At 74.6% G+C, this 115,343-nt stretch carries 96 protein-coding genes (2 of these 96 cut by a window edge); 55 read left to right on the forward strand and 41 right to left on the reverse strand.

The window, feature by feature from the left end:
• Positions 1-1,472, forward strand: the 3' portion of a protein-coding gene (locus EIO00_RS09605; RefSeq protein ID WP_241661243.1) for a DHA2 family efflux MFS transporter permease subunit. It extends 19 nt beyond the left edge of the window; only the last 1,472 of its 1,491 coding nucleotides appear in the window; the start codon falls outside the window, past its left edge; the stop codon is at positions 1,470-1,472.
• A 198-nt stretch (positions 1,473-1,670) separates the two neighbouring features.
• A complete protein-coding gene (gene mtnA / locus EIO00_RS09610) occupies positions 1,671-2,705 on the forward strand; it encodes an S-methyl-5-thioribose-1-phosphate isomerase (RefSeq protein WP_140177321.1) in 1,035 nt (344 codons plus the stop codon).
• A gap of 193 nt (positions 2,706-2,898) precedes the next feature.
• Here mtnA and EIO00_RS09615 read toward each other — a convergent pair whose 3' ends face one another.
• The gene (locus EIO00_RS09615; protein WP_140177323.1) at positions 2,899-3,129 is read right to left on the reverse strand and encodes a DUF397 domain-containing protein; all 231 of its coding nucleotides are present in this window, start codon (positions 3,127-3,129) and stop codon (positions 2,899-2,901) included.
• Between the two features lie 144 nt (positions 3,130-3,273).
• Between EIO00_RS09615 and EIO00_RS09620 the strand changes: the two genes are divergently transcribed.
• A complete protein-coding gene (locus EIO00_RS09620; protein ID WP_140177325.1) occupies positions 3,274-3,822 on the forward strand; it encodes an ATP-binding protein in 549 nt (182 codons plus the stop codon).
• A 78-nt stretch (positions 3,823-3,900) separates the two neighbouring features.
• Here EIO00_RS09620 and EIO00_RS09625 read toward each other — a convergent pair whose 3' ends face one another.
• Positions 3,901-5,319 (reverse strand): alpha,alpha-trehalose-phosphate synthase (UDP-forming), encoded by a 1,419-nt coding sequence (locus EIO00_RS09625; RefSeq protein WP_140177327.1) that lies wholly within the window; start codon positions 5,317-5,319, stop codon positions 3,901-3,903.
• Positions 5,320-5,391: 72 nt separating this feature from the next.
• Entirely contained in the window at positions 5,392-6,156 is a 765-nt protein-coding gene (locus EIO00_RS09630; RefSeq protein ID WP_140177329.1) for a hypothetical protein, read from the reverse strand.
• Positions 6,157-6,234: 78 nt separating this feature from the next.
• On the opposite strand from EIO00_RS09630, the gene EIO00_RS09635 reads away from it, so the two are divergent.
• Positions 6,235-7,290 carry an FAD-binding protein gene (locus tag EIO00_RS09635; RefSeq protein ID WP_206664091.1) on the forward strand — a complete coding sequence of 352 codons (1,056 nt, stop codon included), beginning with the start codon at positions 6,235-6,237 and terminating at the stop codon, positions 7,288-7,290.
• Positions 7,291-7,357: 67 nt separating this feature from the next.
• Here the strand turns inward: EIO00_RS09635 and EIO00_RS09640 are convergent, their stop codons facing one another.
• Together EIO00_RS09640 and EIO00_RS09645 are read right to left on the reverse strand one after the other, a co-directional pair.
• The gene (locus EIO00_RS09640; RefSeq protein WP_140177333.1) at positions 7,358-8,641 is read right to left on the reverse strand and encodes a citrate synthase; all 1,284 of its coding nucleotides are present in this window, start codon (positions 8,639-8,641) and stop codon (positions 7,358-7,360) included.
• Positions 8,642-8,790: 149 nt separating this feature from the next.
• On the reverse strand, positions 8,791-9,642 hold the full coding sequence (locus EIO00_RS09645; protein ID WP_206664092.1) for an LLM class F420-dependent oxidoreductase: 852 nt from the start codon (positions 9,640-9,642) through the stop codon (positions 8,791-8,793).
• A gap of 163 nt (positions 9,643-9,805) precedes the next feature.
• Between EIO00_RS09645 and EIO00_RS09650 the strand changes: the two genes are divergently transcribed.
• The 6 genes from EIO00_RS09650 (at position 9,806) to EIO00_RS09675 (ending at position 16,411) form a co-directional block, all read left to right on the forward strand.
• Positions 9,806-10,618, forward strand: a complete 813-nt coding sequence (locus EIO00_RS09650) for an SAM-dependent methyltransferase (RefSeq protein ID WP_140177335.1) — start codon at positions 9,806-9,808, stop codon at positions 10,616-10,618.
• 82 nt (positions 10,619-10,700) lie between these two features.
• Positions 10,701-12,269: a class I adenylate-forming enzyme family protein gene (locus EIO00_RS09655; protein ID WP_241661244.1), complete on the forward strand. Its 1,569-nt coding sequence runs from the start codon at positions 10,701-10,703 to the stop codon at positions 12,267-12,269.
• A 138-nt stretch (positions 12,270-12,407) separates the two neighbouring features.
• Positions 12,408-13,319, forward strand: coding sequence for a helix-turn-helix domain-containing protein (locus EIO00_RS09660; protein ID WP_140177337.1), 912 nt, complete (start codon positions 12,408-12,410; stop codon positions 13,317-13,319).
• Positions 13,320-13,427: 108 nt separating this feature from the next.
• The gene (locus tag EIO00_RS09665) at positions 13,428-14,885 is read left to right on the forward strand and encodes a benzaldehyde dehydrogenase (RefSeq protein ID WP_140177339.1); all 1,458 of its coding nucleotides are present in this window, start codon (positions 13,428-13,430) and stop codon (positions 14,883-14,885) included.
• A 117-nt stretch (positions 14,886-15,002) separates the two neighbouring features.
• Entirely contained in the window at positions 15,003-15,896 is an 894-nt protein-coding gene (locus EIO00_RS09670) for a phosphorothioated DNA-binding restriction endonuclease (protein WP_140177341.1), read from the forward strand.
• 89 nt (positions 15,897-15,985) lie between these two features.
• The gene (locus tag EIO00_RS09675) at positions 15,986-16,411 is read left to right on the forward strand and encodes an OsmC family protein (protein WP_140177343.1); all 426 of its coding nucleotides are present in this window, start codon (positions 15,986-15,988) and stop codon (positions 16,409-16,411) included.
• A gap of 52 nt (positions 16,412-16,463) precedes the next feature.
• On the opposite strand, the gene EIO00_RS09680 is transcribed toward EIO00_RS09675, so the two are convergent.
• From EIO00_RS09680 to EIO00_RS09705, 6 genes are all read right to left on the reverse strand, one after another.
• Positions 16,464-17,273, reverse strand: coding sequence for a ferredoxin reductase domain-containing protein (locus EIO00_RS09680; protein WP_140177344.1), 810 nt, complete (start codon positions 17,271-17,273; stop codon positions 16,464-16,466).
• 177 nt (positions 17,274-17,450) lie between these two features.
• Positions 17,451-17,888 carry a hypothetical protein gene (locus tag EIO00_RS09685; RefSeq protein ID WP_241661245.1) on the reverse strand — a complete coding sequence of 146 codons (438 nt, stop codon included), beginning with the start codon at positions 17,886-17,888 and terminating at the stop codon, positions 17,451-17,453.
• Between the two features lie 92 nt (positions 17,889-17,980).
• A complete protein-coding gene (locus tag EIO00_RS09690) occupies positions 17,981-18,370 on the reverse strand; it encodes a YccF domain-containing protein (RefSeq protein ID WP_140177346.1) in 390 nt (129 codons plus the stop codon).
• A 9-nt stretch (positions 18,371-18,379) separates the two neighbouring features.
• Positions 18,380-19,009 carry a hypothetical protein gene (locus EIO00_RS09695; RefSeq protein WP_140177347.1) on the reverse strand — a complete coding sequence of 210 codons (630 nt, stop codon included), beginning with the start codon at positions 19,007-19,009 and terminating at the stop codon, positions 18,380-18,382.
• Positions 19,006-19,758 carry a MerR family transcriptional regulator gene (locus EIO00_RS09700; protein ID WP_140177349.1) on the reverse strand — a complete coding sequence of 251 codons (753 nt, stop codon included), beginning with the start codon at positions 19,756-19,758 and terminating at the stop codon, positions 19,006-19,008. The genes EIO00_RS09695 and EIO00_RS09700 overlap by 4 nt, the downstream gene beginning before the upstream one ends.
• 197 nt (positions 19,759-19,955) lie before the next feature.
• Positions 19,956-20,411, reverse strand: coding sequence for a nuclear transport factor 2 family protein (locus tag EIO00_RS09705; protein ID WP_140177351.1), 456 nt, complete (start codon positions 20,409-20,411; stop codon positions 19,956-19,958).
• Positions 20,412-20,610: 199 nt separating this feature from the next.
• Here EIO00_RS09705 and sigJ point away from each other — a divergent pair, with 199 nt between their 5' ends.
• From sigJ to EIO00_RS09740, 7 genes are all read left to right on the forward strand, one after another.
• Positions 20,611-21,597: an RNA polymerase sigma factor SigJ gene (gene sigJ, locus EIO00_RS09710; RefSeq protein ID WP_241661246.1), complete on the forward strand. Its 987-nt coding sequence runs from the start codon at positions 20,611-20,613 to the stop codon at positions 21,595-21,597.
• A 203-nt stretch (positions 21,598-21,800) separates the two neighbouring features.
• Entirely contained in the window at positions 21,801-22,400 is a 600-nt protein-coding gene (locus tag EIO00_RS09715) for a PadR family transcriptional regulator (protein ID WP_140177353.1), read from the forward strand.
• On the forward strand, positions 22,387-23,022 hold the full coding sequence (locus EIO00_RS09720) for a GyrI-like domain-containing protein (protein WP_140177355.1): 636 nt from the start codon (positions 22,387-22,389) through the stop codon (positions 23,020-23,022). Before EIO00_RS09715 ends, EIO00_RS09720 begins: the two co-directional genes overlap by 14 nt.
• Before the next feature lie 153 nt (positions 23,023-23,175).
• Positions 23,176-23,532 carry a nucleotide pyrophosphohydrolase gene (locus EIO00_RS09725; protein WP_140177357.1) on the forward strand — a complete coding sequence of 119 codons (357 nt, stop codon included), beginning with the start codon at positions 23,176-23,178 and terminating at the stop codon, positions 23,530-23,532.
• 51 nt (positions 23,533-23,583) lie between these two features.
• Entirely contained in the window at positions 23,584-24,054 is a 471-nt protein-coding gene (locus EIO00_RS09730; RefSeq protein WP_161602682.1) for a GNAT family N-acetyltransferase, read from the forward strand.
• A 255-nt stretch (positions 24,055-24,309) separates the two neighbouring features.
• A complete protein-coding gene (locus EIO00_RS09735; RefSeq protein WP_140177360.1) occupies positions 24,310-25,062 on the forward strand; it encodes a hypothetical protein in 753 nt (250 codons plus the stop codon).
• 166 nt (positions 25,063-25,228) lie between these two features.
• Positions 25,229-26,152 (forward strand): hypothetical protein, encoded by a 924-nt coding sequence (locus EIO00_RS09740; RefSeq protein WP_140177362.1) that lies wholly within the window; start codon positions 25,229-25,231, stop codon positions 26,150-26,152.
• 247 nt (positions 26,153-26,399) lie between these two features.
• Here the strand turns inward: EIO00_RS09740 and EIO00_RS09745 are convergent, their stop codons facing one another.
• From EIO00_RS09745 to EIO00_RS09760, 4 genes are all read right to left on the reverse strand, one after another.
• Positions 26,400-27,866: a SulP family inorganic anion transporter gene (locus EIO00_RS09745; RefSeq protein ID WP_140177364.1), complete on the reverse strand. Its 1,467-nt coding sequence runs from the start codon at positions 27,864-27,866 to the stop codon at positions 26,400-26,402.
• Between the two features lie 14 nt (positions 27,867-27,880).
• Positions 27,881-28,474: a carbonic anhydrase gene (locus EIO00_RS09750; RefSeq protein ID WP_140177366.1), complete on the reverse strand. Its 594-nt coding sequence runs from the start codon at positions 28,472-28,474 to the stop codon at positions 27,881-27,883.
• A gap of 139 nt (positions 28,475-28,613) precedes the next feature.
• Complete coding sequence (locus EIO00_RS09755; protein ID WP_140177368.1) at positions 28,614-28,943, reverse strand: hypothetical protein; 330 nt, start codon at positions 28,941-28,943, stop codon at positions 28,614-28,616.
• Between the two features lie 606 nt (positions 28,944-29,549).
• Complete coding sequence (locus EIO00_RS09760) at positions 29,550-30,152, reverse strand: CGNR zinc finger domain-containing protein (RefSeq protein WP_140177370.1); 603 nt, start codon at positions 30,150-30,152, stop codon at positions 29,550-29,552.
• A 21-nt stretch (positions 30,153-30,173) separates the two neighbouring features.
• On the opposite strand from EIO00_RS09760, the gene EIO00_RS09765 reads away from it, so the two are divergent.
• Together EIO00_RS09765 and EIO00_RS09770 are read left to right on the forward strand one after the other, a co-directional pair.
• Positions 30,174-30,626, forward strand: coding sequence for a VOC family protein (locus EIO00_RS09765; protein ID WP_140177372.1), 453 nt, complete (start codon positions 30,174-30,176; stop codon positions 30,624-30,626).
• A 264-nt stretch (positions 30,627-30,890) separates the two neighbouring features.
• Positions 30,891-32,681: a PD-(D/E)XK nuclease family protein gene (locus tag EIO00_RS09770; RefSeq protein WP_140177373.1), complete on the forward strand. Its 1,791-nt coding sequence runs from the start codon at positions 30,891-30,893 to the stop codon at positions 32,679-32,681.
• 194 nt (positions 32,682-32,875) lie between these two features.
• On the opposite strand, the gene EIO00_RS09775 is transcribed toward EIO00_RS09770, so the two are convergent.
• The 4 genes from EIO00_RS09775 to EIO00_RS09790 are packed head-to-tail and all read right to left on the reverse strand — an operon-like array spanning position 32,876 to position 39,273.
• Entirely contained in the window at positions 32,876-33,853 is a 978-nt protein-coding gene (locus EIO00_RS09775; RefSeq protein ID WP_140177375.1) for a hypothetical protein, read from the reverse strand.
• Positions 33,850-36,297: an AAA family ATPase gene (locus EIO00_RS25590; protein ID WP_140177377.1), complete on the reverse strand. Its 2,448-nt coding sequence runs from the start codon at positions 36,295-36,297 to the stop codon at positions 33,850-33,852. Before EIO00_RS25590 ends, EIO00_RS09775 begins: the two co-directional genes overlap by 4 nt.
• Positions 36,297-37,469: an exonuclease SbcCD subunit D gene (locus EIO00_RS09785; RefSeq protein ID WP_140177379.1), complete on the reverse strand. Its 1,173-nt coding sequence runs from the start codon at positions 37,467-37,469 to the stop codon at positions 36,297-36,299. Before EIO00_RS09785 ends, EIO00_RS25590 begins: the two co-directional genes overlap by 1 nt.
• Positions 37,470-37,485: 16 nt before the next feature.
• A complete protein-coding gene (locus EIO00_RS09790) occupies positions 37,486-39,273 on the reverse strand; it encodes an ATP-binding protein (protein WP_140177381.1) in 1,788 nt (595 codons plus the stop codon).
• 331 nt (positions 39,274-39,604) lie between these two features.
• Between EIO00_RS09790 and EIO00_RS09795 the strand changes: the two genes are divergently transcribed.
• Both EIO00_RS09795 and EIO00_RS09800 read left to right on the forward strand, forming a co-directional pair.
• Positions 39,605-41,593 carry an outer membrane protein assembly factor BamB family protein gene (locus EIO00_RS09795; protein ID WP_140177383.1) on the forward strand — a complete coding sequence of 663 codons (1,989 nt, stop codon included), beginning with the start codon at positions 39,605-39,607 and terminating at the stop codon, positions 41,591-41,593.
• A 16-nt stretch (positions 41,594-41,609) separates the two neighbouring features.
• Positions 41,610-43,736, forward strand: a complete 2,127-nt coding sequence (locus EIO00_RS09800) for a serine/threonine-protein kinase (RefSeq protein WP_140177385.1) — start codon at positions 41,610-41,612, stop codon at positions 43,734-43,736.
• Between the two features lie 11 nt (positions 43,737-43,747).
• Here the strand turns inward: EIO00_RS09800 and EIO00_RS09805 are convergent, their stop codons facing one another.
• On the reverse strand, positions 43,748-44,689 hold the full coding sequence (locus EIO00_RS09805; RefSeq protein WP_140177387.1) for a hypothetical protein: 942 nt from the start codon (positions 44,687-44,689) through the stop codon (positions 43,748-43,750).
• Positions 44,690-44,972: 283 nt separating this feature from the next.
• Positions 44,973-45,917 carry a hypothetical protein gene (locus EIO00_RS09810; RefSeq protein ID WP_140177389.1) on the reverse strand — a complete coding sequence of 315 codons (945 nt, stop codon included), beginning with the start codon at positions 45,915-45,917 and terminating at the stop codon, positions 44,973-44,975.
• A 268-nt stretch (positions 45,918-46,185) separates the two neighbouring features.
• Here EIO00_RS09810 and EIO00_RS09815 point away from each other — a divergent pair, with 268 nt between their 5' ends.
• The 3 genes from EIO00_RS09815 (at position 46,186) to EIO00_RS09825 (ending at position 49,382) form a co-directional block, all read left to right on the forward strand.
• Positions 46,186-46,728, forward strand: a complete 543-nt coding sequence (locus EIO00_RS09815; RefSeq protein WP_140177392.1) for a hypothetical protein — start codon at positions 46,186-46,188, stop codon at positions 46,726-46,728.
• Positions 46,729-46,923: 195 nt separating this feature from the next.
• On the forward strand, positions 46,924-48,216 hold the full coding sequence (locus EIO00_RS09820; RefSeq protein WP_140177394.1) for a hypothetical protein: 1,293 nt from the start codon (positions 46,924-46,926) through the stop codon (positions 48,214-48,216).
• A gap of 41 nt (positions 48,217-48,257) precedes the next feature.
• Positions 48,258-49,382 carry an NUDIX domain-containing protein gene (locus EIO00_RS09825; RefSeq protein WP_140177396.1) on the forward strand — a complete coding sequence of 375 codons (1,125 nt, stop codon included), beginning with the start codon at positions 48,258-48,260 and terminating at the stop codon, positions 49,380-49,382.
• Positions 49,383-49,508: 126 nt separating this feature from the next.
• On the opposite strand, the gene EIO00_RS09830 is transcribed toward EIO00_RS09825, so the two are convergent.
• On the reverse strand, positions 49,509-50,327 hold the full coding sequence (locus EIO00_RS09830; RefSeq protein ID WP_140177398.1) for a PIG-L family deacetylase: 819 nt from the start codon (positions 50,325-50,327) through the stop codon (positions 49,509-49,511).
• A 232-nt stretch (positions 50,328-50,559) separates the two neighbouring features.
• Here EIO00_RS09830 and EIO00_RS09835 point away from each other — a divergent pair, with 232 nt between their 5' ends.
• From EIO00_RS09835 to EIO00_RS09845, 3 genes are read left to right on the forward strand one after another with little or no spacing between them, the layout of a single operon-like run.
• On the forward strand, positions 50,560-51,468 hold the full coding sequence (locus tag EIO00_RS09835) for an SPFH domain-containing protein (protein WP_140177400.1): 909 nt from the start codon (positions 50,560-50,562) through the stop codon (positions 51,466-51,468).
• A gap of 9 nt (positions 51,469-51,477) precedes the next feature.
• On the forward strand, positions 51,478-51,717 hold the full coding sequence (locus EIO00_RS09840; RefSeq protein WP_140177402.1) for a type II toxin-antitoxin system antitoxin: 240 nt from the start codon (positions 51,478-51,480) through the stop codon (positions 51,715-51,717).
• Between the two features lie 2 nt (positions 51,718-51,719).
• Complete coding sequence (locus EIO00_RS09845) at positions 51,720-52,337, forward strand: GOLPH3/VPS74 family protein (protein ID WP_140177404.1); 618 nt, start codon at positions 51,720-51,722, stop codon at positions 52,335-52,337.
• A gap of 61 nt (positions 52,338-52,398) precedes the next feature.
• Here the strand turns inward: EIO00_RS09845 and EIO00_RS09850 are convergent, their stop codons facing one another.
• Positions 52,399-53,391 carry an AurF N-oxygenase family protein gene (locus tag EIO00_RS09850; RefSeq protein WP_140177406.1) on the reverse strand — a complete coding sequence of 331 codons (993 nt, stop codon included), beginning with the start codon at positions 53,389-53,391 and terminating at the stop codon, positions 52,399-52,401.
• A gap of 225 nt (positions 53,392-53,616) precedes the next feature.
• On the opposite strand from EIO00_RS09850, the gene EIO00_RS09855 reads away from it, so the two are divergent.
• On the forward strand, positions 53,617-54,303 hold the full coding sequence (locus EIO00_RS09855; protein ID WP_241661247.1) for a TetR/AcrR family transcriptional regulator: 687 nt from the start codon (positions 53,617-53,619) through the stop codon (positions 54,301-54,303).
• Positions 54,304-54,443: 140 nt separating this feature from the next.
• Here the strand turns inward: EIO00_RS09855 and EIO00_RS09860 are convergent, their stop codons facing one another.
• From EIO00_RS09860 to EIO00_RS09870, 3 genes are all read right to left on the reverse strand, one after another.
• Complete coding sequence (locus EIO00_RS09860; RefSeq protein WP_140177408.1) at positions 54,444-55,616, reverse strand: CynX/NimT family MFS transporter; 1,173 nt, start codon at positions 55,614-55,616, stop codon at positions 54,444-54,446.
• Between the two features lie 3 nt (positions 55,617-55,619).
• On the reverse strand, positions 55,620-56,687 hold the full coding sequence (locus tag EIO00_RS09865) for a mechanosensitive ion channel family protein (RefSeq protein WP_175596174.1): 1,068 nt from the start codon (positions 56,685-56,687) through the stop codon (positions 55,620-55,622).
• A 259-nt stretch (positions 56,688-56,946) separates the two neighbouring features.
• Entirely contained in the window at positions 56,947-58,596 is a 1,650-nt protein-coding gene (locus EIO00_RS09870) for a benzoate/H(+) symporter BenE family transporter (RefSeq protein ID WP_140177410.1), read from the reverse strand.
• A gap of 64 nt (positions 58,597-58,660) precedes the next feature.
• Here EIO00_RS09870 and EIO00_RS09875 point away from each other — a divergent pair, with 64 nt between their 5' ends.
• Positions 58,661-59,275, forward strand: a complete 615-nt coding sequence (locus tag EIO00_RS09875) for a helix-turn-helix domain-containing protein (RefSeq protein WP_140177412.1) — start codon at positions 58,661-58,663, stop codon at positions 59,273-59,275.
• On the opposite strand, the gene EIO00_RS09880 is transcribed toward EIO00_RS09875, so the two are convergent.
• Positions 59,203-59,820 carry a histone deacetylase gene (locus EIO00_RS09880; protein ID WP_140177414.1) on the reverse strand — a complete coding sequence of 206 codons (618 nt, stop codon included), beginning with the start codon at positions 59,818-59,820 and terminating at the stop codon, positions 59,203-59,205. The genes EIO00_RS09875 and EIO00_RS09880 overlap by 73 nt on opposite strands.
• A gap of 266 nt (positions 59,821-60,086) precedes the next feature.
• Here EIO00_RS09880 and EIO00_RS09885 point away from each other — a divergent pair, with 266 nt between their 5' ends.
• Both EIO00_RS09885 and EIO00_RS09890 read left to right on the forward strand, forming a co-directional pair.
• A complete protein-coding gene (locus tag EIO00_RS09885; RefSeq protein ID WP_140177416.1) occupies positions 60,087-61,343 on the forward strand; it encodes a glycosyltransferase in 1,257 nt (418 codons plus the stop codon).
• A gap of 144 nt (positions 61,344-61,487) precedes the next feature.
• Entirely contained in the window at positions 61,488-64,406 is a 2,919-nt protein-coding gene (locus EIO00_RS09890) for a helix-turn-helix transcriptional regulator (RefSeq protein ID WP_140177418.1), read from the forward strand.
• Positions 64,407-64,485: 79 nt separating this feature from the next.
• Here the strand turns inward: EIO00_RS09890 and EIO00_RS09895 are convergent, their stop codons facing one another.
• On the reverse strand, positions 64,486-65,223 hold the full coding sequence (locus EIO00_RS09895) for a thioesterase II family protein (RefSeq protein ID WP_140177420.1): 738 nt from the start codon (positions 65,221-65,223) through the stop codon (positions 64,486-64,488).
• Between the two features lie 173 nt (positions 65,224-65,396).
• A complete protein-coding gene (locus tag EIO00_RS25795) occupies positions 65,397-66,080 on the reverse strand; it encodes an ABC transporter permease (protein ID WP_479681605.1) in 684 nt (227 codons plus the stop codon).
• A 128-nt stretch (positions 66,081-66,208) separates the two neighbouring features.
• Between EIO00_RS25795 and EIO00_RS24145 the strand changes: the two genes are divergently transcribed.
• From EIO00_RS24145 to EIO00_RS09915, 4 genes are read left to right on the forward strand one after another with little or no spacing between them, the layout of a single operon-like run.
• Complete coding sequence (locus EIO00_RS24145) at positions 66,209-66,439, forward strand: hypothetical protein (protein WP_161602684.1); 231 nt, start codon at positions 66,209-66,211, stop codon at positions 66,437-66,439.
• 28 nt (positions 66,440-66,467) lie between these two features.
• Positions 66,468-66,710: a hypothetical protein gene (locus EIO00_RS09905; protein WP_140177421.1), complete on the forward strand. Its 243-nt coding sequence runs from the start codon at positions 66,468-66,470 to the stop codon at positions 66,708-66,710.
• Positions 66,711-66,762: 52 nt separating this feature from the next.
• Complete coding sequence (locus EIO00_RS09910; protein ID WP_140177423.1) at positions 66,763-67,851, forward strand: acyl-CoA dehydrogenase family protein; 1,089 nt, start codon at positions 66,763-66,765, stop codon at positions 67,849-67,851.
• Between the two features lie 10 nt (positions 67,852-67,861).
• A complete protein-coding gene (locus EIO00_RS09915; RefSeq protein ID WP_140177425.1) occupies positions 67,862-68,908 on the forward strand; it encodes an ADP-ribosylglycohydrolase family protein in 1,047 nt (348 codons plus the stop codon).
• Positions 68,909-69,031: 123 nt separating this feature from the next.
• Here the strand turns inward: EIO00_RS09915 and EIO00_RS09920 are convergent, their stop codons facing one another.
• Positions 69,032-69,676, reverse strand: a complete 645-nt coding sequence (locus EIO00_RS09920) for a class II aldolase/adducin family protein (RefSeq protein ID WP_140177427.1) — start codon at positions 69,674-69,676, stop codon at positions 69,032-69,034.
• A 269-nt stretch (positions 69,677-69,945) separates the two neighbouring features.
• Entirely contained in the window at positions 69,946-70,623 is a 678-nt protein-coding gene (locus EIO00_RS09925; RefSeq protein ID WP_140177429.1) for an ACT domain-containing protein, read from the reverse strand.
• 262 nt (positions 70,624-70,885) lie between these two features.
• Between EIO00_RS09925 and grpE the strand changes: the two genes are divergently transcribed.
• The 7 genes from grpE to EIO00_RS09960 all read left to right on the forward strand — a co-directional run bounded on the left by grpE (position 70,886) and on the right by EIO00_RS09960 (position 81,962).
• A complete protein-coding gene (grpE, locus tag EIO00_RS09930; protein WP_241661248.1) occupies positions 70,886-71,596 on the forward strand; it encodes a nucleotide exchange factor GrpE in 711 nt (236 codons plus the stop codon).
• A 7-nt stretch (positions 71,597-71,603) separates the two neighbouring features.
• Entirely contained in the window at positions 71,604-73,187 is a 1,584-nt protein-coding gene (locus EIO00_RS09935; RefSeq protein WP_140177433.1) for an Hsp70 family protein, read from the forward strand.
• A gap of 13 nt (positions 73,188-73,200) precedes the next feature.
• Positions 73,201-75,795: a SaeA-related protein gene (locus tag EIO00_RS09940; protein WP_140177435.1), complete on the forward strand. Its 2,595-nt coding sequence runs from the start codon at positions 73,201-73,203 to the stop codon at positions 75,793-75,795.
• 5 nt (positions 75,796-75,800) lie between these two features.
• Entirely contained in the window at positions 75,801-77,063 is a 1,263-nt protein-coding gene (locus tag EIO00_RS09945) for a TRAFAC clade GTPase domain-containing protein (protein WP_241661249.1), read from the forward strand.
• Between the two features lie 3 nt (positions 77,064-77,066).
• Entirely contained in the window at positions 77,067-79,409 is a 2,343-nt protein-coding gene (locus tag EIO00_RS09950) for a GAP1-N2 domain-containing protein (RefSeq protein WP_140177436.1), read from the forward strand.
• A 4-nt stretch (positions 79,410-79,413) separates the two neighbouring features.
• Positions 79,414-81,144 (forward strand): TRAFAC clade GTPase domain-containing protein, encoded by a 1,731-nt coding sequence (locus tag EIO00_RS09955; RefSeq protein ID WP_140177438.1) that lies wholly within the window; start codon positions 79,414-79,416, stop codon positions 81,142-81,144.
• 191 nt (positions 81,145-81,335) lie between these two features.
• On the forward strand, positions 81,336-81,962 hold the full coding sequence (locus tag EIO00_RS09960; RefSeq protein ID WP_140177440.1) for a malonic semialdehyde reductase: 627 nt from the start codon (positions 81,336-81,338) through the stop codon (positions 81,960-81,962).
• Between the two features lie 102 nt (positions 81,963-82,064).
• On the opposite strand, the gene EIO00_RS09965 is transcribed toward EIO00_RS09960, so the two are convergent.
• Complete coding sequence (locus EIO00_RS09965) at positions 82,065-82,655, reverse strand: TetR/AcrR family transcriptional regulator (RefSeq protein WP_140177442.1); 591 nt, start codon at positions 82,653-82,655, stop codon at positions 82,065-82,067.
• A 117-nt stretch (positions 82,656-82,772) separates the two neighbouring features.
• Here EIO00_RS09965 and EIO00_RS09970 point away from each other — a divergent pair, with 117 nt between their 5' ends.
• Positions 82,773-83,750 (forward strand): phosphotriesterase family protein, encoded by a 978-nt coding sequence (locus EIO00_RS09970; RefSeq protein ID WP_140177444.1) that lies wholly within the window; start codon positions 82,773-82,775, stop codon positions 83,748-83,750.
• 13 nt (positions 83,751-83,763) lie between these two features.
• Here the strand turns inward: EIO00_RS09970 and EIO00_RS09975 are convergent, their stop codons facing one another.
• Positions 83,764-84,849, reverse strand: coding sequence for a DNA glycosylase AlkZ-like family protein (locus EIO00_RS09975; RefSeq protein ID WP_140177446.1), 1,086 nt, complete (start codon positions 84,847-84,849; stop codon positions 83,764-83,766).
• Positions 84,850-85,055: 206 nt separating this feature from the next.
• Here EIO00_RS09975 and EIO00_RS09980 point away from each other — a divergent pair, with 206 nt between their 5' ends.
• Both EIO00_RS09980 and EIO00_RS09985 read left to right on the forward strand, forming a co-directional pair.
• Entirely contained in the window at positions 85,056-87,323 is a 2,268-nt protein-coding gene (locus EIO00_RS09980; RefSeq protein WP_140177448.1) for an FdhF/YdeP family oxidoreductase, read from the forward strand.
• An 18-nt stretch (positions 87,324-87,341) separates the two neighbouring features.
• Complete coding sequence (locus EIO00_RS09985) at positions 87,342-87,986, forward strand: DUF1707 SHOCT-like domain-containing protein (protein WP_140177450.1); 645 nt, start codon at positions 87,342-87,344, stop codon at positions 87,984-87,986.
• A gap of 4 nt (positions 87,987-87,990) precedes the next feature.
• Here EIO00_RS09985 and EIO00_RS24495 read toward each other — a convergent pair whose 3' ends face one another.
• The 6 genes from EIO00_RS24495 to EIO00_RS10015 form a co-directional block, all read right to left on the reverse strand.
• Entirely contained in the window at positions 87,991-88,566 is a 576-nt protein-coding gene (locus EIO00_RS24495; protein WP_206664093.1) for a hypothetical protein, read from the reverse strand.
• A 69-nt stretch (positions 88,567-88,635) separates the two neighbouring features.
• Positions 88,636-93,156 (reverse strand): cation-translocating P-type ATPase, encoded by a 4,521-nt coding sequence (locus EIO00_RS09995; RefSeq protein ID WP_206664094.1) that lies wholly within the window; start codon positions 93,154-93,156, stop codon positions 88,636-88,638.
• Positions 93,157-93,331: 175 nt separating this feature from the next.
• On the reverse strand, positions 93,332-95,137 hold the full coding sequence (locus EIO00_RS10000; RefSeq protein ID WP_140177452.1) for a carboxyl transferase domain-containing protein: 1,806 nt from the start codon (positions 95,135-95,137) through the stop codon (positions 93,332-93,334).
• Positions 95,138-95,333: 196 nt separating this feature from the next.
• Positions 95,334-96,542 (reverse strand): acetyl-CoA C-acetyltransferase, encoded by a 1,209-nt coding sequence (locus tag EIO00_RS10005; RefSeq protein ID WP_140177454.1) that lies wholly within the window; start codon positions 96,540-96,542, stop codon positions 95,334-95,336.
• Between the two features lie 117 nt (positions 96,543-96,659).
• The gene (locus EIO00_RS10010) at positions 96,660-97,820 is read right to left on the reverse strand and encodes a CaiB/BaiF CoA transferase family protein (protein WP_140177456.1); all 1,161 of its coding nucleotides are present in this window, start codon (positions 97,818-97,820) and stop codon (positions 96,660-96,662) included.
• 208 nt (positions 97,821-98,028) lie between these two features.
• On the reverse strand, positions 98,029-99,639 hold the full coding sequence (locus tag EIO00_RS10015; protein WP_140177458.1) for a hypothetical protein: 1,611 nt from the start codon (positions 99,637-99,639) through the stop codon (positions 98,029-98,031).
• A 270-nt stretch (positions 99,640-99,909) separates the two neighbouring features.
• Between EIO00_RS10015 and EIO00_RS10020 the strand changes: the two genes are divergently transcribed.
• The 6 genes from EIO00_RS10020 (at position 99,910) to EIO00_RS10045 (ending at position 108,625) form a co-directional block, all read left to right on the forward strand.
• Positions 99,910-100,659 carry a M50 family metallopeptidase gene (locus tag EIO00_RS10020; protein ID WP_241661253.1) on the forward strand — a complete coding sequence of 250 codons (750 nt, stop codon included), beginning with the start codon at positions 99,910-99,912 and terminating at the stop codon, positions 100,657-100,659.
• Between the two features lie 139 nt (positions 100,660-100,798).
• On the forward strand, positions 100,799-102,178 hold the full coding sequence (locus EIO00_RS10025) for an SWIM zinc finger family protein (protein ID WP_140177461.1): 1,380 nt from the start codon (positions 100,799-100,801) through the stop codon (positions 102,176-102,178).
• Positions 102,175-103,839 (forward strand): DUF5691 domain-containing protein, encoded by a 1,665-nt coding sequence (locus tag EIO00_RS10030; RefSeq protein WP_140177463.1) that lies wholly within the window; start codon positions 102,175-102,177, stop codon positions 103,837-103,839. The genes EIO00_RS10025 and EIO00_RS10030 overlap by 4 nt, the downstream gene beginning before the upstream one ends.
• 64 nt (positions 103,840-103,903) lie before the next feature.
• A complete protein-coding gene (locus tag EIO00_RS10035) occupies positions 103,904-105,034 on the forward strand; it encodes an ATP-binding protein (protein ID WP_140177465.1) in 1,131 nt (376 codons plus the stop codon).
• The gene (locus EIO00_RS10040) at positions 105,034-107,421 is read left to right on the forward strand and encodes a DUF5682 family protein (protein WP_140177467.1); all 2,388 of its coding nucleotides are present in this window, start codon (positions 105,034-105,036) and stop codon (positions 107,419-107,421) included. The genes EIO00_RS10035 and EIO00_RS10040 overlap by 1 nt, the downstream gene beginning before the upstream one ends.
• Before the next feature lie 49 nt (positions 107,422-107,470).
• Positions 107,471-108,625, forward strand: a complete 1,155-nt coding sequence (locus EIO00_RS10045; RefSeq protein WP_140177469.1) for a VWA domain-containing protein — start codon at positions 107,471-107,473, stop codon at positions 108,623-108,625.
• A 152-nt stretch (positions 108,626-108,777) separates the two neighbouring features.
• Here EIO00_RS10045 and EIO00_RS24785 read toward each other — a convergent pair whose 3' ends face one another.
• A complete protein-coding gene (locus EIO00_RS24785; RefSeq protein WP_241661250.1) occupies positions 108,778-110,679 on the reverse strand; it encodes a serine/threonine-protein kinase in 1,902 nt (633 codons plus the stop codon).
• A gap of 219 nt (positions 110,680-110,898) precedes the next feature.
• On the opposite strand from EIO00_RS24785, the gene EIO00_RS10055 reads away from it, so the two are divergent.
• The 3 genes from EIO00_RS10055 to EIO00_RS10065 all read left to right on the forward strand — a co-directional run bounded on the left by EIO00_RS10055 (position 110,899) and on the right by EIO00_RS10065 (position 113,472).
• Positions 110,899-111,876, forward strand: coding sequence for a DUF6777 domain-containing protein (locus tag EIO00_RS10055; RefSeq protein ID WP_140177471.1), 978 nt, complete (start codon positions 110,899-110,901; stop codon positions 111,874-111,876).
• A 78-nt stretch (positions 111,877-111,954) separates the two neighbouring features.
• Entirely contained in the window at positions 111,955-112,383 is a 429-nt protein-coding gene (locus EIO00_RS10060; protein WP_140177473.1) for an ArsR/SmtB family transcription factor, read from the forward strand.
• A gap of 87 nt (positions 112,384-112,470) precedes the next feature.
• Positions 112,471-113,472 (forward strand): cation diffusion facilitator family transporter, encoded by a 1,002-nt coding sequence (locus tag EIO00_RS10065; protein ID WP_140177475.1) that lies wholly within the window; start codon positions 112,471-112,473, stop codon positions 113,470-113,472.
• 56 nt (positions 113,473-113,528) lie between these two features.
• On the opposite strand, the gene EIO00_RS10070 is transcribed toward EIO00_RS10065, so the two are convergent.
• Positions 113,529-114,557, reverse strand: coding sequence for an alpha/beta hydrolase (locus tag EIO00_RS10070; RefSeq protein WP_140177477.1), 1,029 nt, complete (start codon positions 114,555-114,557; stop codon positions 113,529-113,531).
• Positions 114,558-114,733: 176 nt separating this feature from the next.
• Here EIO00_RS10070 and EIO00_RS10075 point away from each other — a divergent pair, with 176 nt between their 5' ends.
• Positions 114,734-115,343: the 5' portion of a diacylglycerol/lipid kinase family protein gene (locus tag EIO00_RS10075; RefSeq protein WP_140177479.1), read on the forward strand. It continues 326 nt past the right edge of the window; 610 of the gene's 936 nt are visible here — the first part of the coding sequence; the start codon lies at positions 114,734-114,736; its stop codon lies beyond the right edge, outside the window.

The raw sequence follows: 115,343 nt of genomic DNA on the forward strand, positions 1-115,343 counted from the left end.
GGACCGTCTGGGCCACCGCGGCGGTGGTGGTGCTCGGCGCGATCATGTCGATCCTCGACGTGACCGTGGTGCACATCGCGCTGCCGACCCTGGCGGCCGAGTTCTCCGCCGAGCTGACCACCATGCAGTGGGTGGCCACCGGGTACACCCTGGCGCTGGCCACGGTGATCCCGGTGACCGGATGGGCCTGCGCCCGGTTCGGCACCAAGCGGCTGTTCATGACCTCCCTGGTGCTGTTCGTGGCCGGTTCGGCGCTGGCCGGCGCGTCCTGGTCGGCCGAATCGATGATCGCCTTCCGCGTCCTGCAGGGTCTGGGCGGCGGCATGATCATGCCGGCCGGGATGACCATCCTCACCCAGAAGGCCGGTCCGCAACGGGTCGGCAAGGTGATGAGCGTGGTCGGCATCCCGATGCTGCTCGGCCCGATCTGCGGCCCCATCCTGGGCGGCTGGCTGGTCGACGACGTGTCCTGGGAATGGATCTTCTACATCAACGTGCCGATCGGCCTGATCACGCTGGTCGCGGCGTGGAGGATCCTGACCCCGGACGTGCCCGAGCCCACCGAGCGGCTGGACGTGCCCGGGCTGCTGTTCCTGTCCCCCGGCCTGGCCATGCTGATCTACGGCCTGGCCACCGGGGCGGAGAGGAGCTCGTTCACCTCCGCCACCGTGCTCACCACGACCATCGCCGGGGCGGCGCTGGTGGCGGCGTTCGTGGTCCGGGCGCTGATGGCCCGCAACCCGCTGATCGACGTGCGGCTGTTCCAGCGCCGTTCGGTGGCGGCCGCCGCGCTGACGATGGTCACCTTCGGCATCGCGCTGTTCGGCGCGCTGTTCCTGCTGCCGCTGTACTTCCAGTGGGTGCAGGGGCGCAGCGCGCTGGAGACCGGGCTGCTGCTGATCCCGCAGGGCGTCGGAGCGATGTTCACCATGCCGATCGGCGGCGTGCTCACCGACCGGATGGGACCCGGCCGGGTGGTGCTGGTCGGTCTGCCGATCATCGTGGGATCGCTGTTCGGGCTGACCTTCCTGGAGGCCGACACCGCCTACTCGATGCTGGGCGCGCTGTTCTTCACGCTCGGCCTGGGCATGGGCCTGACGATGATGCCGACCATGTCGGCGGCCATGCAGACGCTCGGGCACGACGAGGTGCCGCGGGCCAGCACCGCGCTGAACATCATCCAGCAGGTCGCCACCTCCATCGGCACCGCGGCGTTCTCGGTGCTGCTCACCACCGCCATGAAGGACCGCGGGGCGGTCCCCTCGGGCGGCGACGGCGAGCAGGCGGCCCAGGCCGCCCAGCAGATCCCGCCGGAGATGCTGGCCAAGCTGCAGGCGCTGCTGGCCGAGGCGTTCGCCTCCACGATGTGGTGGGGCGTGATCCTGCTGCTGGCGGCGTTCGTGCCGGCGTTCTTCCTGCCGCGCGGCAAGCCGGACCCGGCCGCGGCGCAGGCCGCGATGCCGATGCACTGAGACCGCGCCGACACCGCGCTGACACCGCACCGGGACCGCACTGGGACGCGGTGCAGTGCAGGGCACGCCGGGGCGCGCCGGTGCGCGCTCCCGGCTCCCCCGGTCCATGCGGCCGGCGGCCTGTGGCCGCCGGCCGCGTTCCGTTCCGGGCCTCGCCCGCGGGCGGCCCGGACGCGGCCCGGGCCGTAGGCTGAGTGCATGAGCGAGCCGCTGCGGGCCGTGCGCTGGACGGGGGACGCGCTCCGGCTGATCGACCAGACCGCGCTGCCGGACCGGCTGGAGCATGTGGAGATCCGGGACGTGGACGCCCTGGTGGACGCCGTCCGCCGGCTGGTCGTCCGCGGCGCCCCCGCGCTGGGCGTGACGGGCGCGTACGGGGTCGCGGTGGCGATGCTGCAGGCCCGCCGGGAGGGCTGGGGGCGCCCGGCGCTGGAGGCGGCGATCGACCGGATCCGCGCCGCCCGGCCCACGGCGGTGAACCTGGCGGTCGGGGTGGACCGGGTGCGCCCGCTCGTCGACGCGGGCCTGCCGGCGGTCCTCGCCGAGGCGGAACGGGTCCTGCACGAGGACGTGGCGGCCAATCGGGCGATCGGAGCGCACGGGGCGGACTGGATCCTGGCCCGGGTGTCCCGGCGGCCGCTGCGGGTCCTGACGCACTGCAACACCGGGGCGCTGGCCACCGCCGGCTGGGGCACCGCCCTCGGGGTGATCCGCGAGCTGCACGCGCGGGGCGCGCTGGAGGTCGTCTACGTCGACGAGACCCGCCCGCTGCTGCAGGGCTCCCGGCTGACCGCCTGGGAGCTGGCCCATGAGGGCGTCCCGCATCTCGTCCAGGCCGACGGTGCGGCCCCGAGCACCATCGTGCGCGGACTGGCGGACGTGGCGGTGATCGGCGCCGACCGGATCGCCGCCAACGGCGACGTGGCCAACAAGATCGGTTCGCTCGGGGTGGCGCTGGCCTGCGCGCACGCCGGCGTCCCGTTCGTCGTGGCGGCCCCGCGCAGCACCGTGGACCCGGCGACCGCCACCGGGGCGGACATCCCCATCGAGCTGCGCGACGAGGCCGAGGTCCTGGCCTGGGAGGGCGTGCGGACCGCCCCGGCGCGGACGCGCGGGTTCAACCCCGCCTTCGACGTGACGCCCGCCGAACTGGTCACCGCGCTGGTGACCGAGACCGGGGTGCTGGAGGTGGCCCGCGGTCAGGTCCCGGGCGGGGTCCCGCCCGGGACCTGACCGGCCGCTCCGCCGACCGTGCGGGACCGTGCCGCCCGGACGCTCCCGCGGCGGGCGCGTCACCTCCGACGAACGGGGAGTGGAGGTGGCGCACCCGCCGGTCGGGCATGCCCCGGCGGCCGTGGCGCCGAAAGGCCGCCGCGGGCCGCCTGAGGGCCGTCCAGGCCGTGCCGTGGACCGGCGGGCCGGCGGGTCAGGCGATCAGATGGTCGAAATCGCCGTCCTTGGCCCCTCCGACGAAGGCCTCCATCTCCTCCCTGGTGTAGATCAGCACCGGTCCCTGCGGGTACCTCGAGTTCCGTACGGCGATCTCGCCGGTGGGGAGCTGGGCCATCTCCACACAGTTGCCGTTGGGGTTGCTCCGGCGGCTCTTCTGCCAGACCAGCTCCTGGTCGTCGAAGCTCACCGTTGCGGCGTCGTCCATGCTTCGCCCCCTTAGGACATGCCCCACCCGAGCCCCTACTGTACTGAATGCACGTGCATCCGTTCTTGCATACGCCCTTGCACCTGCACAACAAGCGGAGCAAGATAGCCAACAGCAGGCCACCGACAGCGCTGGGGTTTCGCGATGATCCTTGACCAGGCAGACACCGTCACCGACACGCCGGCCCGGGAAAGGGACCGGCACTGGTGGCTGTCCGCACTGGACCAATCCCCCCGGCCGCCCGGCTACTGGCCGGCGCCGGCCTCCTCCAGCCCGCGCACCGCGCGGATCGTGCTGCGCACCGAGGCCGGCTCTCCTCGGGCCGCCCGCCGGTTCACCGCCCGCACGCTGGACGAATGGGGGCTGACCGAGCCGGCCGACGATGTGACCATGGTCGTCTCGGAGCTGGTCACCAACGCGGTGCGCTACGGCCTGGACGGCCTGCCGCCGGCCGCTCAGCTGTGCCCGGTGCAGCTGGCCCTGTTCTGTCATCCGCGCCGGCTGGTCGTGGTGGTCACCGATCCCAGCGACCACGTTCCGCGGATCGCCGCGCTCGACGCCGACCGGCACGCCGAGAACGGCCGCGGCCTGCGAGTGGTCGAGGCCCTGTCGGACGCCTGGGGATGGGCCCCTCTCACCAGCGGCGGCAAGGCGGTCTGGGCCGCCTTCGAGCTGCGCCGCCGAACCCCCTGAACCGGGACCGCCCGGCCCTCCGGACGGCGGGGCCGGGCGGTCGCGACACCCCGGTCGACGCCCCGGACGGCGGACCGGTCAGCGGGCCGACGGCTGGTCGAGGTGGTGCGGATTCTCCAGCGCCGTGAGGAACTCCCGCGCCCAGCGGTCCACGTCGTGCTCGATCACCCGGCGGCGCATCTGCCGCATCCGTCGGGACTGCTCGGCGGGCTCGGCCCGCAGCGCCTGCAGCATCGTCGCCTTCAGGCCGTTGATGTCGTAGGGGTTGACCAGGTAGGCCCGTTTGAGCTCGTCGGCGGCTCCGGCGAACTCGCTGAGCACCAGCGCCCCCCGGTGATCGGCCCGGCAGGCCACGTACTCCTTGGCCACCAGGTTCATGCCGTCCCGCAGCGGGGTGACCACCATCACGTCCGCCGCCAGGTACAGCGCGGCCAGCTCGTCGCGGGTGTAGGACGTGTGCAGGTAGTGGACCACCGGGACGCCCAGCTCGGCGTGCTCCCCGTTGATCCGGCCGACCTCCTGCTCGATCTGGTCGCGCAGCAGCCGGTACTGCTCGACCCGCTCCCGGCTGGGCGTGGCGATCTGCACGAACACCGCCTCACCGGGCTTGAGGTCGCCGTCGCGGAACAGCTCCCCGAACGCCTGCAGCCGCTGGGCGATGCCCTTGGTGTAGTCCAGCCGGTCCACCCCGAGCAGCACCTTGGCCCCGCCCAGGTCGGCCCGGATCTCCTCGGCCCGCTGCCGGACCGCCGGATCGTTGATCAGTCCCTCCAGCTCGCGCACGTCCACCGAGATCGGGAACGCCGCCGCCCGCACGGCCCGGCCGCCGACGAAGGCCATCTGCCCGCTGGTCCGCCCGTCCAGGAGCCGGCGGGCCAGCCGCAGGAAGTTGGCCGCGGCCCCGGGTCGCTGGAAGCCCACCAGGTCCGCGCCCAGCAGCCCTTCGATGATCTGCCGCCGCCACGGCAGCTGCCAGAACAGCTCCATCGGCGGGAACGGGATGTGCAGGAAGAACCCGATCCGCAGGTCCGGCCGCAGCTCCCGGAGCATCGCCGGGACCAGCTGCAGCTGGTAGTCCTGCACCCACACCACCGCGCCGTCGGCGGCGATCTCGGCGGCCTTCTCGGCGAACCGCCGGTTGACCTTGACGTAGGCGTCCCAGAGCTTGCGCTGGTACACCGGCGGAGCGATCACGTCGTGGTACAGCGGCCACAGCGTGGCGTTGGAGAAGCCCTCGTAGTACCGCTCGACCTCCAGCGCCGACAGCCCGATCGGCACCAGGTACATGCCGTCCTCGACGAACGGCGGCAGTTCCTCGTCCGGAGCGCCGGGCCACCCGATCCACGCCCCACCCCTGGCCCGCATCACCGGTGCGATCGCGGTCACCAGCCCGCCGGGACTGCGCCGCCATGTGGGCGCGCCGTCCTCGCCGTTGACCCGGTCCACCGGAAGCCGGTTGGCCACCACGACGAACTCGAACTTGCTGCGGTCCGACACGCATCCTCCCTGCCATTCCGTGATCAGATGCCCGGAAACCGGCGATCGAACCGCGTCACGGCGTGTGATCGATCACCCGCCCCGGACCTCGTGCGGCGGGTTCGGGCCGTCGAGCGGGCCCCGCGGGCCGATCGTCCGCCCGGTCCGTCGGTCGTGGACGCGGACCGGGACGAGGGCCGGGCGGACGAAGCGATGCGCCGGCTCGGCGGGATCCAGCCGTTCGGCGAGCAGCAGCGCCAGCACGGTGCGCAGGGCGCGGTCGCGGGCCTCGCGAGGGGAGTCCGCCGATCGTCCCCACCCGCTCAGGCCGGACGGGAGATGGGTGACGGCGACACGGGTGACGCCGTCCCGGGCGCAGAGCGTGTCGATGCTCCACTCGCCCGGCTCCCCCGGAGGATCGCCGGGCTCGCCGGAGTCGGGCAGCATCGGCACCCGCACCGTCTCGCCGGTCTCCGCGTCGCGGTGCAGGCCCGTCTCGTGCTTGAAGACGCTCCACGCGCCGGGGCCGTCCTCGCCCGCGCAGACCGCCGGGTCCATGGGCGGGGTCGGGTCGGTGAAGCGCTCGACGCGCCAGCCGCGCCGCCGCGCGCTCCGCTCGTAGACCCGCAGCAGCCACGACGCCAGGGCGCCGCGCCCGTCGATGCGGATCACCACGTCGTAGGGGTCGAAGCGGTCGCGCACCCCCTCCGCCCCGCCGAAGCTCAGCGCCTCCAGGGCGGCCGGCTCGCGACGGAGCCTGCGGGCCAGCCGGAGACGGCGCAGCACGGCGGGGTCGCGCAGCCGCTCCTCGATGTCGGCATACTCGGCCAGGGCCGCCTCGTAGCCCGAACCTGCCATGGGTACATCATCCCGCAATAAGGAGAAATCAACATGTCCGGCGATTTCGGAGGAATTGTCCGGCTTGTTGCGCGGGAGGTGCTCCGGCCCCGATCGGCGGAGGAGGTCGCCGCCGTGCTGCGCGACGCGGACGGCCCCGTGGTGCCCCGGGGGTGCGCGCACTCGACCTACGGGCAGGCGCAGACGGACGGCGGCGTGCTGCTGGACATGCGCGGGCTGCGCGCCGTGCACCGGGTGCGGCCGGACCGGGTGACGGTGGACGCGGGCGCGACGTGGCGCGAGGTGCTGGAGGCGACGCTGCCGCACGGCCGCACTCCCCCGGTGCTCACCGACCACCTGGACGTGACCGTGGGCGGGACGCTGTCGGCGGGCGGAGTGGGCGGCGCCTCGCACCGGCACGGCCTCCAGGCCGACCAGGTGCTGTCCCTGGAGGTGGCGACCCCGCGAGGCGAGGTGGTCGCCTGCTCCCCCGAGCGCCGCCGGGACCTGTTCGACGCCGTGCGCGGCGGACTGGGCCGGCACGGCGTGATCGTGCGGGCGGTGCTGCGGCTCGTCCCGGCCCCCGAGCGGGTCCGGGTGCACACTCTGGCGTACGCGACGGCCGGGGCGCTCCTGGACGCTCTGCGCCGCCTCCCCGCCGATCATCTTCAGGGACGGGCCAAGCTCGACCCGGTGTGGCGGTACGAGCTGACCGCGGCCGTGTACGGGTCCGGGCCGGAGATCACAGGGGCGTTCGAGGTCGCGGAGACCTCCTATGCGGAGTTCGTCGACCGGATGCGCCCGGACGTGGCGGAGCTGATCCGGCTGGGCGAGTGGGCGCGCCCCCACCCATGGGGCATCGTCTTCCTTCCGGCCCGGCGCGCCGCCGCGGTCATCGAGGCCACCCTCGCCGAGACCACGGCCGCCGACCTCGGCCTCAGCGGCCTGGTCCTGATCAGCCGGCCGGTCGTCCGGAACGTCCCGGCGCTGCCCGTCCCGCCCGACCCGGTGATGCTGGCGATGCTGCGGACCGCCTCCCCCGGCGCCGCCGATCCGGCCGTCATGCTGGAGGCCAACCGGCGCCTGCTGGAACGCGCCCGCGCGGTCGGCGGCACCCGCTATCCGATCGACGCGGTCCCCCCGGAGGCCGGCTGAGACGGCGCCAGCCCCGGCCGCGGCGGCCGGGGCCCGCGGCGCCCGCCGTGATCCCGGCTTCCGCCGCTCAGCGCTCCTCGATCGGGACGTAGTGCCGCTCGGCGGGACCGGTGTAGACCTGGCGGGGGCGGCCGATCTTGGTGGTGGGGTCGGCCATCATCTCCCGCCACTGGGCGATCCAGCCGGGGAGCCGGCCCAGCGCGAACAGCACGGTGAAGGTGTTGGTCGGGAAGCCGAGGGCCTTGTAGATCACGCCGGTGTAGAAGTCGACGTTCGGGTAGAGCTTGCGCTCGATGAAGTAGTCGTCGGCGAGCGCGACCTCCTCCAGCCGCATCGCGATGTCCAGCAGCGGGTCGGACTTGCCGAGCAGGTCCAAGACCTTGGTGGTGGCCTTCTTGACGACCGCGGCGCGCGGGTCGTAGTTGCGGTAGACGCGGTGCCCGAAGCCCATCAGCTTCAGCCCCGGCTCCTTCCGCTTGACCCGCTCGACGAACGCGTCCACGTCGCCGCCCTCGGCATGGATGCGCTCCAGCATCTCCAGCACCGCCTGGTTGGCGCCGCCGTGCAGCGGCCCCCACAGCGCGTTGACCCCGGCGGAGATGGAGGAGAACAGGTTGGCGTGGCTGGAGCCGACCAGGCGGACCGTGGAGGTGGAGCAGTTCTGCTCGTGGTCGGCGTGCAGGATGAACAGCATGTCGAGGACCTTGACGATCTCCGGGTCCACCTCGTAGGGGGTGGTCGGCACGCCGAACGACATGCGCAGGAAGTTCTCCACGTACCCCAGCGAGTTGTCCGGGTACAGCAGCGGCTGGCCGATGGAGGTCTTGTAGGCGTACGCCGCGATGGTGGGCAGCTTGGAGATCAGCCGGATGCTGGAGATGTCGACCTGCTCGGGGTCGAACGGGTCCAGGCTGTCCTGGTAGAAGGTGGACAGCGCGCTCACCGCCGAGGCGAGCACCGCCATCGGGTGCGCGTCGCGGGGGAAGCCCGCGAAGAAGTTCTTGAAGTCCTCGTGCAGCATCGTGTGGTTCTTCACCTTCTCGGTGAAGTCCGACAACTGCCGGGCGGTGGGCAGCTCGCCGTAGATCAGCAGGTACGCCACCTCGAGGAAGGACGATTTCTCGGCCAGCTCCTCGATCGGGTAGCCGCGGTAGCGCAGGATCCCGGCCTCCCCGTCGATGTAGGTGATCGAGGAGACGGTGGAGGCGGTGTTGACAAAGCCGGGGTCAAGCGTGACGTATCCGGTCTGCTTGAGGAGGTTTCCGATCCGCAGGCCTGCCGGCCCTTCGGTCGCGGCGGTCGTCTCCAGGGACATCCGCCCCCCGGGGTGGTGGAGCTCGACGTCGGCCATACGTCCTCCTCGTCCATGCTGTGCGCGCGTCTTCACATCGGAGCCGGGGTCACCGGCGTGTCGGGGTCCGTCGCCGCGTGGTGTGGCGAGGTCCTCCCCCTCCGGGACCTTAGCGACACCCGCCTCCCGATTCGTACGGCGACCCCGGCTCACGCGACGCGCGCGCCGAGCCCGGCCGGGGCGTGGGCGATCACGAAGGCCTCCAGATCCTGCAAAGACAGCCCCATCGGGGGGATGGCCACCAGCCGGTGGACGCCCAACTCGGCGTAAGACCGAACGATCTCGGGGGTGAGACGGCGGGCGGCGCACACCGAGATCTCCAGCGGCGTCTCCCGGCCGTACTCGTCGGCGGTCTCCCGGAGGGAGGCGATCTGCTCGGCGGCGGCGCGCAGTCCCAGCATGAACCCGAACCAGCCGTCGCCGTGCTCGACGGCGCGGCGGTGCGCGGCCGGGCTGTGCCCGCCGACGACCACCGGCAGCCGGCGCTGCAGGGGCCGCGGGTGGGCGTCCACCCCGGAGAACGAGACGTACCGGCCGTGGAAGGCGGGCTTGTCGGCGTGCCACATCTGCCGCATCGCCTTGAGGTACTCGGTGGTGCGCGCGCCCCGCTCCTCCATCGGGACGCCCAGCGCCCGCAGCTCCGGCTCCAGGTATCCGGCGGCGATCCCGGCGATGACCCGCCCTCCGCTCAGCACGTCCACGCTGGCGAACTGCTTGGCCAGCACCAGGGGGTTGCGCTGCGGCAGCACCACGACCCCGGTGGCCAGCCGGATCCGTTCGGTGTGCGCGGCCAGGAACGCCAGTGTCACCAGAGGGTCCAGCAGCGGCTCGTCCGGCTCCATCGGGGACGGTTCCACGCGCGGGCTGGGCAGGGCGGGATGGTCGGCGACCCACAGCGAGTCGTAGCCGAGCTCCTCGGCCAGCGCGGCGATCCGCGCGGCGCCCCGCCGGTCCGCGGCGGCGTGCATGTTGGCCGGGAACAAGCCGATCGTCGGTGTCATGGCGATCACGCTACGACCAGACGCTCGACCTCCGTCAACGCCGGTCCCGCATGACCGAACGCGACCAGAACGAATGCGACCGGAACGCGTCTCCGGCGTCTCCGCCGGAACTTACGATGATCTTGGCGTGGAGGTCCCTGGTGAGCGGCGACAAGGAGACAGCATGACGGGCAGCGGCTCCCGGGCGGGCGGGTTCGGATTCGACCCGACCGTCCCCAACATCGCCCGGATGTACGACTACTACCTGGGGGGCAAGGACAATTACGAGGCCGACCGCAGGCGCGCACACGAGGCGATGCAGGCCGACCCGACCCTGCTGACCTGCATCCGGGAGAACCGCGCCTTCCTCGGCCGGGCGGTGCGCTTCCTGGCCGAGCAGGGCATCGACCAGTTCCTGGACATCGGCACCGGGCTGCCCACTCAGCAGAACGTGCACCAGATCGCCCAGTCGGTGAATCCGCGCGCGCGCGTGGTCTACGTGGACAACGACGACCAGGTGGTCGCGCACGCCCGGGCGCTGCTGGCCTCCGACACCGAGACCACCACGATCGTGCACGCGGATCTGCGGCGCCCCGGGGAGATCCTGGAGCACCCCGAGACCCGGCGACTGCTGGACTTCGACAAGCCGATCGGGATGCTGGTGGTGGCGACGCTGCACTTCGTGCCCGACTCCGACGACCCGTGGGGGGTCATGGCGGAGCTGCGGAACGCCCTCGCCCCGGGCAGCCACCTGGCCCTCACGCACGCCTCCGCCGACGGGATGCCGGACCTGGTCGCCAAGGTCGTCGAGGTCTACCGCAAGACCAACGCCCCCGGGACCCCCCGCACCGCCGAGCAGGTCACCGCCCTGTTCGGCGACTTCGAGCTGCTGGAGCCGGGACTGGTGTGGGCGCCGCTGTGGCGGCCGGAGCGGCCGGTGACCCCCGAGGAGGCGATCCGCACCTGGTTCTACGCCGGAGTCGGCCGCAAGCCCTGACGCGGACTCCAAGACGCGTGTATCGACGACGCCCTCGCTTTCGATGATCTTGGTAGGGGATCGACAGCGAGGGGAGAAGGCGATGCGATCAATGACGATCGGGACGGCGCTGGCCGAGGCCGCCCGGCAGGACCGGGTGTTCCTGCGCGAGGGGGATCGGGAGATCACCTACGCCGAGTTCGCGGAGACGGCGGAGCGGGTGGCCGCCGGTCTGGCCGCGCGCGGGGTGCGCCGCGGCGACCGGATCGGACTGATGGGCCTGAACACGCCGCAGTGGCTGGCGGCGTTCTTCGGCGCCGCCCGGCTCGGAGCGGTGATCGTCACGTTGAACGTGCGGTACCGCGAACGCGAGCTGTCCCACATGCTCGGCCAGAGCGGGGCCCGCATGGTGATCTGCCCCGCCGAGGCGGGCGGGTTCGACTTCGCCGCCTTCTTCGCCGGCTTCCGCGAGCAGGTCCCGGACGTCACCGACCATGTGTTCTTCGGCGCGGCGCCGGACTGGGCGATCTCGTTCGAGGAGCTGACCGCCGCCGAGGGGCGGGCGCCGCAGGAGGCGGCGTCCGCGGACGATCCCCTGATGATCCTCTACACCTCCGGCACGACGGGCCGTCCCAAGGGCGCGGTCATCACCCACCGCGGCATCCTGGCCTCGGCGCGGGCGCAGGCCGAGCACTGCGGGATGACCCGCGACGACGTGCTGCTGGGGCACCTGCCGTTCAACCACGTCGGCGGGATCACCTGCACCGTGCTGGCCGCGCTGGTCTCGGGCGCGTCGGTGGCGCTGCTGCCGGCCTTCAGCCCCGACGGGGCGCTGCGCGCGATCGAGCGGCACCGGGTGACCTGGCTGAACGCGGTGCCGACCATGTACGTGATGATGCTGGGGCATGAGAGCTTCGCCGAGCGGGACACCTCGTCGGTGCGGATCTGCACCGCGGGCGGGTCGAACCTGGAGCCGGCGCTGGCCGAGGAGATCCGCCGTGCCTTCCCCAAGGCGCGGCTGTTCGGGCTGTACGGCCTGTCGGAGACGTCGGGCGCGTGCGTGCTGTCCCGGCCCGACGACGACCCGGAGACGGTGTCGCGCACGCTGGGCGTGGTGATCGGCGACTTCCGGGCCCGGGTGGTCGGCCCGGACGGCGCGGAGCTGCCCGCCGGGGAGACCGGCGAGCTGCAGATCCGCGGCGACTGCGTGGCGGCGGGTTACTGGGACATGCCGGAGGAGACGGCGGAGACGTTCGGCGCGGACGGGTGGCTGGCCACCGGCGACATGGCGGAGATGGAGCCGGACGGGCACCTGGTGCTGCGCGGCCGCAAGAAGGAGATGTACGTCTGCGGCGGCTTCAACGTCTACCCGGTCGAGATCGAGAACGTGCTGGCCGCCCATCCCAAGGTCGCGATGGCGGCCGGATTCGGGGTGCCCGACCCGGTGCACGGCGAGGTCGGCCGGTTCTATGTGGTGCCGCGCCGGGGAGTGGAGCCGCCCACCGAGCGGGAGCTGACCGAGTACTGCCGGGAGCGGCTGGCCGACTACAAGGTGCCGCGCCAATTCGTGATCACCGAGGAGGTGCCGCTGACCCCGGTCGGCAAGATCCACAAAGTCGCGTTGCGGGAGCGCGATCTGTCCCGGGCGCAGGGGTCCCGGCCCCGGGAATGAGGCCCGGCGTCACGCGGCGCCGGGGCCGACGTGATGCAATGCGACTTTTACCACGATTCATTAGGCTGGAGGATCCTGTTCGCCCGAACGAGGGCGGGCTCCCCGATTGGCTGGTGTCCGTTGCATGAGGAAGCGCTGATGCCCGCGACGGCGTCCGCGGGCGAGGATTCTGCGAGTGCGCAGGTCGTCCCGTATCCGACCCGAGGCGGGCCGACGGTGGTGCGGCTGCTGCTCGGCGGCCATCTGCGCAAGCTGCGGGAGAAGGCCGGCGTCTCGGTCGAGAAGGCCGCCTCCGTCATCCGCGGCTCACATTCCAAGATCAGCCGGATGGAGAACGGCCGGGTCGGCTTCAAGCAGCGCGATGTGGCCGACCTGCTCGATCTGTACGGGGTGGACGACGAGGCGGTGCGGGCCTCGGTCATGGAGATGGTCCGGGCCTCCAACAGCCCCGGCTGGTGGCACCGGTACGGCGATGTGCTGCCCTCGTGGTTCGAGGCCTACCTGGGCCTGGAGGAGGCGGCCTCGCTGATCCGGGTGTATGAGGTGCACTTCGTCCCCGGGCTGCTGCAGACCGAGGAGTACGCGCGGGCGGTGGTGCGGCTCGGCCACCCCGAGGCCGACGAGGACGAGGTCCGCAGCCGCGTCGAGCTGCGCATGACCCGGCAGCGCAAGCTGCACGCCGAGAACCCGCCGATGGTGTGGGCGGTGGTCGACGAGACCGCGCTGCGCCGCACGGTGGGCGGGCCGGAGGTGATGCGCGCGCAGATCCGGCATCTGATCGAGCTGACCGCGTCGCCGAACATCACCCTGCAGATCGTGCCGTTGAACGTGGCGGGCAACGCGGCGGCCGGCGGGCCGTTCACGATCCTGCGGTTCGCCGAGCCGGCGCTGTCGGACGTGGTCTACATGGAGCACCTGACCAGCGCCCTGTATCTGGACAAGCCCAGCGACGTGGAGGCGTACCTGCGGGCGATCAACAGCCTGTGCGTCGCGGCGTGCCAGCCGCACGAGAGCGTGCGGCTGCTGGAGGAGATCCTCGCCGAGCTGTGAGCGCTCCGCAACGGGCCTTCCGCAGAGCGGAAGAGGCGGGTCCGCGCCGCCGCTCGGAGAGGGCATCATCGTGCAACTTCCGTTCCCCCCACCCCGAGGAACCGAGCAATGACGCTTCTTGATCCCGCACTGTGGTCCGGCCGCATCTTCACCGGGCGATGGGACTCCGGATCGGCCGGCACGCTCGAGGTCACCGAACCCGCCACCGGGGCGGCCCTCGGCGCCGTCGGCGCGGCCGGCGCCGAGGACGTGGCCAAGGCCGCGGCCGCCGCGGCGCAGGCCCAACGGGACTGGGCGGCGCGTCCGCACACCGAGCGGGCGGCGGTGCTGCGCAGGGCCGGCGCGCTGCTGGAGGAGCACGCCGAGGAGATCGCCGACTGGATCGTACGGGAGGCCGGCTCGATCCGCCCCAAGGCCTCGTTCGAGCTGCAGGTGGCCGCCGGCGAGTGCTATGAGGCCGCCGCGCTGCCGTCGCTGCCGCACGGGCAGGTGCTGCCGTCCGGCGAGCCGCGGTGGAGCCTGGCGCGCCGCCGGCCGGCCGGCGTGGTCGCCGTGATCTCCCCGTTCAACTTCCCGCTGATCCTGTCGATCCGGTCGGTGGCCCCGGCGCTGGCGCTGGGCAACGCCGTGCTGCTCAAGCCGGACCCCCGCACCGCGGTGTGCGGCGGCGTGGCGCTGGCCCGGATCTTCGAAGAGGCCGGGCTGCCGGAGGGCGTGCTGCACGTGCTGCCGGGCGGCCTGGAGACCGGGCGGGCCGTGGTGGCCGCGCCGGAGGTGCGGGTGGTGTCGTTCACCGGCTCCACCGCCGCAGGCCGCGCGATCGGGGAGGAGTGCGGCCGGCTGCTCAAGCGCGCCCACCTGGAGCTGGGCGGCAACAACGCGCTGATCGTGCTGCCGGGCGCGGACCTGGACAGGGCCGTCTCCGCGGCGGCATGGGGGGCGTTCCTGCACCAGGGGCAGATCTGCATGACCTCCGGACGGCACCTGGTGCACGAGAGCCTGCACGACGAGTACGTGGCGGCGCTGGCCGACAAGGCCGAGCGCCTGCCGGTCGGCGACCCGGCCGCCGAGGAGGTGGCGCTGGGCCCGATCATCGACGAGCGCCAGCTCGCCCGGGTGCACTCCCTGGTCACCGGCAGCGTCGAGGCGGGCGCCCGGCTGGCGGCCGGCGGCACCTATGAGGGGCTGTTCTACCGGCCGACGGTGCTGGCCGAGGTGACCCCGCAGATGCCCGCCTACGCAGAGGAGGTGTTCGGCCCGGTCGCGCCGGTGGTGCCGTTCGCCACCGTGGAGGAGGCGATCGAGCTGGCCCGCGACACCGAGTACGGCCTGTCGCTGGGCATCCTCGGCGACGTGGGCGCGGCGATGCGGATCGCCGACGCGGTCCCCACCGGCCTGGTGCACATCAACGACCAGACCGTGAACGACGAGCCCAACATCCCGTTCGGCGGCACGGGCGCCTCGGGGACGGGCTCCCGGCTGGGCGGCCCGGAGGCCAACATCGAGGCGTTCACCGAGACCCAGTGGGTCACCGTCCGTCCGGAGATCGCCGCCTATCCGTTCTAGGTCCGTTCCGGGCGCGTTCCGGCTCGCTCCGGCCTCTCTTCTGCGGGCCGGCCGGCCCCGCTCCGACGGTCCGCGGTGATCTGGGCACCGCCGGGTCCTTCTGGCACCCTGATCGCCGTGGACTGGGTGGAGCGGGTGCTGTCGATCCGGCGATGGACGCGGGGCGAGGAGCGCGCCCCGCACAAGCCGCTGCTGTTGCTGTACGCGCTCGGCCGCTACCAGCGGGAGGGTGCGGCGCCCATACGCTATTCGGCGGTGGAGCGCGAGCTGGAGCGGCTGTTGCGGGAGTTCGGCCCGCCGCGTCCCTCCACCATGGCCTACCCGTTCCACCACCTGACCAATGACGAACTGCTGTGGCAGGTGGAGACCGACGAGGGCCCGGGCAGCCCCGGCGCGAGCGCGGGACGGCTGCGGTCCTCGGGGGCGCGGGGACGGCTGCACCCTGAGCTGGTCGCGGCGCTGGACCGCGATCCGTCGCTGGTGGGGCGGCTGACGCGGGCGCTGCTGACGGCCGACTTTCCGCCGTCGCTGCACGAGGACATCTGCGCCGAGACCGGGCTGGAGCCGGCCGACGGGGAGCTCCCGGCGGCGGTGCTGCGGCGGCTGCCGCCGCGCGACCCGGGGTTCCGGCTGCGGGTGCTGGAGGCGTACCGGTTCCGCTGCGCGTTCTGCGACTATGACGGGTGGCTCGGCGGGCGGCCGGTGGGGCTGGACGCGGCGCATGTGCGGTGGCGGGCGTACGAGGGGCCGGACGATCCGGCCAACGGGCTGTCGCTGTGCGCGCTGCACCACCGGCTGTTCGACCGGGGGGTGCTGGGACTGACCCGGGACCGCACCATCGTGGTGTCCTCGGCGTTCCGGGCCCGCTCCCCGGTCGCGGCGCGGCTGGTGCACGACCTGGCGGGGCGTCCGGTCCGCTCCCCGGACGGCGGCGCGGAGTGCGACCCCGTCCACATCGACTGGCACGCCGCCCAGGTCTTCCGTGGACCGGCGATCGCCCGTGCGGCGTGATCGGCACCGGGTCGGACCGGAGATTCCCCGCGGTATTGAATGGGTGTGACAACGACCACGGGTTTTCTCCGAACGAGAGGAATCTGATCATGGCCACGACCCGCACCGCCAACGCGCACTGGGAGGGGCCGCTGATGGGCGGCAAGGGGACGGTGTCCCTGGACTCCTCGGGCGTGGGCTCGTTCGAGGTGAACTGGCCGTCGCGCGCCGAGTCCCCGGAGGGCAAGACCAGCCCCGAGGAGCTGATCGCCGCGGCCCACTCCACCTGCTACTCGATGGCGCTCTCGCACGCCCTGGCCGGCGCCGGGACGCCGCCGGAGACGGTCGACACCAAGGCCGACGTCACCTTCCAGCCGGGCGAGGGCATCACCGGGATCCACCTGACCGTCCGCGCCAAGGTCCCCGGCCTGTCGGCGGAGGACTTCAAGAAGGCGGCGGAGAACGCCAAGGCCGGCTGCCCGGTCAGCAAGGCGCTGGCCGGCACCACCATCACCCTCGACGCCGCCCTGGTCTGACGTTCCGCCGGTCCCGCTCCCGGGCGGGAGCGGGACCGGTCCAACCGGCGGCTCAGTCCATGCGGACCAGCTGGTCGTAGCCGAAGACGGGGCCGTTCTTGCAGGCCAGCAGCGTCCGCTCGGCCCGCCGGCCCCCGACGTGGCAGCGGCCGCAGACCGCGTCGGTGCACCGGATCAACGAGTGGGCGGCGACCTGGATGCGGTGCGCGGCCACCCCGCGGTCGGCCAGCCGCCGGGCCGCCTCCAGCGTCATCGGCACCGGCCCGGCCAGCAGCGCCACCGTCCCCGGGGGCGGGCCGGGCCGGCCGTCGGCGACGTCGGCCATGCTCAGGCGGGGGCCGGTGGCGATGGTGACGTCCATGCCGCGGGCCACCCACAGATCCGCGTCGGCGTGCAACGGCAGCGCCGAGGTCCGGCTCCCGCCGACCCAGATCCGCACGCCGGCGTACCGTTCGGTGCCCGCCACCACCTGGTCCAGCACCGGCCGCAGCGTGGCCAGCCCGCTCTCCCATGCGGCCAGCAGCAGGGGCCGACCGGAGGCGGCGCGCAGGTCCCAGCCGGTGCCGAACGGGCCGCGCACGCCCAGGATCGTTCCAGGCTCGCCGAACGCCCCGCCGCACGGCACCCGCAGCGTGGTCACCTCCAGTCCGTCGCAGGCGCCCCCGGTGACGGCGGCGACGCGCACGCCGGACCGGGCGTGCAGCACCCAGTACTGTCCCGGCAGTGCGGGAGGCGGTTCGGCGTCGGCCTCGCACGGGGTGAGAACGAGCGACATCATGCCCGCGGTGTGCGGGTACCGGGCCAGCACCCGGTACTCCCGGGTCCCCGGAGCCCATCCGCGGCCTCGTCCCTCACCCGGCATCCTGCTCCTCCCCACGCTGTCGACGATCGCTTCGGCACCGCCTGGCCCTTACCCACCGCGTCGGCACGGAATGTCCCTGGTAGGGCCGGTGTCGCGGTCACGTCATGCCACCGTTCAGCCGAATGCCTGTTCAGGCAAGGGGTGACCCGCCGAATGTGGCCCGTATCACCCCGCCCTTCACCTCGTCGCGGCGCGGGCACGAGCGCGGTATCCGGCCACATGCGCGGCCGGATCCCCGGCCACCGCAGCCAGCTCACGAGCCAGCAGCGCGGCATCGGCCTTCGGGAGCCACAGGAGCGGGCGCCGCAGCCGCACGCTCCAGGATCGGGGATCAGGGAACGCCTCCAGCCGTTCCACCAGAGGCCGCAGCTCCACCCCGCTCCCCCATGGCGCCAGCGTCTCCACCCGCAGCCGGCAGCCGCGCGGGAACTCCCGCTCCCCGAACACCACCGGCTCCTCCAACGCGACCACCGGCGATGTCACCACCGCCCTGCCGATCACGCGTCCGCGATCCCGCGTCGGATTGCCGAACGCCCCGCGGGTCGCGTACATCAGCAGCTCGTCCCCCGCGGCCAGCCGATCCACCTCGGCCCGCGCCGTCGTCGGGAACGCCATCGCTGCTCCGTCAGCACCCGGCGATGGCGTCCCGGTCCCCGAGGATCAACAGGCACGTCTCACTCACGGCCGACACCGTAGTCCAGGGCCGGTCAGCCCACCGCGCGGTCGTCGACGGGAACGATCTCGCGGCCCAGCGGGGTCAGGGAGATGGGGATCATCTTGATGTTGGCGACGCCGAGCGGGATGCCGATGATCGTCAGGCACAGCAGGGCGCCGGTGATGAGGTGGCTCAACGCCAGCTCCCAGCCGACGACGATGATCCAGATGACGTTGCCGATGAGCGACATCGCCCCTGCGGTGGGCTTGCGCTTGACGGTCCGCCCGAACGGCCACAGCGCGTAGGCGGCGATCCTGAACGAGGCGATCCCGAACGGGATCGTGATGATCAGGAGGCAGCAGATCACCCCGGCGACGACGTATCCGATCGCCAGCCACAAGCCCGCCAACACCAGCCACAGCACGTTCAAGACCGTCCGCATGCCGGCAGTCTAGGCGCCGGCGCGGTCCGTGTCCGGGGCGATGCGCAGGGCCGTGCAGACCGCGCGGGGGTCGTCGGCGTAGAACCGGACGGTGCGGACCCGGACGCGGGCGCCCAGCGGACGGACGGCGACGACCGGTTCGGACAGTTCGACCACCACGTTCGTCTGCGAGCCGACCGCCACGGCGAGCACGTCGCCGTCCACCCTGATCCAGCCGCTTTCGTCGAAGTTGCGGACGCGCCGCACGTCGGTGATCAGCGTGCGCGGAACCCGCAGGTCGAAGAACGCCCCGTAGCGGATCCGCAGCTCCTCGGGCGTGACGACGTGCGGACGGGTGACGCAGGCGGCGATGACGGCCAGCACGATCAGCACGGAATAGGCGTCGATCACCAAGACGACGGTGCGCAGGACCGTCGGGACGTCCAGCGCCCGCAGCAGGACCTCCAGGCCGATCAGCTCCACGACCATCGCGATCAGCCACATCAACATGGCAGGGGTCTCCGCGCCCGAGTAGGGCGCCGCGGTCGCGCCGGGCGGCACCCCGTCACGGCGCCGCAGCGCCCACAGCACGAGGCTGACCATGCCCTTGGCGTCGAACTCCATCAGCCGCCGGGCCACGCCCACGAGCCGCGCCGTCACATCCGCTCCCTGAGCATCGTCACCACCTGCCGGAACACCTCGGCCTGCGCGGCCGACAGCTCGGCCGACACCGCCCGCAGCCAGTCGTCCATCCGCCCGTCGTCCACGGCGGAGAGCATCGCCGTGACCATCTCCTCGGGAAAGTGGTCGGCCATGTCCCGGGCGACCTCGGCGACGCGGGGGTCGCCTGGATCGGCGTCGGCCAGTTCGTCCAGCCGCGCGTACAGCCGCTGCGTCTCGGCCAGCGCCGCGGGCTCCAGCAGCGGCCGGAACAGCTCGGCGACCCGGGCTCGGGCAGCGGGATCGGCGTTGGCGTCCAGCAGTATCAGCATCTCCCGGTCGAACCGGGCGATCGCCGAGTCCTCGACGGGCAGGTCGCGCAGCACCGCCGCCATGTCGGGCGAGACCGTGGAGTCCGGATTCAGGTCCGCCTCGGCCAACAGCACCGCCAGCCGTTCCCGTCGGGCCGCGAGCGCCTGCTGCTGCCGGGCCAGATCGTCGTCGAGCCCCTGGAGGACCTCGCGCAGCTCGCGTCCCCGGTCGTCGGCCAGCACGTCGCGGATCTCCTCCAGCGACAGCCCCAGCTCCACCAGCCGCCGCACGCGCGCCAGCGTGACCGCGTCCCGCAGCCGGTACTCCCGGTATCCGTTGACCCTCCGTTCGGGTTCCGGAAGCAGCCCGCGCTGGTGGTAGTAGCGCACGGTGCGGGTGGACACGCCGACCAATGCCGCGAGTTCGCCGATCCGCATGCCCCCAGTACAGACGTTGACGTCGCGTCAAGGTCAAGCGGGCGGCCGAGCCTTCGTCGGTCTGCCCGATCGTGACGGTCCGGGCTTCTCGGCCACCGTGGGCATGGGCGGCCGGGAACTCCCCAGGGGACCGTCGATCGGGACGCGCCGGGGGTGAACGGCGTCGCCCGGGCCGCGGAGGTGCTCCGTCCGGCGCGTCAGCGGGGGCCTTCCGCCGCCCGGGGTGCTGAGCCGGTCGGCGGGCCGTGGTCGAGGTGGCGGATCTCGTAGACGCGTTCGGTGAACCTCCATCCCTCATCGGTGCGCCGGTAGCGGTCGTGGTAGACGCCGTGGTTCAGGTGGGAACCGCCGTCGCGCAGGCCGATGAGCTCGTGGATGTAGGCACGGCCGGTGGCGGTGTCGCCGTCTATACGGATCACGCCCGGGTGGGTGGTCTGTATGAAGAGGGACACCAGGGCGTCCCGCCGCTCGCCCCAGGCGCGGATCCGCTCCCGACCGGCGAGCTCGACGCGGATATGGGGCATGCGCAGCACGCCATCGGGTGTGAACAGCGATGCGATGCGGTCGTAGTCGTTCATCATCGCCGCGTCGGTGAACTCGCCGCGCAGCGCCTCGATCTCGACGCGGTCGGCGATCTCCTGAAAGTCGCCCATCGTCTTCTCCCCTCGTCTTCGGAGCCGGCGGGGTCACGGCCGCCGCTCGCGACGTTCGCGGGAGCCGGTCATGATGCCGCCGGGCCTTCCCGCCCGTCGGGCGGGGCGGCGCTCCCCTCGATGGGAACGACGATGCGGCTCGCCGGAACGTGAGGCGGCACGACGGCCTCACGGTTCGGCGCCGTATTTCGTCAGATCGGTGAGGGCAGATGCGAGCGAGGGGGCCGACGGCATCATGACCATCCCGTCCGAGCCGGAAGACGGCCGGTCCGATCCGGAGCTGAGCGCGGTCATGAGCGAGCGGCGCCGGCTGATCAATCTCGCCTACCGGCTGCTGGGCTCCCTGTCCGAGGCCGAGGACGTCGTGCAGGAGGCCTGCGCCCGCTGGTACGCCCTGCCTCATCGGCAGCGGGAGACCATCGAATCGGTCAGCGGCTGGCTGATGAAGGTCACCGGCCGCATCTGCCTGGACCTGCTGAGATCGGCGCGCACGAGGCGGGAGCGCTACGTGGGCGATTGGCTTCCCGAACCGCTGCCCGATCGCGCAGAGTGGATCGGCGGCCGGCCCGGGGCCGACGCCCCCGTCGACCCGGCCGACCGGATCACCCTCGATGAGTCGGTCACCATGGCCTTCCTCATCGTGCTCGAATCGATGACCCCGTCCGAACGCGTCGCGTTCGTCCTGCACGACGTCTTCCGTTACCCCTTCGCCGAAGTGGCCGAGATCGTCGGCCGCACCCCGGCGGCATGCCGCCAGCTGGCCTCCTCGGCCCGCCGCCGCATCCGTGCCGTGCAGACCCCCGAACCCCCGGTCTCCCGGCAGGCCGATCTCGTCCGGGCCTTCAGACGGGCCTGGGAGGCCAAGGACGTCAACGCCCTCATCGATCTTCTCGATCCCGACGCCACCGCGATCGCCGACGGCGGCGGCCGGGTCGCCGCCCGGCTCCGTCCTCTCCGGGGCGGCGAGCAGATCGCCCGCTATCTGGTCGATCTCGCCGGCCGAATGCTCGACAACGTGACTTTCATCCAGCGCACGGTCAACGGGCGCCCCGGTCTGGTGGCCCGGCAGAACGGCGTCACCGTGACGGTGCTGGCATTCGACGTCGCAGCCGACCGGATCAAACACATCTGGGCGGTGCGCAACCCTGACAAGCTCCGCCGCTGGCCGACAGACCGGAACCGGTGAAAGCGGCTGCCGAGGGGCCGCGCCGTCAGAAGCCGCCGGCCCCGGCGCCGCCCCCGGCTCGCAGAAGAGGCGGAGGACGGCACCGCGGTCGGCGGAGGGCGTCTCGGGCGTGATCCGGCGGCCTTCCGACCGGCGGGCCGTTCGATCCCGCCCAGATCATCGCATCCGGCCCGCCCCCCTTATTCCAGTACTAGAATAAAAGGGTGGGCGCCGATCTGACCCCCGCCGAGCTGACCCTGCTCGGCCTGCTCGTGGAGAAGCCGCGGCACGGGTACGAGCTGGACGAGGTCATCGACGCGCGCGGCATGCGCGAGTGGACCGAGATCGGCTTCAGCTCGATCTACTACCTGCTGGGCCGGCTCCGCGACCGTGGACTGATCACCGAGGTCGGCGCGCCGCGCGCGACCAAGGGGAAGGCCCGCCGGGTGTACCGGCCGACGGATGAGGGACGCCGGGTGTGCGCGCAGGCGGCCGAGGCCGCGATCGCCGAGCTCCGGCCGGTGTTCCCGCCCGTCCTGATCGGCCTGGCCAACCAGCCGCTCATCCCGCCCGAGCGGCTGCGGGCCGCGCTCGACCGGCGGGCCGCAGCCCTGCAAGAGAAGATCGCCGCGCTCACGGCGGCCCGCGCCGCCCGATCCGACGCGCCCGATTTCGTCCGCGCCATCTTCGACCACGCGCTGGGCCAGCTGGCCGCCGAGCAGCAGTGGCTGGCCGACTACCGGATGAAGACGACCGGCTCTGACGAGCGGCCTCCCGACCCGTCCCCCACCACCGCGGAGGCAGAGGACCATGACCCGCTATGACGTCAAACGCGCGCTCAAGCACTGCTACGCGCCGAAGAACACCGACTGGGCGCTGGTCGAGGTGCCCGCGCAACAGTTCATCGCCATCGACGGCCGCGGCGACCCCAACACCGGCGCCGACTACGCCCGCGCCGTCGAGGCGCTCTACGCCGTCGCCTACACGATCAAGTTCACCAGCAAGACCGCCCTCGGCAGGGACTTCGTCGTCGGCCCGCTCGAAGGGCTGTGGTGGGCCGACGACCCGAACGTGTTCCTCACCCGCGTCAAGGACGCCTGGCGCTGGCGGATGCTCATCAGCCAGCCCGACTGGATCACCGAGGAGCTCATCGAGGAGGCCAAGCGGGCCGCGCTGAGGAAGAAGGGCCTTCCCGCGATCGCCGAGATCCGCCGCCTGACCCTGGAGGAGGGCACCAGCGCCCAGCTCCTGCACATCGGTCCCTACGACGACGAGGGGCCCGCGCTCGCCAGGCTCCATCACGAGTATCTCGCCGCCCACGGTCTGCGCATGGTCGGCCACCACCACGAGATCTACCTCAGCGATCCCCGGCGGACCGAGCCCGCCAAGCTCAAGACCATCCTCCGGCAGCCCGTTCGGGCGGCGGACGCGCCACAGGGAACGTGACAGAAGGTACGACGGGAGAAAGGGTCTGCCGCCGACGGCCGGTCCTCTCCTCCGGAGCTCTGCGCACGCCGTGCCGGGACCGGCGCCTCGCGCCCGTCGTCGCACGGGGCAAATCCGATGCCCTCATCGGGGGCCTCGCCTAACCTGGCCGGGATGGGCGATCTGGGGAAGCTGGCGGAGCGGTTGCGGGAGTTCGCGGCGGCACGGGAGTGGGAGCACTACCACACGCCGAAGAACCTGGTGATGGCGCTGGCCGGAGAGGTGGGCGAGCTGGTCGCCGAGTTCCAGTGGCTGACGGCCGAGGAGGCGGCGTCGATCATGGACGACCCGCAGGCGGGGCGGCGGGTGCGGGCCGAGATCGGCGACGTGGTCGCCTACCTGGTGCGGCTGGCGGACGTGCTCGGAATCGATCTTCTGGAGGCGGCGGAGGCCAAGCTGGCCGAGAGCGAACGCCGCTACGACCCGGCCCGCTATCGCGGCGTCTACCGCAAGGCCCCGCCCCTGGAGTGACCGTCCATGCCCCGGCTCGTGCGGCGGCAAAGGCACGGGATTGGAGGATCCATGGAGATCAGGCTCGCCGGTCCAGATGACGACCTCCCGCTGGAAGAACTGCGGACGACGCTGGATGAGGAGTCCACGTTCATGCTCATGGAACCGGGCGAGCGGGCCGTCCCGGACTCCGAACGGCCACGGCTCTCCTATCGGGTGGTCGCCGCCGAAGGCGAGCGGCTGGTGGGGTTCGTGAGCGTGTCGGTCATGCCGTACGCGCGGGTCCGGCATCGCGGCCATGTGGTGATGGGGGTGCGGGCTTCGCACACCGGCCGGGGCGTGGGACGCGCCCTGCTGGAGAGGGCGATCGCCGAGGCGCGGTCACGCGGGCTGAGCCGGCTGGAGCTGACCGTGATGACGCACAACCGCCGGGCTCTGGCCCTCTACACGCGTTGCGGATTCCAAGTGGAGGGGCTGCGCCGGGCGTCGATGATCATCGGCGGCGACAGGGTCGACGAGTACTACATGGGGCTTCTGCTATAGCCGGAACGTTCATTCACGGCGGAGAAATCGACGCCTTCGCGCACTGCAAGAGCAGTTCCTGCGGACGACAATAAGGCACATGGGCGCCCCATATCCCTGAGGGCGTCGATCCGCCCGCCGGCAATGATGTCTCCAAAGGTGCGGACCTTTTCGCTCGGGCGGCATGGCGCGCTCGATCACTGGCTATCTCTAGCCCTGCCCCGCGCATCGCGGGCATCACAGCGCGCTTATCCCGCAATGAGCAAGGAGACTCGCATGATCAAGCGACTGGCCCGTGTCGGCATGATGTCCGCCGCCCTCGGCGGACTGCTGCTGACCTCCCCGGCCGCCTGGGCCGGCGACCATGGACACGTCACCGTCGACTACTACGCGGTGGACGGCGACGGGCGCTACGAGCGGCACTACGAGTGCGACAAGCACGACAAGCACGGCAAGCACCACGAGTGCGATTTCGAGGACACGCTCTACGGCTTCTACAAGGAGATCCTGAAGGCGTTCTACGAGAGCGACGAGCACAAGGGCCACTACTACGACGGCTACCACCACGACGGCCACGACGGCTACAAGGACGACCACTACGACGGCTACAAGAAGGGCTACGGCCACGGCTACGAAGACGGTCACAAGAAGGGCCACGGCCACGGCTACGAAGACGCCGAGAAGGACGTCCACGGCCGTGACGACCACAAGGGCGACCACCACGACGGCCACAAGAAGGGCTACGGCCACGGCTACGAAGACGCCGAGAAGGACGTCCACGGCCGTGACGACCACAAGGGCGACCACCACGACGGCTACAAGAACGACGGCCGCGACGACCACAAGGGCTATGGCCACGACGGCCACAAGAACGACGGTCATGACGGCGGCTACAAGGGCGACCACCACGACGGCCACGACGGCTACAAGAACGACGGCCACGACGGCCACAAGGGCGGTGACCACGACGTCGTCCTCGGCCTCACGCTCGACGACGCCCTGAAGGGCGCCCACGGCCACCACGCCTGAGCCGACGCCGTCCCGGCATCGTCCTGGCCACGGCCGGCCGAGGTCCATGTGACCTGGTCGGTCTTTGCGCCGTCCGCGCGTCGGAGTCGACCGCCGCGAGCCGCTGTTCGTCGACGGGCGTGCGGGCGGCGCAGTCTTGTCGGCGAGACGGCGTACGCTGCCGCGCATGTCCGAGATCGTGGACTACGGTCGATTCGCCGAGCGGCTGGCCCGGGTCATGCCCCGGTGGGACGCACGGGACCGGATGACGGAGGCGGAGTTCGCCGCACATCTGGCCGACACCGGTCCGCGATGGGAGCTGCTGGACCGGTTCCAGCGGGAGTGGGGTTATGAGCCATCCGGCAGGCCGGTGGTCTGGCCGAAGGGAGCGAATGCCGGGCATGGGGAGCACATGCGGAAGCTCGGGGCGGAGCCGACCGGTGCGGAGCAGGACGAGCCCGCCGGGGCGGACCTCTCCCTGCCGATCCCCCGTGCTCTGGACGAATGGTGGGAGCTGCCGTTCAATTCGTTCTCACGCAGCCCGTGGCTTTATTGGACCAACCCGGAGTATCCGCCGAGAGTGCGGCCCGACCCTTCCGGGTACGGGGCGGGCCCGGCGCTGCCGGAGGACAACCCGTTCGTAGGGCCGGACGAGGACCGACGGGTCTGCGTGTTCATGGCCGAGTACGAGTACTGCAACGAGTGGGGTTACCTGGCGGCCGAGGCGCATCTGGCCGATCCCCGGGTGCTGGTGGGTCTCGGAGAGGAGTGGACGCTGCAGGACCGGTCGATCTCGGAGTTCTTCCTGCACCTGGCGATCGAGCGGCTGCCCGCCTCCCTCGGCTGGAGGCTGGAGACGGACGATGATCCCGAGCTGGTCGAACGCATGCGGGCCGCGTTCCCGGACATGGGGTTGCAGCCGTGGCGGGAGCTGGAGCAGGAGGCCCGGTGCTACGGCGGTCCCGACGTGATCGTTCGGCATGACACCGGGTCGGGCGACTTCCCGGTGCTCCTGTACGGCCGTACCCGGGAGGCCGTGGAGCGGGCCGCGCAGACTTTGGGGATCGACCTCTCCGGGCACGTCGTCACCGGTCCGGAGCGGCGCCCCTGACCCCTCGCCCGGCGTTCCGGCCGTTCGGGCCCGGGCCCGGGCCCGGGCCGGCTGGACCGGGACGGGCCCGGCGCGTCGTGCCGGACACCGGTGCGCGGAAGGCGGACGCGCCGCAGGCGGCGCGTCCGCGGTCACCGCACGACCCGAACGGCTCCGGCACCGCCGGTCGGCGGCGGATCGGTGACGGACCGGCGGCGCCGGAGCCGGTGCCGACGGCACGGCCGTGCCGCCTCGCCATTCCGCAGGATCAGGTGGCGGCGCCCACGATCGCCACGGCGGCGGGGGTCTCGCCGCCGTGGGCACGATGGCGGTCCGCCCAGGCGATCAGGGCGGTGCGGCAGGCGTGGTCCAGGTGCCGCAGGCCGCTCAGGTCGAGCTCGATGCGACGATCCCGGGGAAGCGCCTCCAAGGCGTCGAGCATATTCGGCAGACGCAGGAACGTGGCGTTCCCGGTGAGGGTCACCCGGATCGGGCCGGCGCCGTCGTCGTCGACCCTGACGCTGACGTGGGAGGTCTCCCAGGCGGTCTTCAACACCGCCAGCAGCAGGCCCAGCAGGACGCCCTCGAGCAGGTTGAGGGCGACCACGGCGATCATCGTGCAGAGCAGGACGACCGCCTCGCCCCGATGCTCCCGCCACAGCGGCGCCATCCGGCCGAACGGGATCAGCTTCCAGCCGGTGTGGATCAGCACGCCCGACAACGCGGCCAGCGGGACGGCCTCCAGGGCGGCGGGGAACAGCGCCGCGAACAGCAGCAGCCACGCCCCGTGCAGCACCCGGGACGCCTTGGTGCGCGCGCCCGCGTTGAGATTGGCGGAGCTGCGGACGATGACGGCGGTCATCGGCAGCGCCCCGAGCGCGCCGCACACGGCGTTGCCCGCGCCTTGAGCCATCAGCTCCTTGTCGTAGTGGGTGCGCGGGCCGTCGTGCATGCGGTCCACGGCGGCGGCGCTGAACAGGCTCTCCGCCGAGGAGATCAGCGCCAGCGCCAGCACGGTGCCGAGCACGCCGATCTCGGCGAGCCGGGCCAGGTCCTCGACGCCGGGCGGCCGGATCGCCGCGGCCAGCCCGTTCACCTCCAGCCCGGCCGCCGGCAGGTCGAACGCCGCGACCACGGCGGTGGCCAGGGCGACCGCCGCCAGCGGGGCGGGGATCGCCCGGATGCGGGCGGGCAGGCGCGGCCAGGCCGCCAGCACCGCGATGGTGCCGGCGCCGACGGCCACCGCGGTCGTCGCCTCGGCCGATCCGAACCCTTGCACGGCCAGGGCGGGCAGCCCGGCGATCCGGGCCGGGCCGGAGTCGGGGGCGGCGACGTCGGCCATCGCGTACAGCTGCCCGGCGATGATGGTCAGGCCGATCCCGGCGAGCATGCCCTCGACGACGGCCACCGTGATCGCCCGGAACCAGCGGCCCATCCGCAGCGCGCCGAGCAGGATCTGCAACAGCCCGGCGGCCAGCACCAGCATGCCCAGGACGGACGGGCCGTGCCGGTGCACCGCATCGTGCACCAGCACGGTCAGCCCTGCGGCGGGTCCGCTGACCTGCAGGCTGCTGCCCGGCAGCGGGCCGACGACCAGGCCGCCGACGATGCCGGTGACCAGTCCCAGCTCGGCCGGGACACCGGAGGCGACGGCGATGCCCACGCACAGGGGCAGGGCGACCAGGAACACCGCGAACGAGGCGGCCAGGTCGCGTCGCCAGGTCTCGGCGGTCATGGTGCGTCCCCCGGTCACAGCGGCAGGAACAGGTCGTCGCCGGGCCGGCAGGCGAACACCAGGCCGGTGTGCACCTGGTAGAACCAGCCGTGCAGGGTGATCCGTCCCTCCTCCAGCCGTCGCCGGATCGACGGATACTCGCGCAGCCGTTCCAACTGGGCCAGCACGTGCCCGTGGACCGCATGGTCGAGGTCGCGGTCGGAGGGCGGTCGAGCGGGAGGCGGCTCGGCTGCGTGGGCGAGCCAGCCGTTCAGGGCCGGGACCGCGGTCAGCTCCTCGCCGCGGGCCAGTGCGGCGACGGCGGCGCAGTGGGAGTGCCCGCACACCACCACGTGCGCGACGCCGAGGACCTCGACGGCGAACTCGATGGTGGCGGCCTCTCCGGTGGGCCGCTCCAGGCTGTAGCGGGGCACGATCTGGCCGGCGGTGCGCAGCTCGAACAGCTGGCCCGGTCCGGCGCCGGTGATCAAAGAGGGGACGACGCGCGAGTCGGAACAGGTGATGAAGAGCGCCTCGGGCCGCTGGCCCTGGGCCAGCGGGGCCAGCGACCGGCCGGACGCGGCCAGTCGGGCGGGGAAGGTACGGGCGTGCTCGATGAACGCGTGCATACGGGGATTCCTCCAGGGGCGCCGCGCATGCCGAGGCGGCGCATCGATGGAGCGGACATGAGGTGCGGCGGGAAGCGCGCACGCCTGCCCCGCGTCCGGGCGTCGCAGGACGCCGGACGGGGCCGCGCGCCGCGGGCGCTCAGCAGCGCAGCACCTGGATCCGGGCGAGGTTCTCCCCGGTATCGGGCGGGCCCGGCCACCACGATCGGCCCCCGAACCCGTACAGCCGCAGCGTCCGGACCTCCCCCTCCTGGGTGATCCGGCGCCAGATTCTGTACGCTATGCGCCTTTCCAGCGGTGCTCTGTGGACCTCCTCGGCACCGTGGGGGCGGGAGGCCACGAGTGCTCGTTTGAGCTCTTCGGACTCCTCGCGTTCGGCCGGCGGGGAGTCGGCGGCGAAGGCCGCGGCCCCGCCCCGGCGCTGGCCGCCGTCCCATGACGCGACGACCGGGACGGCGGGCAGGACCATGCACAGGCAGAGCAGCCAGCAAAGCAGCCTCGTGGCGTCGCTTCGTGTCCTGCCCTGCATATCACCGCCCGCCTCGCTTCACCCCTCTCGTTCCCGAGGAACGCCGGGGCGACGCACGAATGAACGACCGCGGATGGACGACATTGCGCTTCCAGGAAGCGCGGCGTCAAACGCTCCGCACCAAATATAACCATGTCGTGATTCACCATGCCGCCACTGTTCGGTTGCGAGCGGCGTCATATCCCCCTCACCAGCCCCCGCAAATCACCACAATTTCCCAGAAATCGAACGGCACGGTCCCCGCCCTGGCCGCACCTCCCGAAGGCGCCCCGGAACAGGCCGGACACCGGCCGAGCGCCGCCGGAACGACCGAAAAAGGAGGTGAGATCCTTCACCGAAAAACCAAGGAATATCGACGGAGACAATGCCTTCGGCCGCCCGCCGTATCCGGGACAGAGGCCGCCCGGCCGCCCTTTTCCGGCAGGCCGGCCGGATGCGGCGTACCGTCGGCGCTCCGGTGTCCCCTCGACGTCCCGCCGGATTTCCCGCGACGGGCGCCGGCCGGACGTTCGACCTCGGCCGGGCGTTCTCCGCCCGGCCGGCCCGTCAGGACTTCGCGGAGCCGCGGGCGCGGTGGGCCCGGACCTTGTGGCGGTTGCCGCAGTGCTCCATCGAGCACCAGCGGCGCCGGCCCGGGCGCGAGGTGTCGACGTAGACGAGGTGGCAGTCGTCGGCCGCACAGGTCCGGATGCGGTCGGCGAACGGTCCGGTGAACAGGTCGACGGCGTCCCGCGCCACGGTCGACAGCAGGTGCGTCCCGGTGGCTCCGGCGGCCCAGCCGCGCGCACCGCCCGGTTCGAGCACGGGGACCAGCGGCGGGCGGGCGGCGGCCCCGTTGACGACGGCCAGATCCTCGGGCGCCGGGTCCTCGTCCCGGATGCGGGCCGTGGCGGCCCGCCACAGGGCGTCGCGCAGCCGCCGGGCGGCGACCACCTCGGCCTCGGTGATCTCCAGCTCGGGGGTGGGGGTCAGCCGGGAGCGTTCGGCCCATGCGGCGAGGTCGGCGGGGACGTGCAGGACCTCATGCCGCGCGAACGCGCCGGGACCGCCGGTGACCAGCAGTTCCAGGCACAACGCGCCGGGATCGAAGCGGTAGAGGGCCCCGGTGCGGGAGCGCAGCGTCATCCCCGGGGTTGCCGATGCGTCCATGTAACCAGTATGACTGGTTACATGGCTCTGCACTGGAAACTGGTCGTCGACTCCCGGAACGCTCCGGCGCTGGCGGACTTCTGGGCCGCCGCCCTGGGGTACGAGCCGGAGGACCAGACCGCGCTCATCGAACGCCTGCTGACCGAGGGGCACATCGCCGAGGACGCCGTGATCGAGCACGGTGGACGCCGCCTCTTCCGCGGCCTGGCCGCCATCCGGCACCCCGACGACCCGGTCGACCCGGCCACGGGGGCCGGCCTGGGCCGCCGCATCCTCTTCCAGGACGTCCCCGAGCCCAAGACCGTCAAGAACCGGCTGCACATCGACGTCCACGCCGCCCCCGGCGAGCCCCGGGACCTGGTCCGCCGGCTGGAGTCCCTCGGCGCCGCCGTGGTCCGCGAGGTCGACCAGGGGCTCGCCGGCCACTGGTGGGTCATGCGGGACCCCGAGGGCAACGAGTTCTGCGTCTCCTGAGCCGCCCTCGAGCCGGCGTCCGCCGCGGGCGGGGACGACCGCGCGGGCCGCGGGACGGCGCGCGGGCTCCGGCGATCCGGCCGCCGGGCACGAGATCGGGCACGGGGCGGCGCGATGCCGCGGCGATCGGTGCGGCGCCCGACCGTCCGAGGCCGACGCCCCGCGCGCCTGAGCTGGCGAAACAAGGAATTTTACCAAAAACCAAGTGAATAGCGTTCACATGTGATCTACTGGGGCTCCGTCGACCGAACAGCGGGGAGTGCCATGGATCGGTGGGCCGCGCATCCGGGACTGCGGGGAAGCGCCGAGGTGATGCGGGTCTCGGCGAGCATGCTGGATCGCACCGAACGGGACTGTGCGGACTTCGCGGCGGCGAAGGTGCGGACCGGGCTGTGGCCGCGGGTGCCGGAGCGACGGCGATACGCGCCCTGGGAGGACTTCCCGCTGGGGCTGGTGCAACGGGCCCTGGACGCGGTGGAGTTCGAGGGGGCCGATCCGGACGAGGCCGTCGACAAGGCCATCGCCCAGAACCGCTCGCCGGTGCATCCGGGGGTCGCGGTATGGGCGCGGCACGCCTGCCGGGCCTTTCTGCAGGCGGACGAGTGGATCGCCGACGAGCTGGAGGCCGAGGGCGTCGAGCTGGTGCCGGAGCGACTGCCGCGGGTGGTGCAGGCGGCCTCGGCGGTCGAACTGCGGATGCTCACCGCGTGGGGCCGCTGGTACGGGTCGCGGGACGGGACGGTGCGGGAGTTCCGGCGGCTGCGGATGAGCCGGACGCGGCAGGCGGCGGCGCCCTCCGACCAGGCGATCGCGTTCGTGGCGGCGACCGGCCGGCGGGCGGTGGGGAACCTGTACCGGGACGCGCCGGTCGAGGTGACCGACGATGAGGACTCCCCCACCCGGATCCGGGTCGTGGAGGTCGCCCTGGTGGCGGACGTCCGGCCGCAGGTGCTGGTGGACGCCCCGCCCGAGGAGATCAGGCGCCGCTATCGCGAGGAGATCCGGCCGCTGGCCCAGGCCGTCACCGTGGGCGGCGCGCGCCGGCCCGGCTCGGACTGCGCCGAGTGCAAGCTGCGGCCCTCGTGCGCCGACCTGCCGACCGTCCCCGGGCTGCTGGGGCTGAACGACCGGGGCACGCACCGGCGGACCTGGTCGGTCACCACCGGCCGCCACTACGTCGTCTGCCCGGCCCGTGCCCTGCTGCGCGACCTGCGGCTGCCGGCGGAGACGCCCGGCGAGGGGTCGTCGGTGCGCCGCGGCGTGGCCGTCCACCACTGGCTGGAGACCGCCCACGGACGGGGCCGCCCGTGCTCCCTCGAGGATCTGCCCGACCCCGCCTCCGGCGACACGGGCCTGGCGGCCGGGCTGATGTCGCCGGAGGAGTACGCCCAGGCCCGGCCGTATCTGCTGGCGCATCTGGCGGTGTGCCCGCTGGCGGGTCCCGGGCGGGTCACCGACGTGGCCGCCGAACCGACCGTCGCCGCCTACGACCCGGACGCCGACGTGCTGGTGATCGCGCATCCCGACCTGCTGCGCCGGGTGGACGGGCGGCTGATGTACCGTGAGCAGAAGACCACCCTCGGCGATCCGCCCGCCGGCGCCCCCGCCGAGCTGTTCGAGCAGGTCCCTCAGCTCGCCCTGGCCGTCCTGCTGATCGCGCACGGCGTCTTCGGCGAGCGGGCCGGCACGGTGGAGCTGGAGGTCATGACGCCCCAGACCGCCCGGGTCCACGCGTTCGCCGCCGAGGACCCCCGGGTGCTCGAGGCGGCCCGCCGCAAGATCACCGAGATGGTGCGGCCCTGGCACCGCGACACCGAGTTCTCCGCCCTCCCCGGCCCCTGGTGCGAGCGCTGCCCCACCGCCCGATGGTGCCCTGTGCCGCGCACCCCCGCGGCTCTGCCGGACGGCTCCCCTCTGGAGGTCGACGGCGTCCTCATCGACCCCGGCACCGGCGAGATCCTCGACTCCGGAGGCGGCCTGACCGCCCGCGCCGCCGCCGTCTCCGCCTCGTTGAACTCCCCTGATCCCGACCCCGACGACGAGCCCCCGTTCTGACGGCCCGGCACTCCCCGCCGTCGGCGGGACGCGGGATCGCGGCGCCGAGCACGCCGGGCGCGCGGTCCGCGGCGGACGCCGGCCGCTCAGCGGACCCCGGCCCACGATGCGCCGGGTGCGCGCGGCCCGGGGCGGTGCCCGCGCCGTCCGCGGCGGCCTCCCGTCGACGGCTCCGTGCCCGCGCGGGACCCGGGTCAGCGACCGATGGTGGCGCTGCGCAGGGCCCGGTAGAGGAGGCGGGAGTCGCCCAGCCGGTGGCGCAGCAGACGCTCCAGCCCGCCGATGGGCGTGAGGTTCTGCGGGGCCCGGGGGTCCTTGTAGTCCACGCCCGCCAAGGCCGGCAGCACGGCGGCGGTGACGTCGGCCAGGGCGACGACCTCATCAGGGGTGAGCTCGGCGCCCGCCTCGCACCGGGCGATCCCGGACCAGGGGGCGGCGGAGCGGGTGGGCAGGCGCAGATACCACGAGTGGCGGGGCCAGCCGCTGCCCATGAGGAAGACGGGGGTGCGCTGGCCCGGGCTCAGCTCGGCCATCACGGCCGCCTGCCGGCCGGACAGGTAGGCGGTGTGGTGGGTCTTGACATAGCCGACGGTCCGGGGGAGCTGGCTGCGCCCCCGCAGCGGACCGTCGATGATGAGGAGGTCGTCGCCGTCGTCGCGGGAGCGGTGCCGGGCGGCCAGCGCCACCTCCAGCTCGCCGAGCTCCCGCTGCAGGGCCAGAGAGAGCTGCTCGGCGCTGGTGCCCGCGGCGGGGCGGACGGTGTACTCCCCCGCCCAGGTGCGCAGGTTCTCCGCGTGCGGGGACGGGGTGAACAGGGACCGCCGGACGCCCACGTCGACGAGCTCGGCGGGACGGCCGCTGGGGCCGCAGCGCACCACGCCGGCGGCGTAGGAGGCGGCGATGCCGGGGGCGGGCATGGCGCCGTCGGGGTCGTTCACCCAGACCCGGGCCTCGATGCGGCGGACGCCGTCGGCGATCAGCAGCGTGCTCGGCAACGCGCCGGGAGCGGGCGTGATCGGGTGCCAGCGGGCGGCCGGCACCTCCACGTTCAGGTCGATCTCGGCCGTGGTGGCGTCCAGCTCGGTGAGGGCCCCGGAGGAGACCGATGTGGCGTACCCCGGGTCCCAGGGGTCGATGGTGATCGGTGCGGGCGGTGCGGGGGCGATGGTCATGCGGTCCTCTTCTCCACATGGGATCCGGCGGAGTCGCGGGTGATCTCATAGCGCACCGGCACCCGTTCGGCCAGCGCGGGAACATGGGTGACGATGCCGACCATCCGGTCGCCGCCGGCCGACAGGCGTTCCAGCGTGGTGGCGACGGTGTCCAGGGTGGCCGCGTCCAGGGTGCCGAACCCCTCGTCCAGGAAGATCGAGTCCAGGCCGCGGGCGGCCCCGGCGGCGAGCCCGGCGACCCGGTCGGACAGCGCCAGCGCCAACGCCAGCGACGCCTGGAAGGTCTCCCCGCCGGACAGGGTGCGCACATTGCGGCGCATCCCGCCCTCGGCGTAGTCGATCACCTCGATGGCGTTGCGGGCGTCCAACACCAGCTCGAACTGGCCGTCCGACAGCTCGCGCAGCGTCTCGGAGGCCGCCGCCACCAGCAGCTCCAGCGCCTCCCCGCACAGCCAGCTCTCGAAGTTGTTGGCCCGCAGCCGCAACGCCAGCTCGTGCGCGACCTCGGCCTCCTCGCGGTGGAGGCGGATCCGCTCGCGCAGCCGGTCGGCCTGGCTCCGCCGCTCGCGAATGCGTTCCAGGTCGCCCTCGGCGCGGGTGCAGGCGGTGGCGACGGCCCGGACGATGGCGTCGGGGTCGGGCGGGCGGGGGACGGGCACGCCCGCGTCGGCCAGCAGGGCGCACAGGGCGTCGCGCACGGCGTCCCGTTCGCGGCGGACGTCGAGGAGGTCCCGGGCGAGATCGTCCGCCGCCCGGCGGCGCCGCCCGGTCTCCTCACGGCACCAGGCCAGCAGCGCGGTCCAGGCGGCGTGCGGGTCGTCGCGGTCCAGCGGCGGGGCGCCCAGCGGGACGAGGGTGTCGCGCACCGCGTCCAGCTCGCGCAGCACCCGGGCGGCCTCCTGCCGGAGCTTGGCGTGGTGCCGTTCGGCGTCGGCGGCGGCCGTGCGCGCCGCGCGGGCGGCCTCCCGGGCCCGCCGGAGTCCGCGTTCGGCCTCCTCGACGGCGTGCAGCGTCCGCCGCAGCCCGGCCGCGTCGGGATGGGCCCGGATCAGCTCCCGCCGGGCCTCGAGCTGGTCCTGCAGGGTGGACAGGGACCGTTCGGCCCCGGCCACGCGCGCCTCCTGGGCACGGTGCCGGCGCTGCGCCCGGTCCTCCTCGGCGCGGCGGGCGGCGAGGCGGCGTTCGGCCTCCTCCAAGGCCGCGGGGGCGGGGTGCGACGGCGGTTCGCTCACCGGGTGCCGGCACACCGGGCAGGGCTCGCCGATCCGCAGCCGCCGGGCCAGGTCGGCGGCGGCGTGCTGGTCGCGGACCCGCTGCAGGTCCCGTTCGGCCCGCGTGCGGCGGTCGGTCGCCTCGGTCAGGAGCGCGCGGGCGCGCGCCTCGTCGGCGCGGGCGCCCTCCAGCTCGGCGCGGGCGGCGGCGATCTGCGCGGTGAGCCGGTCGTGCTCCTCGTGGGCGCGCAGGGCCAGGGTCAGCGCGGACTTGTCGCCGAGTCCGGCCAGGTCCTCCTCGGCCTTCAGCGCGGCCTCCGCGCGGCGGGCGGCCTCCTCCGCCGCCCGTTCGGCGGTCTCGGCGGCGGCGCGCAGGTCGTCGGCGAGCGTGGGGACATGGGGCGGCATGGTCACCGCGCCCAGCGTCTCGAGCGCCCCCCGGGCCTCCCGCAGCGTCCCCTCCAGCTCGGCGACCCGCCCGTCCAGCTCCCGGAGCGTCCCGATCCGGGAGCCCACCCGGTCGGCGAGGTCCTGCAGCTCTCCGACCCGCTGCTCGGCGGCCCGCTCGGCGGCCTCGTCGGCGTCGGCGAGGGAGGCCAGGTGTCCTTCGGCGGCCTGCACCGCGGCCCGGGCCTTCTTCTCCTCCTCGGCGGCCCGCTGCTTGACGGCGTCGAAGACCTCGGCGTCCAGCAGCTGCATCAGCAGCTCCTGCCGTTTGCTGGGCATCGCGTGCAGGAAGTCGGCGAACCGGCCTTGGGGCAGGATCACGCACTGGGTGAAGTACTTGTACTCCAGGCCGGTCAGCCGCTGGGCCTCCGCGGTGACGTGCTCTCCCTCGGCCAGGGTCCGCACCACCGCGCCGAGCAGCTCGGCGACCCCCAGGGCGGGATCGACGGCCGGGTCCAGCTCGTCCAGCCTGGCCTCGCGCGTGGTGACCGTCCCCCGGCCGCTGCGGACCAGGGAGCGGACGATCCCATAGCGGCGGCCGCCCGACTCGAAGATCAGCCCGACCTTTCCGGAGGTGGCCGAGGGGGCCAGCGCCAGGCCGGTCCTCTTCTCATCGCCCCAGCGCGGCACCGTGCCGTAGAGGGCGAAGCAGATCGCGTCGATGACCGTGCTCTTGCCCGCGCCGGTCGGCCCGACCAGCACGAAGTAGTCCACATCGTGGAAGTCCACCGAGGTCGGCGCCCGGAAGCTGCCGAAGTTCTCCATGTGGAGCCACAGCGGCCGCATCAGTCCCCCTCTCCCCCGGCCTCGGTGATCTCGTCGTAGAGGCGGTCGAACAGCGCGACGACCCGTTCGTCGTGGCGGCCGGTCCGGGCGAGGTAGTCGCGGAACAGGTCCCGGGGCGTGCGGGCGGCGCGCCCGGCGGCGTCGGCGCGACGGGCGGCCGGAGTGGGGCGGAACTCCTGGTCGATGTCCACGGTCAGGGCGTTCGGCAGCACCTGGCGCACCCGGTCGGCCAGCCCGGCCCGGGGCTTTTCGGCGACCACGACCCGCAGCCAGGCGTCGCCGAACTCCTCGGCCCGCGCCGCCAGCTCCTCCACCGATCCCCGCACCGTCCGCAGCCGGCGGGCCCCGCGGAAGACGACCTCGCGGACCCGGGCGGGACGGCCGGGCTCGACCTCCACCAGCAGGGCGCCGGGGGTGTTCTGCTCCTCGCCGAAGTCCACCGCGATGGGCGCCCCGCTGTACCAGATCGGACAGGGGCCGGGGATCTGCTGACGGCGGTGCAGGTGGCCGAGCGCGGCGTATTGGGCGGTGGGCGGGAACGCGGTCGCCTCGAAGTAGTAGGAGAAGATCGTCTGCGCCTCGCGCTCGCCCCCGCCCAGCCTCCCGCCGGGCAGGGTGCCGTGCGCGGCGACCAGGTTGATCGTGTCGTCGCCGAATCCGGCGGTCAGCGCCCGCGCCAGCTGCGCGAACCGGTCGGCGTAGCGGCGGTTGTGCTGGTCGGGGGTGTCGGAGAGGGCCTCGACCGCGCGGACCGCGTACCGGTGGGACAGGAACGGCAGCACCGCCAGCCGCACCTCCTCGCCCGCCCGGGTGGTCCACGAGACCACCCCGCCGTCGGCGGGGCGGCGGAACCGCCCGACCACGTGGACGCCGAGCGCGCCGAGCACCGGCCGGTACACGTCCAGCAGGCGAGGGTCGTCGTGGTTGCCGGCCAGCACCACGACCCGGCGGCCGTCCTCGCGGAGCGCCAGCAGGGTCTGCATCACCAGCGCCTGTGACGGCGGCGTGGGAGCGGCGGTGTCGAACACGTCGCCGGCGACGATCACCGCGTCGACGTCTTCGGCGCGGGCCAGCTCCACCAGCTCGCGCAGGACGGCGGCGTGCTCCTCGGCCCGGGACCGGCCGCGGAGCACCTTGCCGACATGCCAGTCGGCGGTGTGCAGGAACTTCATGTCGGCGCATCCATCCTCAGAACGGGACCTCGTCGTCATCGTCGAGCCCGGCGAACGGGTCGGCGGCGTCCGCGGCGGCGGTCCCCGCGTCCCCGCGGAAGGCGGAGTCGGACTCCGACGGTCGGGTCGCCCAGGCGGGGAAGGGGAACTCCACCGCCAGCGGCACCGGGATCTCCGGCTGGCCGATGAACATGGTCCCGGGCCTGGCGATCGTCGCGCGGGCCCGCGCCGCCGGAGGCAGCCAGCCGTACTCGGCGCGGGAGGCCTCGGCGGCGTCCAGCCGGCCCGCCACCCGCACCGCGCAGTTGGCCACGATCCGCCGTTCGACCTCCGAGGCGGTCTGCTGGGCGCCGATCAGGATCACCCCGAGCGAGCGGCCGCGTTCGGCCACGTCCAGCAGGATCTCCTTGATCGGCGAGCCGCCCTCGCGGGGGGCGTACTTGTTCAGCTCGTCCAGCACCACGAACAGCAGGGGCCGGGCGCTGCCGGAGCTCTCCTTGCGCTGGAACTCGCCGCGCAGCACCACGCCGACCACGAACCGCTGCGCCCGGTCCGGCAGGTTGTGCAGGTCGACGATGGTGACCTGGGCGTCGGAGGTGGTGATGGAACGATCCTTGCGCGGCGGCAGGTCGCCCCGGACGATCGTCTCCAGCGGCCGCACCGAGGAGCGCAGCCGGCGCAGGAACGCGTTGATGGTGCCGACCCCGACCAGGCCGCCGCCCGCCCACTCGGCGCGGGTGTCCTCGTCGGTCAGCTCGGTCTCGATCAGATCGACCAGGTCCTTGTAGGTGCGGCAGACCGTGCCGAGCCCGCCGTCGGGCTTGCGGATCCGCACCGCGCCGCCGTCCTCGGCCTGCTGGGCGTCGCGTCGCAGCCGGGCGGCCACCTGCCCGATCAGCAGGGTGTACTGGGCGCGTTCGTCCTCGGTGTCGGCGAAGACGTAACGCAGCAGCTCCTCGCGGCAGAACTCGGCGAGCGTCCAGTAGAACGGGCCGACGTCCCGGGTGCGCGAGGAGACGTCGGGGACGCCGTTGGGATCGCCGGGCCGGGGCGGGGCGAACACGTGCACGCTCTCGAACGGCCGGGCGGGCAGCCCCAGGGCGGCGTACGCGGCGCGGGACCGCTCGTCCAGCCGGTTGTTGGGGTGGTCGAGGAACAGCAGGTCCTCGCCCTTGACGGAGAAGATCAGCGCCTTGGTGTTGGCGGCCTCCGCGCCCAGCGCCCCCGAGTTGAAGATCGAATACAGCAGGAACGTGGCGAAGGAGGTCTTGGTCGCCACGCCCGACACCCCGGAGATCGACACGTGCGCGCCGCGGGTGCCGTCGAGGAAGTCCAGGTTCAGATGGATCGGCTCGCCGTCGCGGCCCAGCCCCACCGGGACCCGGCGCTCCATCACGTCGAAGTACAGCGCCAGCTCGCGGTCGGAGTCCCCGGCGCGGTAGGCGACCGTGCCCGGCAGCGGCGGCATGTACATCTCCGGGTCGACCCGGGTGACGGTGACCTCGGCGGCCTCCACCACCGCCGCGGGCAGCACCCCGTCGGCGATCAGGAACACGTCCGAGTCGTAGGCGGCCCCCTCGTGCCGCGCCTGGATGTCGGTCACCACTCCCGCGATCAGCACCGATCCGCCGTCGGGCAGCTCCCGTCGGGTGGCTATGACCTCGTCGAGCTGCACCACCTGCCCCGGCTCCAGCCCGACCCAGAACGACAGCGGCGTCGCCGACTGCGTGCCCAGCACCCGCCCCACGGCCTGCCCGGGGACGGCCTTCGACGCGGTTTCACCGTTCGTTGTCCGTGCCACCATGCAGGCGCTCCCACCCCATTGTCCTCGCGAGCCACATAGTGTCCCGGAAGGTTAATCGTCTGGGCGGACACTTTCGCGGCGAATCGGCGCCGGCCCGCCGGAACGGCCGCCGGGCCGGGCCGCCCCGCATCCTCCGACCGGCTCTTCCGGGCCCGGGGACGGAAAGGCGCCCTGCGGGCGTTCTGCCTGCTCAATGCCGTTTCGATGACATCCCGACGCCGCCTCGGCGCAGTGATTCGACCGCTTTGCAGCCATCGTCCGCCTGTCGCAAACGCCACGCGGAAGATGCGTTTTTTGGCACAGTTGTCCCGGCGGAAAGGGAGGTGAACCGGTGCCCGCGGCCGACGCACTCGAGCCGGACGACCCGCGACGGATCGGCCCTTACACCCTGCTGGGCCGACTCGGCGCCGGCGGGATGGGGCGGGTCTATCTGGGCCGTTCCCCCGGCGGCAGCCTGGTCGCCCTCAAAATGGTGCACGAGCGGTACGCCGCCGACGAGCGGTTCCGGGCGCGGTTCGCCCGGGAGGTGGCGGCGGCGCAGGCGGTGAGCGGGGTGTTCACCGCCCCGGTGGTGGACGCCGACCCCGAGGCGCCCCGGCCGTGGCTGGCCACCGCCTATCTGCCCGGGGTGTCGCTGCAGGAGGCGGTGCGCGAGCACGGCCCGTGGCCGGCGCCGTCGGTCCTGGCGCTGGGGGCGGCGCTCGCCGAGGCGCTGGTGTCGATCCACCGGGCCGGGATCGTGCACCGCGACCTCAAGCCGTCGAACGTGATGTTGTCGGCCGAGGGGCCGCGGGTCATCGACTTCGGGATCGCCCGGGCCGCCGACGCCGCCGCGATCACCCGGACCGGGGCGGTGCTGGGCACGCCCGGGTACATGCCGCCCGAGCAGGCGCTCGGCGCGGAGGTGGGGCCGGCCGGGGACGTGTTCGCCCTGGGCGCGGTGCTGGTGTTCACGGCGGCCGGGCACGGTCCGTTCGGCACCGGCCCGATGGCGGAGATGCTGCACCGCGTGGTGCACGAGCCGCCGCGGCTGGACGGCGTCGCCGACCCCCGGCTGCGCGAGGTGGTCGCCGCGTGCCTGCACAAGGACCCCGACGCCCGGCCCACGCCCGCCGACCTGCTGCGCGAGCTGAGCGACGAAGGCGTGCTCCGGCCCCCGGACGCGGTGCTGGTGCAGATCGACCGCCGGGCGGCCGAGCCCCTCCCGGGTGGTGGGCTCCGCCGGCGGGCGCTGGTGGTCGGCCTCTTGTCCGGGGCGGTGGCGGCGGGCGCCGCGGGGGCCGGGGCCGTGGTGTGGGTCTCCTCCCGCCCGGAACCCGCCCCGGCCGACACCGGGGTGCCGTCGCCGCCGCCCATCGGACGCCCCGGCAGGCCGCTGTGGCAGTACGACGCGGGCCGCCCCCTGCGGCTGGTGATCGCCACGTCCTCGGGGCGGGTGATCGCCGGCGACGAGGGCGGGCGGCTGCACGCGGTCGACGCCTCCACCGGGAGGGCCGCCTGGCAGTACGCGGCCTCGAACAAGACGGTCGCCGGGCTGGCCGCGACCCCGGAGAGAGTGGTCGTCGGCTGCGACGACGGCACCGTGCACGCGCTGGACGTCCGGTCCGGCCGCCGGATCTGGCGGCGCGGCCTCGGCGCGGGGACGCCGTTCGTCACGGTGACGGACCAGACGGTGTACGCGGCGGTCCAAAGGCCCTCCAGCGGCCTCGTGGCCGCGCTGTCGCTCTCCGACGGGAGCCTGCGGTGGCGGCACCGGACGAGCCGGCCGCTGCCGGGGCCGTGCGGCGTGGGGGGCGGGCTGGTGGTCGTGCCCGACGAGAACCTCTACGCCCTCGACGCCGGCTCGGGCTCGGTGCGGTGGCGCTCGGAGGTGGAATTCCCCACCGGGGCGACGGTGGGGGGCCCGCTGGTCTACTCCCCCGTCGAGGAGCCGGCGCTGCTCGCCCACGACCTGACCACCGGCAGGCGCCGGTGGCGGTACGAGACCGACGACCAGATCGTCACCCCGGTGACGCGGCACGGCTCGGCGGTGTACGTGGCCGACCGCACCGGCGGCGTCCACGCGCTGGCGGACGACGGGCGGCGGCTGTGGCGCGCCCAGCTCAGCGGCCGGCTCCAGGGCAGGGTGGTCGCCGACGGCCGGAGGCTGTTCGCCGGAGCCGAGGACGGCCGGGTGTACGGACTCGACCTCTCCGGCGGGTCCATCGTCTGGACGCACCAGACCCGCGCCGCCGTCACCGCCGCGCCGGCCCTGTCCGGCTCCTCGGTGTTCGCCGCGAGCACGGACGGCTATCTGTACGCTCTCGACGCTCGAGTCTGATCGACGCTGAACCACGATGAAACCACTGCTGCCCGACGATCCCGAGACCTACGGTCCCCACGTCCTGCTGGCGCGACTCGGCGCGGGCGGGACGGGCGTCGTCTACCTGGCCCGCTCCCCCGGCGGACGGCTGGTGGCGGTCAAGGCGGTGCACGCCGAGCTGGCGGCCGACCCGGCGTTCCGGGAGCGGTTCGCCCGCGAGGTGGCGGCGCTGCGGACGGCGAGCGGGGCGTTCACCGCATCGCTCGTCGACGCCGACCCCGAGGCGCCCCGGCCGTGGCTGGCCACCGCCTACCTGCCCGGCGTCACCCTGGAGGAGGCGGTGCAGGCCGCGGGGCCGCTGCCCGTACCGGCCGTGAACGCGCTGGGCGCGGGACTGGCGGAGGCGCTGGTGTCGATCCATCGGACCGGGATCGCGCACCGGGACCTCAAGCCGTCGAACGTGCTGCTCACCCCGCACGGCCCCCGGCTGATCGACCTGGGCATGGCCCGGCCGCCGGGCACGACGGAGGCGTCGGAGACGCTGGCCGGCACCCCCGGCTACCTGTCGCCGGAACAGGCCTCCGGAGGCGAGGGCGGCCCCGAAGGGGACGTGTTCTCGCTGGCGGCGGTGCTGGTGTTCGCGGCCACGGGGGCGGGGCCGTTCGAGGCGGACACGGTGCCGGCGGTGCTGTACCGGGTGCTGAACGCGGCCCCCTCCCTGGAAGGGGTGCCCGACGCCGAGCTGCGCGCGTTCCTGGGGACGTGCCTGAGCCGGGAAGCGCGGGAACGGCCCACCGCGGCCCAGATGATGGAGTTCTTCGCCGGACGGCCCGGGGCCGCTCTTCCCGACCCCGTGTCCGCCCTGATCCAGCAGGCGGTGAGCCGGGTGCCCGCGCCCGGGGCGCCGCCGTGGCGCACGGCGCCGCCCGTCGGACGGCGCCGGCTGGTCATGGGCCTGGCCGTCGGCGGGGCGGTGCTGCTGGCCGGAGGGGGAGCGGGCGCCGCGGCGCTGCTGGCGAACGCCGGGTCGGACGACCCGGTGGAGTGGCGGCACCGGGTGCCGGACCACGTCTCGGAGCTGTACGTCTCGGAGTCGCTGGTGGTGGCGGTGGGCCGCGAGCTGGGGTGGTACGCCGTGGACGGGCGGACCCGGAAGCGGCGCTGGCATCGGCCCGACCTGGAGCCTCCCCTCGTCGTGTCCGAGGTGGTGTTCGCCGGGGACATCCCCGTGGCGAGCCGCAACAGTGAGGTGTACGCCGTGGACCCCGCCACCGGTGAGGAGCTGTGGCGGCATCCCGCGGAGGTGCGCCTGCGCGGGCCCGCGTGCGATCGGAACATCGTCTGCCTGCCCGTCGTCGAGAGCCTGAGCAGGGCCCGGATCGTCGGCCGCGACGCGCGGACGGGGGCCGAACGGTGGAGCCTGCCCGCGAGCGACCGCGTCCGCGACATCGGGGCCGGCCTCGCCGACGGGGTGGTGTACTTCCACTCCGAGGAGCGCATGGAGGGCGTCCTGGCGGCGGCGGACGCCGCCACCGGCAGGCTCCGCTGGAAGGTCACCCTGGGCCGGGGGGTGATCTACCGGATGGACAGGCCGGTCGCGGCGGGCGGCACCGTGTACGTCTTCGACAGCACCGGCGTCCTGCACGCCCGGGCGGCGAGCGACGGTTCCCGCCGCTGGTCCGTCGAGGTGGGCGGCGCTCTCCCCGAGCTCGCGACCGAGCAGGTCATGGTGGCCGGTGACGCGGTCTATGCGATGACCGCGGACGGCACGATCCGGTCGTTCGACCCCGCGACCGGGCGGATGCGGTGGCGGCTGCCCACCGGTGTGCGGCCGCGCCACCCGCTCGCCGACCGGATGACCCCGGCCGGTGACGTGGTGCTGGTGACGGCGCGGGAGACGCTGCTGGCGGTGGGCGCGGCGGACGGCCGGATCCGCTGGCAGCAGGAGATCGGCATCGAGGAGTCGGCCCCGGTCGTGGTCGACGGCCTGGCGCATCTGCGCACGCTGCACGGGATCAGGTCCTACGACCTCGCCGACGGACGCCCCGTGCGTCTGCTGTCCAGCAAGGAGTACCCGACGCCGACCACCCTGCGGGCGCATCGGGGCCTGGTGGTGTGCGCTGTGCATCCGGGGGAGGTGCTCGCCCTGCGGCCGCGCTGACCGGCCCCGGGTCAGTCCTGATAGAGCGCGATGCAGTTGGCGCCCATCGTGTTGACATCCTCGATGAGGACACGGCCGTTCACGCTGATGCGGCAACGGATCACGCCGGCGAGGGGGTCCTTGCGCCAGCCGTTCAGAGTGAACGGCACGGTCTTCGCCGCCTGCGGGTCGAAGGACAGCTTCCGGCGCCAGGGCAGGCGCACCCCGGTGCGCTGCACCTGCTCGCTGCTCTCGGTGTCCCAGTAGGTGACCCGCTCGGCCGTGCCCGTGCCGAGCAGTTCGTAGACGACGGTCGCGGTCTGCCCGGCGTCCTGTGCCCCGACGCCGGGCAGTCGCTCCAGGACCCGCTGGGCCAGGCCGGCGAGCGTGGTCTTGGGGTCCTGCCCTTCGTGCTCGCGTTTCACCGACATGGTGATGGCGAGCAGCAGGCGTCCTCGGCGCACCCGGATCTCGTACTCGAGGAACGTCCGGTCCTCGTCCCCCAGCGTCGCGTAGTCGAACCAGCTGGCGTCCGCCCCCGGCACCAGATCGGTGACCAGGATCATCCGCCGCCTGTCCGACAGCATCCGCTCCTTGTGGCTGCGCAGCGTCTCCTTGTACTCCAGCTCCGCCGTCGTGACGGTCGGCCGCAACGCCACTTCGAACGTGGAGCCCCCTGTCCGCAGGCACACGACCCGGTCGGGCTGCTGCCTGCTGATCTCCCTGCTCTCGTAGGGCAGCTGCGGATGCCCGTAGCGGGCGTAGTCGGCGTCGGTGAGCAGGTCGCACATCTCCTCGGTGACCCGTCCGTTCACCGGCTGCGGCCACCCGCCCGGCGGCGGCGTCACCTCGCCGGCCGCCGCCCGGCTCTTCTTCCCGCCGCCGTCGTCGCCGTCGCCGCCGACGGTGCCGCATGCGGCCGCCGACACCAGCATCACCGCAGCGATTCCGGCCGACCACCAACGCCGCATCACGCCTGAATTCCTCACTTCCAGCGTTCAGCCCGGACAGACGGTAATCCCCGCCATTGTGCAATCTGGACGGAATATGCATCCGGCCGGTCACATCTCGATCACGGTTCGGGCCTTCGCGCGGCACGGGAAACGCCGCCGCCGGAATCGCATCGGATTCCTCACCCATCGTGGCCGGATCACGCCCCTCCCGGCTCACGGCGCCGCGGCCGGCGAGGAGGGGCCCGCTCCGAGCACCTCGGCCGCGGACCGGGCTCGAGGCGTCGCTCGACCCGCCGTGGAGCGGTCACCCCGGATAGCGGTAGTCGCAGCCGACGAACTGCGGGTGGGACTTCTCGGCGACGACCCGGCCGTTCATGAGGATGCGGCAGCGCACCCCCCGGGGATCGGACCCCAGGAACGCGCCTCCCGACACGCTGAACGGGCCGTCCAGCTCGGCCTGCCGGGGGTCGAAGGTCCGCTTCAGACGCCACGGCAGCTTCACGTTGTTGCGGAAAACGAGCCGACGGACCCCGGGATCCCAGTAGTTGATCGTGAAGACGCTGCCGTTGCCGAGCAGCTCGTAGACGACGGTCGGGGTCTGTCCGGTGTCCCGCGTCCCGACGCCGGGCAACCGCTGCAGGACCCGCTGCGCCAACCCCACGAGCGTGGTCTTGGGATCCTTCCCGCCGCGCTTGGGGTCCATGGTCAGCACGATGGAGAACAGCAGGGAGCCCCGGCGCACCAGGATCTCGTACTCGTCGAAATCCCTGACCGCGATCTCCAACGCCGAGTAGTCGAACCAGCTCTCATCGGCCCCCGGCACCAGATCGGTGGCCAGGATCATCTGCCGGTGATCCTGGAACATCAGGTCCTTGTGCTGTTGCAGCCTCTGCTGGAACTCCTTTTTCGCCAGCTCGGCGGACGGGCGCAACCCGATCGAGAAGGAAGAGCCCCCCAGTCTCCTCGTGCACACCGCCCAGTCGGGGTTGTTCGGGTCGATCTCCTTCTTCTCGAAGGGCCGCTGGGGATATCCGTACTCCTGGTAGTCGGCGTCGGTGAGCAGATCGCACATCCTCTCGGTGACCCGCCCGTTCACCGGCTGCGGCCACCCGCCCGGCGGCACCGTCACCCGGACGGCCGCCGCCCGGCTCTTCCCCTCGCCACCGCCGCCGCCGTCATCGCCCCCGCCGCACGCGGTCGCCGACACCAGCATCACCGCGGCGATCCCGGTCGACCACCAGCGCCGCACCCTTTTCTCCCTTCTCCTTCCGAGCCCCGTCCGGCATGACGGTAATCAGGGCATTCGGCACCCTCAATGGAATATTCACTTCTCGGCGACGCCGTGATCGTGATTCCGTTCTCCGCACGGGAAGGAGCCGCCGCTCCGCCGCATGTCGTATCGGCGTCCTCGCGCACGTCTTCACACGCGTCCTCGCCCGCCGCGGCCGGAATCCGCCCCTCACCCGCTCCGCCGACGGCCTGCGGGCCGCGGCCGGGTCCCGCCTAGACTGCACACCATGCGACGGCTGTCCAGCACCGTGGTGGTCATCGCCGGTGAGGGCGCCGAGAAGGTGATCTCCGGGCTCGACGGCCTGCACAACGTGCGGGCCCTGACCCGCGGGGACCGCACGCCGGCCGAGCTCACCGACCACATCACCCGGACGAGCGCGACGTACGTGGTGCACGACGCGGATCCGCTGGCCGACGTCGGCGAGGCGTGGGCGGACTTCTTCGACGGGACCGCGGTCACCGGAACGCTGGAGACGGTCATCGAGCGGACCCTGGCGGATCTGCGCGCCGAACGCCTGCTGCTCCCCGACTACTACGTGGTCCTCGACCCGGAGGACATGTCGCCGACCCGCCGCCACTGGTGGCTCGGCGTGCTGGCCGGCGCGGCCCCCGCCCGGGTGGTCCCCGCGCACGCCTCCGTCGCCCGGGTGGCCGACGTCCTCGCCCGCCTGTCGGCCGGCCGGTGGTGGCCGAGCGACCTGGAGGGCTGGCTGCGCGCCCTGCCCCGGGTGGTCCCCGACCGCGCGGGTCTCCCCACCCGCTCCGGCTGATCGCCGCCGACGGAGGCTCGGCCGCCGCGGGCCGTGCACGGGGCCGGCCGGGTCTCACCGCGGGCGCCACAGGGGCCGTGCGGAGGGGCGATGTGGCGAAGCGGTTGCTGGGAGTAATCCAACCGGGGCTTGTGAGCGTCTCATGCTGTGTACGATCAGCGCTCTCACGATTACTTGACGCCACCGTAGGGAATGATGAGCCGTTTCATCGCAGATGCCACAGGCACCGGGTGGATCCGCCGCGCCCTTCGGCGAGGATGCGGGTCGCTGGGATTCGCGGCGCTGGTCGCCGCCGTCGTGCTCGGTCACGTTCCGCCGGCCCATGCCGACTATCACCCCCGGGACCGAGAGCGCGAGAAGCTGCGCACCTGCGAGAGATACGGATGGTTCTTCGGCCCTCGGGCCAGGGAGGCGTGCCTGGAGGACTGGCGCTCCTCACGCGAGGAGCCGTGGTACGACCCCCGGTACGGCCCGCGCCACGACCAGCGCCACGCCCCCGACCGGCGGCATCGGGAACGGCCCCCGCACGAGTGGCGGCCGTCGCGGGGCGAGGAGGGTCGGTCCGACGCCCCGTCGCGGGAGCGCGATCGAAGCGGCGCGGTGACCGCGCCGGAGCCGTCCCGGCCCCGGCGGGCGGAACGCACCCCGCGGCCCACGCCCTCGCCCGCCGCACCGTCGACGACGCCGGAGGGGACCGCCGCGCACCGCACGCCGAGCGACCCGCCGCCGCGGGCGATCGTCGAGGAGGCTCCGCTGCCGCTGCCGCCGATACCGCTGCTGGGACTGCTGATCCTGCTGCTCCCGGTGGCGGCGATCGGGCTGACGGTCCGGCAGCGGGCGCTGGCGACGGCGTCCGGGGGCGCGGCGCTGACGCTTCCGTCGTCGCCCGCACCGGTCGCCCCGGTCTCCTACACCGGGGTGCCCGACCCGTTCGACGTCCCGGTGCTGGCGCTCACCGGCCAGGGGGTCGCCGCCGCCGTCCGGATGATCACGCTGGCGACCGTGGAGCGGGCGGAGGAGCCGCTGCTGGTCGTGCTGCCCCGGCCCGACGCGGCGGTGCTGTTCGGGCTGGCCGAGGACGAACTGCTGGACGAGCCCCTCGACCGGCTCTTCCTGCCCGGGACGCTGGACGCCGCGCTGGCCTACCTGGAGACCGAGCTGACCATCCGTGACGGTTCCGCCTCGACGGGGCGGGAGCCCCGCCTGCTGCTGGTCGCCGAGTGCGAGCAGGAGACCGGCCGCATCCAGACGCTGCTCGCCCGCCATCCGGGCGCGTTCTCGGCGATCCTGCTCGGCGACTGGCCGGGCGAGCAGGTCACCGTGGCGGAGGACGGCGCCGTCCAGGCGCCGCCCGCGCTGGCCGAGGGGCTGCCGGCCCGGCTGCCGGGCATGTCCCGCGCCCAGGCCCGGCAGCGCCTCGACGCGCTGGCCCGGCAGGCCCGCCGCAAGTCCAGGTCCGCCCGCGGCCGGCGTCGCGCCCGCCGCTGAACCGCGCGCGAACGCCCCGTCCGGTGGTTAGCGTTGGGCCCATGGGCAGTGCCGACAGGGTTCGCGGGTCGCTGGGCCGGGTGTTGACGGAGGTGGCCGCCGAGCGCGCCGCACAGGACGAGATCTGGGGCGTGCGGGACCTTCCGGACGGCACGGGAGAGGAGTGGCGGCACCGGGCCGAGGAGGCCAGGCGGGAGCGGGAGGAGGCGGCCGCCGAAGGCGGTCCGAGCTGGCGGCACGTGCTCCTGGAGACGGTCTTCGAGGCGCTGACCGAGCGGGATCCGCAGCGGCTGCGCGCCGCGCTGGTGCGGGTCGCCGCGGTCGCCGTGCAGTGGGCGCAGGCGGTGGAGCGGCGCGGCGGGACGCTGGCCGAGCCCCGGCCGCGGCGCGAGGCGATGGTGGAGAAGCTCGTCCGGGACCGGATCCCGGAGCTCATCGCGTCCGCCGGGGAGCGCCCGGACGTGCGGGCCGCCGCGGACGGCGAGTACCGGGCGTTCCTGCGGGCCAAGCTGCTGGAGGAGGCCGGCGAGTACGCGGCGGCCGACGATCCGGGGGAGCTCGCCGACGTCGTGGAGGTCGTGTACGCGCTGGCCGCCGCGCACGGCGTGTCCGCCGAGGAGCTGGACCGGATGCGCCGGGCCAAGGCCGCCGAGCGGGGCGGGTTCGAGCGGCGGCTGGTGCTGCGCCGGCCGCTGCCGCAGAGCGAGGAGCCGGCGCATCCGCAACGGCACGCGGTGCGCGCGCTGCTCCTCGACGAGAACGACGACCTGGTGCTGTTCCGCCGGGTCAAGCCGGGGCTGAAGCCGTACTTCTCGACGCCGGGCGGCAAGATCGAGCCGGAGGACGCCGGCCCCGAGGAGGCCCTGCGCCGTGAGCTCCACGAGGAGCTGGGCGCCACGGCGGGGCCGCTCCGCCAGGTCTTCTCCTACTTCGAGCAGGGGCTCGGCCTGCACTATCTGAGCACGTTCTACGTCTGCCGGCTGCTCTCGCTGGATCTGTCCCGCCGGCACGGTCCCGAGTTCGACGATCCCGCCAAGGGCTCCTATGAGGTCGTCCGCGTTCCGTGCCGTCCCGAGGCGCTGGCGGCCCTCGATCTGTTCCCCGCTCCGCTCGCCGCCTATCTGCAGGCCCACGCCCGGGAGCTGCCCTCCCTCCTGCCGGACTGACCGTCCTGCGCCCGCCGTCCCGTCCCTCCCGGGGCCGTCGGGCGCGGAACGCCGGGGCGGTACGGCCGTATCGCCCCGGCGCCGGCGCCCCGTCCTTCCCGTCCGCCGGGCGGCGGTCCCGTCGGGTCAGCGGAGGCCGGCGAAGAGGTCGGTCTCGGGAACGGCGGGCCGGACGCGGGAGGAGGGGTGGCGGATGAAGTGTTCGGTGCCGAAGGCCATGCGCTGCACCTCCTCGGGGAGGCGCAGGAAGAAGGCGCTGTCGCCCTGGCTGGCGTGGGCCTGGAGGGCCTTGCGCTTGCGGTCGGCGTAGGCGCCGACGTCCACCACGGTGGTGATCCGCTCGCCGGGGACGCCGAAGTCGTCGGGGAGCTCCCCGTCGCCCAGGTCGATGCCGAGCGCGCGGACCCGGGCGAACATCTCGCGGACGCCCTCGCGGGGGACGGCGGTGTAGTACAGCTTGTCGGGGACGCCGGTCAGCTCGACCGCCGCCATCGTGACGCGGTGGGCCTGGATGTGGTCGGGGTGACCGTAGCCGCCGCGTTCGTCATAGGTGACGACGACCTGCGGGCGGTACCGCTCCATGAGCTCCCCCAGGCGCCGGGCGGCCCGGTCGACCGGGACGTTGGCGAACGCGTCGGGGGCGCGGTTGGCCGCCCAGCCCGCCATTCCCGAGTCGCGGTACCCGAGCGGCTCGACGTGCCGGACGCCCAGGCAGGCGGCCGACTCGTGCAGCTCGGCGAGCCGACGGCGGCGCACCTCCTCCTCGTCGTGGCCGGGCTCGCCGGGCTTGACTCCGCCGGGCCCGTCCCCCTGCTCGCCGTTGGTGCAGGTCACCAAGACGGTGCGGATCCCCTCTCGGGCGCAGCGGGCCAGCACGCCGCCGGTGCCGAGCACCTCGTCGTCCGGGTGGGCGTGCACCGCCATCAGGGTCAGCTCGCGTTCCATGGCTCCTCGATCCAGACGTCCCGGGCGTCGCCCCGACGGTACCGGGCGGCGGTGACGGTACGCGGAGCCGACCGAGGCCGGGCGGCCCGGACCCGGCGGCCGGTGGCGGTTCGGAGGGCGGCGGGGCGTTCGGCGGCCCGGGCGGGCCGGCAGACGGATCGGGGGGCGGACCGAGGAGGCAAAAAGTGATATCACTTTGCTATGCTGATGCCATACGGTAAAGGAGGACTCCATGACGGCGACCGACGTCTCCGCCCCCACTTCGTCGATCACCGAGCGGCCGGCCCGGGACCGCAACGGCTGGCCGATGCTGGTGATCTCGCTGGCGCTGATCGTCATCGGCGCGACGGCGGCCGGCGGCTCCATCCCCACGTTCGGCACGGCGGGCGTTCCGCTGCTGGTGGTCGGCTTGCTGCTGACCACCGTCGGGTTCGTCCTGGCCCTCGGGCTGACGGTCGTGGCGCCGAACGAGGCCCGGGTGCTGCAGCTGCTCGGCTCCTCTTACAGCGGCACGATCCGCACCGACGGGCTGCGCTGGGTCAACCCGCTGACGATCCGGCGCCGCGTCTCCACCCGGATCCGCAACCACGAGACCGGCCCGGCCAAGGTCAACGACCTGGACGGCAACCCGATCGAGATCTCCGCGGTGGTGGTCTGGCAGGTCGAGGACACCGCGCGGGCCTGCTTCGCGGTGGACGACTACGTGGAGTTCGTGGCGTTCCAGACCGAGGCCGCGGTCCGGCACATCGCCGGCAGCTTCCCCTACGACTCGGCCGACACCCTGTCGCTGCGGGAGAACGCCGACGAGATCACCGCCAAGCTCTCGGAGGAGATCCAGAGCCGGGTCGCCTCCGCCGGAGTGCGGGTCATCGAGTCGCGGATCAACCGGCTGGCCTACGCCCCCGAGATCGCCCAGGCCATGCTGCGCCGTCAGCAGGCCGGCGCGGTGGTGGCCGCCCGCCAGCGCATCGTCGAGGGAGCGGTCAGCATGGTGGAGCTTGCACTGGCCAGGCTGGAGGAGGACGACGTGGTGGACCTCGACGAGGAGCGCAAGGCGGCGATGGTGAGCAACCTGCTGGTGGTGCTGTGCGCCGACCGGGACGCCCAGCCTGTGGTCAATACCGGGACCCTCTACCAGTGACGCGGACCATTGCCCAGGGAACGCAAGAAGCTCCTGCTGCGGCTCGACCCGGCCGTGCACGACGCGCTGGCGCGCTGGGCCGGGGACGAGCTGCGCAGCACCAACGCGCAGATCGAGTTCCTGCTGCGCAAGGCCCTGCAGGAGGCCGGGCGGATGCCCCGGGACGCCGGGCGGATGCGGCGTCCCGGCCGCCCGCGCAAGAACGAGACCGATGACGGAGGCGTCCCCGACGGCGAGGACGAGGAGTAGCGATGGTCAAGGTGCCCGACTCCCTGCCGGGCAGGGTCTACCTGCTGGCCTACGACCTGCGGCGCGGCCGGATGACGGCCCGCGGCCGGCTGGGTCATCTGCTGCGCGCCGCCGCGCTGACCGAGCTGTACTTGGACGGCCGTCTGGTCGGCGAGCGCCGGCCGCGGCTCGGCACCCCCGGCGACGACCCGTACGGGCTGCTGGCGCAGATCGGCGCGTCACGGCCGCACCGGTGGCAGTACTGGGTGGGCAAGGACAAGCGGGCGATGGTCAAGGCCGTGCAGGCCGAGCTGGAGGCCGAGGGGTTCATCCGGGTGCGGTCGCGCCGGCTGCTGGGGCTGATCCCCTGCAAGGAGGTGGAGGTCCACGACCCGCGGGTGGTCAAGGACCTGTGGGGGCGTGCGTCGTCGGCGCTGCGAGGCCGGCCGGTGGCGCACGTCAACAGCTACGACGCGGCGACGCTGGCGCTGGCGGCGGCCGGGCGGCTGCACACCGTGATCACCCCCGGTGAGCGGCGTCGCCACCGCGCCCGCATCGCCGCCCTCACCGCTCGTTCCGGCCCGGCGGTGCCCGCGTTGCGCAGGGCACTGGACGAAGAGGCCCTGGCCGCCGCGGGGTGAGCGCCCCGCGGCCCGGACGCCCCGGCCTCCGGATCCGGCGGCGCGCCCGGGCCGGGAGAGGTCAGAAGATCTGCGGCGGCTCGTCGGGCAGCAGCCCGGCGCGCCGCCAGATCCGCCGGGCCGGCCCGTCCAGCAGCCCCACCTCGTCGAAGAACCGGGTGCAGCGGCGCATCGACCAGGCCCAGACGGCGCGACGGTGCGGGCTGGCCGCCGCGACCCGCTGCGCCTCCTTGGGGTCCAGCCCGACCGCGGCGTAGGCCGAGGGGTGGATGACCAGGCGGGGGATCCAGGAGGTGAAGCGGGCCACGCCCATCGCGGCGAATCTGCGCCGGGCCGTCGAAGAGGCGGCGACGGCGCGTTTGAGCTCTTCGCGGGCGTACTTGATGTGGCGGGCCTCCTCGATCACATGGATCCGGGAGACCTGCCGGACCAGGGGCTGGATCTCCTCGTCGGCCATGCTGACCCGCTGCAGCGAGTCGGTGAACTCCTCCACCACCAGCGTCCCGGCGAACATCTGCAGCGGCAGGTACGGCGCTCCGGCGGCGATCTTGCCGAGGTGGTAGGCGATGGGGATCGGGCGGCGGGTGCGCAGGCCGAAGGCGCGGACCATCCGGCCGAACATCATCGAGTGGCGGCACTCGTCGGCCACCTCGGTGAGCGCGTAGGCGGTGTGCTGGCTGTCGTAGCGGAAGCGGTAGGCGGTCTTGAGCAGGATGTTCATCAACAGCAGCTCGGCCCAGATGCCGAAGGAGGCGATCTCGGCGACCTCCCGCTTGGACAGCTCGACCCGCTGCCGATGGGTCATCCGGTCCCAGAGCGGCGTCTCGTACAACGAGACCAGCTGCGGAGGCATGTAGAACACGTCCGGGTCCTGGGGGGCGTCCCAGTCCACGTCCACGTTCGGGTCGAACGAGCGCTTGCGGGAGATCGCGATCAGCCGTTCGGCGACCGGTTCGCGTTCGGTGAGCGCGATGGTGTGATCGCCGTCCCGGCAGCGGATCACCGCGGTCCGCCGTGCCCGGCCGGTCTCGGGGGCGGCCGTCTGGACGCTCATGACCCTCCTTCCGCTTACGGCGTAAGTCGCTGAGTGTCAGCATGGCACTTACGTCGTAAGTACGGCAAGGGGGCGCTTACGCCGTGGCGGAGGGCCGGGCGGCGGCATGAGGCGAATCCCGGCGCGCTCACCGGCGCGATCATCGGCGCGGTCACCGGCGCGGTGACCGGCACGACGCGAATACGGTGTGGGGACGTCCCGACAGCGGTGCAGGAGAGGCGGCAGGTGGCGAAACAGACCCGTGGCGGCACGCTCCCGACCGAGGTCCCCGGCGCCCCGGTCCGGGCGCCGTTGACCCACGACCGGATCATCGCGACGGCCATCGAGCTGATCGAGCGGGAGGGCGCCCAGGCGCTGTCGATGCGTCGGATCGGCGCCGAGCTGGGCGTCGCGGCGATGTCGCTCTACAACCATGTGCCGGGCAAGGAGGCCGTGCTCGACGGGATCGCCGACCGGATCCTGGGCGGGCTGGAGGTGGATCCGGCGCCGGAGGCCGATTGGCGGGACCGGGCGCGCCGGTTGGCGCACGCGTTCCGCGCCGCGGCGCACCGCCATCCCAGGTCGATGTCGGTGGTGCTGTCCCGGTCGATGATCTGGACCCGGCGGCTGCCGGTGATCGAGCAGATGCTGGCCATCGCCGAACAGGCCGGTTTCCGGGGCCGCACCGCGGTGCAGGTGATGCGGACGTTCATGGCCTATGTGATCGGCACGCTGATGAACGAGGCGAACACCGCCGCCACGCTGCGGCAGATCGCCGAGGAGCGGAGACGGGTCGCCGAGCTGGTGGATCCGAAGGCGTTCCCGCACGTGGTGGGCGCGGCCCGGGAGCTGCTGCATCCCGATTACGACGCCGATTTCGACTTCGGTCTCGACCTGCTCATCGGGGCCATCGAGAGCCTCCCCCGCACCTGAGCGGTGCGCGGCCGGGGCCGGAGGGGCGGCGCGTCCCGCCGCCTGTGGAACGCCCCCGGGACGCGCTCCCGCAGGGGGCCGCTCGGCGCCGCCGGGCCGACGGCCCCGCTCCGCGACGGCGGACGGACCGACCGGGCCGCTCAGCCGATGGTGCGGTCGCGGGCGGCGGCCAGCCCCGGGAACAGGTGGGCGACGACGATCGCCAGCACGAACAGCATCGGCGCGTTCCACCCGCCGGTCAGGTCGTGCAGCAGCCCGACGACGAACGGGCCGGTGGCGGCGATCAGGTAGCCGGTGCCCTGGGCCATCGCCGACAGCCGCGCGGCGATCGCCGGGGTGCCGGCGCGCAGCCCCAGGAACGACAGGGCCAGGGCGAACACCGCCCCCTGCCCCAGCCCGAGCACCACCGCGACCGCCCAGATCAGCCCGAGCGGCGCCCACGCCAGGCCGCAGAACCCGACGAAGGTCAGCGCCGCCACCACCGCCACCTGGGCGCGCTGATCCGGCAGCCGCCGGTCGGCGAGCGGGACCAGCAGCGAGCCCACCGCCTGCACGATCGAGGTGACCGCCAGCAGCAGGCCGGCGTCGGCCTCGCCCATCCCCCGGTCCTGCGCCAGCGTCGGCAGCCAGCCGAACACCACGTACGCCAGCAGCGACTGCAGCCCCATGAAGGCGCTGACCTGCCAGGCCAGTCCGTTGCGCCACAGCCCGGGCGCGGGGCCCGCCGGAGCCGACCCGCCGCCTTCCCCGTCGCGCCGCCGGACGCGCGGCAGCCAGCACAGCAGCGCCGCGCCCGCGGCCGCGGCGGGCAGGGCCAGCGGCACCCGCCAGCCGCCGGCCAGCGCCTGGTCGATCGGCACCACGACCGCCGCGCTCACCGCGGCCCCGACCGTCAGCGCGGTCGAGTACAGCGAGGTCACCAGGGTGACCGAGGTCGGATGGTCGCGTTTGATGAGGGCGGGCATCGCCACGTTGCCGATCCCGATGGCCGCCCCGACGATCAGCGAGCCGGCGAACAGGGTGGCCGGGACCGGGCCGACGCGCAGCAGCAGTCCGGCCGCCAGCAGGCCCATGCTCAGCGCCAGCAGCGTCTCCTCGCGGATCCGGCCGCGCAGCGCCGGGGCCGCCAGACCGGCCGCGCCGAAGCACAGCACCGGCAGGGTGGTCAGCGCCCCGGCCTCGGCCCCCGACAGATCCAGGTCGTCCTGGATCGCGGTGAGCAGCGGCCCGACGGTGGTCACCGCCGGGCGCAGGTTGAGCGCGGCCAGGACGATCAGCGTGACCGACCAGAACGCGGTGCGCGAGGTGGGCATCCGTCAGGACGTCCGCTGCGCCGGGAGCGACGGCGTCCACTCGCCGTCCAGGACGATGCTGCGGGTGGGCAGCGGGATCTGGATGCCCTCGTTCCGGAACCGGGCGTGCAGCCGCTTGATGAACTCGTGCTTGACCAGGAACTGGGCGTCGTACTCGCGGACCCGCAGGATGACGGTGAAGTCGATGCTGTGCTCGCCGAAGGTGTGGAAGCGCACCAGCGGCCGATGGTCCGGCACGCCGCCCTCGACCTCGGTCATCACCTCGCGGCCGACCTCGACGACGACCTTCTCCACCCGGTCCAGGTCGCTGTCGTAGGCCACCTTGGCCTGGATGAGGATGCTCATCTCAGAGCCGGGGCCGTGGTAGTTGGTGAGGATGGCGTCGGCGAACCGGGAATTGGGCACCACCACCAGGTTGTCGGAGAGGGTCTTGATGGTGGTCTTGCGCCAGTTGATGTCGACGATGTTGCCCTCCTCACCGCTGGTCAGCCGCACGTAGTCGCCGGGCACCACGGTCTTGGAGGCCAGGATGTGCACTCCGGCGAACAGGTTGGCCAGGGTGTCCTGGAGGGCCAGCGCGACCGCCAGACCGCCCACGCCGAGGGCGGTGAGCATCGGGGTGATCGACACGCCCATGCTCTGCAGCAGCACCAGCACGCCCACCACCAGCACCACCGCGCGGGTGATGTTGGCGAAGATCGTCACCGACTGGGAGACGCCCGACCTGGCCAGGACGATGGTGGTGACGATCCCGGCCGCCATCCGGGCGAGCGCCAGCGTCACCGCCAGGATGATCACCGCGACCAGCACGGAGGCGATCACGTTGCGGACCCCCGGCTGGAACCGGACGGTCAGGGTCGCCGCCCACGCCCCGGCCACCACGGTGAGCACCACGGCCAGGTCGCGCAGCAGTCGGATCGTCAGGTCGTCCCAGGCCCACGGGGTGTCCTCGGCCCGCTTGGACAGCCTGCCCAACAGCATCCGCAGCGCCGCCCCGAGCACGGGGGCGAGGAGCACGATGACGCCGCCGATCAGAACCCGTTCCCACTCCAGCGGATCAGGCACGTCCATCCGTTCCATCGGGAAGAACTGAGCGCGAACGGCATTGATCGTAGCGACGCCCGGGCCTTTTGAACGGATATCGCCGAGATCGGCGATCATGTGCGTTACGCACACGTTCGGCCACGCCCCGCGCCCCTCCGGGCGCACCGGGGGCCGCCTGCCCCTCCCCCTGTGCGGGCGGCCGCCCGAGGCCGCCGGCGCCGGTCCGGGCCCCGATCGCACTGCGCGGCGGGCGTCCTCGCCGTTCCGGCCGCCCGCCCGTGGGCGCTCAGGCGCCGCGACGGCGGAGCGCGGCCAGCGCCTTGTCGGCGTGGACGCTCATGCGGATCTCGCTCTTGACGATCTCCAGGATCCGCCGGTCGGTGTCGATCACGAAGGTCCGGCGCTTGGTGGGCGCGAGGGCGAACCCCCGCCGGACGCCGAAGCGCCGGGCGATCTCGCCGTCGGCGTCCGACAGCAGCGGATAGCCCAGATCGTGCTTGGCGGTGAACTCGGCCTGCCGCTCCACCGGATCGGCGCTGATCCCCACCGGCCGAGCGCCCGCCTCGGCGAACTCGGCGGCCAGATCGCGGAAGCGGCAGGCCTCGGCGGTGCAGCCGGGGGTCATCGCCGCCGGGTAGAAGAACAGCACCACCGGCCCGTCGGCCAGCAGCTCAGAGAGTCTGCGGGGCGTGCCCCGCTCGTCGGGGAGTTCGAAGTCCTCCACCACGTCGCCGACGTTCATGGGGGCAGTATGACCCACGCGTTCGGCCCCGCCCCCGTCAGGGCGGGGCCGGCGGCGGTGCAGCGCGAGCATCACGACGCCGGCCAGCAACCCCCAGAACGCCGAGCCGATTCCGGCGATGCTCACCGGGGAGGCGGTGACGACGAAGGTGACCACGACGGCGTCGCGACGGTCGGCGTCGGCGGCGGCCGTGGTCAGGGCGTTGCCCAGCGCGCCCAGCAGGGCCAGCCCGGCGACCCCCTCGACCAGGACCGGCGGAGAGGCCAGCACCAGCGCGACGGCCAGGCCCGAGCCCAGGGACAGCACGATCAGGGTGGCGGCCGTGCCGACCGAGGCGATCCAGCGTCGGTCGGGATCGGGGTGGGCGTCGGGGCCGGCGACCAGCGCGGCGGTGATGGCGGCCAGGTTGATCGAGTGCCCGCCCAGCGGGGCGAGCGCGGCGGTGCCGAGCCCGGTGCCGGTCAGGACCGACGACAGCCTCGGCGCATAGCCGTAGCCGGCCAGCAGCGCCGCGCCGGGAACGTTCTGCGCGGCCATGGTGACCAGGTAGAGCGGAAGCGCGATGCCGACCATCGCGGGCAGGGTCCAGACCGGGGCGACGGGTTCGATCACCGGGACCGGCGACGCGCCGTCCAGGCCGTCGGGCCCGTCGACCGCGATGGCGACCGCCGCGACGGCCAGGGCCGCGGGCACCGCCCAGGTGCGGGCGAACCGCAGCAGCAGCGCCCAGGTCGCCACGACCGGGGCGGCCGACAGCGGGAGCTCGGCCAGCGCGCGCACGGGGGCGACGCACAGCTCCAGCAGCACCCCCGCGAGCATGGCGGCGGCCAGCGACGGCGGGATCGCCGCGATCCACCGGCCCAGCGGGGAGAACAGCCCGGTGATCGCGAAGAGCAGCCCGCACACGGCGAACGCGCCCACGGCGGCGGGGAATCCGCCCTCGACGGCGCCGGTGGAGGCCAGCAACGCCGCTCCGGGGGTGGACCAGGCGATGCTGATCGGCATGCGGTGCCGGACGCTGAGCCAGATCGCCACCAGCCCGCCGCCCGCGCCCACCGCCAGCAGACCGGAGGCGGCCTGCTCCGGGGTGGCCCCGACCCCGCGGAGCCCCGCCAGCACGACCGCGAACGAGCTGGCGAACGCGACCAGCCCGGCCACGATCCCGGCCAGCACCGGTTGCGTCACCCGCCCCATCGCCGCCGCCTTCCGCCACTTCGTTCCATATCCGGAACGTTCCGGATATGGAACCATAGCGCACATGAAGTCCGACGCGAGCACGTCCCGTCCCGCGATGGACATCGACCTGGCCGAGATGGGCCGGAGGCTGCGCGCGCTGCGCGAGGAGCGCGGCATCTCGCTGTCGGAGCTGGCCCGCCGGGCCGGGATCGGCAAGGCCACCCTCTCGGGCCTGGAGACGGGCGTCCGCAACCCGACGCTGGAGACGTTGTGGGCGGTCACCGCCGAACTGGCCGTGCCGATCACCGCGCTGCTGCCGCGGTGGGGCGAGCCCACCCTGCGCGGCGCCTCCGTGCAGGCCACCCTGCTGGAGGCGTTCGACGAGGAGTCGGCGACCTACGAGCTGTACCGGCTGACCTTCCCGGCGGGCACCGAGCAGACCTCACCGCCGCATCCGCCGGGGACGACCGAGCACCTGACCGTGTTCGCCGGGACGCTGCGGGCCGGGCCGGTCGACGCGCCGCGGACCCTGGGGCCGGGCGGGCACCTGTCCTGGCGCGCGGACGTCCCGCACCGCTACCAGGTCGTCGGGGCCGACGACGTGCAGGCGAGCCTGCTGATGCGCTATCCGCGCAGCAGCCGCGCGACGGACTCCGGCGTCCAGCCGTCCCGCGCACCGGGGCGGAGCGCCAGATAGCCGGCGGCGCGCTCCACCGACCAGCCGTGGGACTCGCGCAGGCCGCGGCCGAGCACCCGCAGATACGGCGCCGACGGGGCGTTCAGCCGCGCCTCGGCGGCGCCGTGCGGGGCGGTGAAGGTCAGCATCGGGACGCCGCCGTCCTCCCCCACCTTGACGATCGTCTCGTACCGGCCGGGGCCCAGCCGCTGCCGTCCGGTGCGGACCGCCTCCGTCAGATCCAGGTCCCGCCCGACCTCGCGGTGCATCTCCTGGCTGATCACATCGGCGAACTGGCTCACGCTCAGCAGGTAGGCACGGGCTGCGACCCGGCCCGGCAGCCCGGGGTCGTAAAAGGCCATCCCGCCGCCCCAGGTCGGCGAGGTGTGCGCGAAGTACACCCCGCCGGGCAGCGTCATCGGCCGTTCGGCCCGCACCGGCGTGGTGTCCCGGCAGCCGGGATGACGACGGGCGCCGCCGGGCGGCCGTCCGCCGACCAGATAACAGCGGAACCGCTCGCTCGCCAGATTCGACCCGTACGCCACGTACCAGACTCTGCCGCGCATCCCCTCAGTATCGGCGAGCCCGTCCGGTGTTTCCGACCCTTCGCGCAAGACGATCGGGGATCGAGACGACGATCGGGATTCCGCGCGGGATGCGATTCGGGACGAGGTCCGCGACGCGCGGGAGAACCGGACCATCCCGCCGAGGGAGAAACTTCCGACTTTGCAGGTTTGGTGGAGAAGACGAACGGAAAGAAAGATCAACGTGGGTGTCTAAGACGCAGATACCTCCACCTTCTTCTCCCTGCGCTCGATTCGGAGGCTGCGTCATGCCCGCTTCTTCGCTCACCATCGCGCTCGTCACCCTGGCCGACCTGTCGCACGAGCCCCTCGCGGGCGTCCACGCCGTCTACGTCACGGAGCTGGCGCGCGCCCTCGGCCGGCAAGGGCACCGGGTGACCGTCTACACCCGGCGCACCGACGAACGAGCGCGTCCCAGAGTCCGGCTGGGCGTCGGCGCGACCATGGAGCACCTCGACGCCGGCCCGGCCCGGCCGCTGGACGAGGCGGCCGTCCTCCCGCACGTCAAGACCTTCGCCGAAGAACTGACCCGGCGGCTGTCCCACGGTCGCCAGCGGCCGGAGCTGGTGCACGCCCACGGCTGGCTCGGCGGGCTGGCCGCCCACTCCGCCGTCCAGGACCTCGACGTCCCGCTGGTGCAGTCGTTCCACGGCCTGGGGGTGGTGGAGAGCCGCCGTCCCGGCGGGCGGCGCACCGTCCACCCGGCCCGGATCCGGATCGAGCGGGCGCTCGGCCGCGGCGCCGGCCGGGTGCTGGCCGGATGCGACCACGAGGCCGACGAGCTGGTCCGGATGGGGGTGGCCCGCCCGCAGATCGCCGTGGTGCCCTGCGGGGTGGACGGCGACCGGTTCCGGCAGACCGGACCGACGATGCCGCGCGGACACCGGCCCCGCCTGGTGATGGTCTGCGGCGACCTGGAGAGCGGCGGGGTGGCCACCGCGATCCGCGCCCTGGTGCACGTCCCCGACGCCGAGCTGGTCGTGGCTGGCGGCCCGCCCGCGGAGGACCTGCGCGCCGATCCGGTCGTGCGGCGGCTGACCGCGCTGGCCGAGGAGCTGCACGTCGCCGACCGCGTCCGGATGCTGGGCCGGCTGCCCCGCAAGGACGTGCCCAAGCTGCTGCGCACCGCCCGGCTGGTGCTGTGCCTGGCCCCGCACCAGCCGTCGGGGATGACCTCGCTGGAGGCCATGGCCTGCGGCGTCCCGGTGGTGACGGTGCCCGCCGGGCTCAGCGCCGACAGCGTGCTGGACGGCGTCACCGGCCTGCACGTGCCGGCCGCCCAGCCGGTCGCCATCGGCCGTGCGCTGCGCCGCTTGCTGGGCGAGGAGACCACCTTGTCGGCGTGGGCCATCGCCGCCGCCGACCGCGCCCACTCCCGCTACACCTGGGAGCGGGTCGGCGCCGAGACCGCCCGCGTCTACGCCGGGCTGCTGCCCGCCCCCGCGCCCGAGCCGACCGCCGAGGAGCCCCAGGACGCGGAGGAGCCGGTGGGCGCCGGCGTCTGAGAGCCCTTCCGACCCCCGCCGCGACGGCGGCCCGGCGACGCCGGGCCGCCGTTTCGCCGCCCGCGGGCGGACGACGGGACGGCCCCGTCCGCCGGTACGCTCGCTCACGGCGGCGGACCGGCACACGACGGATGGAGGCGACCGGTGAGGCGGGACGACCTGATCGGTCGGCGTCACGAGCTGGAGAGCCTGGTCGGGGCGCTGGAGCGGGCGCAGGCCGGGCAGGCCGCGGTGGTGCTGGTGAGCGGAGACGCCGGGATCGGCAAGTCCCGCCTGGTGGCCGAGCTGTGCGCGATCGCCCGGGAGCGGGGCGGGCTGGTGCTGCAGGGCCAGTGCGCCGCGCTCGGCGAGAGCATGCCGTACCTGCCGCTGGCCGACGCGCTGTGGACGGCCGCCCGCGACCCCGCCGTCCCCGCCGAGGTCCGCGCGGCGGTGCGCGCGGCGGTGGAGGCCCGGCCGGTGCTGGCCGGGCTGCTGCCCGACGGCCTGGGCGCGGCCGGCGGGGACGCCGCCGACGTGGCCCAGCAGCGCCTGTTCGGGGCGACACTGGGGCTGCTGGGCGAACTGTCCGACGACCGCCCGGTGGTGCTGGTGCTGGAGGACCTGCACTGGGCGGACCGCTCCACCCGGGATCTGCTGACGTTCCTGAGCCGGGTGCTGCAACGGGAACGGGTCTGCCTGATCGGCACCTACCGCACCGACGACCTGCACCGGCGGCATCCGCTGCGCCCGGTGGTGGCCGAGCTGCTGCGGCTGCCCGCGGTGTCGGCGGTGGAGCTGGCCCCCTTCGGACCGGCCGAGACCGCCGCCTATCTGGCCGCGCTGGAGGGCGCCGAGCCGCCCGCCGAGCTGGCGGCGCAGGTGCACGCCCGCTCCGAAGGCAACCCGTTCTATGCGGCCGAGCTGCTGGCCGCCGCCCGCGCCGGGGAGGATCTGCCGCAGGCCCTGGCCGATCTGCTGCTGGCCCGGCTGGAGCGGCTCAGCGAGCCCGCCCAGCGCGTGGTCCGGGTGGCCGCCGTCGCCGGGCGACGGGTCGGCGACCGGCTGCTGCGCCGGGCGTCGGAGCTGGACGAGACGACCTGCGAGGAGGCGCTGCGGGAGGTCGTCTCGCACCGGCTGCTGCTGCCCGACGGGCCGGAGGGGTATGCGTTCCGGCACGCCCTGTTGCGCGAGGCGGTGTACGGGGATCTGCTGCCCGGGGAGCGGACCCGGCTGCACGCGGCGTTCGCGGCGCTGCTGGCCGCCGACGGCGGATCGGCCGCCGAGCTGGCCCACCACAGCATGGCCGCGCACGACCTGCCCGCCGCGTTCGCCGCGTCGGTGCGGGCCGCCCGGCAGGCCGAGCGGGTCGGCGCGCCGGCCGAGGCGCACGAGCACTACGACCGGGCGCTGTCGCTGTGGGAGGCGGTGCCCGAGCCGGAACGGACGGCCGGGACGGACCGGGTGCGGCTGTCGCTGCGGGCCGCGGCGGCGTCGGCGGCGGCCGGGGACCTGCGCCGGGCCCGGCTGCGGGTGCAGCGGCTGCTGGAGTCCGTCGACCCCGACGACCGGCCGCTGCTCAGCGAGGTCTACGAACGGCTGGCCTACTACCTGGGGGACCTGGAGCGGATCGAGGAGTCGATCGCCGCCGCCCGCACCGCCATCGACCTGCTGCCGGCCGACCCGCCCAGCCCGCAGCGCGCCCGGGCGCTGGCGACGCTGGCGCGCTCGATCTTCTCCTCCGGCGACCGCGGCCGGCTCCGCGAGACGGCCGAGCAGGCGCTGGCGGCGGCCCGGGCCACCGGCGCGACCGACGCCGAGGCCAGCGCGCTGATCTCGCTGGGGCTGCACGAGGAGCCGACCCGGCCCGACTCCGGGGCCGAGCGGACGTTCACGGCGGCCTGGCGGCTGGGACTGGGCTCGGGGGACCTGCAGGTGGCGTTGCGGGCCGGATACAACCGGGCGCGGACGATGTTCGAGCGGGGCGACCTGACCGGCGCCCGGGAGGCGATCGCCGAGGGGGTCCGCCTCACCTTCGACGCCGGGCTGGCCTGGAGCACCTACGGCATCAACATGCGCTTCCTGCAGTACCTGGTGGCCTACACGACCGGCGACTGGGCGGAGACGGCCCGGCTCGCCGAGGGATTCCCGGTGCGGGCCGCCACCGTGTTCGAGGGGACGCTGTCGGCGTTCGCGCTGTTCGGCGAGGTCGCCCAGGGCTCCCCCGTGGTGGAGGAACGGCTGGAGTGGCTGGCCGGGCTGTGGGACGCCGACGAGTTCATCCTGTTCCTGGCGCGCGGCCTGGCCGCCGAGCACGCGCTGTGGCGGGGCGATGAGGAGTCGGCCCTCGAGCACGCCGACGCCGCGCTGGCCGTCCTGCCCGACGGCGATCCGGCCGTGATCCGGCTGGCCGCGACCGCGCTGTGGGCGCACGCGGACCGGGCGGCGCGGGCGCGCGCCGCCGGTGACGACGCCGCCGTCGAACGGGCCGTGCACGCCGCCGACGCGGCGGTCGCGCGCGCCCGACTGGCCGCGACCCGCACCGTCGACGGGCACGAGCGCGGCTGGCTGGGTGAGGAGGGCAAGGCGTGGCTGGCCAGGGCCGAGGCCGAGTGGCATCGAGCCCGCGGTGAGGACGCCCCCGAGCACTGGCGGGCGGTGGTGGACGCCTTCGACTACGGGTTCGTCTACGAGGTGGCGCGGTCACGGTGGCGGCTGGCCCGGTCGCTGGCCGCCCACGGCGACCGCGAGGCCGCGGCCGTCCACTGGCGGCAGGCCGTCGAGGCCGCCGACCGTCTCGGCGCCCGGCCGCTCCGCCGCGCACTGGACGACCTGGGCCGCCGCGCCCGCCTCGCGGTCGCCGAGCCCGACCTCCGGGAGGGCCCGCTGGCCGCCCTGACCGCCCGCGAACGCGAGGTTCTGCGGCTGGTCGCCAAAGGCCTGGGCAATCGGGAGATCGCCGCCGAGCTGTTCATCTCCCCCAAGACCGCCAGCGTCCATGTGTCCAACATCCTGGCCAAGCTGGGGGTCGCCACCCGCACCCAGGCGGCCGCCCTCGCCCTGCGGCAGACCCCGCCCGCCTGATCCGGCCTCCCTCCGGCGGTTCGGCCTCCGGCCCGGTCCCCGGTCGCGGACCCGGCGCGGCCCGCACGTCCGGCAGGGCTCACGGAAGGTGCAAGGCCTGCCGGATCTCGCCGAGGAGCTCGGACCGCCGCGGGATCAGGTAGAAGTGGTCGCCCTCGAAGACCTTCAACGCGAAGGGGCCCTCGGTGGCGTCGGCCCATTCGCGGGCGCGTCCTTCGTCCACGTGCGGATCGCCGTCGCCGATGACGGCGGTGACGGGCACGGAGGGGTTGGGGCCGGGGCGGCGCCGGTAGTCCTCGATCATCCGGAGGTCGTTGCGGACGTACGGCAGCACGAACTCGCGCAGCTCGGGGTCGGCCAGCGCCTCGGCGTCGCTTCCGCCCAGCAGGGTGAGGGCCTCCACCAGGGCGTCGTCGTCGGCGTCGGCGATCCGGCCCTCCTCGTCCACGTCACGGCGGTGCGGCGGGCGGGCCCCGGAGGCGAACAGGTGCGTCGGCGGGGTGCCGCGCTCCTCCAGCAGGCGGGCGGTCTCATAGGCGACGATCGCGCCCATGCTGTGCCCGAACAGGGCGGTGGGCCGGTCCATCAGGGGGACCAGCGCCCCGGCGATGAGGCGGGCGAGCCGGTGCAGGTCGTCGATCAGCGGTTCGGCGAGCCGGTCGGCGCGGCCGGGGTACTGCACCGCGTGCACCTCGATCTCCGGGCCGATCTCCTTGGCCCAGGGGCGGTAGGCGACCGCCGAGCCGCCCGCGTGCGGGAAGCAGATCAGCCGCAGCGACGCCCACGGCCTGCTCTCGGCGCAGCGGAACCAGCTCATCTCGCAGGGACTCCTCATCGGATCCGGAAAGGCTACGGGCATCGTAGTCACGGCGCGTCCCGGTCCCGCGGACGGCCCGGACACGCCGTGACCGGCTCACGGCGACGCCAGCGCCTCGGCCAGCGGCAGCCGCGCCGCCCGGAGCGCCGGATACAGCCCCGCGACCGCGCCGATCAGCAGGGTCGCCGCCGCTCCCCCGGCCATCGCCCACGCCGGCACCACGGCGGGCCAGCCCCGGGCGTGCGCGTAGCCGGCGGCGACCGCGGCGCCCGGGCCCACGCCCCCGACGCCGCCGAGCCCCCCATCAGCTGCGACTCGGCGGGGAACTGCAGGCGGATGCGGCCCCGGGTGGCGCCCAGCGAGCGGCGCAGCCCGATCTCGGCGCGCCGCTCCAGCACCGAGACGACCATCGTGTTGGCCACCCCGAGGCCGCCGACCGGCAGCGCCACGCCGCCCAGCCCGAGCAGCAGCCCGGTGAACGCCCGTTCGGCGGCGGCCTTGGCGGCCAGCGCGTCGGAGGGACGGCTGACCTCGACCTCGNCCAGCGCGTCGGAGGGACGGCTGACCTCGACCTCGTGGGGCGCCTGCGGGCCGGCGGCCGCGGCCAGCAGGTCGCGGACGGCCTCGATCCGGTCCTCGGCGACGCGGGTGCAGACGACCGTGGGGTTCCCCCGGAAACCGAGCCGCCGCTCGGCGGCCTCCCAGCCGACCAGCACGGAGTCGTCCGGTTCGAGGACCGGCTCGACCGGCTCCAGGACGCCGACCACGGTGAACCAGCGTCCGTCGAGGCACACCTGCACGTCGGGGCCGGCGGCGCCGATGCCGAGCCGTTCGGCCGCGGCGGAGCCGAGCACCACCGCCGGGTACCGGGCGGTCGCGGCGTTCAGCCAGGCCCCGTGCCGGACCCGCGCCCGGACGGTGGAGCGGCCCCGGGTGGGCGGCCCGGACGGCGATCCCGCCGCTCTCCTCTTCGGGGACGCGGTCGGTGCGGTACACCTCGACGTCCTCGAGCAGCGCGGTGCCCGACACCGCCTCCACGCCGGGGATCCGGCCGATCATCCCGATCGCCTCCTCCGGCATCGCGGCCCGGTCGCCGAACAGGTCGTTGCCCGGGGCGACGGTGAGCAGGTCGGTGCCCAGCCGGTCCGGCGCGACGCCCCGGAAGGGCGGCGGGCTGGTGGTGACGGCCCGGCTGCCGCGCGCCCGGGACGCCTAGATCCGCCCGCAGCGGGCACCCTGCGGCCATGCGGGAGAGACAAGCGGACGTCCACGAGCTGACCGACCTGGAGCTGTACGTCTACGACGCGGTCGCCAGCGTCGACACCGACGGCCGGGCGCTGGATGAGATCGACGTCATCCAGATCGCCGCCGAGACCGGGCGCGACCGGGAGGAGGTGCGGCGGGCGCTGGACCGCCTGGTGGAGCTGAACCATCTCCGGTCCCGTTCGGCGGGATACGTGCTGGGGCCGCACGACTGGGCGCCCTAACGTGGGCGACCGGCCCCACGCCGAGGAGAAGGGGGCCGGAAGGGGCTCGGGCATGCGGCTGGCCGTCACCGAGGAGCAGCGGGAGCTGCGCGCGACGCTGCGCCGGTTCTTCGCCGAGGTCTCCCCCTCCCGGGAGGTGCGCCGGCTGATGGCCACCCCCGAGGGGTACGACCCGGCGGTGTGGCGGCGGATGGCCGAGCAGCTCGGGCTGCCGGGGCTGGCGGTCCCCGAGGAGCACGGCGGGGCCGGGTGCGGGATGCGGGAGCTGGCGATCGTGCTGGAGGAGATGGGCCGCGCCCTGGTGTGCGCCCCGTTCTTCGCCAGCGCCGTGCTGGCCGTGCACGCGCTGCTGGCCTCGGGCGATGAGAAGGCCCGGCGGGATCTGCTGCCCGGCCTGGCGGACGGGACCGTGATCGGGACGCTGGTCCACACCGGGGACGGCGACGGGACCTCCGTCACGGCCGAGGGGGACCGGCTGACCGGGACCGCGGCGTTCGTCCTCGACGGGCACGTCGCCGATCTGATCCTGATGGCGGCGCGCACTCCGGAGGGGGTGTCGCTGTTCGCGGTCGACGGCGACGCCCCCGGGCTGACCCGGACCCTGCTGCCCACGCTGGACCAGACCCGGCGGCTGGCGCGGCTGGAGTGCTCCGGCGTCCCGGCCCGGCCGGTCGGCCCGCCGGGGGCGGGGGCGGAGATCCTGGCGCGGACCCGAGACGTCGCGCTGGTCGCGCTGGCCGCCGAGCAGCTGGGCGGGGCGCAGCGGGTGCTGGAGATGAGCGTGGAGCACGCCAAGGCCCGCCGCCAGTTCGGCCGGCCGATCGGCGGTTTTCAGGCCGTCAAGCACAAGTGCGCCGACATGCTGGTGGAGGTCGAGTCGGCCCGGTCGGCGGTGCTGCACGCGGCGACCGTGGCCGACGAGGAGCCGGCGGAGCTGCCGACGGCGGCGGCGCTGGCCCAGGCGTACACCTCGGAGGCGTTCTTCCGCGCGGCCGGGGAGAACATCCAGATCCACGGGGGCATCGGGTTCACCTGGGAGCACGACGCGCACCTGTACTTCAAGCGGGCCAAGGCCTCGCAGCTGCTGTTCGGCTCCCCCGCCGCGCACCGGGAGCGGGTCGCGAGGCTGATCGGGCTGTAGGGTCGGCGGCATGCCCCCCATCGCACACGCCGCCGGCGGCTGCCTGTTCGGGCTCGCCTATGGGGACGCCCTCGGGGCGCCGACCGAGTTCCTGTCCATGGAGCAGATCCGTCGCCGCTACGGGCCCCTGGGGCCGGCCGACCTGCCCGGCCCGCCCGACGCGCCCGCGCTGGTCACCGACGACACGCAGATGACGATCGCGGTGGCCGAAGGGCTGCTGGACGCGCTGGAGCGTCCCCCGCTCACGCCCGAACGGGTGCTGCCGCACTGGCGGCGGCGCTTCATCGACTGGCTCCACGATCCGCGGAACGACCGGGCCCCCGGCAACACCTGCCTGCGGGCCTGCCGGGACCTGGACCGCGGCGTCCCGTGGGTGCGGGCGACGGTGCACGACTCGAAGGGGTGCGGGGCCGTCATGCGGGTCGCGCCTGTGGGCCTGGTGCGCGGCCTCACCGACGAGCAGCGGGCGGGGGCGGCGCAGCTGCAGGCGGCGCTGACGCACGGGCATCCGACCGGGCTGGCGGCCGGTGAGCTGACCGCGTTCGCCGTGTGGTGGCTGCGGGAGGGCATGGACCCGGCCGAGCTGCCCGCGGCGCTGCGGGAACGCTGCCACCGGCAGCGGACCGTCTACCGCTCCCGCTGGCTGGAGGACCTGTGGCGGCGTCCGAGCGGGGACGGCGCGTCGCGGCAGGGGGCCGCGGACTCCCCGGAGGCGTTCATCGCCCGGGGGTGGGACGAGTGCCTGGCCGCGTTGGACCGGCTGGAGTCGGCGCTGGCGCGGGCCGACCGGGACGCCGACCCGTGCCTGATCACCGGGGCGGGCTGGGTGGCCGAGGAGGCGATGGCGACCGGGCTGCTGTGCTTCCTGCTGTTCCCCGACGACCCGGTGTCGGCGATCCGGCGGGGTGCGGCCAGCTCCGGCGACTCGGACTCGATCGCCTGCCTGGCCGGGGCGTTCGCGGGCGCCCATCTGGGCCTGGAGGCGTGGCCCGCCGCATGGGCCGAGCGCATCGAGTACGCCGATGAGCTGGCCCGCCTCGCCCGCGCCTGGGACTGAACCCGGGATCGGGCCGGAGGCCGGCCGAGGGGCGAAGGCGCCGCGCGCTGCGCGACCGCGGGCGGGGCTCCGGAGATCTCGCGCGGCGGCCGGGGCGGCGGCGCCGTGCCGCGAGGGCCGTCTTCACTCCTGCGGAAGGGGCTTGGGGCGCAGGCCGCGCTCGGCGGCCCGGCGGAGCTGCTCGTCGGTCAGCGCCCGGGGCTCGCCGATGGAGCGGGCGCGGACGTAGACGCCGCACAGCCACTCCAGGATGAGGGCGTTCTCGAAGGCGTCCTCCAGGTCGGCGCCGATGGCGACGCCGCCGTGGTTGGCCATCAGGGCGGCGCGCATGCCGCCCGCCATGGCCTTGCGGACGTTGACGGCCAGCTCCGGGGTGCCGTAGGTGGCGTATTCGGCGACCCGCACCACTCCGCCCAGCAGCAACGTGTAGTAGTGGATCGGTGGCAGTTCGGTCATCGTGGCCGCGATGACCGCACCGTGGGTGGAGTGAGTGTGCACGATCGCCGGAGCCCTGGTCTCCTCGTAGATCGCCAGGTGCATGGGGGTCTCGGAGGAGGGTTCGCGCGTCCCCTCCACCACGGCTCCGGTCAGGTCGATCACCGGCGGGTCCTCGGGGGTCATCTGCTCCAGCCGCATCCCGGCCGGGGAGATCGCCACCAGATCGCCGCGGCGGACGCTGATGTTGCCCGCCGCGCCGAGGACCACGCCGGTCTCCACCATTCGACGACCGATCCGGCACAGTTCGCGACGCTCGTCCGCCAACAGCATCTCGGTGCGCCCTTCCCGCTCGGGAGTCTCCGCGGTGAGGCTACCGCCCGCCGCGCGGGCGGAAGGCGGACGGAACACGGCCTTCGGTGCGGCCGCGCCACCGCACCGAAGGCCGTGTCGTACGGGAAGACGTTCACGACACCCCGATGGTTTCCCCCTTTGACGTTTTTCGTCGCACTTGTTCCGTGCGCATGTTTCTCGCCGCTCCTGTTCCCTGTGCACGTTCCCTGCGCGTGTTCCTGCGCACGGCCCCCGCGGCCTCGTCCCCCTCAGCCGCCGCTTCCGGCCACCGCTGGGTCGGCCGACTCCGAGATCGCCCGCAGTCTCGCCCCCAGCACCGCCTCGGCGGCCCCCACCAGCTGGGTCAGCCGGAGCACCTCGGTGCGGTGGAACGGCGGAGCCCCGGTCCGCGCCACCAGCAGCGCCAGCTCCCCGCCGCCGATCGGCACCACCGCGTACCGGGTGCCGTCCTCGGCGGTGAACCCGCGCGGCCGCAGCGGCTCCAGCGGGGGCACCCGGATCCCGCCGAGCACTCCGAGGCTGGTGTGCACCGGCACGGCGTCGTTCTCGCCCTCGACCCGCAGCAGCCCGGCCCAGTCGGCGCTCAGCATGGCCGGCACCGCGTCGGTCAGGATCGCCAGGCCGTCGCTCTCCCGGGCCGCGGCCAGCTGGCCGATCAGCGCGGCGTCCTGGTTGATCCCCGGCGGCTCCGCGGTCGGCCAGATGCCGATCACGTCGACCCCCGGGATCGAGGACAGCCCTTCGCACAGCCGGTCGATGCCGGCGCCGGTCGGCCAGGCCACCGTGAAGTCGTCCATGGCCCGGCCGCTGTCCCGTTCCAAGACGGCCATCTGGACCACGTCGGCGCCCGCCGCCCCCAAAATCCGGGCGACCTTCCCCAGGGAACCCGGCCGATCGGGCAGCCGCACCCTGATCCGCAACAACATCGGCACCTCCTTTCCCCCAGCCTGCGTATACCTGGTTTCCAGCGTGTTACCTTGCTGTTTCCGTGTCGAGAAGCATCCGGTGAAATCGAATTCGCCGTGCCATCCCCCGGTTCGGCCCATGGTTCGGCGGCACGCCCGGGCCCACGGCATGCCGAAGACACCGCCGCGGTCAATGTTTCCCCAGGAAAATCACCGGTTTCGCACGGAGAGCGCAAAGTGCGGGTCTATCGCCGCACGTAACGGCTCGTTAATGTTGCTGCACGTGTCGAGTGCCCAGGACCATCCCGCCGGCCCGGTGCGCGGCGTCCCCTCGGCCGGCCGGGACGCATCCCCCGAGCAGCCGCAGCCTCCGCCCCGCGGCGCGTCGCGGGACGAGCCCGCCGCGCCGTCCGCCGCGACCGACCCGGACCGGTCGGCGTCCGCGCGGGTGGCCGCCGAACTGGCCCGGCTGGCGGCGGCGATCGAACGCGAGCATGAGCGCGCCGCGCACCGGGAGGCCGTGATCGACCGTCTCCACCAGGACGTTCAGACACTGCGGCGCGGCGAGCTGCACGCGATGTTCGATCCGGTGCGCGCGGTGCTGTTCCGGCTGCACGACCTGACCGCCCGTGAGGCGCGCCGGTGGGCCGAGGACCCGCCCGACGCGGTGCACGCCGCCGCGCTGCTGGCCGCGATCCGCGACGAGATCGCCGAGGCGCTGGCCCGCACCGGGGCCGAGCGTTTCGTCACCCGGCCCGGCGATCGTTACGACCCTGTCCGGCATCGGCCGATCGACATCGAGCCGGTCGCCGACCCCGCGCTGGACGGCACGATCGTCAGCGTGTGCGCCGACGGCTTCGAACGGGCCGGCCGGGTGATCCGCAAGGCCGAGGTGCGGGTGGGCCGGCACCGCGCCCCGGACGCCGACGGCGACGACGGCGACCCCGCGGCCCGTTCCTCCCCGCTTCCCCGATCAAGCAGTTCGAACAGGTGAGCTGAACATGGCTGTCTATGGGATCGACCTGGGAACCACCTACTCCTGCATCGCCTCCATCGACGAGGTCGGACGTCCCACGGTCCTGCGCAACCTCGAGGGCACCGACACCACTCCCTCGGTGGTCTACTTCGAGACCAGCGACAACGTGATCGTCGGGCAGGCCGCCAAGGACACCGCGGTGCTGGAGCCCGACAACGTGGTGAGCCTGATCAAGCGGGACATGGGCCGCGACATCACCTACCCGATCCACGAGTTCGGCTACACGCCCGAGGAGCTGAGCGCGTTCATCCTGCTCAAGCTGGCCACCGATGCGCGCACCACCACCGGGGAGGACGCCCGGGACGTGGTGATCACGGTGCCGGCCTACTTCGGGGCGGCCGAACGGGACGCCACCCGCAAGGCGGGCCGGATCGCCGGGCTGAACGTGATCGACATCATCTCCGAGCCGATCGCCGCGGCCATCACCTACGGGGTGCTCAACCCCGAGCAGGACCGCACGATCCTGGTGTACGACCTGGGCGGCGGCACGTTCGACACCACGGTGATCGCGTTGCGCGACGGCCACATCGAGGTGGTGTGCACCGACGGCGACCACGAGCTGGGCGGGGCGGACTGGGACGCCCGGATCGTGGAGTACCTGGCCGAGCGGTTCCGCGAGGAGCACCCCGACGCCGGCGATCCGCTGGACGACAAGCAGACCGAGCAGCAGCTGCGTCGCGACGCCGAGGACGCCAAGAAGGCGTTGAGCGTGCGCACCGCCCACACCGTCCGGGTGATGCACGGCGGCCGGGCCGCGGCGATCGAGCTGACCCGGGAGAAGTTCGAGGAGATCACCAAGGACCTGCTGGACCGCACGATCGAGATCACCGGCCGGACCCTGGCCACCGCCGCCGAGAAGGGCGTGACCGACTACGACGAGCTGGTGCTGGTCGGCGGGTCCACCAAGATGCCCGCGGTGGCCGCCCGGCTGGAGGCCGAGCTGGGCCTCAAGCCCCGGCTGCAGGACCCGGACCTGGCGGTGGCCAAGGGCGCGGCGCTGTACGCGTTCGAGGAGACCTACCGGCGGCTGCTGGCGGCCGGCGCCACCGAGGAGGCCGAGGAGATGGCGGCCAGGGCGGGCCTGTCGGCCGAGCAGCGGCGGCAGATCGCCGGCCGGCAGATCAAGACGGTGGCCTCGCACGCCTTCGGGATCGTGGTGATGGACCGGGAGACCGGGACCGAGCACGTGGCGCACCTGGTGCACGCCAACGACGAGCTGCCGGCCTCGCACACCGAGGACTTCTTCACCGTCTACGACGACCAGACCTCCGCCGACGTGCGGGTGATGGAGCAGGCCGGCAGCGTGGAGTCGCCGGACCTGATGGACAACACCGAGATCGCCACCGGGGTGATCAAGATCCCGCCGGGCAAGAAGGCCGGCTGGCCGGTCGAGGTCACCTTCGAGCTGGACGCCTCCGGGCTGCTGCACGTGACCGCGGTGGAGAAGGAGACCGGGGAGAGGCTGGAGCTGAAGGTCGACGTGGGCGGCATGTCGGAGGAGGAGGTCGAGCGCTCCCGCGCCGCCCTGTCCCGGGTGCAGGTGAGCTGAGCGAACGCGGGTCATGGGCACCTCGTTCGACGAGGAGTACAAACGGGACGTGCTGGAGCCAGCGCGGGCGGCCGGCGACCGGCCGCCCGAGGACCTGCGGGTGCGCTACCGGCTGACCGATCCGCTGACGCCCGAGCGGGTGGCCGAACAGGTCCGGCGGGTGCGGCAGTGCTGGCGGCGGTGCCGAGGCCAGCTGAAGTACCGCAAGCTGATCGACCGGCTGGAGGCCGAGCACCGGGAGCTGGCGCCGCTGTTCGCCGCGGCTGAGCGGGGCGACCCGGGGCCGCTGAAGGAGCGGCTGCGCGGCGGGGCCGAGCGGGACGCCCGCCGGCTGGCGGACGCGCGGGCCCGGCTGGCCGACGCGGCGGGCGAGCTGCGCGCGGTGACCCCGGGCGAGCTGGAGGAGCTGGCGCGGGCCGCCGGGGTCGGCCGGGCGGAGCTGGAGCGGGCGGCCGCGGCCGACCGGATCGCGCTCCGCGAAGCCGACCGGCTGCCCGCCTCCCCGCCGTACGCGGGATACCGCAAGGTCCGGGAGGCGCTGGACGTGCTGGGGCACCGGCACCTGGCGGAGTTCCTGTTCGGGGACTCCCTGGGCGGCCCGATCCGGGTGCTCGGCGGGTTCGCCGCACCCGGGGTGCCCGGCGGGCCGGAGGCGCTGCCGCAGGCGGTGCAGGCCGCCGCCCGGCGGTGGGCGCGCCGCCCCCGCGACAGCTCCACCACCCATGCGAGCACGGTGCTGGCGGCGTTGCGGTCCGCCTCCCCGGACGACCTGATCTGCTACGACGTGGTGGCCCGGCTGCGGGAGCGGCGCCGGCAGCGGGCCTCGGAGCGGGCGCTGCTGCGGTATGCGACCCGGGAGCTGGGGATCGACCCGGCCGATGCGCACCGGCTGGTGTTCGCGGTGTCGCGGGAGGGCGGTCCCGGCGGCGGCCCGGCCGAGCGGCTGCGGGCGCTGCTGGACGCGGGCGAGGCGTACGCGGCGGCGGTGCTGGCCGACGCCCTGGACGAGGCGGGCGAGGAGGACGAGGAGGCGGCGCTGCTGGCGGACGAGGCGCGGCGACGCGTGGCGGCGGCGGTCCGGCTGCGGAGGGCCGCCGAGGAGCAGTCCGACCCCGACCGCGCCTGGGTGATGCTGGCGGACGCGCTGGAGCTGGTCCACGACCTGCCGGGGGCGCCGGACCTGCAGCGCCGGCTGCCGCCGCGTCCGGTGCCCCGGGCGACCGCCGCCGCCGAGGACGCCCGGGTGCGGATCTCCTGGGAGCCCAGCCCCTCCCCGGTCGGGGAGATCGGCTACGAGGTGGTGCGGCGGCGGGACCGGCCGCCCGAGGGGCCCGGCGACGGCGAGCCGATCCCCGCCGGGGAGAACGGCGCGGTGGACCCCCGGCCGCCGGTGAACGCGCCGCTGTACTACGGCGTGATCGCCCGGCGCGGGGACGCCGCCGCGCCGATCGCCTGCTGCGGGCCGGTGGTGGTGCGGCCCGAGCCGCAGGCGGTGGAGCTGTCGGCCGGGGACGGCGCGGTGACCGGCCGCTGGCAGGTCCCCCCCGGTGCGGCGCGGGTGCTGGTCATGCGGGAGGGGCGTCCCGTGCCCGCGGAGCGCGACGGCTTCCGGGAGCGGGTGCCCAACGGGGTCGCCCACCACTACCGGATCTGTGCCGTCTACGTGGACGAGACGGGACGGGAGACGGTCACGCCGGGGGTCGCGGTGACGGTGACGCCGCAGGCCCCGCCGCGGCCGGTGCACGAGCTGCGGATCGAGACCGACCCGGCCGATCCGCATCGGGTGCTGGCCTCCTTCCCCCAGCCCTCCGCCGGCACCGTCGAGTTCGTGCTGCTGGAGGAGCCGCCGCCGTGGCCGCCGGGGACGGTGCTGCCGGTCGCGGAGGTCCGCGCGGTCGCCCGGCGGGTGCCGGACACCCCCACCTCCCGCGGGTCGGCGCTGCGGCCGGGCGGCGGGGGCTGGCTGCTGGCCGTCACGGTGGCCGGGCAGACCGCCGCGATCGGCGCCTGCCACCGCCATGTGAACCTGCCTCCCCCGACCGGGCTGGTGGCCGAGCGCCGCGGCGAGGAGCTGCACGTCGGGTTCGACTGGCCGGACGGGGTCACCGAGGTGGAGATCGCCGTGCGGGACGAGACGGGCCGGCGGCGCACGGCCGTCAGCCGCGCCGCCTACGAGGCGGGCGGGGGCGTCCGCCTGCCCGTGCCGCCCGACGGGGCGGTCACGGTGGCGGTGGCGGCGGCCGGGATGCGCCAGGGCCGGCGGGTGACGGGCCCCGTCGTGGAGACGTCCGTCGCGGCCCGCGCCCGCGTCCGCTACGACGTGGAACGCTCGGGGCCGCCGTGGCGGCGCTCGCTGACGGTCCGGTTGAGCGCGGCGCGGCCGGTGCGGGTGGCGCGGCTGACGCTGGTCCGCCGCCTCGGGACGGTGATGCCGCAACGGCCCGGCGACGGGGAGGAGCTGGGCTCGTGGGAGGCGGTTCCGGTGCCCGGGGAGGTTTCGGTGCCCGCGCCCGCCGGGACGGGGCCATACTGGCTTCGCTGTTTCGCCGACGACGACGCCGTCGAGCTGATCGACCCCCCGATCCGCCGCCTGGAGCACAAGAGGTGACCCCCGTGGGCAGCCCGTCACGCATCGCCGCCAGGATCGCCCTGCCCGCCCTGCGCGCCGAGGACGAGGTCTGCTGCCCGTACTGCTTCGAGCGCGTGCCGCGCCGGCGGATCGCCTTCCGCTGCATGGGGCGGGCCGGGCGCGGCCAGGGCTGCGACCCGGTGCTGGACGAGGAGCTGGCCGCCTACACCGGGTCGACGGCGGGCGCCTCGCTGCCGCCGGTCTTCGAGGCCGCGGGCCGCGGCGGCCGGGCCGACTGCCCGCACTGCGGGCGGACCACCGCCCGGCGGGTGTGCCCGCACTGCCACAACCCGCTGCCCCCGGCCTACTGCGACTCCCCCGGCCGGATCGTGGCGCTGGTGGGGGCCAAGAACACCGGCAAGAGCACCTATATCGCGGTGCTGCTGCACGAGCTGATGAACCGGGTCGGCACCGAGCTGGACGCCTCTCTGGTGGCCTGCGACGACCGCACCATCGACCGGTACAAGCGGGACTTCGCCCGGCCCCTGTACGAGGAGCGCCGACTGCTGCCGACCACCACCAGCGCCGCCACCGCCCCCCGCGAGCCGCTGGTGTACCTGCTGACGCGGACCCGCTCGGCGCGCCGGCTGCGGGCGCGGCTGCCGCTGGGCCGGGAGCGGGTCGCGTCGCTGGCGCTGGTGCTGTTCGACACCGCGGGCGAGGACCTGCGCAGCCGGGACGTGCGGGATCTGCACCTGCGCTATCTGGAGGCGGCCGACGCGATCATCTTCCTGGTGGATCCGCTGCAGCTGCCGGGCGCCCGGACCATGGTCCGCGACGAGGCGCCGCCGCCCCCGCCGGCCGATCCGGACAGCGAGCCGATCAACGTGCTCGCCCGGGTCACCGAGGCGCTGCGGCGGCGGCACGGGCTGCGGCCGGACGAGCGGCTGCCGGTGCCGGTGGCGGTGGCGCTGACCAAGATCGACGCCTTGGCGCCGGTGCCGGCCGGGCAGTCCTGGCTGCACCGGGCCCGGCCGTCGCGCGGGGCGCTGGACCTGGACGATCGGGAGGCGGTGGACGCGCAGGTGCGCGGGCTGCTGCACGAGTGGGGGGCGGGACAGCTGGAGGTGTACCTGCGTCAGCAGTACGCCGAGCACGCCCTGTTCGGGGTGTCGGCGCTGGGCGGGACGCCCGTCCGGGGCCGGGTCGGTCCCGGCGGGGTGCGGCCGCACCGCGTGGAGGATCCGCTGCTGTGGCTGCTGCATCGGTTCGGGATGCTGGACGGAACGCGTGGGAACGAGGGCTGAGACGTGGCCTGGCAGCTGCACTACACCTCGGCGGCGAGCGGGCCGACCGGGCGTGCGGGGTTCCAGTTCGTCGCCGAGACCCCCGGCCTGCCGCCGCAGGTCCGATCGGCGGTCGCCCCGCTGCTGACCTACCGGCCCCCTCCCCGGGCGCCGCTGTCGCCGGACGCCGAGGAGCTGGCGGCGTTCCCGGTGGCGCTGGCCTATGAGCGGTCGGGCGGCCGTGCGGTGCTGGTGCGGTCCCGCTACCTGGGGCGGGACTACTCGGGCCGGGAGGGCAACTTCTTCGCGCACGCGGTGGTGGCCGAGCCCGAGGAGCTGGAGGGCCTGCGGCCGATCGAGCTGTGGGGGGCGGGTTTTTGGACCGACCGGCCCGCCGAGGGCGATCTGGCGGCGCTGGAGGAGCTGGATCCGGGCGAGGGCGTCTGTCCTCAGGAGCTGGCGGACCGGCTGGCCGAGGAGGGCTCCTACCGGCTGCTGGCCGCCCTGGTGGACGCGGCGGTGACGGCGCTGGACCGGGGCCACGGCCGGGTGGTGCTGGTCGGCGCGGACGTCGAGCCGATCGTGCGCTGGATCGCGGTGCTGTCGTACTCGCTGCCGGTGACCGCGGCGGCCCGGCTGTCGTTCACCACCTACAGCGCCGATCCCTGCGGAGCGCTGCACCGGGTGGTGGGGACGACCCCGGACGTGTGGGCGGCGGTGCACCGCGACGAGCCGGCGTTCTTCGTCGACGAGCCCGCCGATCCTCCCGCCGCGGGAACGGGCAGCCGGTTCGCCCGGACGGTGGCCGAGTGCTGGCGGGCCCGTGACTTCGCCGGGCTGGACGCGCTCGGGGAGCTGGTGGCGGTGCAGCTGGCCGACGGCGACCGGCTCGCCGGGGCGGAGGGGGCGCCGCTGGCGCAGGTGCTGGACCGTGCGGCGACGCTGCTGGCGCTGTGCCGGGGCGCCGATCCGGTGTCGGCCGAGGAGGAGGCCGCCGCGGCGGACCTGCTCACCCGGTTCGGCGCGCGGGTGCCCGAGTGGGTGTGGGCGGAGCTGGTGCCGTCGTTGCCGAGGGCGGGCTTCGATCTGGCGCTGGCGATGCACCGGTGGGCGCGGCGGACGGAGGCGGCCGAGGTCGCCGACCGGTGCGCGATCCGCTGCGTCATGGCGGCGCTGGAGGACCCCTCCCTCGGCGGCCGGCTGCGCGAGGTGCGGCTCTCCCCCGACGCGACGGTGCGGCTGGTCCCCGAGGTGGCCGGGGCCGTGGAGCGGGCGACGACGTTGACGGCGGTGGGGCGGCTGGTGGCGCTGGCGGCGCGGGCGGGCGTGGAGCCTCCCGTGGAGACGGTCCGCTCGGCGGCGGCCCGTTGCGCCCGCACCGCGGTGGACGACCTGCCGGAGGCGCTGGACGGCGTCCCCTCCCGGTGGCGGGAGCGCATCATCGAGGGCGCCGTCGCCGCCTTGGCGGAGGCCGGGCCGGAGGAGCTGCCGCGGCTGCTGACCGATGAGGTCTGCGACCTGCTGCAGGCCCGGGACTGGTCGGCCGCGCCGGCCGTGGGGCTGCGCGTGCTGGCGTCGGCGGGCCGCCGCCATCGGGACCGTCGGGTGGACGTCACCGGGGCGTTGCTGCGGCTTGAGGGGGTCGCCTCAGAGGAGGTGGACCGGGTCCTCGCCGAGGTGTGGGCGGTGCCGGCGAGCGCCGCCGAATGCACGGCGCTGCTGGAGGCGTTCGACGAGGCGGTGCCGGCCCGCCCGGCGCTGGCGGCCCTGCCGTCGCGGGCGTTCCGGCAGGCGGCGCTGGAGGGCGACGAGGCGCTGGAGGATCCGGCGCTGCTGCGGATGGCCGGGCAGGTGCTGGCGGCCTTCCCCGCCGACCATGCGGCGTTCTGCGACGCCTCGGTGCTGCTGGAGTACGCCAAGACCGTGGGGGCGGTGCAGGCCGAGGCGGCCGCGGCCGGGCTGGAGACGATGCACGCGACGACGGGGGCGACGCCCCAGGTGCGCAGCGGCGTCTTCATCGAGGCGGCCGACCGGCTGGCCAGGCGGGACACCCGGTTCCGCGCCGCGGTGCTGATCGCGGTGTCCGCGCCGGTGCGCGCCCGGCTGGCCGAGCGCTGGACCCGTCCGCGCGCCCGGGGACTGCTGGGCCGGTCCAAGCTGAGCATCGGCCCCCGGCGCGAACTGGTCGAGGTGGTGCTGCGGATGCGGCTGGCGGGGGTGCGCGAACCCCGGCTGGAGTCGTGGGCGCGGAAGACGGCCGGCGGCCGGCTGGCGACCCGGCGGCTGGAGGGGCGACTGGCCGATCCGGCGCTGCGGGCCGAGCTGCGCCGGCTGCTCGGCGAGGGCGCCGCCGGGCGGGAGGAGTGAGCCGATGCCCGTGCTCTGGGTGCTGCCGCTCCTGGCGGCCTGGGCGGTGCTCGCGCTCCTCTTCCCGGTGGTGTTCACGGCGACCGTGACGGTCGCCACGGCGGCGGCGCTGGGGTTCGCCTACCTGCAGGCGTGGCGGACGCTCACCCCGACCAGCGCGAAAGGCCCCTCGCCGGTCCCGGCCCCCGAGCTCGCCTACCGGCACTACCTGCTGGAGCAGGTGTGGCGCGACTGGTGGGCGGTGGCGCGGACCGCGGTCCCGTGGACGTGGCGGACGGGCCGTGCGGCGATGACGCGGATGACGCGGACGCTGCTGGGCGGGCTGTGGGGGTTCTTCCTGCTGCCGCTGTGGCTGGCGCTGTATCTGGGGGTGGCGGCGGCGGTGCTGCCCGCCTCGCTCCTCGGGGTGCTGCTGACGGTCTGCTACGGGCTGGTCGTGGCGGCGGGGCTGGCCGGGTGGCTGGCGTGCGTCGGGGTGCTGTGGCTGATCGAGCGGGCGTTCATGGCGTACGGGCGCATCCTGCAGACCTGCCCGCATCCGTTCTGCTACGCGAAGATCGCGCTGCCGGTGTACGAGTGCCCCGGCTGCGGCGCCCGGCATCGCCGGCTGGCGCCGGGCACGGCGGGGGCGTTCCGGCACGTGTGCCGGTGCGGGACGCGGCTGCCGACCACGATCCCGCTGGGCCGCTACCGGCTGACCGCCTACTGTCCGCACTGTCACGGGCGGCTGCCGGAGCGGATCGGCCGGGTGCGGGTGGAGCCGCTGCCGTTCGTGGGCGGCCCGGCGGCGGGCAAGACCACGTTCATGTTCCTGGCGATCCGGGCGCTGCACGCGCGGGCGCGGGCGGCCCGCGGCAGGCTGGCGTTCGTGGAGCGGCTGCACGCGCAGGCGTACGCGAGCGCGATGCGGGAGTTCGAACGCGGCGGGCGGCTGGCCAAGACGGGGCCGGAGCTGCCGCTGGCGACGATGGTGGACGTGGAGCTGCCCGGCCGCAGGCACCGCATCCTGTACCTGTTCGATCCCGCCGGGGAGCACTTCACCGGGGCCACCGAGGTGGAGTCGCTGCGCTACCTGGACCACGGGGAGGCCCTGCTGTTCGTGGTGGACCCGTTCGCGCTGCCCACGGTGCGGCGGGCGCTCACCGAGGAGGAGCTGGCCGTGGTGGAACGGGCGGCCCCCTCCTCGGAGGAGGATCCCGCCGACACGCTGCAACGGGTGCTGAACGAGCTGCGCACCCGGCCGGACCGGGGCCGGCAGCGGCGGGTCGCGGTGGTGGTGACCAAGACCGATCTGCTGCGCGAGACGATGATCGGCCGGTCGCTGACGCGGGAGCAGGACGCCGGGGACGAGACCGGGAGGTCCTCCGGCGCGGCGGTGCGCCGCTGGCTGGAGGAGGTGGGCCTGGGGAACGCGATCCGGGCGCTGGACCAGCTCGCGGGCGAGGTGCGCTGCTTCGGCTCGGGGCTGGACACCGACCCGGCCGAGGTGGCGGATCTGCTCGGCTGGGTCACCGGGCTGCCGGTGGACGGCCCCACCGAGCCGGCCCCGGCCGAGGAGGTGCCGGGTACGGCACCGCTGCGAGACCCCTGGCCGGTGCGGGGCCGTGAGGACGGCCGGGTCCCCGCCGCCTACCAGGCGGGCCGGTGGTCGGTCTTCGCCGGCCTGGTGGCGCTGGGCGTCGCCGCGCTGGCGGTCGGCGTCGGCCGGGGCGTGCACGCCCTGCCGTGGCTGTGACGCTTCCCGCCCGAAGGCCGGAGGGACGAGGCCGGGGCGCGCCGCCGGGCTCGTCCGGCGCGGGAGAGCGGTGCGCGAGCCTGACGCACGGGATCGGTGTGACGGAGCTTACAGCCACCCCCGGAATGAGTTGAAGTTTCAACCTGTTGCGGAGAGGCGACCCTGACCGCCTCGATCAGAAGGTTCGCGACATGACGGCACCCACCATGCAGGACGACACCGCCGCGCAGGAACTGGTTCTGGACCCGGCCGCCCAGGACCTGCTGTTCCGCCGGGCGCGCACCGCCAACGCCTTCACCGACGAGCCCGTCACCGACGAGCAGCTGCGGGCGATCTACGAGCTGGTGAAGTGGGGCCCCACCGCGATGAACTCCCAGCCGCTGCGTCTGGTTGCGGTGCGCAGCGGGGAGGCCCGCGAGCGGCTGGTGAAGCACCTCTCGCCGGGCAACCGGGACAAGACCGCCGCCGCGCCGCTGACGCTGATCGTCGCCGCCGACACCGACTTCCACGAGCACCTGCCGACGGTGTTCCCGCACGCCTCCGGCGCCAAGGACGCCTTCGCCGACCCCGAGGCCCGGGCCGGCACGGCCCGTTTCAACGCCGCCGTCCAGCTGGGGTACCTGATCGTGGGCATCCGCGCGGCCGGACTGGCGGCCGGGCCGATGACCGGCTTCGACGCCGACGGGCTGTCGCGGGAGTTCTTCCCCGACGGCCGCCACCGGGCCATCGCCGCGGTCAACGTGGGCAAGCCCGGGCCCGGCGCCTGGTTCGCCCGCAACCCGCGCCTGGACTACGAGCAGGTCGTCACCACGGTCTGACCGTCTGCGCGGATCCACCGGGCCGGGGCGCGCGGGCCGCCCGCCGCCCCCGGGCCGCCGGGGCGGGCCGTGCGGGGCGGACGCATGCGGCGGGATCCGCGTTCAGCGGGGCTCCAGGGCCGCCAGGACGAAGTCGGCGACCTCCTCGGCGAGCACGGCCGCGGGCTTGGGGCCGTCCGCGCGGTACCACCGGGGCATCTCGTTGATCACCCCGAAGACCACCAGCGTCACCGTCTCGGCCGGGGCGACCGCGGTGAACGCCCCCTCGCGCTGGCCGCGCTCGATGACCTCGCGGAAGGCGACGTGGTAGCGGCGGCGGTCGGCGCGGACGGCGGCCAGCCGGTCGGGGTCCAGCCGGTGCATCTCGCGGGCGAACACCTTGGCCTCGTCGATGTGCTCGGCGGTGGAGGTCACCAGCTCCCGGATCACCGCCCGCACGGTGGCGGCCGGATCCAGGTCGGCGGCCAGGATCCGTTCCAGGTCGGCCAGCTGCCGCCTGATCAGCGACCGGTAGATCTCGTGCAGCAGATCCTGCTTGGAGTCGAAGTAGTGGTACAGGCCGCCCTTGGTGACCTGGGCGGCCTCGACGATCTGCTGCACCGAGACGCCGTCGAAGCCGTGCTCGGCGAACAGCCGCACCGCGGCGGCCAGCAGCCGGCGCTCCACCGGGGAGGTGCGCGCCCCACCGGTCATCGCGCCTCTTTTCCGTTCCGCTTCCGCTCTGTTCCCCGATCGGGTGTTCCCCGTCCCGCCCGTCTCGCCTAAGTTTGCCAGATACCGACCGGTCGGTATCCGAGAAGGGAGAACCCCGTGGCCGTCGTGGAGACCGTGCGCGGCGCCGTCGACGTCGCCGAGCTGGGCCGCACCTACATGCACGAGCACGTGTTCGTGCTGTCCACCGAGCACGTCCACAACTACGGGCACGGCGCCTGGTGGGACGAGGAGGAGCGGGTCGCCGAGGCGGTGACCGCGCTGCGCGGGCTGGTCGAGGACGGCGTCACCACGATCGTCGACCCCACGGTGTGGGGGCTGGGCCGCTACATCCCGCGGATCCAGCGGGTCGCCGAGCAGGTGCCGGAGCTGAACATCATCGTGGCGACCGGCCTGTACACCTACGACAAGCTGCCGTTCCAGCTCGACTTCCGCGGGCCGGGCACGCTGCTGGGCGGGCCGGACCCGATGGTGGAGATGTTCGTCCGCGACCTCACCGAGGGCATCGCCGACACCGGGGTCAAGGCGGCGTTCCTGAAGTGCTGCGTGGAGGAGCCCGGGCTCACGCCCGGCGTCGCGCGGGTGCTGCGCGCGGTGGCCGCGGCGCACCGCGAGACCGGCGCCCCCATCACCGTGCACACCTCGGCGTCCGCGCGGACCGGGCGGATCGCGCTCCAGGTGTTCGGCGAGGAGGGCGTGGACCTGTCCAAGGTGGTCATCGGCCACGCCGGGGACAGCAACGACCTGGACTACCTGATGGAGCTGGCCGACAGCGGGGCGATCCTGGGGATGGACCGGTTCGGGCTGGACGTCTACAACCCCACCGACCGCCGGGTGGCGACGGTGGCGGCGCTGTGCGAGCGCGGATACGCCGACCGGATGGTGCTCAGCCACGACGCGAGCTGCTTCATCGACTGGTTCGGGCCCGACCCCGGACAGCTGCGCGGCGCCGCCCCGAACTGGCACTACCGGCACATCGGCGCCGACGTGCTGCCCGCCCTGCGCGACCGCGGCGTCACCGACGCGCAGCTGGAGCAGATGCTGGTGACCACCCCGCGGCGTTACTTCACGCGCTGACCCGCCCCGCACGTCAGGCGCGGGCCCACGCCACGCGGACGTCGGCCGCTCCGCGCGCCTCGGCGAGCCGGGCGGCCTCGGCCTCGACGCCGCCGCGGATCCGCCCCTCCGGCGCGGCGAACGGGGTGACCGTCACCTCCAGGCGGCGGCCGACCGTCCGGGCGCGCCAGGTCCCGGCGATCTCCACGTCGGCGAGCAGCACGCCGGGGCGGCCCAACGCCCGCCACACCTCTTTCTGCCGGGCCTTGTCGGGCAGCAGCAGATCCCGGTCGCCGGTCTGCAGATACGGGTCGTGGGCGGACAGCAGCCGCACGCCGCGCGGCGGCGCGGCGGCCGTCAGCGCCTCCACCCGGTCGGCGGGCAGCAGCCGCGTCCGGCCCTCCACCCGGACCTCGGCGAGGTCGTCGGGCCAGGCCGGGCGGAGCGCCGTGACCGACGTGCCGAGGAACTTCGCCACGTCGGCCTTGCCGGCCGGCCCCTGCAGCCGCAGATAGCGGCGGATCAGCTCGTCGGTGCCGCGGGCCCGCTCCGGGACGGCGGGGATCTCCTCAGCGGGTCCGAGCATCGTGGTCCGCCCGCCCGGCAGCAGCCGCACCCCGGCGAAGATCCCCACCTGCTGGAACAGCTGCCCCGAGACGTGGACGGCCGCGCAGCTCGCGCAGTGGTGGCTGAACTCCGGCGGCAGCGCGTCGCTGACCGCCCGGCTGACCTCCCCTTTGGTCATCGGCCCGGTCACCGTCTCCCGCATCGCCCGGGCCGCCAGCTCGAACGCCTCGATCCCCCGCGGGGCGACCGCCGCGAGCTGGGAGCTGCGCATGCGGGCGGCCGCGTCGGCGTCGCTCAGCGGCCACAGCGCCGCGGCCAGGGCGGCCAGATCCGACCGGCGGTGCAGGTGCGGCGCGCCCCGCACGCTCCAGATCACCGCGGTGGAGTCCGCGGGCGGCGACCAGCGCCGCGCGAGCGCCCCCACCGTCGCGGCCCCCGGAGGCGTGTCCTGCAGCCCCAGGTCGACGGAGCCCGGTGCGCCCGCCGTCTCGTCGGTCAGTCCGTGCTCGGCCAGCCGGTACGCCAAGGCCCGGCTACGGTCCACCTCGATCATGGCCACCTCCGCCGCCGATCCTCCCCCATGCGTCCGTCCTCCGCCATCGATCGCCGGCCCCGAGAGCGGGCCCGTTCCGCCCTCCCGCCGCCCGGCCGGACGGCCGGGGCCGCCCGCGGGCCTTCTGATCGGCGGAAACCTCCCTTGGGCGCACCCCCGCAGGGGGTGCACAATCGAGGAACGGCCTGGTGACGGAAGGGTGAGCGATGAGCCGGCGTGCACCGATCGAGGACTCGGGCGATGCCCTGCCGAAGGCGTCCCCGCCCAAGGAGTACGCGGCGGGGCTGCCCGGCGTGACCACGGCGCTGCGCCGCTCGTGGGAGCAGATGGGCGCCCGCCGGAGCGCGCTGACGCTGCTGCGGGTCAACCAGAAGGAGGGCTTCGACTGCCCCGGCTGCGCCTGGCCGGAGGGCGACCGCCGGCACCGGGCCGAGTTCTGTGAGAACGGGGCCAAGGCGGTGGCGGAGGAGGCCACCGTCCGCCGGGTCACCCGGGAGTTCTTCGCCCGCCACCCGATCAGCGAGCTGGCCGGGCGTTCGGACTACTGGCTGGGGCAGCAGGGCCGGCTGACCGAGCCGATGCTCAAGCGGGAGGGCTCGGACCACTACGAGCCGGTGGGCTGGGACGAGGCGCTGGGGATCCTGGCCGAGGAGCTGAAGGCGCTGGACTCGCCCGACGAGGCCGTGTTCTACACCTCGGGGCGGACCAGCAACGAGGCGGCGTTCGTCTACCAGCTGCTGGCGCGGGCGTTCGGCACCAACAACCTGCCGGACTGCTCCAACATGTGCCACGAGTCCTCCGGCTCGGCGCTCAGCGAGACCCTCGGCGTCGGCAAGGGGTCGGTGCTGCTGGAGGACCTGTACCGGGCCGATCTGATCTTCGTCGCCGGGCAGAACCCGGGCACCAACCATCCCCGCATGCTGTCGGCGCTGGAGCGGGCCAAGAGGAACGGCGCCCGGATCATCGCGATCAACCCGCTGCCGGAGGCGGGCCTGCTGCGGTTCAAGAACCCCCAGCGCCCCTCCGGGCTGGCCGGGCGCGGCACCCCGCTGGCCGACCGATTCCTGCAGATCAGGTTGAACGGGGACCTGGCGCTGTTCCAGGCCCTCAACCGGCTGCTGCTGGACCGGGACGCGATCGACCAGGAGTTCCTCCGCGAGCACACCGTGGGGCTGGAGGAGCTGGTCAAGCATCTGGAGCGGCTCGACTGGGACGAGGTGCTGGAGGCCACCGGGCTGACCCGCGAGCAGATCGAGGCCACCGCCGACGAGGTGGTGCGCTCCGAGCGGATCATCGTGTGCTGGGCGATGGGCCTGACCCAGCACCGCAACTCGGTGCCCACCATCCGCGAGATCGTCAACTTCCTGCTGCTGCGCGGCAACATCGGCAAGCCGGGCGCGGGCGTGTGCCCGGTCCGCGGGCACTCCAACGTGCAGGGCGACCGGACGATGGGCATCGTCGAGCGGCCCTCCCCGGCGTTCCTGGACGCGCTGGCCGCCGAGTTCGGCTTCGACCCGCCGCGCGAGCACGGCCTGGACACCGTCGGCGCCATCGAGGCGATGCGGGACGGCAAGGTCAAGGTGTTCATGGGGATGGGCGGCAACTTCGTGCGCGCCACCCCCGACTCGGCGGTCACCGAGGCGGCGATGCGCTCGTGCCGGCTGACCGCGCACGTGTCCACCAAGCTCAACCGCTCGCACACGGTCACCGGACGGCGCGCGCTGATCCTGCCGACGCTCGGCCGCACCGAACGGGACGTGCAGGAGTCAGGGCCGCAGTTCGTGTCGGTGGAGGACTCGATGGGCATGGTGCACGCCTCGCGCGGCCGTCTCGCCCCGGCGTCGGAGCACCTGCTGTCGGAGGTCGCGATCGTGTGCCGGCTGGGCCGGGCGCTCGGGCTGACCGGCTTCGACTGGGCGGGCATGGAGCGCGACTACGACGTGATCCGCTCCCACATCTCCCGGGTCGTCCCCGGCTTCGCCGACTTCAACCGGCGGATCCGCGAGCCCGGCGGCTTCGTCCTGCCGCATGCGCCGCGCGACCGCCGCGAGTTCCCCACCCTGGAGGGCAAGGCGCGCCTGACGGTGAACGAGCTGGAGGTGCTGCGGGTCCCGCCGGGGCGGCTGCTGCTGCAGACCGTGCGCAGCCACGACCAGTTCAACACCACGATCTACGGGCTGGACGACCGGTACCGGGGGGTGCGCGGCGGCCGGCGGGTGGTGTTCGTGCACCCCGACGACCTGGCCGCGCTGGGGATCGCCGACGGGACGATGGTCGACCTGGTGAGCGAGTGGCACGACGGTGTGGAGCGGCGCGCCCCCGGATTCCGCACCGTGGCCTACCCGACCGCCCGCGGATGCGCGGCGGCGTACTTCCCGGAGACCAACGTCCTGGTGCCGCTGGACAGCACCGCGGAGGTCAGCAACACGCCGACGTCCAAGTCGATCGTGATACGGCTCGAACCGGCGGGCTGAGGGCTTTACGGTGGGTTCATGACGAACCTCCCGGACCACCAGGCCGTTCCGGATCCACGTGACCTGCGGGCGTCCGACGCCGACCGCGAACGGGTGGCCCAGGCGCTGCGCGAGGCGGCCGGCGACGGCCGGATCAACCTCGAGGAGCTCGAGGAACGGCTGACCGCCGCCTATTCGGCGCGCACCTACGGAGAGCTGGAGGCGCTGACCCGCGACCTGCCGGTGTCCGGCACCGGCGCCGTTCCCATCGTCGCGGCCCCCGACCGGCGCATCACCGGCGGGAAGCCGACCTCCACGGTGGGCGTCGCGGTGATGAGCGAGTTCAAACGGCGCGGGCGATGGACCGCGCCGCGCCGGTTCACCGCGTTCGTCTACTGGGGCGGCGGGAAGATCGACCTCACCGAGGCCCGCTTCACCGGTCCGGAACTGCGGATCCGGGCGTTCGCGATCATGGGCGGGATCGACATCGTGGTGCCCGAGGACCTGGACGTCACCGTGAACGGCGTGGGGATCATGGGGGCGTTCGACGACAAGGCCACCGGACCGGGCGCGCCCGGCGCGCCCAAGGTCACGGTGAGCGGGTTCTCGTTCTGGGGCGGGGTGTCGGTCAAGCGCCGCAAGCGCGGGGACCGGATCGAGAAGCGGGCGGCGGAGCTGGAGTAGCGGTTCACCGCCCGAGCCGCCGCCGGTAGCCGGCGACGAGGTCGTCCACCTGCCGGATGTCGTAGCCGCGCAGCACCACGTCGAAGCGCGGCGGGAAGTCCCCGTCGGTCATCGGCGACAGCCGCACGTCACGGCCGCGCAGCGCCGGGTGCCCGGTCTCCGCCCACAGCCGGGCCAGGAACAGGCGGACCTGATGCCGGTCGTAGCCGCGCCAGCGCACCCGCAGGCCGTGCTCCCGGGCGACCTGCTCCAGCAGCCAGGGCGGTGCGCCGTCCACGGAGCCGGCCGTGGAACCGACCGCGGGACCGGCCGCGACGCCCGGTCTGAGGTCGGGCTCCTCATCGGGCGGCGCGGCGCCCTCCAGCGCGGCCAGCTTCCGGCGGTAGCGGCGCATCGCCTCGTCCACCTCGAACCGGTCGTAGCCGCGCACCACCACGTCGAACGGGGGGTCGGCCAGCTGCTCGGCCGTCACCGGCGGGCCCTGGAGCGGAGCGCCGGCCAGGGCGGCCTCGATCCGCGCCACCATCTCGTCCACCTGGTGGCGGTCGTAGCCGCGCAGCACCACCGAGAACTCCGGCATCGCGATCACCTCCGCCACCGGAGGGTAGAGGGGGGCCGGACCCCGCGGCCAGGGCGTCGCCGGAGCCGGTCAGGACGCCGCGGCGGGCATCGCCCGGACCAGGCCGAGGGCACGCAGCAGGCGCGGCCCCAGCGGCGAGGCGAGGAAGGCGACCGCCGCCGCGGCCACCACCATCGTCCAGGCGACCGGGCCGAGCGGGGTGCACCCGAAGAAGCGGCTGAGCACCGGGGTCTCGATGACGGCGAGCAGCACCAGCAGCGACGCCGCGCAGGTGGCCAGCACCGCCGGGCTGCGCCGCCCGACCTGCAGGGTCTGCACCAGCTGGGCGAGCACCAGCGCGGCCAGCGCCATGGTGGAGGCCCGTCGCCTGCGGCCGGTCAGTCGTCCGGCGTGCCAGGCCAGGACGGAGCCGCAGGCGGTGATCGCCCCGCGCAGCACGATCGCCTCGTGCAGGGGGTCGGCCAGCGGCCCGCCGCGGGCGGCGGCCGGAGGGGCGGTCTCGGCGTCCCGCCGCCCGCGCTCCGTCGGCGGCGCCAGCGCCACCGCCAGCGCGGGCAGCATGTCGGTGAGCGTGTTGACCAGCAGCAGCTGGCGGGTGGACAGCGGGGCCTTGCCGCCGAACGCGGTGCCGTAGAGGGTGAAGGCGATCTCGCCGGCGTTCCCGCCGACCAGGATGGACACCGCGTTGCGGACGCTCTCGGCCAGCGCGCGGCCCTCCAGCAGGGCCTCCACGATGGCGGGCAGGTCCCCGCCGCGCAGGATGAGGTCGGCGGCCGACTGGGCGGCCCGCGAATCCCCCTGGGCCAGCCCGATGCCCACGTCGGCGAGCCGGATCGCGGCGGCGTCGTTGGCGCCGTCCCCGGTCATCGCCACCGTCCGTCCGGCCCGTTGCAGCGCCTGCACGATCCGCACCTTGTGCTCGGGGCTGACCCTGGCGAACACCGAGGTGCGGGCGATCCGGGCGATGCGTTCCTTCTCCCCCAGGCGGTCCAGGTCGGCGCCGGTGAGCACCCGATCGGCCCCGGGGATGCCCAGCCCGGCGGCGATGGCCCGGGCGGTGGCGGGATGGTCGCCGGTGATCATGACGATCCTGATGCCGGCCCGGGTGAGCCGCCGCACCGCCTCGGGGGCGTCCGGGCGGAGCGCGTCGGCGATGCCGACGAACCCCAGCAGCGTCAGCTCGGCGGTCTCGGCGAGCGCGCCGGCCCGCTCGAGGTCCGCCTCGGCGGGGCGGGCCTCGGCGATCGCCAGGACCCGCAGGCCCTCCTCGGCCAGCCGGGCGATGGTCCGGCGGGCCTGCCGGCGGTGCCGTTCGGTCATCGGGCGGGTCGTCGCGTCGGCCGCCACCCGGGTGCAGCGCGGCAGCACCACCTCGGGCGCCCCCTTGACGGCGAGGAACGGGGACTTCCGTCCGTTCTCCGGGGCCACGCCGACGGCGGCCGAGTAGCCGCGGCTGGGCTCGAAGGGGGTCTCGTGCAGCAGCCGCCAGTCCGCGCCGTCGCCGAGGCGGTCGCGGGCCGCCTCCAGCACCGCCCGGTCGGTGGCGTGCCTGACCTCGGCGGGGTCGTCGACGGGCGGGCAGGCCCGGGCCCCGGCGATCAGCAGCCGGCGGCCGGGCTCCGAGGCGGGGTCGACGTCGCCGGCGGGTCCGGCCAGCCGCACCACCCGCAGCCGGCCCTCGGTGAGGGTGCCGGTCTTGTCGAAGCACAAGGTGTCGACCCGGCCCATGGTGCCGAGGGTGCGGGAGGTGCGGGCCAGCACGTTGCGGCGGGACAGCCGGCGGGCGGCGGCGAGCTGGGCGACCGTCGCCACCAGCGGCAGACCTTCGGGCACGGCGGCGACCGCCACCGCCACCCCGGAGGAGATCGCCTGCCGGATCGACACGCCGCGGGCGAACGCCAGCATCCCCACCAGCGCGCCGCTCAGCCCGGTGATCGGCAGCGCCAGCCGGGTCAGCTCGTTCAGCTGGACCTGCACCCCGGCCGGCGCCGGGGCCTCGCCGGCGAGCGCGGCGGCCCGTCCGGCCTGGGTGGCCGAGCCGGTGGCGACCACGACCGCGTGCGCCCGGCCGGTCAGCACCGTGGTGCCCTCGTAGACCATGCAGGAGCGTTCGGCCAGCTCCGCGCCGGGGACGGGGTCGACGGACTTGAGCACCGGCATCGACTCGCCGGTCAGGCTGGCCTCGTCGACCTCCAGGTCCTCGGCGGCCAGCAGCCGCGCGTCGGCGGGCACCACGTCAGAGGGGCCGATGGCGATGACGTCGCCGACGTACAGGTCCTCGGCGGGGATGCGCTCCCAGCCGTCGTCCTCGGCGATCTCGCCGAGCGGCGGGAGGGGCTCGCCGGGGCGCAGCCGGCGGGCGGGGGGACGCTGGCCGAGCAGCAGTGCGCCGAGGGCCTGCTCGGCGCGCATCCGCTGCAGGCCGCTGACCATCGCGTTCCCGGCCATCACCCCGCCGACCAGGGCGGCGTCCACCCCCGACCCGACGACCGCGGAGGCCGCCGCGCCCAGCACCAGCACCGGGGTCAGCGGGTCGCGCAGCTCGTGGCCGACGGCGGCGATCAGGTCCGCCGCCGAGCGCAGCGGGCCGCGCTCGGGGAGCCGGCGGCGCCCGTTCCGCGCGGCGCGCAGGGCGATGTGCCGTGCGCGCAGCTCCCGGGCGCGTTCCAGCGCGGTGTCGGGGTCCAGGGCGTGCCAGGCGAGGCGGGGCAGAGGGCTCGGGGGACGGCGCCGGGCGAGCCTGCGGGCCGACAGCACGCCGCCGACCATCGCGCCCAGCGCGGCGGTGTACACCGGGGCCGTCGAGAAGGCCGAGGCGCCGCGTTTGTCGGCGACGACCAGCAGCGCGCCCAGCGAGGTGCCGCCGAGCGCCAGCCGGACCCCGCGTTCGCTGTTCTCCCGGGCCGCGCCGATCGCGGTGCACAGCCGCCACAGCTGCTCCAGGCCGGGGCCGCAGATCAGGTCGGCGCCCCAGCACTGGTCGCGGCCCTCGGCAGAGGCGCCGAGCACCGCCACCCCCACATCGGCGGCGAGGGCGGCCTCGGCGTCCCCGGCGGTGGCGACCAGCACCCCCTCGCCGGTGGACTGGAGCACCCGGACGTGCTCGGCCAGCGGAGTGTCCGCCGCCAGCGCGTCGTCGGCCAGCGGCAGCAGCTCGGCGGCGGAGGCGTGCTCGGTCAGCAGCACCCGCGCCCCGCTGTCGCGGGCCGCGGCCAGCACGGCGTCGGCCAGCGGGTCGAGCCGGCAGCCGATCCGGACCCGCCCCAGGACGCCGCCGGCGTCGTCCACCACCTCCATCGCCAGCCCCCGCGGGTCGGCGGGCGAGCCGGGATCGAGCCGACGCAGCCTGCGGCCCCGGGCGTCGGGTCGTTCGCGCAGCGCGGGGTCGGCGGCCAGCAGCCGGGCGGCGATCCGCCACACCTGCGGGTCGTCGGCGTCCAGGACCTGCAGCTCCTGCCCGCACAGCACCGTGGAGTCCACGACGACCGTCGAGATGCGGTCGAGTCTGCGGTACGCCGAGCCCTGCAGCGGGACGACGCCCTGTCTGGCCAGCTCGCGGCCCAGCGCGGCGGCGAATCCCTCGCGGCCGAGCCGGGCGGCGTGCGGCACCGACGCCACGATCAGTTCCGCGGCCATGCCGGGGTCGCGGGCCAGGCCCAGCGCCCCCGCGGCGGCGAGCAGCGCGGCCGGCGCCGATCGGTCGGCGTAGCGTTCGACCGGGCCGGGCGCCAGCGGCACGGGCCGGGGGGTGCGCGGCACGCCGGCGGCGGGCAGGCCGCCCTCGCACAGCTCCTCCTCGCGGCGGCACCACACGGCGCGGCGCTCGGCCAGCTCGGCGAGCAGCAGTCCGCGGCGGAGGGCGTCCACGCCCAGCGAGGTCGGTTCCTGGGTGAGGCCGTGCACGACGGCGCCGGCGAACGCCAGCGTCAGCTCGGCGCCGTGGCCGCCGAGCCGGGACTCCAGCAGCCGCCGGACCCGGGGCTGGGCGTCTACCAGCGCGACGGCGGCGCGGACCCCGCGCGGCAGATGGGGCCAGCGCATCAGCCGCCCGGTGACGGCCAGGCCGAACGCGGCGCAGTCGGCGGCCAGCGCGATCGCCGCGGCGGTCACGGGGGCCTTCTCGGCGGGATGGCCGTGGCCGGGGAAGTCCTCGTCGGGGCCTTCGGCGATCCGGTGGGCCTTCTCCACGGCCTCGACGGCGTCGACGATGGCGTCCAGGGAGGTCTTGTCCTCGTCGAAGGAGGCGAGCACCTCGCCGGTGATCGCGTTCACCTCGGCCCAGTTCACCCCGTCGAGGGCGCGCACCGCCCGCCGCACGGCGTTCTGGATCCGGCGGTCGGCGCGGGCGCGCAGTCCGCGGACCTCGACGTAGGCGCGGCCGTCGCGGCTCCACACCCGGCGCTGCCTGCGCGGCCCGATCAGGTTGGCCAGCTCGATGCGTTCGGCCAGGCCGGACAGGTCCACCGTCGGCGGCCTGGGCATCGGCGGCGTCGGCGGGGCGGGCAACGCCCGCACGGCGCGCGCCGGTAAGGCCGCCGTCGCCGCGGCGGCCCGAGGTACCAGCTCCGCGGCCGATCGCAGCAGACCCATCAAGGGCGTCTCCGTGGTGTCCTGGGCGCGTGCAAAGGCCACTACCCCGCACGTCGCCGCTTGACACCCGCGGCTCCCGGCCCCGCGGCGTCCGACGCCCCCGATCGGGGTCGCCGGGCGGCGACGGAGCCCTCGCGGTCCCGGTGAGGGAGGCGGTCCGGCCCGCGGACCGGGGTCACCAGGTGTCGACGAAGTCCCTGCGGTGCTCGGGGATCGGGACGTCGCGCAGCGCGGCGGTGATCCAGCGGCGGGTGTCGGCCGGGTCGATCACGTCGTCGATCTCGAAGACGGTCGCCACGTTGAGGGCCTTGCCGCGCTCGTAGGCGGCGGCGACGAGCCGTTCGAAGGCGGCCTCCCGTTCGGCGGGGTCGGCGATGGCCTCCAGCTCCCGCCGGAACCCGAGCCGGACCGCGCCCTCCAGGCCCATCCCGCCCAGCTCCCCGGTCGGCCAGGCCACCGTGGCGACCGGGACCCGCAGGCTGCCGCCGGCCATGGCCTGCGCGCCCAGCCCGTAGGCCTTGCGCAGGATCACCATGCAGATCGGCACCCGCAGGTGCGCCCCGGTGACGAACAGGCGGCTGAAGTGCCGCACGGTCGCGCTCTCCTCGGCGTCGGGGCCGACCATGAACCCCGGGGTGTCGCACAGGGACACCACCGGCAGCCCGTGCGCGTCGCACAGCTGCAGGAAGCGGGCGGCCTTGTCGGCGGCGTCCCGGTCGATGGCGCCGCCGAGGTGGGCGGGGTTGTTGGCGATCAGCCCGTAGGGGCGTCCCTCGATGCGGATCAGCGCGGTGATGATCCCGACGCCGAAGTCGCGCCGCAGCTCCAGCACCGAGTCGGTGTCGGCCAGGGCGTCGACGACGGCGCGGACGTCGTAGACGCGGCGCCGGTCCTCGGGGATCAGCGTGCGCAGCCGCCGCTGGTCGGGCGCGGTCCACTCCCGCACCGGCCCCCGGAAGTAGGACAGGTAGCGGCGGGCCGCCGCGACGGCCTCGGCCTCGTCGGCGACGGGGAGGTCCACGACCCCGTTGCGGGTCTGCACCTCGATCGGGCCGATCTGCTCGGGGGTGAAGACGCCCAGCCCGCCGCCCTCGATCATCGCCGGGCCGCCCATGCCGATGTTGGCGTCCCGCGTGGCGATCACCACGTCGCAGCAGCCCAGCAGCGCGGCGTTGCCCGCGAAGCAGCGTCCGGCCGCGATCCCCACCAGCGGCACCCGCCCGCTGAGCCGGGCGAACAGGTGGAACGCCATGGTGTCCAGCCCGGAGACGGTGGGGGTGTCGGTGTCGCCGGGCCGTCCGCCGCCGCCCTCGGCGAACAGCACCACCGGCAGGCGCCGCCGTTCGGCCAGCTCGAACATGCGGTCCTTCTTGATGTGGTTCATCGCGCCCTGGGTGCCGGCGAGCACCATGTAGTCGTAGGACAGCACCATGGCGGGCTCGCCGTCGATCTCGCCGATCCCGGCCACCAGCCCGTCGGCGGGGGTGCGCTCGATCAGCTCCTGAAGCGGGCGGCGGGCGCGCTGCGCGGCGATGACCAGCGGGCCGTACTCGACGAACGTGCCGGGGTCGCACAGGTCGGCGATGTTCTCCCGGGCGGTGCGCCGTCCGGTGGCGTGCCGCCGGGCCACCGCCTCGGGCCGGGCGGCGTCCTGCACGAGCTCGTGCCGGCGGAGCGCCTCGGCCAGGTCCGGGCGGATCGCGTCGAGGTCCTCGGCCGGGTCGGGGCGTTCGGCGGCGGGCCCCTCGCCCTCGACGACGGCGGGCTCGAGACGGGCGAGGAGGTCGCCCTCGGCGACCGTGTCCCCCACGGCCACGGTCAGCCGCCGCACGACGCCGGGCGCGGGGGCCTCCACGACGTGCTGCATCTTCATCGCCTCGAGCACCACCAGCGGGTCGCCGGCCGCCACCCGCTGCCCGTCGGCGGCCTCGAGGCTCTCGACCGTGCCGTGCATCGGCGCGGTGACCCGGAGTTCCCTCACGCTCGCTTCCCTTCGCCCTCACCCGGGCGGGCGCGGCGGACGCCTCGCCCGTTCCACCGTGCACGCGGCCCGCGGCGCCGGTCCGCACGCGGCCGCGGGATCGGTCCACCCGGCGCCCGGGGGTCGCCGCCGCACGGCCCCGTGCGGGCGCCGCGGCGGGCCCGCGACGGCGCGCGGGCCCGCCGGAGAGGGCCTGTCAGGCCGAGACGCGCTCGAAGACGGCGGCCAGGCCCTGGCCGCCGCCGATGCACATGGTCTCCAGGGCGTAGCGGGCCTGGCGGCGCTCCATCTCGTACATCAAGGTGGCCAGGATCCGGCAGCCGGTCGCCCCGACCGGGTGGCCCAGCGAGATCCCCGAGCCGTTGACGTTCATCCGCTCGAAGTCGTCCTTGCCGAAGCCCCACTCCCGGGTCACGCCGAGGACCTGGGCGGCGAACGCCTCGTTCAGCTCGATGAGGTCCATGTCGGCCAGCCGCAGCCCGGCCCGCTCCAGCGCCCGCGCCGTGGCCGGCACCGGCCCCAGCCCCATCAGCTCCGGCGGCACGCCGGCCACCGCCCACGACACCAGCCGGGCCCGGACGGTCAGGCCGAGCCGGTCGGCCTCCTCCCGGGTGGTCACCAGGCAGACCGCGGCGCCGTCGTTCTGGCCGCTGGCGTTCCCGGCGGTGACGGTGGCCTCGGGGTCGATCTTGGCGCGCACCGGCCGCAGCGCGGCCAGCTTCTCCAGGGTGGTGTCGGCGCGGGGGTGCTCGTCGCGGTCCACCACGAGGGTCTCCTTGCGGGTGACCACCTCGACCGGCACCAGCTCCTCGTCGAACCGGCCCTCCCGCTGGGCGGCCACCGCGCGCTGGTGCGAACGCAACGCCAGCTCGTCCTGCTCCTCACGGGGGATGCCGTACTTGGCGCGGACGTTCTCCGCGGTCTCCAGCATCCCGCCGGGCACGGGGTGGTTCTCGCCGCCGGGGGTGACCCGGGCCCGGTCCAGCCGGTCCACCAGCTTGATCTCGGCGCCGGGGCGGCCCCAGCGCAGGCCGGTGGCGTAGTACTCGACCTGGCTCATGCTCTCCACGCCGCCGGCGATCACGGTGTCGGCGGCGCCGTCGCGGACCATCATCACCGCGTTGATGACCGCCTGCAGGCCCGAGCCGCACCGGCGGTCGATCTGGCTGCCGGGGGTGTCCACCGGCAGTCCGGCGTCCAGGGCGGCGACCCGCCCGATGGCGGGGGCCTCCCCGTTGGGGTTGCACTGGCCGAGGATCACCTCGTCGATGCGCTCCGCACCGGTGCGCCGCAGCAGCTCGCTGATGACGATCGCGGCCAGCCGTTGCGGCGGGACGTCCTTGAGCGCCCCGCCGTACCGGCCGACGGGCGTGCGGACGGGCGAACAGACGACGACCTCACGCATGCGGTGACCTCCTGACGAGCGGCGATTCATCCCGAGTCTGCCGCATTCGCCGCGATGGCCCCGAACCGGGTCGCGTCGTTGTCCGCCCGCCCAACGCCGGGCCGCCCCGTCTGGGCGTCAGCCCTGTGCGACCACCCCGTCGGCCAGCAGCCCGTCCACGTCGTCGACGCCGAACTCCGTGAGCACCTCCCGGGTGTGCTGGCCGGGCAGGGCGGGCGGCGAGGAGATCTCCCCCGGCGTCCGGGAGAAGCGCGGCGCGGGCGCGGGCTGCAGATGCCCGTCGCGTTCGACGAACACCTCGCGCTCGGCGTTGTAGGGGTGCCGGGGGGCCTCGGTCAGCGACAGCACCGGCGCCACGCAGGCGTCGCCCGGCAGGAAGATCTCCGCCCACTCGTCGCGGGTCCTGGTCTTGAACGCCTCGGCGAACCGCTCGCGCAGCTTCGGCCAGCCCGCCCGGTCGTGCTGGCCGGGCAGGTCGTCGGCGTCCTCCAGGCCAAGCCGGCGCAGGAACTCGGCGTAGAACTGCGGCTCGATGGCGCCGACGGCCACGTACTTGCCGTCGGCGGTCTCGTACACGTCGTACCAGGGGGCGCCGGTGTCCAGCATGTTCACCCCGCGCTCGTCCCGCCACAGGCCGCCGGCCAGGAAGCCGTGGATGAACGTGGTCAGGTGCGCGGTGCCGTCGACGATGGCGGCGTCCACCACCTGGCCCCGGCCGCTCTTTCGGGCCTCCAGCAGGGCGGCGAGCATCCCGACGAGCAGGTACATGCTGCCGCCGGCGAAGTCGCCGAGCAGGTTGAGCGGCACCTGCGGCGGGCCGCCCGCCCGGCCGATGGCGTGCAGCGCGCCGGTGGTGGCGATGTAGCCGATGTCGTGTCCGGCGCTCCGGGAGAGCCGTCCCTCCTGGCCCCAGCCGGTCATCCGGCCGTACACCAGCGTGGGGTTGACCGCCATGCAGTCGTCGGGGCCGAGGCCGAGCCGTTCGGTCACGCCCGGCCGGAATCCCTCGATCAGCGCGTCGGCCCGCTCGACCAGTTTCAGCACCACCTGCCTGCCCCGGTCGGACTTCAGATCGACGGCGATGGACCGCTTGCCCCGGTTGGTGAAGTCGGTGGCCGCCGCCCCCGGAGCGCCCGGGACCACCGCCGAGGGCCGGTCCACTCGGATCACCTCGGCGCCCAGGTCGGCCAGCAGCATGGCGGCGAACGGGCCGGGCCCGATCCCGGCCAGTTCGATCACCCTGATGCCCGCCAGCGGTCCGCGCTTCGACCCGCTCATCACGACCCCTTTCACACCCTGTTCCCAGGCACGGTGGAACGCCGGACGCACGGCCCGACCGTCCCAGTGTGCCGCACCACAGTAAGCGGTCCCTGACCCGCCCCTGGTGAGCGCGGCGCGGGCGCGGGGCCGTCCGGAGCCCGATCACCGGGGGAGGGCGCCGGAGAGGGCGGGTCCGGCGACCGGGCCCGACGGGGTCCGGGCGGGTTCAGGCGGGGCGCGCGGTCACGGTGACCCGGCCGTCCGGTCGCCGGGCGAGGTCGGGGCCGGTGGCGACCAGCAGCCGCCCGGACACGCTGGCGACCTCGACGGGCCCCTTCACCCGGGGGACGGCGCCGGGCGCGGCGGCGGCCAGGTAGTACCAGGACTTGCGCGGCGACCGCCACCACAGGCCGCTCACCGGCCGCCGCCAGTCGCAGGGACCGGCCTGGTGGGACCGGCCGGAGGGCTCGATCAGGGTGGCCTGGGCGGAGGTCCGCCCGTCGGGATGGACGGAGCGGGTGCACACCCAGCGGGCGCGCCTGGTCTGCTCGGGCAGCCTGCCGGACCAGAACTCCCAGGCGGCGGCCTCGGTGACCGGCCGGGTCGGGGCGGGGAGGGCGCACCCCAGCCGTTCCCACAGCCTGAGCCCCGCCGAGCCGGGGGCGACCGCCTTGGGGTCGGAGCCGGCGGAGGTCCGGTGGAGGACGGCGACGGGCGTCGGGCCGCCCAGCTCGGCGAGCATCACCGAGCCCTTCGGTCCGGTGAGCCGCAGCACGGGGCCGCGGCGGCAGGGGGTGTCGGCGGTCACCGGTCCCACCACCCCCTGCCGGAGGGGCGTCTTCTCGCCGTCGGGGGTCTTCGCCGCGGTCACCCACGGCGCCACCAGGTAGCGCCCCTCCCCCAGCGGCAGCGCCTCCGCCCTGTCGCCGGCGGGGATCTCCTCCAGGGTCCGGGCGGGCTCGGTGTAGCGGACGACGCGATCGCCGTACCGCAGCAGCGCCGTCGAGGAGGCGCCGACCTTCCCGGCGTACAGCAGCTGCGGGGCCACGTCCCGGCCGGCCCGGCGCGCCCAGGCGGTGTGCGCGCGGGCGACGAACCCCTCGTCGGCGACCAGCGTGCCGCGCGCCGGCCACACCTGGAGGGTCCGGGGGGCGGTGGCCCAGTCCCGGGGCGGGGCCTTCACCAGGCTGCCCTGCAGGGCCTCGGCGGGGTTGGACGAGGGGCTGGTCTCCAGCACGAACACCGTCCCGACCAGCCCCACGGTGAGGGCGGTGGCCACCGCGATGGGCAGCCGGGTGCGCCGCCGCAGGGCGCGCCGATGCGCCTGCCGCACCGACAGGTCCGACAGCAGCCCGGCGGACCGGCCGCCCAGATCGGGGATCCCCTCGACCGTCTCGGCCGCCTCCAGCACGGCCGCCGGGTCCGGCACCCCCAGCTCGACCAGCTGGTCGCGAACGGCGTACCGGGGCATCCTCTCCACCTCGCGCAGCACGTAGGCCACCCGGACCTCCGGGTCCAGCTCGGCCAGCGCCAGGGTCAGCGCGGGGTCGGGCAGTCGCGGGGGCAGCCCGCGCAGCCAGGGGCCCAGACCGATGCGCAGCCACCAGGCCGGCCGCATCGACCGCCGCAGCACACGAGTGCGCATCCGGGCGTAGCCGTACCGGCCCGGCCGGGCCGCGCGGCCGCCCAGCAACGGGAACTCCCCGTCGACGATCCGCTGCGCGACCGCCAGCCGGTGGATGCGCTTGCCCGTGCCGGGCAGGACGAGGTACGCCAGCCGGACCAGATCGCGATAGCGCCGCTCGAGCACGGCGCCGGGCGGGGCTTTCTGCGGCATGGAAGGGCTCCTTCGAAAGCGGCTGAGAAAAGGTGCACCGGTGCGTCGGCGCACGGATGCGCCGGGACACCGCAGGCTAGGGAGCGCCGCAGAATGCCGTGCGGGAATTGAACCAAGGATTAACGTGGCGAACGCATATATCGCCTTTTATCCGCCCCGCCCTCGTCCCCGCGCCCCTTCCCGGCCGCGACCCGGCCCGCTCGTTCCGTCCTGAACGCACGAGCCGCCCGCAACGTCCTAATCTTGGCGACGGCGACGAGATCCCCCGAGGTGAACGTGGACGCAGCAGGCATCGGCGAACTGTGGGACCGACTGACCGGCACGCAGCCCGATCCGCCGTGGTGGCTGGTGCTCCTGACCGGGATCGCCGCGCTCGGCGCGGTCGTGCACGGGCCCACCTGGCGGGTGGCCCGCAACGTGGTCACCATCGCGCACGAGGGCGGCCATGCGCTGGCGGCGGTGCTGACCGGACGGCGGCTGGACGGGATCAAACTGCACTCCGACACCTCCGGGGTGACGGTCTCGCGGGGCAAGCCGGACGGACCGGGGATGGTGTTCACCGCGCTGGCCGGCTACATCACTCCCCCGCTGCTCGGGCTGGCGTTCGCCGTGCTGCTGAGTCGGGGGCGGATCACGCTGATGCTGTGGGTGTCGCTGGCGCTGCTGGCGGGGATGCTGGTGATGATCCGCAACGCCTACGGGGCGCTGGCGGTGGCGGCGACCGGCCTGCTGATCTTCCTGGTGTCCTGGCTGGGCACCGCCGAGGCGCAGGCCGCGTTCGCCTATCTGGCGACGCTGTTCCTGCTGCTGGCCGGATTGCGGCCGGTGATCGAGCTGCAGCGGATGCGGGCCCGGCAGATGGCCCCGTCCTCGGACGCCGACCAGCTCGCCCATCTGACCGGGGTGCCCGGCCTGGTGTGGGTGGGGCTGTTCGCCTTCGTGTCGCTGGCGGCGCTGCTGGCCGGCGGCAAGCTGCTGCTCCCCGACGCCGCGTCCCTGCCCGGGTTCCTGCGCCCGTGAGGGCCCGCCCGGCCCGGGGATGACCGCCCCGGCGGCCGGACGGCGCGCGTTCCGCACGGCCGCGCGTCACGCGCCCGCCCCCGCACGGTCGCATCCCGGCCGGACGGAAACGTCACCGGCGGCCGATAGCGTCGGAAGGGTGAGCGAGCGCTGGGGCCGTGAGCAGGTCATCGAGCTGGCGCCGAGCGCCGTGCTGGCGCGGTCGGCGCAGGAGGCCGCCGACCCCGCCCGCTGGCACGGCACGGGCTGCGACGACGGCGGCGTGTGGGGCGAGTACCGGACCGGGACCCCCCACGGTCACGAGGTCTCCCATCACGTGTGCGCGGAGCCGTCGGGACCGGCGTTCGGCTGCTCGTGCCCGAGCCCCGTGCTCCCGTGCATCCACGTGCTGGCGCTGCTGCTGCTGTGGAGCGACGGCGGGGTGCGGCCCGGCGACCGGCCGGCGTGGACGGCCGAGCTGCTCGAGCGGCGCCGGCGGGCGGCCCGGACGCGACGGCGTCCCGGGCCGGCCCCCGCCCGGGCCTCCGTCGCCCGGACCCCCGCCGGCCGCGCCTCCGATCCGGCGACCGTGCGGCGCCGGGAGCAGCGCGTCGACGACGGCGTGGCCGAGCTGTCGACGTGGCTGCGCGACCGGATCGGGCGAGGACTGGCCCGGCACGCCGGCACCGACCGCCGGATGTGGGCCGACGCGGCGCGCCGGATGGTCGACCGGCAGGCGCCCGGGCTGGCGACCGCGCTGCACGCGATCAAGGACCTGTCCTCGCCCCGGTACGGCGCCGACCGGCCTGACCGGATGCTGGCGGAGCTGGGGCTGCTGGCCCTGCTGCTGCAGGCCCATCGCCGCCGCGCCGAGCTGCCCGAGCCGCTGCGCGCCACGGTCCGGGCCCGGATCGGTTTCCCCGTCCCGCAGGAGGAGGTGCTGCGGGAGGGCGAACGGGTCCGCGACGAGTGGTACGTGGCCGGTTCCCGGGACGTCGAGCAGGACCGCGTCATCGCCCGCCGGGTGTGGCTGCGCGGCCGCGGCACCGGCCGGTCCGCCCTGGTGCTGTCGTTCGCCCCGCCGGGACGCCCCCTGGACTCCTCGCTGACCGTGGGCACGGCGTTCGACGGCGAACTGGCGTTCTATCCGGGCGCCCAGCCGCTGCGCGCGCTCGTGGCCGAGCGCCACGGCCCGGCCCCCGCCGTCCCGCAGGGCACCACGGTGGACGGGATGCTGCAGGAGTACGCCGACGCGCTGGCCCGCGACCCGTGGCTGGACGCCTGGCCCGCCGTGCTGCAGGACGTCCGGCTGGCGACCCCCGAGGGCTCCCCCGTCCGTCCCGACGCCCTCCACGTCATGGACCCCCACGGCGATGTGCTGCCGCTGTGCCTCCCGCCCGGCGACGACGCCCGCCGCGCCTCCTGGCGGCTGCTGGCCGTCTCCGGCGGCGCCCCGTTCACCGTGGCCGGCGAGTGGTCCCCCGACGGGCTGCGCCCCCTGTCGGCCTGGCATCACCGGGAAGGAGCGGTGGCGCTGTGAGCGGCCGCCGCACCGCCGAGGAGGCGCCCGACGGCCGCCGGCCGGAGCCGCGGGGCGCGCGCGCCGGAGGCGATGTGACGAGCGCATGGGACGAGCACGTCGGCGCGGCCCTGCTGGGGACCCGGCGGCGCCCGGTCCCGGCGCTGCCCCCGGATCTGTCCCCCGGCCCGGCGGACGGGACGGACGAGGACGAGGACGCGGCGTGGCGGCTGCTGCAGCAGGCCGCGGTGCTGACGGTGGCGCGCCGGGCCGGACGGCGTCCCCGTCCGGCGCAGGGGTTCTCGCCGGTGGCGCCCTGCCCGGCGGAGAGCGCCCCGGTGGTGCCGCCGCCGGCGGCGCGGCGGCTGGAGCTGATCCTGGCCCGGAGCGATCCGGCGCTGCTGGCGGAGTGGCTGGAGACGGCGGCCGCGCGCGGATACCGGGCGCCCGCCGGCTCGCTGCCCCGGCTGTTGGACCTGGGGCGGAACACGACCTCGCTGCGACCGGCGATCGCCAAGGCGGTCGGGCGGCGCGGGGTGTGGCTGGCCCTGCACAACACCGACTGGGCGTACCTGGTCGGGATGAGCGCCGAGGTCATCGGCGACGATCCGCGGGTGTGGCGGACCGGCACCCGCAACGAACGCGTCGCCTATCTGACGCGGCTGCGCCGGCGGGACCCCGAGGCCGCGGCGGAGACGCTGCGGGCGACATGGACGCGGGAGTCGGCGCCGGACCGCGCCGCGTTCCTGGCCGTGTTCGAGCACGACCTGTCGGACGCCGACGAGGAGTTCCTGGAAGAGGCCCTGGACGACCGGGGCAAGGACGTGCGGCGGGTGGCGGCCGATCTGCTGGCCCGCCTGCCGGGGTCGGCCTACGGGCGGAGGATGGCCGAGCGGGCCCGCCGCTGCGTGCGCCCTCACGTCCACGCGCTCGACGGGCGACGGCGGATCCGGCTCCTGGTGGAGCCGCCCGAGAGGCACGACGAGGACATGGCCCGGGACGGGATCCCGTTCCACCCGCCCGGCTCGTTCACGCCCGACTCCCCGACCGCCCGCCCGATCGGGGCGCGGGCGGGGTGGCTGCGCGAGATCCTGGCCCGCACCCCGCTGGCGGTCTGGACGGATCTGCTGGACCTGCCGCCGGAGGAGGCGGTGCGCCTGCCGGTCGCCGACGCCCGCGGGGAGGACGACGAACGCGCCGCCCGTGACCTGCACGCCGGCTGGACGCGCGCCGTGGTGTGGCAGCGCGACGTCCGGTGGGCGCGGGCCCTGCTGGGCGACGGGGTGCTGACCGCCGAGGAGATCCGGGAGAAGGCCGAGCTGGTGGGCGTGCTCCCGGCGCAGGAGCGCGCCGCGACGGTCGGCGCCCTGCTGCGCCGGGTCGACCGTCCGGATCAGGCGGTCGCCCTGCTCGAACGCGTTCCCGGCCCGTGGACCGGCGGGCTGGCCGAGGCGGTGCTGACGCTGCTGTCCGCCCTGACGGCCGAGGAGGGCCGGGGGCGGGACGCCCGCCGCCGGCATCGTGAGCCGTCGTCGCTGTGCGAGCTGGCCGCCCATCGGCTGGCCCCGGACGCCGCCCCGCGCGTCCGCCGGATGGCCGACGCCCGGCCCGGCCACCGGCCGCTGGCCCGGCTCGCCCGCGTCCTCGGCTTCCGCGACGCGATGGCGCGGGAACTGACATGAGGGACCCCGCCCGACCGGCGGGAAGGCCGTCCCCGACCCGACGCATCTGGAAAGGACCGCCTGCATGACCGACGGCACGACCGAAGCCGCGGGCCCGCCCGCCCGTGATCGCGCCGATCGCGCGGTGCTGCGGCCGCACGCCGAACAGCAGTTCGCCGACGAGCTGGCGCTGCTGGCCGAGCACGACGACCGGCCCCGGCCGCCGGGCTGGCGGCTGTCCCCGTGGGCGGTCACCACTTATCTGCTCGGCGGCGAACTGCCCGACGGCGAGGTGATCACCCCCAAGTACGTGGGACCGCGCCGGTTGATCGAGGTCGCGGTGGCGACCTTGGCCACCGACCGGGCGCTGCTGCTGCTCGGCGTCCCCGGCACCGCCAAGACCTGGGTGTCGGAGCATCTGGCGGCGGCGGTGTGCGGCGACTCGACGCTGCTGGTCCAGGGGACCGCGGGCACGTCCGAGGAGGCCCTCCGCTACGGCTGGAACTACGCCCGGCTGCTCGCCGAGGGCCCGTCCGAGCGGGCGCTGGTGCCCAGCCCGGTGATGCGGGCGATGCAGGAGGGCATGGTCGCCCGCATCGAGGAGCTGACCCGGATGCCCGGCGACGTGCAGGACACCCTGATCACCATCCTGTCGGAGAAGACGCTGCCCATCCCGGAGCTGAACACCGAGGTGCAGGCGCGCCGCGGGTTCACCGTGATCGCCACCGCCAACGACCGGGACCGGGGGGTGAACGAGCTGTCGTCGGCGCTGCGCCGCCGGTTCAACACGGTGGTGCTGCCGCTGCCGGCCACCACCGATGAAGAGGTCGACATCGTCTCCCGCCGGGTGCGGCAGATCGGCCGGTCGCTGCAGCTGCCGGAGGTTCCGGCGGGGCTGACGGAGATCCGTCGGGTGGTCACCGTGTTCCGGGAGCTGCGGTCGGGGATGACCGTCGACGGCCGCACCAGGCTGAAGTCCCCCTCCGGCACGTTGAGCACCGCGGAGGCCATCTCGGTGATCACCAACGGGCTGGCGCTGGCGGCGCACTTCGGCGACGGCGTGCTGCGCGCCGAGGACGTGGCCGGCGGCATCGTCGGCGCGGTCGTCCAGGATCCGGTGTCCGACCGCGTGGTCTGGCAGGAGTACCTGGAGACCGTCGTGCGCGAACGCGAGGAGTGGCGCGACTTCTACCGGGCCTGCCGAGAGGTCTCCTAGTGCCCCGCACCGAGTTCTACGGCATCCGTCACCACGGTCCCGGCTCGGCGCGCTCCCTGCGCCGTGCGCTGGAGGAGTTCGCGCCCGACCTGGTCCTGGTGGAGGGGCCGCCGGAGGCGGACGCCATCGTCCGCCTGGCCGCCGACCCGCAGATGGTCCCCCCGGTCGCCCTGCTCGCCTACACCACCGACGCCGGGTCCGCCGGCGAGGACGGCCGCGCGGAGGGCCCGCGCGCCGCGTTCTGGCCGTTCGCCGAGTTCAGCCCCGAGTGGCAGGCCATCGGATACGCCCTCGAGGCGGGCGCGGAGGTCCGTTTCTGCGACCTTCCCGCCGCGCACCAGCTCGCCCTCGACCCTCCCGCCGACCCGGCCGGGGAGAGCGGATCGGAGGAGGAGGCCCCCGCACCGGAGCGGATCCGGGCGGACCCGCTGGGGTGGCTGGCCCGGGCGGCGGGATACGACGACGCCGAACGGTGGTGGGAGGACGTCGTCGAGCATCGCGGGGAGGGGCCGTCGTCGTTCCCGGCGATCGCGGAGGCCATGGCGGCGCTGCGCGAGGACCTGGAGAGGCGACCGCTCGAGGGGGAGCCCGCGCTCCCCGAGGCGTACCTGCTGCGGGAGCGGCGGCGCGAGGCCCACATGCGGCGGACGCTGCGGCGCGCCCTCCGGCAGGGGCACGAGCGGATCGCGGTGGTGTGCGGGGCCTGGCACGTGCCGGCGCTGCAGGCGCGGGTGCGCGCCGGGGAGGACGATCGGACGCTGCGCGGGCTGCCCAAGCGGAAGGTGGCGCTGACCTGGGTGCCGTGGTCGTACGGCCGGCTGGCGCGGCGGTCGGGCTATGGGGCCGGGGTGCGGTCCCCCGGCTGGTACCGGCATCTGTTCCTCTCCCCGGATCGTCCCGTCGAACGCTGGCTGACCCTGGCCGCCCGGCTGCTGCGCGAGGAGGATCTGCATGTCTCATCCGCCCATGTCATCGAGGCGGTGCGGCTGGCCGAGACGCTGGCGGCGCTGCGCGGTCGGCCGCTGGCGGGACTGGAGGAGGTCACCGAGGCCGCCCGCGCGGTGCTGTGCGAGGGCGCCGAGGAGCCGCTGGCACTGATCCGGGAGCGGATGGTGGTGGGCGAACGGCTGGGCTCGGTGCCCGACGGGACGCCCATGGTGCCGGTGCAGCGGGATCTGCGGGCCGAGTGCCGCCGCCTCAAGCTCACGCCGTCCGCCCGGCCCAAGGAGCAGGACCTGGATCTGCGCCGTCCGCTGGACCTGGAGCGCAGCCGGCTGCTGCACCGGCTGCGGCTGCTGGACGTGCCGTGGGGCGAGCCCACGGCCTCCTCCGTTCAGGGCAAGGGCACGTTCCGGGAGACCTGGACGCTGCACTGGCGGCCGGAGCTCGACGTCGCGCTGATCGAGGCGGGGGCGTGGGGCACCACGGTGCGCGACGCGGCCGGCGCCCGGGCCCGGGCGCTGGCCGAGGGGGCGCGGACGCTCGCCGAGCTGACCGCGGTGGCCGAACGCTGCCTGCTCGCCGACCTGGACGAGGCGCTGCCGGCCGTGGTGCACGCGCTGTCGGACCTGGCCGCCACCGACACGGATGTGAGCCATCTGATGGCGGCGCTGCCCGCGCTGGTGCGGACGCTGCGGTACGGCGACGTCCGCGGCGCCCCCCTCGGCGGGCTGCGGACGGTCGTGGACGGCATGGTGGTGCGGATCTGCGTGGGCCTGCCGCCAGCCGCCCGCGGCCTGGACGAGGACGCCGCCCGGGAGCTGCTCGGCCTTCTCGACGCCGTACACGAGGCCCTGGCCCTGCTGGACCCCGGGCCCGGCGTCGAGGAGACCGGCGCACGACCCGGCGGGAAGACCGACGAGAAAGCCGGGGAGGAGGCCGGGGAAGAGCCCGGTCCCATGGCGCGCTGGCAGGCCGCCCTCGCCGATCTGCTGGACCGGCCCGGCCTGCACGGGCTGGTGGAGGGCCGGCTGACCCGGATGCTGCACGACGCCGGGGCGTTGCCCGACGCGTCCGACCGGATGGCCCGGGCCGTGTCGGTCGGGGTGGAGCCGTCCCGAGCCGCCGCCTGGATCGAGGGCTTCCTGTCCGGCGACGGGCTCGTGCTGGTGCACGACGAGGCGCTGCTGCGCCTGGTGGACGGCTGGATCGCCGGGCTGACGGCGGACGCGTTCACCGCCGTGCTGCCCCTGCTGCGCCGCACGTTCAGCCGGTTCGGCGCCCCGGAACGGCGCGCCATCGGGGAGCGCGCCCGCGCGCTCGCCTCCTCCGCCGCCCCGGCCGCCCGCGGCGAGGAGCCGGATCCGGCGCGGGCCGCTCCGGCGGCCCGGGCGGTCGCCCGGATCCTCGGCTGGGACCGTCCCGCCGCAGAGGACGGCGGACGGTGACCGCACGGCCCCGGCCGGCGGCGCGCCGGCCCCGACGGAGGGAAGGGTGATGCAGGCCGACGAGGAACGGCTCAAGCGCTGGCGGATGGTGCTCGGCGGCGGGGACGCCGACGGCACCGGGGTGGGCCTGAGCGGGGACGACGCCGCGATGGACGCCGCCCTGCAGGCCGTGTACGAGCCGCGCCGATCCGACGGCAGGCGCGGCGCCGGGCTGGGCGAGTCGGCGCCGCGGCTGGCGCGGTGGCTCGGCGACATCCGCGCCTATTTCCCGTCCTCGGTGGTCCGGGTGATGCAGAAGGACGCCCTGGAGCGTCTCGACCTGACCCGCCTGCTGCTGGAGCCGGAGCTGCTGGACGCCGTCGAACCCGACGTCCACCTGGTCGGGGCCCTGCTGTCGCTCAACCGCGTCATGCCCGACACCGTCCGGCGGTCCGCCCGCGCCGTCGTCCGCACGGTGGTCGCGGAACTGGAGGACCGGCTGGCCCACCGCCTGCGCTCCGCGGTGACGGGCGCGCTGGACCGGGCGGCGCGCACGCACCGCCCGCGCCGCCCCGCCGACGTCGACTGGCACCGCACCATCCGCGCCAACCTGCGCCATCACGTTCCCCGGTACGGCACCGTGATCCCCCAGCGCCTGGTCGGCTTCGGCCGCAGACGGCAGACCGTCGAACGCGAGGTGGTGCTGTGCGTCGACCAGAGCGGCTCGATGGCGGCCTCGGTGGTCCACGCCGGGGTCATGGGGTCGGTGCTGGCCTCGATGCCCACGCTGCGCACCTCCCTGGTCGTCTTCGACACCGCCGTCGTCGATCTCACCGACCGGCTCTCCGATCCCGTCGAGGTGCTGTTCGGCGCCCAGCTCGGCGGCGGCACCGACATCAACCGCGCCCTCGCCTACTGCCAGGGCCTCATCACCCGCCCCGCCGACACCGTCGTCATCGTGATCAGCGACCTGCACGAGGGCGGCGATCGCGACGAGATGCTCAAGCGCGTCGCGGCCATGACCGCCGCCGGTGTTCAGGTGATCGTCCTCCTCGCCCTGTCCGACGAGGGCGCCCCCGCCTACGACCACGCCAACGCCGCGGCGCTGGCCGGGTTGGGCGTCCCCGCCTTCGCCTGCACGCCCGACGCCTTCCCCGACCTGATGGCCGCCGCCCTGGAGCGCCGCGACCTCACCGAATGGTCCGAACGCCACCTGTCATCGTGACCCGTCATCGTGACCGCCTCGGTCGCCGGCCCGCCCGCCCACGGACCGTCCGCGGGCGGCGCCTCATCGCGCATCGGCCTCGCGGGACGGCCGGGTCCGCGCATCCTCGGGCCGTGCCGACCGGCGGCCCCGGCCGAGGCGGAGCGGCCGGGTCAAGGAGCGGCGGGACGGCGGAGCGCGCGGAGCAGAAGGGCGGCCACCGCGACGGTGCAGGCGATGTGAAAGGCGTAGGCCTGAACCTGGTCGCCGCGGGTCAGCTCGGCCTGGAGCTGGACGGCGGCCCAGACGGCCCAGAGCGCCTCGCGGAAGACCCGGACGACGATCACGGCGAGGACGGCGGTGCGTCCGCCGTGCCAGGCGACGACGGCGGCCGCGATCGTGATCACGGAGAGCAGGGTGAAGACCCCGGCGGCGGCGACGAACTCCATCCGGCCTCCGCTGAGCGACGGGCTGGTCACCAACAGGCCGAGGGCCGCGATGTCCAGGGCGGACAGCAGCACGGCCAGCAGCAGCCCGGCGGCCAGCACGGGGGTGCGCCGCAGTCGCGTCCGCCTGCGGTGTCCGCCCGGCCGGGCGGACCGGGATCGCCGGTGCCCGGCCGGGGGCCGGGTCCTGCCGGCGGGACGTCCGCCGCCCGCCGGGGCGGCCCCGGAACGGGCGGCGGGCGGAGGCCCGTCCGCCGGATCCTCCTCATCGGCCGCGAAGAACTCCTCCAGGGGCGATGCGGAGGGCCGGGAGGCGGAGCGATCGTCGTCGTGCGGCGCGGGGGGCCGCTCGGGAACGGACGGACGGTCGGCGACCGGCCCCGGAAGGCCCCACCGTGGCGCGGGCGGACTCTCGGCGGGCGCGGTCTCCCGCCACCGCGCGCGGGGGGCGGCGCCGGAGTCCTCGGTCCCTCCGGTCCTCGGCGGACCGGCCGGTCCGCCGAGGACGGGCGTCGCGGCCTCCTCCTCCGGACCGGAGGAGGGGGCGGCGGGCCGGTCGGCGCCCGACCGGCGGTCGACGGAGACCCGCTTCCAGGAGCCGGTGTCCGGTTCGCGCGGCATCGTCGGCTCGCGATGGGCCTCCGCGGGCCCGGGGGACTCGGCGGGGCCTCCCGCGGCGGCCCGGGCGGCGGGCGGCGCGCCATGGGCGGCGGCGAGCGAATCCTCCGGTGTTCCGGCGGGGGTGCGGGAGACGGCGGGCATGGGACGCGATCCTCGTTCCGGAGCGGGGTCTGGACGGGTGCTGACCGGGGACGGCGGGGGCGGGGCGGTGCCCAGCAGGGTGAGCAGGACCTGCTCGGCGGTGGGGCGGGAGCCGGGGTCTTTGTTCAGGCAGGCGGAGACCAGCCGGTGGAGGCGCTCGGGCAGGCCGGTCAGGTCGGGGTCCTCGTGCAGAACGCGGTACATCACGACGGGCATCGGGCCGCCGGCGAACGCCTCGCGGCCGGTGGCGGCGAAGACCATCGTGGCTCCCCAGGCGAACAGGTCGAGCGCCGGGCCCTGCTCGGCGCCGGCGAACTGCTCGGGGGCCATGTAGGCGGGGGTGCCGATGACCTGACTGGTCACCGTGGCCGAGGTGTCCAGCGCGCGGGCCACCCCGAAGTCGATCACGCGGGGGCCGTCCGGGCCCATGAGCACGTTGTGCGGCTTGAAGTCGCGGTGCACCACGCCCGCGCGATGGATGGCGGCCAGCGCGGTGATCGTGCCGATGGCCAGCCGGTCCAGGTCCGGTCCGGTGCGCGGCCCCTGCTCGGTGACCAGTTCCTGCAGGGACGGACCGGGCACGTACTCGCTGACGATGTAGGGCTGGTCGCCGGCCACGTCGGCGCCCAGCATCTGCGCCGTGCAGAACCCGGCCACCCGCCGCAGCACCGCCAGTTCCCGAACGAACCGCGCCCGGGCGTGCTCGTCGGCCAGCAGCCGGGCGTGCAGCAGCTTGATCGCCACCTGCGGGCCGGAGCCCCGGCGGCCCAGATAGACCACGCCCTGCCCGCCCTCGCCGAGCCGGCCCACGATTTCATAGCCGCCCAGCACAGGCGGGTCCCCGGGTTCGAGGGGAAGGGGGATCACCAGCGGTCCTCCACCGATTGAAAAACCGACCGGAAAGCCGGCATCCGTTCTACGGCACAAATCACTGCGCCCAGACATCAAAGACTATAGGAAGGGCGCAACCGAGGTTGGAGGATGCCAATGGCGAGAATCAATTACGGACTATTCGGAAGCGGTCGGAGAAATGCCTCTCGGCGGGCGGTCGAGCGGCGGGCGGCGCTCGTTTCGACGGCGCTGGCGATGGCCGTCGGCGGGCTGGGCGGCTGCGCCGACGACCCCGGCCGGGTGATCACCCGGCTGGCCGTCGGCTCGCCCGGCGACGATGCGTACACACTGGTCCCGGGCACCGATCGGCCGGACGTGGTGCCCCGGCCGCAGGCCGGCGGGGAGACCGAGGGGGACGCCCCGGGACTGTACGGGGGGACCCGCCGCAAGGCGGCGTGCGATCCGGACGCGCTGTTGCGCTTCCTGCGCCGGAATCCGGACAAGGGAAAGGCGTGGGCGGCGGCCCACGGCCTCGACTTCTCCCAGTTGCCCCACTTTTTCCAAAAACTCACCCCGGTGATCCTTCGGGTGGACACGCTGGTCACCAATCACGGCTACAAGAACGGCGAACCGACCGCTTTCCCGGCCGTTCTCCAGGCCGGAGTCGGGGTATTTGTGGACGAATACGGCAGGCCGGCCGTCAAGTGCAATTGCGGCAATCCGCTGACCGCTCCGCCCCCCGGAGTCGACCCGCGGAAGGCCCGGTACGAAGGGGCCTCCTGGGACCGCTTCGACGACCGGACGGTGACGGTGATCAGGCCGCGCGACCGCGACAAGGGCCGGCTGACGACGATCACGCTGGTGGATCCGGCCGCGACCATGTCCTTCACCCGCCCGGCGGGCACCACGGGCGAGCAGGACGGGCCGCCCGCCCCGCTGCCGCCCGGCGAGAGCCCCGCCCCCGCGGGAGGACCGAGCAGGGGCTCCGCGCCCGCCCCACGCCCGACCGGGTCCGTCTCGACCGCGCCGCCGGAGGAGGGGTCCTCGCCCGGCACGCCCCAGCGCCCCGCCCCGGCCCGGCCGAGCGACGGAACGGGCGAGGCCTCCGGCGGACCGGCCGGCCCCGGGCCGGGCGACGGCCCGCGCCGGTCGCCGACGAGCCGTCCCAGGCCCGGCGACGCCTCCCGGTCTCCCTCGGCGAGCCCGGTCCGGCCCGGCCGGAACGTCTCCTGACCGTCCGGGGGCGCCCGTCCTCCGGTGTCGGCCCCGCGCCCTTCCGCGGGGCCGACACCGGGACTACAGTGTGAACATATGAGCATCTCTTCAGACGAGCAGCGGAAGGCCGCCCCGGCGTCCCGCCCGCACGCGCCCGGGGACTGCGCCGTCCGGATGGTCGACCGGGAGAAGGTGGACATGGTCGCCGCGGCGCTGCCGGACGAGGACGTCATCGGCGACCTGGCCCAGATGTTCGGCCTGCTGGCGGATCCGGGCCGGCTGAAGGTCATCACCGCGCTGCTGGAGGGCGGAGAGATGTGCGTGTGCGACATCGCGGCCGCCTGCGGCAGCAGCGAGTCGGCCGTCTCCCACACCCTGCGCCTGCTGCGCGCCCACCGTGTCGTGCGCTCCCGCCGCGGCGGCCGGATGGCCTACTACCGCCTCGACGACTCGCACGTCCGCATGCTGCTCGATCTGGCGCTGGCCCATGTGGGCCACCCCGCGCAGGCCCAGGCCTCGGCGTGAGACGCGTCCCGGCGCGCCGACGCCGCGAAGGCGTGACGGAACCGGCACGGGCGGGCGGAACCCGGTGAGAACGAGGGGAAGAGACCGATGAGCGCAGGGCATGGGCACGGCCACGGGCACCACCACCTGTCGGTGTCCGCGGACCGGCGGTATCTGGCGGGGGCGCTGGCGCTGATCGCGACGTACATGGCGGTCGAGGTGGCCGTCGGCCTGATCGCCCGGTCGCTGGCGCTGCTGTCGGACGCCGCCCACATGCTCACCGACGCGTTCGCCATCGTGTTCGCCCTGGTCGCCATGCGGATCGCGGCGCACCCGCCGCGCGGCGGGTTCACCTACGGGCTGCGGCGGGCGGAGATCCTGTCGGCGCAGCTGAACGGGCTGACGCTGATCCTGCTGGCGGGTTACTTCTGCTATGAGAGCGTGCACCGGCTGCTGGACCCGCCCGCGGTGGACGGGGCGCTGGTGCTGTGGACCTCGCTCAGCGGCATCGCCGTCAACCTCGCCGCGACCTGGCTGCTCGGCAAGGCGGACCGCAACAGCCTCAACGTCGAGGGGGCGTTCCAGCACATCCTCAACGACCTGTACGCGTTCATCGCCACGGCGGTGTCCGGGCTGGTGGTGTGGACGACCGGGTTCGCCCGGGCGGACGTGCTCGCCTCGCTGCTGGTGGCCGGGCTGATGATCAGGGCCGGGTACCGGCTGCTGCGCGACGCGGGCCGGGTGCTGATGGAGGCCGCGCCCGCCGGCATCGACCCCGCCGAGGTCGGTTCCCGGATGGCCGGGCGCACCTGCGTCAAGGAGGTCCACGACCTGCACGTGTGGGAGGTGACGTCGGGATATCCGGCGCTGTCGGCGCACGTGCTGGTGGAGGCCGGCGGCGACTGTCACGCCGTGCGACGGGACCTGCAGCGGATGCTGGCGGACTCCTACGGCATCACCCACACCACGCTGGAGGTCGACCACGTCGGCGAGGACGGGACTCCGTGGGGCGCCGACGAGCACTGCCCGGACGCGCACGGTCCCCGGCACGTCCCCCGGGGCGAGCATCCCCCGCACGCCCATCCGGACGACGCGGCCTGCGGGCACTGACCTTCGGGCGCCTCAGGCCCGGTCCGCGGCGCCCGCCGGCCCCGCCCAGGCCCGGCTCACGTCCCGCCCAGACCCCCGATCAGCAGGGGCAGCGCGGCGCGCAGCTCGCGTTCCCACACCGGCCAGCAGCCCGCGTCGGAGTGCAGGTGCACGGTGGCGGGGATGCCCAGCTTCCGCAGCTTGCCGGCGAGCTCGGCGGTGCCCGCCCGCGCCGCGATCTCGACCGGGGAGCCGTCCCCCGCGCTGAGGTAGAGCGACATGCCCGCCAGCCGCCCGGCCAGGTCGTAGGGGTTGTTCCGCCGCCATATCGGCCGCTGCTCGACCGGATCGCCCCAGATCCGCCGCCAATCGGTCCCGGGCCGTCCGATCTCGGCGGTCAGCCGCACCACATCCGTCCCGTCCAGACGTCCGGGGTCGGTGCGCAGCAGGTGCAGCGGCCCGCTGAACGACGCGGCGGCACGGAACATCCTCGGATGCCGTGCCGCATAGGCCAGCGCCGCCCGCCCGCCGGTCGACACCCCGGCGACCGCCCCCTCCGGCCGGGCGCGGTACCCCCGCTGGAGGATCTGCCGCAGCTCGATCAGATGGAACGTCTCCCACCGGGGAGGTCCGCCGCGGCCGTAGTTCCACCAATCGGCGTGATCGCCGCACCGTCCGCCGTCCGGCATCACCACCAGGACGTCCAGGTCCGCGGTGAGACGCTCCACGGCGGTGTGCGCGGTCCAGGCCGCATGGCCGGACGGGCCGCCGGCGGACGGCGGGCCGCCGTGCAGCAGCCACAGCGTCGGCCAGGTCCGGGCCGCCGTCGGAGACCAGCCGCGCGGCAGCAGCAGCCGCGCCCGGCCGACCTCGTTCAGCACCGGGGAGCGGATCGCCAGGTCCAGGGTGCGGCCGTCGCGGAACCGCTCCCCCACCACCACGGCACCGTCGTCGGAACGGACCGGGGACCGCGGTCCGCCGGCCGGTCCGGCGGGCGCCGGGGCGATCGACCCGACGGCGGCACGGGCCCACACCAGGGCCGCCGCCGCCCCGGCGAGGGCCGTCCCCAGCGCCACGGCCGCCACGCCGCCTCGATCCCGCCGCATCTCGCCCCGCCTTCGCGCGCCTTCCCTTGAGGTGTCCCCGGCGGCGCGAGTCCGACAACGACCGCTTCGCCACTTATAAAATGCATCTGCCTGATCGCGGCCGGAGTCGCGCCACCGCCACCTCCGAGGCGGCGTCCGCCCGCCCGGGCACCCTCGACGACGGGAACGGATCGGGAATGCGCAGCAAAGAGGACCTCCAGGCCGCGATCCGTGGCCCGCGACGCCGGGCCGCGCTGGTGGTCAACACCCGCTCGCGTCGCGGCCGTCGGCTGTTCGCCGCGTCCCGCAGGCTGCTGGCGGAGGCGGGCCAGTCGTTCGACGAGGTGCACCCGGTGGGGGACCCGGCACGACTGCCGGACGTGCTGCGCGACGTGCTGACCCGCGACCCCGACCTGGTCGTGGTGGGCGGCGGCGACGGCACGATCGCCGAGGCCGTCAGCCATCTGGCCCGGCGGGACGCGGTGCTGGGCGTGCTGCCGCTGGGGACCACCAACAACTTCGCCCGCAGCCTGGAGCTGCCGGTCACGCTGCGCGGGGCGGTGCAGGTGCTGCGCGACGGCAAGGTCGCCGACGTGGACGTGGGCCACGTGGCGGGCCGGGTGTTCGCCAACATGGTCAGCGTGGGCCTGTCGGTGGACATCGCCGAGCGGGTGCCGCACGGCCTCAAACGAGTGGTCGGCCGCGCCGCCTACGGGCTGACCGGGGCGTACCGGATGCTGTACCACCAGCCGTTCCGCGCGATCGTGGAGGTGGACGGCAAGACCTACGAGACGGTCACCCACCAGC

Origin of the sequence: Thermomonospora catenispora, from assembly GCF_006363815.1 — a bacterium.
GTDB classification, from domain to species: domain Bacteria; phylum Actinomycetota; class Actinomycetes; order Streptosporangiales; family Streptosporangiaceae; genus Thermomonospora; species Thermomonospora catenispora.

Coding starts and splice junctions, on each gene's coding strand:
- EIO00_RS09865 (WP_175596174.1), bottom strand. CDS start 56,687: ATGGACGTGCCTGATCCGCTGGAGTGGGAACGGGTTCTGATCGGCGGC.
- EIO00_RS25590 (WP_140177377.1), bottom strand. CDS start 36,297: ATGCGGCCGCTGTGGCTCCACATGGAGAACTTCGGCAGCTTCCGGGCG.
- EIO00_RS09985 (WP_140177450.1), top strand. CDS start 87,342: ATGACGAACCTCCCGGACCACCAGGCCGTTCCGGATCCACGTGACCTG.
- EIO00_RS09620 (WP_140177325.1), top strand. CDS start 3,274: ATGATCCTTGACCAGGCAGACACCGTCACCGACACGCCGGCCCGGGAA.
- mtnA (WP_140177321.1), top strand. CDS start 1,671: ATGAGCGAGCCGCTGCGGGCCGTGCGCTGGACGGGGGACGCGCTCCGG.
- EIO00_RS09965 (WP_140177442.1), bottom strand. CDS start 82,655: ATGACCGGTGGGGCGCGCACCTCCCCGGTGGAGCGCCGGCTGCTGGCC.
- EIO00_RS09980 (WP_140177448.1), top strand. CDS start 85,056: ATGAGCCGGCGTGCACCGATCGAGGACTCGGGCGATGCCCTGCCGAAG.
- EIO00_RS09615 (WP_140177323.1), bottom strand. CDS start 3,129: ATGGACGACGCCGCAACGGTGAGCTTCGACGACCAGGAGCTGGTCTGG.
- EIO00_RS09915 (WP_140177425.1), top strand. CDS start 67,862: ATGCCCCCCATCGCACACGCCGCCGGCGGCTGCCTGTTCGGGCTCGCC.
- EIO00_RS09935 (WP_140177433.1), top strand. CDS start 71,604: ATGGCTGTCTATGGGATCGACCTGGGAACCACCTACTCCTGCATCGCC.
- EIO00_RS09720 (WP_140177355.1), top strand. CDS start 22,387: ATGACCCGCTATGACGTCAAACGCGCGCTCAAGCACTGCTACGCGCCG.
- EIO00_RS09650 (WP_140177335.1), top strand. CDS start 9,806: ATGACGGGCAGCGGCTCCCGGGCGGGCGGGTTCGGATTCGACCCGACC.
- EIO00_RS09845 (WP_140177404.1), top strand. CDS start 51,720: ATGGTCAAGGTGCCCGACTCCCTGCCGGGCAGGGTCTACCTGCTGGCC.
- EIO00_RS09880 (WP_140177414.1), bottom strand. CDS start 59,820: ATGCGCGGCAGAGTCTGGTACGTGGCGTACGGGTCGAATCTGGCGAGC.
- EIO00_RS09955 (WP_140177438.1), top strand. CDS start 79,414: ATGCCCGTGCTCTGGGTGCTGCCGCTCCTGGCGGCCTGGGCGGTGCTC.
- EIO00_RS10055 (WP_140177471.1), top strand. CDS start 110,899: ATGGCCGTCGGCGGGCTGGGCGGCTGCGCCGACGACCCCGGCCGGGTG.
- EIO00_RS09775 (WP_140177375.1), bottom strand. CDS start 33,853: ATGACCATCGCCCCCGCACCGCCCGCACCGATCACCATCGACCCCTGG.
- EIO00_RS09825 (WP_140177396.1), top strand. CDS start 48,258: ATGGGCAGTGCCGACAGGGTTCGCGGGTCGCTGGGCCGGGTGTTGACG.
- EIO00_RS09875 (WP_140177412.1), top strand. CDS start 58,661: ATGAAGTCCGACGCGAGCACGTCCCGTCCCGCGATGGACATCGACCTG.
- EIO00_RS09725 (WP_140177357.1), top strand. CDS start 23,176: ATGGGCGATCTGGGGAAGCTGGCGGAGCGGTTGCGGGAGTTCGCGGCG.
- EIO00_RS09680 (WP_140177344.1), bottom strand. CDS start 17,273: ATGCCGGGTGAGGGACGAGGCCGCGGATGGGCTCCGGGGACCCGGGAG.
- EIO00_RS09885 (WP_140177416.1), top strand. CDS start 60,087: ATGCCCGCTTCTTCGCTCACCATCGCGCTCGTCACCCTGGCCGACCTG.
- EIO00_RS09905 (WP_140177421.1), top strand. CDS start 66,468: ATGCGGGAGAGACAAGCGGACGTCCACGAGCTGACCGACCTGGAGCTG.
- EIO00_RS09790 (WP_140177381.1), bottom strand. CDS start 39,273: ATGGTGGCACGGACAACGAACGGTGAAACCGCGTCGAAGGCCGTCCCC.
- EIO00_RS24495 (WP_206664093.1), bottom strand. CDS start 88,566: ATGCCGGAGTTCTCGGTGGTGCTGCGCGGCTACGACCGCCACCAGGTG.
- EIO00_RS09685 (WP_241661245.1), bottom strand. CDS start 17,888: ATGGCGTTCCCGACGACGGCGCGGGCCGAGGTGGATCGGCTGGCCGCG.
- EIO00_RS09705 (WP_140177351.1), bottom strand. CDS start 20,411: ATGGGCGACTTTCAGGAGATCGCCGACCGCGTCGAGATCGAGGCGCTG.
- EIO00_RS10070 (WP_140177477.1), bottom strand. CDS start 114,557: ATGCGGCGGGATCGAGGCGGCGTGGCGGCCGTGGCGCTGGGGACGGCC.
- EIO00_RS10060 (WP_140177473.1), top strand. CDS start 111,955: ATGAGCATCTCTTCAGACGAGCAGCGGAAGGCCGCCCCGGCGTCCCGC.
- EIO00_RS09960 (WP_140177440.1), top strand. CDS start 81,336: ATGACGGCACCCACCATGCAGGACGACACCGCCGCGCAGGAACTGGTT.
- EIO00_RS09925 (WP_140177429.1), bottom strand. CDS start 70,623: ATGTTGTTGCGGATCAGGGTGCGGCTGCCCGATCGGCCGGGTTCCCTG.
- EIO00_RS10045 (WP_140177469.1), top strand. CDS start 107,471: ATGCAGGCCGACGAGGAACGGCTCAAGCGCTGGCGGATGGTGCTCGGC.
- EIO00_RS09770 (WP_140177373.1), top strand. CDS start 30,891: ATGGATCGGTGGGCCGCGCATCCGGGACTGCGGGGAAGCGCCGAGGTG.
- EIO00_RS09830 (WP_140177398.1), bottom strand. CDS start 50,327: ATGGAACGCGAGCTGACCCTGATGGCGGTGCACGCCCACCCGGACGAC.
- EIO00_RS09755 (WP_140177368.1), bottom strand. CDS start 28,943: ATGGTCCTGCCCGCCGTCCCGGTCGTCGCGTCATGGGACGGCGGCCAG.
- EIO00_RS09910 (WP_140177423.1), top strand. CDS start 66,763: ATGCGGCTGGCCGTCACCGAGGAGCAGCGGGAGCTGCGCGCGACGCTG.
- EIO00_RS09735 (WP_140177360.1), top strand. CDS start 24,310: ATGATCAAGCGACTGGCCCGTGTCGGCATGATGTCCGCCGCCCTCGGC.
- EIO00_RS09655 (WP_241661244.1), top strand. CDS start 10,701: ATGCGATCAATGACGATCGGGACGGCGCTGGCCGAGGCCGCCCGGCAG.
- EIO00_RS09760 (WP_140177370.1), bottom strand. CDS start 30,152: ATGGACGCATCGGCAACCCCGGGGATGACGCTGCGCTCCCGCACCGGG.
- EIO00_RS09665 (WP_140177339.1), top strand. CDS start 13,428: ATGACGCTTCTTGATCCCGCACTGTGGTCCGGCCGCATCTTCACCGGG.
- EIO00_RS09740 (WP_140177362.1), top strand. CDS start 25,229: ATGTCCGAGATCGTGGACTACGGTCGATTCGCCGAGCGGCTGGCCCGG.
- EIO00_RS09640 (WP_140177333.1), bottom strand. CDS start 8,641: ATGGCCGACGTCGAGCTCCACCACCCCGGGGGGCGGATGTCCCTGGAG.
- EIO00_RS09975 (WP_140177446.1), bottom strand. CDS start 84,849: ATGATCGAGGTGGACCGTAGCCGGGCCTTGGCGTACCGGCTGGCCGAG.
- EIO00_RS10005 (WP_140177454.1), bottom strand. CDS start 96,542: ATGCGTGAGGTCGTCGTCTGTTCGCCCGTCCGCACGCCCGTCGGCCGG.
- EIO00_RS09730 (WP_161602682.1), top strand. CDS start 23,584: ATGGAGATCAGGCTCGCCGGTCCAGATGACGACCTCCCGCTGGAAGAA.
- EIO00_RS09870 (WP_140177410.1), bottom strand. CDS start 58,596: ATGGGGCGGGTGACGCAACCGGTGCTGGCCGGGATCGTGGCCGGGCTG.
- EIO00_RS09660 (WP_140177337.1), top strand. CDS start 12,408: ATGCCCGCGACGGCGTCCGCGGGCGAGGATTCTGCGAGTGCGCAGGTC.
- EIO00_RS09645 (WP_206664092.1), bottom strand. CDS start 9,642: ATGACACCGACGATCGGCTTGTTCCCGGCCAACATGCACGCCGCCGCG.
- EIO00_RS09940 (WP_140177435.1), top strand. CDS start 73,201: ATGGGCACCTCGTTCGACGAGGAGTACAAACGGGACGTGCTGGAGCCA.
- EIO00_RS10035 (WP_140177465.1), top strand. CDS start 103,904: ATGACCGACGGCACGACCGAAGCCGCGGGCCCGCCCGCCCGTGATCGC.
- EIO00_RS09835 (WP_140177400.1), top strand. CDS start 50,560: ATGACGGCGACCGACGTCTCCGCCCCCACTTCGTCGATCACCGAGCGG.
- EIO00_RS09630 (WP_140177329.1), bottom strand. CDS start 6,156: ATGGCAGGTTCGGGCTACGAGGCGGCCCTGGCCGAGTATGCCGACATC.
- EIO00_RS09895 (WP_140177420.1), bottom strand. CDS start 65,223: ATGAGCTGGTTCCGCTGCGCCGAGAGCAGGCCGTGGGCGTCGCTGCGG.
- EIO00_RS09800 (WP_140177385.1), top strand. CDS start 41,610: ATGAAACCACTGCTGCCCGACGATCCCGAGACCTACGGTCCCCACGTC.
- EIO00_RS09860 (WP_140177408.1), bottom strand. CDS start 55,616: ATGCCCACCTCGCGCACCGCGTTCTGGTCGGTCACGCTGATCGTCCTG.
- EIO00_RS09700 (WP_140177349.1), bottom strand. CDS start 19,758: ATGCGGATCGGCGAACTCGCGGCATTGGTCGGCGTGTCCACCCGCACC.
- EIO00_RS09675 (WP_140177343.1), top strand. CDS start 15,986: ATGGCCACGACCCGCACCGCCAACGCGCACTGGGAGGGGCCGCTGATG.
- EIO00_RS09815 (WP_140177392.1), top strand. CDS start 46,186: ATGCGACGGCTGTCCAGCACCGTGGTGGTCATCGCCGGTGAGGGCGCC.
- EIO00_RS09750 (WP_140177366.1), bottom strand. CDS start 28,474: ATGCACGCGTTCATCGAGCACGCCCGTACCTTCCCCGCCCGACTGGCC.
- EIO00_RS10010 (WP_140177456.1), bottom strand. CDS start 97,820: ATGAGCGGGTCGAAGCGCGGACCGCTGGCGGGCATCAGGGTGATCGAA.
- EIO00_RS09920 (WP_140177427.1), bottom strand. CDS start 69,676: ATGCTGTTGGCGGACGAGCGTCGCGAACTGTGCCGGATCGGTCGTCGA.
- EIO00_RS09745 (WP_140177364.1), bottom strand. CDS start 27,866: ATGACCGCCGAGACCTGGCGACGCGACCTGGCCGCCTCGTTCGCGGTG.
- EIO00_RS09820 (WP_140177394.1), top strand. CDS start 46,924: ATGAGCCGTTTCATCGCAGATGCCACAGGCACCGGGTGGATCCGCCGC.
- EIO00_RS09850 (WP_140177406.1), bottom strand. CDS start 53,391: ATGAGCGTCCAGACGGCCGCCCCCGAGACCGGCCGGGCACGGCGGACC.
- EIO00_RS10015 (WP_140177458.1), bottom strand. CDS start 99,639: ATGCCGCAGAAAGCCCCGCCCGGCGCCGTGCTCGAGCGGCGCTATCGC.
- EIO00_RS09995 (WP_206664094.1), bottom strand. CDS start 93,156: ATGGGTCTGCTGCGATCGGCCGCGGAGCTGGTACCTCGGGCCGCCGCG.
- EIO00_RS09785 (WP_140177379.1), bottom strand. CDS start 37,469: ATGAAGTTCCTGCACACCGCCGACTGGCATGTCGGCAAGGTGCTCCGC.
- EIO00_RS09765 (WP_140177372.1), top strand. CDS start 30,174: ATGGCTCTGCACTGGAAACTGGTCGTCGACTCCCGGAACGCTCCGGCG.
- EIO00_RS10065 (WP_140177475.1), top strand. CDS start 112,471: ATGAGCGCAGGGCATGGGCACGGCCACGGGCACCACCACCTGTCGGTG.
- EIO00_RS09690 (WP_140177346.1), bottom strand. CDS start 18,370: ATGCGGACGGTCTTGAACGTGCTGTGGCTGGTGTTGGCGGGCTTGTGG.